This is a genomic window from Pelagibius litoralis, from assembly GCF_011683915.1.
Lineage (GTDB): Bacteria > Pseudomonadota > Alphaproteobacteria > Kiloniellales > Kiloniellaceae > Pelagibius > Pelagibius litoralis.
Genome location: NZ_JAAQPH010000004.1, coordinates 1 through 109,364 on the forward strand (window position 1 = coordinate 1; position 109,364 = coordinate 109,364).

The 109,364-nt window shown below is 64.7% G+C and carries 113 protein-coding genes, 1 tRNA gene and 1 pseudogene (1 of these 115 running past the window's edge); 61 read left to right on the forward strand and 54 right to left on the reverse strand.

The features are described from left to right. Positions 1 to 157 (reverse strand): annotated as a pseudogene (locus HBA54_RS05945) (IS5/IS1182 family transposase); the annotation flags it as partial. Positions 158 to 346: 189 nt separating this feature from the next. Further along, positions 347 to 422 (reverse strand) — tRNA-Ala (locus HBA54_RS05950). A 279-nt stretch (positions 423 to 701) separates the two neighbouring features. Here HBA54_RS05950 and HBA54_RS05955 point away from each other — a divergent pair. The 3 genes from HBA54_RS05955 (at position 702) to folD (ending at position 2,412) form a co-directional block, all read left to right on the forward strand. Continuing rightward, positions 702 to 1,007 (forward strand): YggT family protein, encoded by a 306-nt coding sequence (locus HBA54_RS05955; protein ID WP_205944452.1) that lies wholly within the window; start codon positions 702 to 704, stop codon positions 1,005 to 1,007. Positions 1,008 to 1,069: 62 nt separating this feature from the next. Next, positions 1,070 to 1,333, forward strand: coding sequence for a DUF167 domain-containing protein (locus HBA54_RS05960; RefSeq protein ID WP_322095984.1), 264 nt, complete (start codon positions 1,070 to 1,072; stop codon positions 1,331 to 1,333). Between the two features lie 158 nt (positions 1,334 to 1,491). Continuing rightward, positions 1,492 to 2,412 (forward strand): bifunctional methylenetetrahydrofolate dehydrogenase/methenyltetrahydrofolate cyclohydrolase FolD, encoded by a 921-nt coding sequence (gene folD, locus HBA54_RS05965; RefSeq protein WP_167222426.1) that lies wholly within the window; start codon positions 1,492 to 1,494, stop codon positions 2,410 to 2,412. Here folD and HBA54_RS05970 read toward each other — a convergent pair. After that, positions 2,409 to 2,747 carry a DUF3253 domain-containing protein gene (locus HBA54_RS05970; protein ID WP_167222428.1) on the reverse strand — a complete coding sequence of 113 codons (339 nt, stop codon included), beginning with the start codon at positions 2,745 to 2,747 and terminating at the stop codon, positions 2,409 to 2,411. The two genes, folD and HBA54_RS05970, sit on opposite strands and share 4 nt — an antisense overlap. A 101-nt stretch (positions 2,748 to 2,848) precedes the next feature. On the opposite strand from HBA54_RS05970, the gene HBA54_RS05975 reads away from it, so the two are divergent. The 3 genes from HBA54_RS05975 (at position 2,849) to HBA54_RS05985 (ending at position 5,307) form a co-directional block, all read left to right on the forward strand. Next, a complete protein-coding gene (locus tag HBA54_RS05975) occupies positions 2,849 to 3,550 on the forward strand; it encodes an NnrU family protein (RefSeq protein ID WP_167222430.1) in 702 nt (233 codons plus the stop codon). Between the two features lie 138 nt (positions 3,551 to 3,688). After that, entirely contained in the window at positions 3,689 to 4,354 is a 666-nt protein-coding gene (locus HBA54_RS05980; protein WP_167222432.1) for an alternative oxidase, read from the forward strand. 80 nt (positions 4,355 to 4,434) lie between these two features. After that, positions 4,435 to 5,307 (forward strand): helix-turn-helix transcriptional regulator, encoded by an 873-nt coding sequence (locus HBA54_RS05985; RefSeq protein ID WP_167222434.1) that lies wholly within the window; start codon positions 4,435 to 4,437, stop codon positions 5,305 to 5,307. Between the two features lie 193 nt (positions 5,308 to 5,500). Here the strand turns inward: HBA54_RS05985 and HBA54_RS05990 are convergent, their stop codons facing one another. Next, entirely contained in the window at positions 5,501 to 6,079 is a 579-nt protein-coding gene (locus tag HBA54_RS05990) for a PAS domain-containing protein (RefSeq protein WP_167222436.1), read from the reverse strand. A gap of 240 nt (positions 6,080 to 6,319) precedes the next feature. Between HBA54_RS05990 and HBA54_RS05995 the strand changes: the two genes are divergently transcribed. The 3 genes from HBA54_RS05995 (at position 6,320) to HBA54_RS06005 (ending at position 7,664) form a co-directional block, all read left to right on the forward strand. Further along, positions 6,320 to 7,060, forward strand: a complete 741-nt coding sequence (locus HBA54_RS05995) for an AzlC family ABC transporter permease (protein WP_167222438.1) — start codon at positions 6,320 to 6,322, stop codon at positions 7,058 to 7,060. Next, complete coding sequence (locus HBA54_RS06000) at positions 7,050 to 7,352, forward strand: AzlD family protein (RefSeq protein WP_167222440.1); 303 nt, start codon at positions 7,050 to 7,052, stop codon at positions 7,350 to 7,352. The genes HBA54_RS05995 and HBA54_RS06000 overlap by 11 nt, the downstream gene beginning before the upstream one ends. 105 nt (positions 7,353 to 7,457) lie before the next feature. Continuing rightward, complete coding sequence (locus tag HBA54_RS06005; protein ID WP_167222442.1) at positions 7,458 to 7,664, forward strand: hypothetical protein; 207 nt, start codon at positions 7,458 to 7,460, stop codon at positions 7,662 to 7,664. 53 nt (positions 7,665 to 7,717) lie between these two features. On the opposite strand, the gene HBA54_RS06010 is transcribed toward HBA54_RS06005, so the two are convergent. From HBA54_RS06010 to HBA54_RS06030, 5 genes are all read right to left on the reverse strand, one after another. Beyond that, complete coding sequence (locus HBA54_RS06010; RefSeq protein WP_167222444.1) at positions 7,718 to 8,929, reverse strand: argininosuccinate synthase; 1,212 nt, start codon at positions 8,927 to 8,929, stop codon at positions 7,718 to 7,720. 83 nt (positions 8,930 to 9,012) lie between these two features. Beyond that, positions 9,013 to 9,231 carry a hypothetical protein gene (locus tag HBA54_RS06015; protein WP_167222446.1) on the reverse strand — a complete coding sequence of 73 codons (219 nt, stop codon included), beginning with the start codon at positions 9,229 to 9,231 and terminating at the stop codon, positions 9,013 to 9,015. Between the two features lie 16 nt (positions 9,232 to 9,247). After that, positions 9,248 to 9,436, reverse strand: coding sequence for a hypothetical protein (locus tag HBA54_RS06020; protein WP_167222448.1), 189 nt, complete (start codon positions 9,434 to 9,436; stop codon positions 9,248 to 9,250). A 99-nt stretch (positions 9,437 to 9,535) separates the two neighbouring features. Beyond that, entirely contained in the window at positions 9,536 to 10,672 is a 1,137-nt protein-coding gene (gene rlmN / locus HBA54_RS06025; RefSeq protein ID WP_167222450.1) for a dual-specificity RNA methyltransferase RlmN, read from the reverse strand. A gap of 77 nt (positions 10,673 to 10,749) precedes the next feature. Next, positions 10,750 to 11,268 carry an invasion associated locus B family protein gene (locus HBA54_RS06030; protein WP_167222452.1) on the reverse strand — a complete coding sequence of 173 codons (519 nt, stop codon included), beginning with the start codon at positions 11,266 to 11,268 and terminating at the stop codon, positions 10,750 to 10,752. 399 nt (positions 11,269 to 11,667) lie between these two features. On the opposite strand from HBA54_RS06030, the gene HBA54_RS06035 reads away from it, so the two are divergent. From HBA54_RS06035 to HBA54_RS06050, 4 genes are all read left to right on the forward strand, one after another. Beyond that, a complete protein-coding gene (locus tag HBA54_RS06035) occupies positions 11,668 to 12,240 on the forward strand; it encodes a sigma-70 family RNA polymerase sigma factor (protein ID WP_167223047.1) in 573 nt (190 codons plus the stop codon). Then, on the forward strand, positions 12,240 to 12,914 hold the full coding sequence (locus HBA54_RS06040; protein WP_167222454.1) for a ChrR family anti-sigma-E factor: 675 nt from the start codon (positions 12,240 to 12,242) through the stop codon (positions 12,912 to 12,914). The genes HBA54_RS06035 and HBA54_RS06040 overlap by 1 nt, the downstream gene beginning before the upstream one ends. A gap of 109 nt (positions 12,915 to 13,023) precedes the next feature. After that, a complete protein-coding gene (locus HBA54_RS06045) occupies positions 13,024 to 13,329 on the forward strand; it encodes an ArsR/SmtB family transcription factor (RefSeq protein WP_205944453.1) in 306 nt (101 codons plus the stop codon). Next, the gene (locus HBA54_RS06050) at positions 13,316 to 14,278 is read left to right on the forward strand and encodes an alpha/beta fold hydrolase (protein ID WP_167222458.1); all 963 of its coding nucleotides are present in this window, start codon (positions 13,316 to 13,318) and stop codon (positions 14,276 to 14,278) included. The genes HBA54_RS06045 and HBA54_RS06050 overlap by 14 nt, the downstream gene beginning before the upstream one ends. Before the next feature lie 225 nt (positions 14,279 to 14,503). Here the strand turns inward: HBA54_RS06050 and HBA54_RS06055 are convergent, their stop codons facing one another. Next, complete coding sequence (locus HBA54_RS06055) at positions 14,504 to 15,001, reverse strand: RNA methyltransferase (protein ID WP_437126174.1); 498 nt, start codon at positions 14,999 to 15,001, stop codon at positions 14,504 to 14,506. Positions 15,002 to 15,133: 132 nt separating this feature from the next. On the opposite strand from HBA54_RS06055, the gene HBA54_RS06060 reads away from it, so the two are divergent. The 3 genes from HBA54_RS06060 to HBA54_RS06070 are packed head-to-tail and all read left to right on the forward strand — an operon-like array spanning position 15,134 to position 18,545. Then, on the forward strand, positions 15,134 to 16,201 hold the full coding sequence (locus HBA54_RS06060) for an asparaginase (RefSeq protein WP_167222462.1): 1,068 nt from the start codon (positions 15,134 to 15,136) through the stop codon (positions 16,199 to 16,201). Between the two features lie 28 nt (positions 16,202 to 16,229). After that, the gene (locus HBA54_RS06065; RefSeq protein WP_167222464.1) at positions 16,230 to 17,213 is read left to right on the forward strand and encodes an NADPH:quinone oxidoreductase family protein; all 984 of its coding nucleotides are present in this window, start codon (positions 16,230 to 16,232) and stop codon (positions 17,211 to 17,213) included. A gap of 57 nt (positions 17,214 to 17,270) precedes the next feature. Further along, on the forward strand, positions 17,271 to 18,545 hold the full coding sequence (locus HBA54_RS06070) for a class I SAM-dependent methyltransferase (protein WP_167222466.1): 1,275 nt from the start codon (positions 17,271 to 17,273) through the stop codon (positions 18,543 to 18,545). A 246-nt stretch (positions 18,546 to 18,791) separates the two neighbouring features. Here HBA54_RS06070 and HBA54_RS06075 read toward each other — a convergent pair whose 3' ends face one another. Beyond that, complete coding sequence (locus HBA54_RS06075) at positions 18,792 to 19,007, reverse strand: hypothetical protein (RefSeq protein ID WP_167222468.1); 216 nt, start codon at positions 19,005 to 19,007, stop codon at positions 18,792 to 18,794. Positions 19,008 to 19,523: 516 nt separating this feature from the next. Here HBA54_RS06075 and HBA54_RS06080 point away from each other — a divergent pair. Continuing rightward, positions 19,524 to 20,789, forward strand: coding sequence for a glyoxalase superfamily protein (locus HBA54_RS06080; protein ID WP_167222470.1), 1,266 nt, complete (start codon positions 19,524 to 19,526; stop codon positions 20,787 to 20,789). A gap of 210 nt (positions 20,790 to 20,999) precedes the next feature. Here the strand turns inward: HBA54_RS06080 and HBA54_RS06085 are convergent, their stop codons facing one another. Then, positions 21,000 to 22,967, reverse strand: a complete 1,968-nt coding sequence (locus HBA54_RS06085; RefSeq protein WP_167222472.1) for an acetoacetate--CoA ligase — start codon at positions 22,965 to 22,967, stop codon at positions 21,000 to 21,002. A gap of 213 nt (positions 22,968 to 23,180) precedes the next feature. On the opposite strand from HBA54_RS06085, the gene HBA54_RS06090 reads away from it, so the two are divergent. Then, positions 23,181 to 24,125, forward strand: a complete 945-nt coding sequence (locus HBA54_RS06090; RefSeq protein ID WP_167222474.1) for a DMT family transporter — start codon at positions 23,181 to 23,183, stop codon at positions 24,123 to 24,125. 33 nt (positions 24,126 to 24,158) lie between these two features. Beyond that, positions 24,159 to 25,100, forward strand: a complete 942-nt coding sequence (locus HBA54_RS06095) for a DMT family transporter (protein ID WP_167222476.1) — start codon at positions 24,159 to 24,161, stop codon at positions 25,098 to 25,100. Here the strand turns inward: HBA54_RS06095 and HBA54_RS06100 are convergent. Together HBA54_RS06100 and HBA54_RS06105 are read right to left on the reverse strand one after the other, a co-directional pair. Beyond that, positions 25,089 to 25,535: a DUF3429 domain-containing protein gene (locus tag HBA54_RS06100; RefSeq protein WP_167222478.1), complete on the reverse strand. Its 447-nt coding sequence runs from the start codon at positions 25,533 to 25,535 to the stop codon at positions 25,089 to 25,091. The two genes, HBA54_RS06095 and HBA54_RS06100, sit on opposite strands and share 12 nt — an antisense overlap. A 21-nt stretch (positions 25,536 to 25,556) precedes the next feature. Next, positions 25,557 to 25,952 carry a YkvA family protein gene (locus HBA54_RS06105; protein ID WP_167222480.1) on the reverse strand — a complete coding sequence of 132 codons (396 nt, stop codon included), beginning with the start codon at positions 25,950 to 25,952 and terminating at the stop codon, positions 25,557 to 25,559. Positions 25,953 to 26,170: 218 nt separating this feature from the next. Here HBA54_RS06105 and HBA54_RS06110 point away from each other — a divergent pair, with 218 nt between their 5' ends. Beyond that, positions 26,171 to 26,845, forward strand: a complete 675-nt coding sequence (locus HBA54_RS06110; protein ID WP_167222482.1) for a CatB-related O-acetyltransferase — start codon at positions 26,171 to 26,173, stop codon at positions 26,843 to 26,845. Between the two features lie 82 nt (positions 26,846 to 26,927). Beyond that, the gene (locus HBA54_RS06115; RefSeq protein ID WP_322095985.1) at positions 26,928 to 27,509 is read left to right on the forward strand and encodes a dihydrofolate reductase family protein; all 582 of its coding nucleotides are present in this window, start codon (positions 26,928 to 26,930) and stop codon (positions 27,507 to 27,509) included. Between the two features lie 17 nt (positions 27,510 to 27,526). Here the strand turns inward: HBA54_RS06115 and HBA54_RS06120 are convergent, their stop codons facing one another. The 10 genes from HBA54_RS06120 to HBA54_RS06165 all read right to left on the reverse strand — a co-directional run bounded on the left by HBA54_RS06120 (position 27,527) and on the right by HBA54_RS06165 (position 38,636). Beyond that, positions 27,527 to 28,249 (reverse strand): 2-phosphosulfolactate phosphatase, encoded by a 723-nt coding sequence (locus HBA54_RS06120; protein ID WP_167222484.1) that lies wholly within the window; start codon positions 28,247 to 28,249, stop codon positions 27,527 to 27,529. Between the two features lie 178 nt (positions 28,250 to 28,427). Then, complete coding sequence (locus HBA54_RS06125) at positions 28,428 to 30,365, reverse strand: sensor histidine kinase (RefSeq protein ID WP_167222486.1); 1,938 nt, start codon at positions 30,363 to 30,365, stop codon at positions 28,428 to 28,430. Between the two features lie 367 nt (positions 30,366 to 30,732). Next, positions 30,733 to 32,190: a prolipoprotein diacylglyceryl transferase gene (locus tag HBA54_RS06130; protein ID WP_167222488.1), complete on the reverse strand. Its 1,458-nt coding sequence runs from the start codon at positions 32,188 to 32,190 to the stop codon at positions 30,733 to 30,735. A gap of 123 nt (positions 32,191 to 32,313) precedes the next feature. Next, positions 32,314 to 33,066, reverse strand: a complete 753-nt coding sequence (locus HBA54_RS06135; RefSeq protein ID WP_167222490.1) for an ABC-type transport auxiliary lipoprotein family protein — start codon at positions 33,064 to 33,066, stop codon at positions 32,314 to 32,316. After that, positions 33,050 to 34,081, reverse strand: a complete 1,032-nt coding sequence (locus HBA54_RS06140; RefSeq protein WP_167222492.1) for an MlaD family protein — start codon at positions 34,079 to 34,081, stop codon at positions 33,050 to 33,052. Before HBA54_RS06140 ends, HBA54_RS06135 begins: the two co-directional genes overlap by 17 nt. Positions 34,082 to 34,113: 32 nt before the next feature. Continuing rightward, on the reverse strand, positions 34,114 to 34,968 hold the full coding sequence (locus HBA54_RS06145) for an ABC transporter ATP-binding protein (RefSeq protein ID WP_167222494.1): 855 nt from the start codon (positions 34,966 to 34,968) through the stop codon (positions 34,114 to 34,116). Positions 34,969 to 34,972: 4 nt separating this feature from the next. After that, positions 34,973 to 36,121 carry an MlaE family lipid ABC transporter permease subunit gene (locus HBA54_RS06150; RefSeq protein ID WP_205944454.1) on the reverse strand — a complete coding sequence of 383 codons (1,149 nt, stop codon included), beginning with the start codon at positions 36,119 to 36,121 and terminating at the stop codon, positions 34,973 to 34,975. Between the two features lie 206 nt (positions 36,122 to 36,327). Continuing rightward, a complete protein-coding gene (locus tag HBA54_RS06155) occupies positions 36,328 to 36,804 on the reverse strand; it encodes an OsmC family protein (protein WP_167222496.1) in 477 nt (158 codons plus the stop codon). Between the two features lie 13 nt (positions 36,805 to 36,817). Next, a complete protein-coding gene (locus tag HBA54_RS06160) occupies positions 36,818 to 38,155 on the reverse strand; it encodes a tetratricopeptide repeat protein (RefSeq protein ID WP_167222498.1) in 1,338 nt (445 codons plus the stop codon). A 97-nt stretch (positions 38,156 to 38,252) separates the two neighbouring features. Then, positions 38,253 to 38,636 carry a hypothetical protein gene (locus HBA54_RS06165; protein WP_167222500.1) on the reverse strand — a complete coding sequence of 128 codons (384 nt, stop codon included), beginning with the start codon at positions 38,634 to 38,636 and terminating at the stop codon, positions 38,253 to 38,255. A 107-nt stretch (positions 38,637 to 38,743) separates the two neighbouring features. On the opposite strand from HBA54_RS06165, the gene HBA54_RS06170 reads away from it, so the two are divergent. The 3 genes from HBA54_RS06170 to HBA54_RS06180 all read left to right on the forward strand — a co-directional run bounded on the left by HBA54_RS06170 (position 38,744) and on the right by HBA54_RS06180 (position 42,381). Then, positions 38,744 to 39,922, forward strand: a complete 1,179-nt coding sequence (locus HBA54_RS06170; protein ID WP_167222502.1) for a BaiN/RdsA family NAD(P)/FAD-dependent oxidoreductase — start codon at positions 38,744 to 38,746, stop codon at positions 39,920 to 39,922. A 343-nt stretch (positions 39,923 to 40,265) separates the two neighbouring features. Beyond that, positions 40,266 to 41,828: a serine hydrolase domain-containing protein gene (locus HBA54_RS06175; RefSeq protein ID WP_167222504.1), complete on the forward strand. Its 1,563-nt coding sequence runs from the start codon at positions 40,266 to 40,268 to the stop codon at positions 41,826 to 41,828. A gap of 46 nt (positions 41,829 to 41,874) precedes the next feature. Then, positions 41,875 to 42,381 (forward strand): DUF427 domain-containing protein, encoded by a 507-nt coding sequence (locus tag HBA54_RS06180; protein WP_167222506.1) that lies wholly within the window; start codon positions 41,875 to 41,877, stop codon positions 42,379 to 42,381. Between the two features lie 23 nt (positions 42,382 to 42,404). Here HBA54_RS06180 and HBA54_RS06185 read toward each other — a convergent pair whose 3' ends face one another. Further along, complete coding sequence (locus HBA54_RS06185; protein ID WP_167222508.1) at positions 42,405 to 42,884, reverse strand: DUF1203 domain-containing protein; 480 nt, start codon at positions 42,882 to 42,884, stop codon at positions 42,405 to 42,407. Between the two features lie 220 nt (positions 42,885 to 43,104). On the opposite strand from HBA54_RS06185, the gene HBA54_RS06190 reads away from it, so the two are divergent. After that, positions 43,105 to 43,842 (forward strand): tellurite resistance TerB family protein, encoded by a 738-nt coding sequence (locus tag HBA54_RS06190; protein ID WP_167222510.1) that lies wholly within the window; start codon positions 43,105 to 43,107, stop codon positions 43,840 to 43,842. 31 nt (positions 43,843 to 43,873) lie between these two features. On the opposite strand, the gene HBA54_RS06195 is transcribed toward HBA54_RS06190, so the two are convergent. Both HBA54_RS06195 and HBA54_RS06200 read right to left on the reverse strand, forming a co-directional pair. Further along, positions 43,874 to 44,644, reverse strand: a complete 771-nt coding sequence (locus HBA54_RS06195) for an isocitrate lyase/PEP mutase family protein (protein ID WP_167222512.1) — start codon at positions 44,642 to 44,644, stop codon at positions 43,874 to 43,876. Positions 44,645 to 44,771: 127 nt separating this feature from the next. Beyond that, the gene (locus HBA54_RS06200) at positions 44,772 to 45,356 is read right to left on the reverse strand and encodes a TetR/AcrR family transcriptional regulator (RefSeq protein ID WP_167222514.1); all 585 of its coding nucleotides are present in this window, start codon (positions 45,354 to 45,356) and stop codon (positions 44,772 to 44,774) included. Positions 45,357 to 45,495: 139 nt separating this feature from the next. On the opposite strand from HBA54_RS06200, the gene HBA54_RS06205 reads away from it, so the two are divergent. Next, positions 45,496 to 46,347, forward strand: a complete 852-nt coding sequence (locus tag HBA54_RS06205; RefSeq protein ID WP_167222516.1) for a sterol desaturase family protein — start codon at positions 45,496 to 45,498, stop codon at positions 46,345 to 46,347. 8 nt (positions 46,348 to 46,355) lie between these two features. On the opposite strand, the gene HBA54_RS06210 is transcribed toward HBA54_RS06205, so the two are convergent. The 3 genes from HBA54_RS06210 to HBA54_RS06220 are packed head-to-tail and all read right to left on the reverse strand — an operon-like array spanning position 46,356 to position 49,315. Beyond that, on the reverse strand, positions 46,356 to 47,060 hold the full coding sequence (locus HBA54_RS06210) for an ABC transporter ATP-binding protein (RefSeq protein ID WP_167222518.1): 705 nt from the start codon (positions 47,058 to 47,060) through the stop codon (positions 46,356 to 46,358). After that, positions 47,060 to 48,304, reverse strand: a complete 1,245-nt coding sequence (locus HBA54_RS06215; protein ID WP_167222520.1) for an ABC transporter permease — start codon at positions 48,302 to 48,304, stop codon at positions 47,060 to 47,062. The genes HBA54_RS06210 and HBA54_RS06215 overlap by 1 nt, the downstream gene beginning before the upstream one ends. A 3-nt stretch (positions 48,305 to 48,307) precedes the next feature. Continuing rightward, on the reverse strand, positions 48,308 to 49,315 hold the full coding sequence (locus HBA54_RS06220) for an efflux RND transporter periplasmic adaptor subunit (protein WP_167222522.1): 1,008 nt from the start codon (positions 49,313 to 49,315) through the stop codon (positions 48,308 to 48,310). 148 nt (positions 49,316 to 49,463) lie between these two features. Here HBA54_RS06220 and HBA54_RS06225 point away from each other — a divergent pair, with 148 nt between their 5' ends. After that, a complete protein-coding gene (locus tag HBA54_RS06225) occupies positions 49,464 to 50,663 on the forward strand; it encodes a phosphoglycerate kinase (protein ID WP_167222524.1) in 1,200 nt (399 codons plus the stop codon). 46 nt (positions 50,664 to 50,709) lie between these two features. On the opposite strand, the gene HBA54_RS06230 is transcribed toward HBA54_RS06225, so the two are convergent. Genes HBA54_RS06230 through HBA54_RS06250 form a run of 5 tightly spaced genes read right to left on the reverse strand, consistent with a single transcriptional unit; the run spans position 50,710 to position 55,624 of the window. Further along, positions 50,710 to 51,738, reverse strand: a complete 1,029-nt coding sequence (locus HBA54_RS06230) for a histone deacetylase family protein (RefSeq protein ID WP_167222526.1) — start codon at positions 51,736 to 51,738, stop codon at positions 50,710 to 50,712. A gap of 60 nt (positions 51,739 to 51,798) precedes the next feature. Then, on the reverse strand, positions 51,799 to 52,836 hold the full coding sequence (locus HBA54_RS06235; protein WP_167222528.1) for an ABC transporter substrate-binding protein: 1,038 nt from the start codon (positions 52,834 to 52,836) through the stop codon (positions 51,799 to 51,801). Between the two features lie 27 nt (positions 52,837 to 52,863). Beyond that, on the reverse strand, positions 52,864 to 53,655 hold the full coding sequence (locus HBA54_RS06240; RefSeq protein WP_205944455.1) for an ABC transporter permease: 792 nt from the start codon (positions 53,653 to 53,655) through the stop codon (positions 52,864 to 52,866). Then, on the reverse strand, positions 53,652 to 54,545 hold the full coding sequence (locus HBA54_RS06245) for an ABC transporter permease (protein WP_167222530.1): 894 nt from the start codon (positions 54,543 to 54,545) through the stop codon (positions 53,652 to 53,654). Before HBA54_RS06245 ends, HBA54_RS06240 begins: the two co-directional genes overlap by 4 nt. Further along, complete coding sequence (locus tag HBA54_RS06250) at positions 54,542 to 55,624, reverse strand: ABC transporter ATP-binding protein (protein WP_167222532.1); 1,083 nt, start codon at positions 55,622 to 55,624, stop codon at positions 54,542 to 54,544. Before HBA54_RS06250 ends, HBA54_RS06245 begins: the two co-directional genes overlap by 4 nt. A 155-nt stretch (positions 55,625 to 55,779) precedes the next feature. On the opposite strand from HBA54_RS06250, the gene HBA54_RS06255 reads away from it, so the two are divergent. From HBA54_RS06255 to HBA54_RS06270, 4 genes are all read left to right on the forward strand, one after another. Then, positions 55,780 to 56,601, forward strand: a complete 822-nt coding sequence (locus tag HBA54_RS06255; protein ID WP_167222534.1) for a helix-turn-helix domain-containing protein — start codon at positions 55,780 to 55,782, stop codon at positions 56,599 to 56,601. Positions 56,602 to 56,714: 113 nt separating this feature from the next. Then, positions 56,715 to 59,486, forward strand: a complete 2,772-nt coding sequence (locus tag HBA54_RS06260; protein WP_322095986.1) for a cation-transporting P-type ATPase — start codon at positions 56,715 to 56,717, stop codon at positions 59,484 to 59,486. Positions 59,487 to 59,582: 96 nt separating this feature from the next. Further along, complete coding sequence (locus HBA54_RS06265; RefSeq protein WP_167222536.1) at positions 59,583 to 60,233, forward strand: bifunctional transcriptional activator/DNA repair enzyme AdaA; 651 nt, start codon at positions 59,583 to 59,585, stop codon at positions 60,231 to 60,233. Beyond that, a complete protein-coding gene (locus HBA54_RS06270) occupies positions 60,202 to 60,723 on the forward strand; it encodes a methylated-DNA--[protein]-cysteine S-methyltransferase (protein WP_167222538.1) in 522 nt (173 codons plus the stop codon). Before HBA54_RS06265 ends, HBA54_RS06270 begins: the two co-directional genes overlap by 32 nt. Before the next feature lie 18 nt (positions 60,724 to 60,741). Here the strand turns inward: HBA54_RS06270 and HBA54_RS06275 are convergent, their stop codons facing one another. After that, a complete protein-coding gene (locus tag HBA54_RS06275; protein WP_167222540.1) occupies positions 60,742 to 61,518 on the reverse strand; it encodes a class I SAM-dependent methyltransferase in 777 nt (258 codons plus the stop codon). After that, on the reverse strand, positions 61,515 to 62,303 hold the full coding sequence (locus tag HBA54_RS06280) for a class I SAM-dependent methyltransferase (RefSeq protein ID WP_167222542.1): 789 nt from the start codon (positions 62,301 to 62,303) through the stop codon (positions 61,515 to 61,517). Before HBA54_RS06280 ends, HBA54_RS06275 begins: the two co-directional genes overlap by 4 nt. A 131-nt stretch (positions 62,304 to 62,434) precedes the next feature. Here HBA54_RS06280 and HBA54_RS06285 point away from each other — a divergent pair, with 131 nt between their 5' ends. Next, entirely contained in the window at positions 62,435 to 63,067 is a 633-nt protein-coding gene (locus HBA54_RS06285; protein ID WP_167222544.1) for a LysE family translocator, read from the forward strand. Positions 63,068 to 63,204: 137 nt separating this feature from the next. On the opposite strand, the gene HBA54_RS06290 is transcribed toward HBA54_RS06285, so the two are convergent. Further along, positions 63,205 to 63,675 carry an HIT family protein gene (locus tag HBA54_RS06290; protein WP_167222546.1) on the reverse strand — a complete coding sequence of 157 codons (471 nt, stop codon included), beginning with the start codon at positions 63,673 to 63,675 and terminating at the stop codon, positions 63,205 to 63,207. Positions 63,676 to 63,877: 202 nt separating this feature from the next. On the opposite strand from HBA54_RS06290, the gene HBA54_RS06295 reads away from it, so the two are divergent. The 6 genes from HBA54_RS06295 to HBA54_RS06320 all read left to right on the forward strand — a co-directional run bounded on the left by HBA54_RS06295 (position 63,878) and on the right by HBA54_RS06320 (position 71,180). Continuing rightward, complete coding sequence (locus HBA54_RS06295) at positions 63,878 to 64,690, forward strand: IclR family transcriptional regulator (RefSeq protein WP_167222548.1); 813 nt, start codon at positions 63,878 to 63,880, stop codon at positions 64,688 to 64,690. Then, positions 64,677 to 65,870, forward strand: a complete 1,194-nt coding sequence (locus tag HBA54_RS06300; RefSeq protein ID WP_167222550.1) for a M24 family metallopeptidase — start codon at positions 64,677 to 64,679, stop codon at positions 65,868 to 65,870. The genes HBA54_RS06295 and HBA54_RS06300 overlap by 14 nt, the downstream gene beginning before the upstream one ends. After that, complete coding sequence (locus tag HBA54_RS06305; RefSeq protein ID WP_167222552.1) at positions 65,867 to 66,688, forward strand: putative hydro-lyase; 822 nt, start codon at positions 65,867 to 65,869, stop codon at positions 66,686 to 66,688. Before HBA54_RS06300 ends, HBA54_RS06305 begins: the two co-directional genes overlap by 4 nt. 86 nt (positions 66,689 to 66,774) lie before the next feature. Next, positions 66,775 to 67,932 (forward strand): TAXI family TRAP transporter solute-binding subunit, encoded by a 1,158-nt coding sequence (locus HBA54_RS06310; protein WP_205944456.1) that lies wholly within the window; start codon positions 66,775 to 66,777, stop codon positions 67,930 to 67,932. 79 nt (positions 67,933 to 68,011) lie between these two features. Further along, positions 68,012 to 70,000: a TRAP transporter permease gene (locus HBA54_RS06315; RefSeq protein WP_205944457.1), complete on the forward strand. Its 1,989-nt coding sequence runs from the start codon at positions 68,012 to 68,014 to the stop codon at positions 69,998 to 70,000. Position 70,001: 1 nt separating this feature from the next. After that, a complete protein-coding gene (locus HBA54_RS06320) occupies positions 70,002 to 71,180 on the forward strand; it encodes a trans-sulfuration enzyme family protein (protein ID WP_205944458.1) in 1,179 nt (392 codons plus the stop codon). 45 nt (positions 71,181 to 71,225) lie between these two features. Here HBA54_RS06320 and HBA54_RS06325 read toward each other — a convergent pair whose 3' ends face one another. From HBA54_RS06325 to HBA54_RS06345, 5 genes are all read right to left on the reverse strand, one after another. Next, positions 71,226 to 72,422, reverse strand: a complete 1,197-nt coding sequence (locus tag HBA54_RS06325; protein ID WP_167222554.1) for a JmjC domain-containing protein — start codon at positions 72,420 to 72,422, stop codon at positions 71,226 to 71,228. A 96-nt stretch (positions 72,423 to 72,518) separates the two neighbouring features. Next, positions 72,519 to 72,878: an AzlD domain-containing protein gene (locus HBA54_RS06330; RefSeq protein WP_167222556.1), complete on the reverse strand. Its 360-nt coding sequence runs from the start codon at positions 72,876 to 72,878 to the stop codon at positions 72,519 to 72,521. Next, the gene (locus tag HBA54_RS06335; protein WP_167222558.1) at positions 72,871 to 73,623 is read right to left on the reverse strand and encodes an AzlC family ABC transporter permease; all 753 of its coding nucleotides are present in this window, start codon (positions 73,621 to 73,623) and stop codon (positions 72,871 to 72,873) included. The genes HBA54_RS06330 and HBA54_RS06335 overlap by 8 nt, the downstream gene beginning before the upstream one ends. A gap of 89 nt (positions 73,624 to 73,712) precedes the next feature. Further along, a complete protein-coding gene (locus tag HBA54_RS06340) occupies positions 73,713 to 75,263 on the reverse strand; it encodes a PAS domain-containing sensor histidine kinase (RefSeq protein ID WP_167222560.1) in 1,551 nt (516 codons plus the stop codon). Between the two features lie 9 nt (positions 75,264 to 75,272). After that, positions 75,273 to 76,421 (reverse strand): DUF2336 domain-containing protein, encoded by a 1,149-nt coding sequence (locus HBA54_RS06345; RefSeq protein ID WP_167222562.1) that lies wholly within the window; start codon positions 76,419 to 76,421, stop codon positions 75,273 to 75,275. Between the two features lie 500 nt (positions 76,422 to 76,921). On the opposite strand from HBA54_RS06345, the gene HBA54_RS06350 reads away from it, so the two are divergent. From HBA54_RS06350 to HBA54_RS06360, 3 genes are all read left to right on the forward strand, one after another. Continuing rightward, on the forward strand, positions 76,922 to 77,128 hold the full coding sequence (locus HBA54_RS06350; protein ID WP_167222564.1) for a hypothetical protein: 207 nt from the start codon (positions 76,922 to 76,924) through the stop codon (positions 77,126 to 77,128). A 99-nt stretch (positions 77,129 to 77,227) separates the two neighbouring features. Further along, positions 77,228 to 77,839, forward strand: coding sequence for an NUDIX hydrolase (locus tag HBA54_RS06355; RefSeq protein WP_167222566.1), 612 nt, complete (start codon positions 77,228 to 77,230; stop codon positions 77,837 to 77,839). Between the two features lie 40 nt (positions 77,840 to 77,879). Beyond that, a complete protein-coding gene (locus HBA54_RS06360; RefSeq protein WP_167222568.1) occupies positions 77,880 to 78,302 on the forward strand; it encodes a Rap1a/Tai family immunity protein in 423 nt (140 codons plus the stop codon). A gap of 95 nt (positions 78,303 to 78,397) precedes the next feature. On the opposite strand, the gene HBA54_RS06365 is transcribed toward HBA54_RS06360, so the two are convergent. The 3 genes from HBA54_RS06365 to HBA54_RS06375 form a co-directional block, all read right to left on the reverse strand. Continuing rightward, a complete protein-coding gene (locus HBA54_RS06365) occupies positions 78,398 to 79,258 on the reverse strand; it encodes an ion transporter (RefSeq protein ID WP_167222570.1) in 861 nt (286 codons plus the stop codon). Between the two features lie 178 nt (positions 79,259 to 79,436). Next, positions 79,437 to 80,666: an ATP-binding protein gene (locus HBA54_RS06370; RefSeq protein WP_167222573.1), complete on the reverse strand. Its 1,230-nt coding sequence runs from the start codon at positions 80,664 to 80,666 to the stop codon at positions 79,437 to 79,439. A 170-nt stretch (positions 80,667 to 80,836) separates the two neighbouring features. Further along, positions 80,837 to 81,736 carry a LysR family transcriptional regulator gene (locus tag HBA54_RS06375; protein WP_167222575.1) on the reverse strand — a complete coding sequence of 300 codons (900 nt, stop codon included), beginning with the start codon at positions 81,734 to 81,736 and terminating at the stop codon, positions 80,837 to 80,839. Positions 81,737 to 81,877: 141 nt separating this feature from the next. Between HBA54_RS06375 and HBA54_RS06380 the strand changes: the two genes are divergently transcribed. Then, on the forward strand, positions 81,878 to 82,306 hold the full coding sequence (locus HBA54_RS06380; RefSeq protein WP_167222577.1) for a DoxX family protein: 429 nt from the start codon (positions 81,878 to 81,880) through the stop codon (positions 82,304 to 82,306). 148 nt (positions 82,307 to 82,454) lie between these two features. On the opposite strand, the gene HBA54_RS06385 is transcribed toward HBA54_RS06380, so the two are convergent. The 4 genes from HBA54_RS06385 to dapF form a co-directional block, all read right to left on the reverse strand. Then, positions 82,455 to 84,674, reverse strand: a complete 2,220-nt coding sequence (locus HBA54_RS06385; RefSeq protein ID WP_167222579.1) for a HAMP domain-containing methyl-accepting chemotaxis protein — start codon at positions 84,672 to 84,674, stop codon at positions 82,455 to 82,457. 241 nt (positions 84,675 to 84,915) lie between these two features. Next, positions 84,916 to 85,866, reverse strand: coding sequence for a signal recognition particle-docking protein FtsY (gene ftsY, locus HBA54_RS06390; RefSeq protein ID WP_167222581.1), 951 nt, complete (start codon positions 85,864 to 85,866; stop codon positions 84,916 to 84,918). After that, on the reverse strand, positions 85,863 to 87,152 hold the full coding sequence (mtaB, locus tag HBA54_RS06395; protein ID WP_322095987.1) for a tRNA (N(6)-L-threonylcarbamoyladenosine(37)-C(2))-methylthiotransferase MtaB: 1,290 nt from the start codon (positions 87,150 to 87,152) through the stop codon (positions 85,863 to 85,865). The genes ftsY and mtaB overlap by 4 nt, the downstream gene beginning before the upstream one ends. Further along, entirely contained in the window at positions 87,149 to 87,970 is an 822-nt protein-coding gene (gene dapF, locus HBA54_RS06400; RefSeq protein ID WP_167222585.1) for a diaminopimelate epimerase, read from the reverse strand. Before dapF ends, mtaB begins: the two co-directional genes overlap by 4 nt. 186 nt (positions 87,971 to 88,156) lie before the next feature. On the opposite strand from dapF, the gene HBA54_RS06405 reads away from it, so the two are divergent. The 8 genes from HBA54_RS06405 (at position 88,157) to leuC (ending at position 95,358) form a co-directional block, all read left to right on the forward strand. Then, on the forward strand, positions 88,157 to 88,987 hold the full coding sequence (locus HBA54_RS06405; RefSeq protein WP_167222587.1) for a hypothetical protein: 831 nt from the start codon (positions 88,157 to 88,159) through the stop codon (positions 88,985 to 88,987). A 297-nt stretch (positions 88,988 to 89,284) separates the two neighbouring features. Beyond that, positions 89,285 to 89,491, forward strand: coding sequence for a cold-shock protein (locus tag HBA54_RS06410; RefSeq protein WP_167222589.1), 207 nt, complete (start codon positions 89,285 to 89,287; stop codon positions 89,489 to 89,491). Positions 89,492 to 89,805: 314 nt separating this feature from the next. Next, a complete protein-coding gene (gene ffh / locus HBA54_RS06415; protein ID WP_167222592.1) occupies positions 89,806 to 91,182 on the forward strand; it encodes a signal recognition particle protein in 1,377 nt (458 codons plus the stop codon). A 76-nt stretch (positions 91,183 to 91,258) separates the two neighbouring features. Continuing rightward, a complete protein-coding gene (rpsP, locus tag HBA54_RS06420; protein ID WP_167222594.1) occupies positions 91,259 to 91,702 on the forward strand; it encodes a 30S ribosomal protein S16 in 444 nt (147 codons plus the stop codon). Between the two features lie 41 nt (positions 91,703 to 91,743). After that, positions 91,744 to 92,307, forward strand: coding sequence for a ribosome maturation factor RimM (gene rimM, locus HBA54_RS06425; RefSeq protein WP_167222596.1), 564 nt, complete (start codon positions 91,744 to 91,746; stop codon positions 92,305 to 92,307). A gap of 163 nt (positions 92,308 to 92,470) precedes the next feature. Beyond that, positions 92,471 to 93,223, forward strand: a complete 753-nt coding sequence (gene trmD, locus HBA54_RS06430; RefSeq protein ID WP_167222598.1) for a tRNA (guanosine(37)-N1)-methyltransferase TrmD — start codon at positions 92,471 to 92,473, stop codon at positions 93,221 to 93,223. Positions 93,224 to 93,252: 29 nt separating this feature from the next. After that, a complete protein-coding gene (rplS, locus tag HBA54_RS06435) occupies positions 93,253 to 93,720 on the forward strand; it encodes a 50S ribosomal protein L19 (RefSeq protein WP_167222600.1) in 468 nt (155 codons plus the stop codon). A gap of 234 nt (positions 93,721 to 93,954) precedes the next feature. Further along, positions 93,955 to 95,358: a 3-isopropylmalate dehydratase large subunit gene (gene leuC, locus HBA54_RS06440; protein ID WP_167222602.1), complete on the forward strand. Its 1,404-nt coding sequence runs from the start codon at positions 93,955 to 93,957 to the stop codon at positions 95,356 to 95,358. Positions 95,359 to 95,374: 16 nt separating this feature from the next. Here leuC and HBA54_RS06445 read toward each other — a convergent pair whose 3' ends face one another. Further along, positions 95,375 to 96,667 (reverse strand): glycosyltransferase, encoded by a 1,293-nt coding sequence (locus tag HBA54_RS06445; RefSeq protein ID WP_167222604.1) that lies wholly within the window; start codon positions 96,665 to 96,667, stop codon positions 95,375 to 95,377. Between the two features lie 209 nt (positions 96,668 to 96,876). On the opposite strand from HBA54_RS06445, the gene HBA54_RS06450 reads away from it, so the two are divergent. From HBA54_RS06450 to HBA54_RS06475, 6 genes are all read left to right on the forward strand, one after another. After that, a complete protein-coding gene (locus HBA54_RS06450) occupies positions 96,877 to 98,541 on the forward strand; it encodes a L,D-transpeptidase family protein (protein ID WP_167222606.1) in 1,665 nt (554 codons plus the stop codon). A 411-nt stretch (positions 98,542 to 98,952) separates the two neighbouring features. Then, positions 98,953 to 99,543 carry a peptidoglycan L,D-endopeptidase MepK gene (gene mepK, locus HBA54_RS06455; protein WP_167222608.1) on the forward strand — a complete coding sequence of 197 codons (591 nt, stop codon included), beginning with the start codon at positions 98,953 to 98,955 and terminating at the stop codon, positions 99,541 to 99,543. A 128-nt stretch (positions 99,544 to 99,671) separates the two neighbouring features. Beyond that, positions 99,672 to 100,277, forward strand: a complete 606-nt coding sequence (gene leuD / locus HBA54_RS06460; RefSeq protein WP_167222610.1) for a 3-isopropylmalate dehydratase small subunit — start codon at positions 99,672 to 99,674, stop codon at positions 100,275 to 100,277. 109 nt (positions 100,278 to 100,386) lie between these two features. Next, positions 100,387 to 101,499: a 3-isopropylmalate dehydrogenase gene (leuB, locus tag HBA54_RS06465; protein WP_167222612.1), complete on the forward strand. Its 1,113-nt coding sequence runs from the start codon at positions 100,387 to 100,389 to the stop codon at positions 101,497 to 101,499. Positions 101,500 to 101,658: 159 nt separating this feature from the next. Then, positions 101,659 to 103,032, forward strand: coding sequence for an OmpP1/FadL family transporter (locus tag HBA54_RS06470; RefSeq protein ID WP_167222614.1), 1,374 nt, complete (start codon positions 101,659 to 101,661; stop codon positions 103,030 to 103,032). Between the two features lie 246 nt (positions 103,033 to 103,278). Further along, positions 103,279 to 103,461 carry a hypothetical protein gene (locus HBA54_RS06475; RefSeq protein WP_167222616.1) on the forward strand — a complete coding sequence of 61 codons (183 nt, stop codon included), beginning with the start codon at positions 103,279 to 103,281 and terminating at the stop codon, positions 103,459 to 103,461. A 101-nt stretch (positions 103,462 to 103,562) separates the two neighbouring features. Here the strand turns inward: HBA54_RS06475 and HBA54_RS06480 are convergent, their stop codons facing one another. Beyond that, positions 103,563 to 103,895 (reverse strand): Mpo1-like protein, encoded by a 333-nt coding sequence (locus tag HBA54_RS06480; protein WP_167222618.1) that lies wholly within the window; start codon positions 103,893 to 103,895, stop codon positions 103,563 to 103,565. 144 nt (positions 103,896 to 104,039) lie between these two features. Between HBA54_RS06480 and HBA54_RS06485 the strand changes: the two genes are divergently transcribed. The 4 genes from HBA54_RS06485 (at position 104,040) to HBA54_RS06500 (ending at position 106,805) form a co-directional block, all read left to right on the forward strand. Continuing rightward, positions 104,040 to 105,053 carry an aspartate-semialdehyde dehydrogenase gene (locus HBA54_RS06485; protein WP_167222620.1) on the forward strand — a complete coding sequence of 338 codons (1,014 nt, stop codon included), beginning with the start codon at positions 104,040 to 104,042 and terminating at the stop codon, positions 105,051 to 105,053. Between the two features lie 62 nt (positions 105,054 to 105,115). Next, complete coding sequence (locus tag HBA54_RS06490) at positions 105,116 to 105,751, forward strand: LysE family translocator (RefSeq protein ID WP_167222621.1); 636 nt, start codon at positions 105,116 to 105,118, stop codon at positions 105,749 to 105,751. A 73-nt stretch (positions 105,752 to 105,824) separates the two neighbouring features. Beyond that, entirely contained in the window at positions 105,825 to 106,406 is a 582-nt protein-coding gene (locus tag HBA54_RS06495; RefSeq protein WP_167222623.1) for a tyrosine phosphatase family protein, read from the forward strand. 57 nt (positions 106,407 to 106,463) lie between these two features. Further along, positions 106,464 to 106,805 carry a hypothetical protein gene (locus tag HBA54_RS06500; protein ID WP_167222625.1) on the forward strand — a complete coding sequence of 114 codons (342 nt, stop codon included), beginning with the start codon at positions 106,464 to 106,466 and terminating at the stop codon, positions 106,803 to 106,805. On the opposite strand, the gene HBA54_RS06505 is transcribed toward HBA54_RS06500, so the two are convergent. Together HBA54_RS06505 and pdxY are read right to left on the reverse strand one after the other, a co-directional pair. Beyond that, entirely contained in the window at positions 106,799 to 107,329 is a 531-nt protein-coding gene (locus HBA54_RS06505; RefSeq protein WP_167222627.1) for a DUF1062 domain-containing protein, read from the reverse strand. The two genes, HBA54_RS06500 and HBA54_RS06505, sit on opposite strands and share 7 nt — an antisense overlap. A gap of 430 nt (positions 107,330 to 107,759) precedes the next feature. Then, on the reverse strand, positions 107,760 to 108,614 hold the full coding sequence (gene pdxY / locus HBA54_RS06510; protein ID WP_167222629.1) for a pyridoxal kinase PdxY: 855 nt from the start codon (positions 108,612 to 108,614) through the stop codon (positions 107,760 to 107,762). A 210-nt stretch (positions 108,615 to 108,824) separates the two neighbouring features. On the opposite strand from pdxY, the gene HBA54_RS06515 reads away from it, so the two are divergent. Beyond that, positions 108,825 to 109,364: the 5' portion of an HpcH/HpaI aldolase/citrate lyase family protein gene (locus HBA54_RS06515; protein ID WP_167222631.1), read on the forward strand. The gene runs 342 nt beyond the window's last position; the window shows 540 of its 882 coding nt (coding positions 1-540); the start codon lies at positions 108,825 to 108,827; its stop codon lies beyond the right edge, outside the window.

The window sequence follows — 109,364 nt, forward strand, 5'->3', positions numbered from 1 at the left end:
CGATCTTCGAATAGAGACGCTCGAACTCCGGCGAGAGGACTTCCAACGCCTCGTCCACGATCGCCCGGATCGCCCGCAAGGGATGATCGCCCGGTACCCGCGCTTCGCAGCTCACATACGAAAATAGTGCTCCGCTCTCCCGATCCTCGCCCCGCATCGCGCCCTCCATGATCGCAAACCAAACGCCATAGAGAATCACGACCAAAAGACTTCGGCGAGCCCTTTTTCAGCAGCCTGCTAACTGTTTGATGGCGGTCGGATTCACATGTTTTGGCGCAACCACGAAGTGGTTCCGTCAAAACATGATCCGATCTAGATGCGGGAATCGAATCGGGGAGGAAAAGGTTGGTGGAGCTGAGGGGAATCGAACCCCTGACCTTCGCATTGCGAACGCGACGCTCTCCCATCTGAGCTACAGCCCCTCACCCTGGGCGCCACCATCCGGCAAAGCGGGGTGGCATGGGAACCGCCTGAAAGCCCGGGCAAAGCCCGAAATCTCCCGCAGGCGGGCGGATAATGTGGATAAGGCCCATTTCTGTCAAGCAAAGCCTGAGCCCGTTCCCGGCAGGTATTGCAATGCCTTGTCCCCGCAACACCTTGCCCCACAACTCCTTGTCTGCGGGCAAAGCCGGCGATAGGGTAGCGCCGACTGGTTTCCTAATCCTTTCCGTCATGTTGTAAGAGGTTGCAAGCAAGGGCCGATGATCATTCTGGATCCCCTGATTCGCATCGTCATTGTTGCGCTCGATATCTACGTCTGGGCGGTGATTATCTCCGCGATCCTGACTTGGCTGGTTCATTTCGGTGTGCTGAACACCAGCAACCAGATCGTCAGCATGATCGGAGAGTTTCTTTGGCGGATTACCGAACCGGCCATCCGCCCGATTCGCCGTTTTATGCCGAACCTCGGCGGCATCGACATCTCGCCGATCATCCTGATCCTGGTGATCTATTTCGCTCAGATGGTGCTGGGGAATATCCTGGTGGCCCTCCACACTGGCCTCTGAGCCCGGGCCCTTTCGCACCTCTTCTGACGGCCTTCTGGTCGACCTGCGCCAGCCGCGACCGGGTGGAAGGCCTTGGCGAACTCGACGACGGCGCCACGGTTTTGAAGGTGCGGGTGAGCGCGCCGCCGGAGAACGGCAAGGCCAACGCAGCGATGATAAAGCTGCTCGCCAGGACCTGGCGGTTGCCGAAGTCCTCTCTCAGTCTGGTCGCGGGCCAGACCAACCGGCGCAAAACCCTGCTGATTGCCGGCGATGCCGCGGCGCTGGGCCGCGATCTGGCATCCTGGGCGGCGGCGCGCTCCCGGGGGAGTGACCCAGGGGAGTGAGCCGGGCCGCGGTTGGTCTGGCTCTGTCCCTGGCTCTGTCGTCGTCGGTTCTGTGGCTCTGGACGGCGGAATTGGACGGGTCTAGAAAGCCAAGCGCGGATCAACTATCCGCCGGCCACCTCGGCCATCACACGCCTTCGGGACAGGGAGTTTCAGCTTTGAGCGATACAGCAGTTTCCGCAACGCGCATCGACGGTAAGGTTTTTGCCCAGACCCTCCGCGGCCGGGTCGGCGCGGCGGTCGGGCGTCTGAAGGCCGAGCAGGGCCTGACCCCCGGCCTGGCCGTGGTGCTGGTGGGCGAAGATCCGGCCAGCCAGGTCTACGTCCGTTCGAAAGGCAAGCAGACGCTGGAGGCGGGGATGAACTCCTTCGAACACCGCCTGCCCGATACCGCCAGTCAGGCGGAACTGTTGGCCAAGGTCGCCGAACTGAATGCCGATCCCGCGGTCCACGGCATTCTGGTGCAACTGCCGCTGCCCGGGCAGATCGATACCCAGACGGTGATCGCCGCCATCGATCCGGACAAGGACGTCGATGGCTTTCACGTGATCAACGCCGGCCGCCTGATGACCGGCGCTTCGGGGGCCTCGGCGCCATCGGTACCCTGCACGCCGCTCGGCTGTCTGATGCTGCTGAAGGATCGCCTGGGCGATCTCAGCGGTCTCAACGCCGTGGTGGTCGGCCGTTCCAACATCGTCGGCAAGCCCATGGCCCAGCTGCTGCTGGCGGAAAGCTGTACCGTCACCATTGCCCATAGCCGCACCCGCGACCTGCCGGCGGTCTGCCGCGGCGCCGACATCCTGGTGGCTGCTGTCGGGCGGCCGGAGATGGTCCGCGGCGACTGGGTAAAGCCCGGCGCGACCGTGATCGACGTCGGCATCAACCGCATCGATGCCGGGGACGGCAAGACCCGCCTGGTGGGCGACGTCGCCTTCGACGAGGCGGCGGCCGTTGCCGGGGCGATCACCCCGGTGCCCGGCGGCGTCGGCCCGATGACCATTGCGGTGCTGCTGGCCAACACCGTGACCGCCGCCTGCCGGCAGAACGGCTTGGCGGTGCCCGATCTCAGTGCCGGCTAAGCCGGCTTTTTCTCCGGCAGGGCGAGGCGGATCAGGCCCTTGATGGGCGCATTGGGGTCTTGCGCCTGGCCGCGGCGCAGGATGACGATCTGCCCGGCCCGCGCCAGATAGAGCGCCTGCTGGCGTACCGCGTTCATGTATTTGCGCCAGACATCCGGCGGATCGCTTTTTTTGCGCCGCGGCTCGGCGAAAGCCTGGGCGACCTGGTCGGGGGACAGACTCTGTCCCGGACCGGCGGCGGCCAGGAGATCCAGAATATGGCGGGCGACGGGGTCCAGGGATGCCGATTCCGATGGCTTTTCCGCGTCGTCCTGGCGGTTTGCTGTGCTGTTCATCGGCGCTGCTTAGCATGGGCGTCGGGCCAGGTCCCGCGCTTTTGTGCAGGCGGCCTCCGAGAAAACTGGACGCTTGAGTCCGCCTTCCCCATATTCACCTGATGATCGGAACCCTGAACGCTCTGGTTGCCGCCACGTTCCTGTTTGTGGGGGGACATTTCCTGCTGTCCAGCGCCGCGCTGCGGGCCCGTCTGGTTGCCCGACTCGGCGACGGCCTGTTTCGCGCGCTCTATGCCGCGGTCATGCTGGCCTCCTTCCTTTGGATGATCTTTGCCTACGGCGCCGCACCGGTTGAGGTGCTTTGGGTGGCCCCTGCGGCGGTTTACTGGGTGCCGCTGCTGGTGATGCCCATCGCCGCCATCCTGATCGTCGCCAGCCTGACGAGTCCCAACCCTACCATGGCCGGCGGCGAGCGCCTGCTGGTGGACGCAACGGGCTCGCCCGCTGCCGGGATCACGTCGATCACCCGCCATCCCTTTCTTTGGGGCACCGGCCTCTGGGCGCTGGCCCACCTGACGGTGAACGGCGATGTCGCCTCGGTCGTCCTGATGGGCGGTGTGGCGGTCCTCAGCTTTGCCGGCATGGCCCATATCGACCGGCGCAAGGAAGCGGCCCTGGGCGCTGCCTGGGGGCCGATGAAGCTGACCACCAGCCGCCTGCCTTTTGCGGCCATTCTCAGCGGCCGCTGCAAGCTGGACTGGCGCGGTATCGGCTGGTGGCGACCCCTGCTGGGCCTTGTCCTCTATCTGGTGCTGCTGATGTTTCACGTCAGCCTCTTCGGGGTCTCGCCGCTGCCGCTGTGATGCTGCCGCTGTGACGCTGCTGCTGTGATGTTGGCGGTGGATGCGGCGGAATGCCGCCCTTGGCCGCTATCCGGACTGTTCCCAAGTGATAGTCATAGGCCAAGAAGGCCGTCCGGCCTTCGCTTTGATGGGAATGGCATGATGGATAAAACACTGCATCTTCAGCATCACCACGGCCCCCGAGACCTCTCGGACCGCTTTGCGTTGGGCACCGTCAAGCTGTTGCGCGGCCTTATGGATCTGTTCTTTCGCAAACGCTATGGCCATCGCGCGGTGATGCTGGAAACCGTTGCTGCCGTGCCCGGCATGGTCGGCGGTGCCCTGCAGCACCTGAAAGCCCTGCGCCGGATAGAGGACGACATGGGCTGGATACGAACGCTGCTGGACGAGGCGGAGAACGAGCGCATGCACCTGATGACCTTCGTGCATGTCGCCCGGCCTTCGCGGCTGGAACGGCTGATGATCCTGGTCGCCCAGGGACTGTTTTATAACGCCTACTTCATCCTCTACCTGCTCTCGCCAAAGACGGCTCACCGGGTGGTCGGCTATCTGGAGGAGGAGGCGGTGGTGTCCTACAGCCGCTACCTCGGCGAGATCGATGCCGGCCGGCTGCCCAATGGCCCGGCGCCGCAGATCGCCATCGACTACTGGGGCCTCGCCGAAGACGCCGACCTGCGCTCGGTCGTGGAGGCAGTGCGGGCCGATGAGGCCGGCCACCGCGATGTAAACCATGAATTTGCCGACCAATTGGCCGGTCTGGCCCCGGCGCGCCCGGGGGCGGCGCCGTTTCGCGATGCCGCCTGACCGCCGGGGCGCAGCCTGCAGGTCCTCAAAAGAGCAATTTCATACAATGGCCGGGCGGCGGTTTGCGCTAAACTGGGGCCATGGGGATCGATCAACAGACGGCCTACGCCCGCTCGGGCGCGCGGCCCCGGGACCAGGTCTGCTTCTGGCGGGAGCGGCGCTATGATGACCTGGAGTGCCTGAAAGCGCGCTTTTACCGGCACAGCTATGCCCCCCACACCCACGATACCTTCGCCATCGGAGTGATCCTTGGCGGGGCGGAAGCCTTTCGCTACCGCGGGGCCCGTCATATTGCCCCGGCGGGCAGTGTCGTGGCGGTCAACCCGGACGAGCTGCATGACGGTGAGCCGGTGGGTGATGCCTATGCTTACCGCATGTTCTACCCGTCGGTCGCTGTGGTGCAGGAGATCGCCGACGAACAGACCGGCCGGGCCGCCGGCTTCCCGGCCTTCCGCGAGGCGGTCGTACGGGACCCTGAGCTGGCCGCCGGTTTCATCCATCTCCACACCCTACTGGAGTACGGCGCGCCAAAGCTGGCTGTCGACGAGGCTTTCACCACGGCCATGACCGCGGCGGTGGAGCGGCACAGCTATGCCGACCCCGACGGCCGCCGCCTGGGCCGTGAAAGCAAGGCGGTCGGGCGGGCGCGTCATCTGATTGATGATTTGTATATGCAAGACCTGACCCTATCCGACCTGGCGGCGGAGGCTGGGTTCAGCCGGTTCCACCTGCTGCGCGCCTTTCGCCGTGAAATCGGGATCACGCCGCACGCCTATCTGACCGGACGTCGCGTTGCCGCGGCCAAGGGCCTGCTGGCGGGGGGGCTGCCCCTCAGCGAGATCGCCGTCGACTGCGGGTTCTACGATCAGAGCCATTTCAGCCGCGCCTTCAAGGGCTGGGTCGGACTGACCCCCGGCCAGTACCGCCGCGGTACCCGCTGGCCCGCCGCCTAGAGCAGATCCCGGTCGGATGGAATCTCGCCGAAGGCGATTCATCGACCGAGTGAATCTGCTCTAACTGTTTGATGTCGATCGGATTCACATGTTTTGGCGCAACCACAAAGTGGTTCCGTCAAAACATGATCCGATCTGGATCTTTTTTCGACCTGCGTCGAGGCGGTTCCAGCCGTCCAAGCCGAAAACGGACCTAAACCGCTACGACACCGTTGTGCAGGGGCACGTTGCAGACCAGGAAGCGCTCGATCTCTCCTTTTCTGCCCAGCGGCAGGATCAGGCGGTTCCAGTGGCTGACGGTAATTGACGGCGGTGCTTCATGCACCGTGAAGAGGGGGCGCCGCAGGATGATGACGGCCCGGTAGCAGGCGGCAAAGAACAGCTGGATGGCATTGACGGTTGCGATGTCCCGGACGGTCTTGCCGGTCATGTCAAAGCCGGCGATGCTGGCGATCTTGCTGCCGTAGAGGCTGTAGCGGAAGCCGGAGGGCTGTTCGATCACGTCGACCAGCATCAGGTAGCCGAGCGCCGGCAGCAGGGCCTCCGGCTCCACCTTTACCTGGTTCGGGATATCGCGAACCTTCGGCAAGGCCTGCCAGTAACGCAGAACCAGTTTTTGCCTGTCGGTGGGAAGGTCCGCCTCGGCCGGGTCCAGGACCAGCTTCAGACCGTTGATTTCGATGTCCAGACAGGCTGCCGCATCAAGGCGGTCGCCCTCTGTCAGATACTTGGCGATCTGATCGGCGGTGGATTGAACAGAAGCATTCTCCATAATCGAATTAACTAGTCTCTTCCGGTAAAGATCAAGTAAAGCTAGAAAAAGTAAGGCGGTTTCCTTGTACTAACGCGTGCATTTACAGCCTTCGGCCCCGTTTCAAGGGTGCTCGCGACGTTTGGCGAAGATCTTTTCCGAAAGCAATTTTATGCAATACGGAGTCTCGGGTTTTCGACAGCTTGGACGCGGTATGGCTGGGACCATGACGGCACCGGCCTTTTCGGATGAAAGCGGTTCATGAGCAAGGAAACGATGGCGGTGCGACCCGGCGGCCCGCTGGGCGGCGACTTTTCAGCGGGTACTCTCAGGATTCTGCCGCTGCTGGTGGCGGTGGTGGTCTACGGCTTGCTGTTCGGCACCCTGGCGGCGCAAAAGGGCCTGTCACCGCTGGAGACCGCCCTGATGAGCGCGATAGTCTTCGCCGGCGCCTCCCAGTTCGTGGCGGTGGAGATCTGGACCTCGCCGCCGGCGGTCGTCCTGCTGGGGGCCACCGCCCTCATGGTCAATCTGCGCCATGTGCTGATGGGGGCGGCGCTGGCGCCCTTTCTCAAGGGCTGGTCGCGCGGCCAGGTCTATGGCGGGCTGTTCTTCATGGCCGACGAGAACTGGGCCTTTGCCCTCCAACGGTCCGCAAAGACCCCGCTGACGCCGGGCTACTATTTCGGTCTCGCGCTGCCGCTCTACGCCGGCTGGATCGCCTGCACCACCCTGGGCGCGATCTTCGGCGGCTTCCTGCAGGATCCGGCGCGCTACGGCCTCGACTTCGCCTTCACCGCGGTTTTTCTGACGCTGTTGACCGGCCTTTGGAAGGGCCGTCGCAGCTTCCTGCCCTGGGGGGCTGCCGCCCTGGCGGCGGTGGCCGGCCATCTGTTTCTGCCCGGCGTCTGGTACATTGCTTTGGGCGGCCTGGCCGGCGCCCTGGTCGGGGCGCTGGCAACGCCGTTGCCAAAGCCACAGGAGCAAGCCGATGCAGCTTGATCCCCTGGTCTTCACCGCCATCGCCGCTATGGCCGTCGCCACCTACGCGACCCGGTTCTTCGGTTATTGGCTGGTGCGCCGTACCACGGTCAGCGGACGCCTCGCCGGGGCGCTGGAGGCGGTACCCGGCGCCGTCCTGACCGCGATCATCGCCCCCATGGCCTTTGCCACCGGCGTAGCGGAAAGCGGCGCAGCCTTGCTGACGGTCTTGCTGGCCTCGCGCCTGTCGCTGATCCCGGCGGTGGCCGGCGGCTGCCTGGCGGTGGTCGGCCTGCGGCTGCTTCTTGGCTAGAATCCGATCAGGAGGAACGAGGCGACAACAGCCTGCCGCCATGTTAGATTCCGGTCTCTAAACCCTTCTCATTCCATCGCTATTGATCTTGATCTGGGGGCAACCATGGCAACCAATGCTGAAATCGCTGCGCGCCTTTTGCGCGACGCGGCGGGCTTCTTCCGCTCGGTGGGGGAGCAGAATGCGCCCCTGAAGGAGCACATGGACAACAACGCCCAGGCCTTCGAGGTGATGGCCGAGCGGGTCGAGGCCGACCCTCTGGGTGAAGCGTCCTTCGGACAGGCCGCGCCGGACGAGTCCGCCGAGAGTTAGCGCGCTTTCGACTGACGTCGAAACGGGCCGCTGCCGTCCGAACCGGAAAAATCCTAATTATGTTGGCGCTTCAACAGGCGTAGCCTGAGGGCGTTCAGCTTGATGAAGCCGGCGGCGTCGCGCTGGTCGTAGACCGAATCCTCCTCGAAGGTAACGTGCTCCATCGAATAGAGCGAGTCCTTCGACTGGCGGCCCTCGACGATGACGTTACCCTTGTAGAGCTTCATGCGCACTTGGCCGTTGACCTTGTCCTGGCTCTTGTCGATCAGGGCCTGCAGCATCTCGCGCTCCGGCGAGAACCAGAAGCCGTTGTAGAGCAGCTCCGCATAGCGCGGCATCAACTCGTCCTTCAGGTGGGCGGCGCCGCGGTCCAGGGTGATCGATTCCATCGCCCGGTGGGCGGTCAGCAGGATCGTGCCGCCGGGCGTTTCATAGACGCCGCGGCTCTTCATGCCGACGAAGCGGTTTTCCACCAGATCGAGGCGCCCGATACCGTTGTCGCCGGCCAGCTGGTTGAGGCGGGTCAGCAGGGCGGCGGGGCTCAGGGCCTCGCCGTCGACAGCGACCGGATCGCCTTTTTCGAAATCGACGGTGATGACGGTCGCCTTGTCCGGGGCGTCTTCGGGTGAGACCGAGCGGGAGAAGACGTATTCCTCCGGCGCGTCCCAGGGGTCTTCCAGCACTTTGCCTTCGGCGGAGATGTGCAGCAGGTTGGCGTCCACGGAAAACGGCGCTTCGCCGCGCTTGTCCTTGGCGATAGGGATCTGGTGCTGCTCGGCGAAGTCGATCAGCCGGGTGCGGCTGGTCAGGTCCCACTCGCGCCAGGGCGAGATGACATGGATGTCCGGGTTCAGGGCGTAGTAGCCGAGCTCGAAGCGCACCTGGTCGTTGCCTTTGCCGGTGGCGCCGTGGCAGACCGCGTCGGCCCCGGTCTCACGCGCGATCTCGATCTGGCGCTTGGCGATCAGCGGCCGGGCGATGGAGGTGCCCAGCAGGTAGACGCCTTCGTAAACCGCGTTGGCGCGGAACATCGGAAAGACATAGTCGCGCACGAAGTCTTCGCGCAGGTCCTCGATGAAGATGTTCTCCGGCTTGATGCCCAGCATCTCGGCCTTCTTGCGGGCCGGCTCCAGCTCCTCACCCTGGCCCAGGTCGGCGGTGAAGGTCACCACCTCGCAGTCATAGGTGGTCTGCAGCCATTTCAGGATGACGGAGGTGTCGAGGCCGCCGGAATAGGCCAGCACGACTTTCTTGATCTCGGACATGTTGGTTGAACGCCTCTAACGGAAAATCCGCGCGAGTATAGGCAACGGGCGCCGAGGGGCAAGGCTAGCGGAGAGGTGACGGGTCAGTCGAAAATATCGGAGATCTCTTTTTGCCGGTTCAGCGCCGGCCAGTCGGCGAAGGCGAAAACCCAGATCATCACAATGTTTGCCGGCGGCAGGATCATGACCAGCGACCAGAGGCGGGAATAGCCTGCCTTGCGGAGGATTCTTGCGTGAAGCCAGACATAGAAGACAGCTGCGATGAGGACGAGCGGCCAGAAAACCAGCAGGAAAAGCGTCATGGTTGTCTCTCCGGTCTCAGCGCGCCGGCGGCAGCGCGTTGGGCCAACGCGAGAAGGCCAGGATCATCGGGGCGATGAACCCGCCCAGCGGGAGAAACACCAGCAGCGAGAGCGCCGGCGGCAGGCCGGCGCGCGCGAAGACCCGCCAGAACGGGTAGATGCAAAAAACGGCAAAGATCAAGCCGCCAAGCAGGATGGTCACCATGTCGGACAGACTCCCGATGTTCTTAAGCTGGTTTCAATGGCGACTATCGAAACCCTAGTGCGGTTCAGCCGGCAGGCCAAGACGGAACCTCTGAGGGAGTCAGGCTTCTGCGACGGCCTCGCGCTCGCTTTTCTTTTTGCGCTCGGACTCGGACTTCAGCTGGCCGCAGGCGGCCAGGATGTCGTCGCCGCGCGTCGCGCGCACCGGACAGGAGATATGGGCCGCCGAGAGGATGTCGGCGAAGCGCTTGATGACCGCCGGCTCTGAGCACTCGAAGAAGGAGCCGGGCCAGGGGTTGAAGGGGATCAGGTTCACCTTGGCCGGGATGTCCTTCAACAGCCTGATCAGGCGCTTTGCGTCCGCCTCGCCGTCGTTCACGCCCTTCAGCATGACGTATTCGAAGGTGATGCGCCGGGCGTTGTGGGTGCCGGGATAGTTGCGGCAGGCGTCCAGCAGCATCTTCAGCGGATACTTGTTGTTGATCGGCATGATTTTGCCGCGGGTCTCGTCGTCGGTCGCGTGCAGCGAGACGGCAAGGTTCACGTCGAGCTCGCGCCCGCAGCGTTCCATCTCCGGCACCACGCCCGAGGTCGAGAGCGTGATCTTGCGCTTGGAGACCGACAGGCCCTCGTTGTCCATGGCGATCTTCATCGCGGTCGCGACGTTGTCGTAGTTGTAGAGCGGTTCACCCATGCCCATCAGCACGATGTTGGTGATCTTGCGTCCCTCCGCCGGCGAAGGCCACTCGCCCAGGCCGTCGCGGGCCACCATGATCTGGCCGACGATCTCCGCCGCCGAGAGGTTGCGCACCAGGCGCTGGGTGCCGGTGTGGCAGAACTTGCAGGTCAGGGTACAGCCGACCTGGCTGGAAACGCAGAGCGTGCCGCGGTCTTCCTCGGGGATGTAGACGGTCTCGACCTCCTGGCCGTCGGCCATGCGCAGCAGCCATTTGCGGGTGCCGTCCTTTGAGACCAGGGCCTCGGTCACCGCCGGGCGGCGCACCGCATGGGTCTGGGCGAGGCGGGCGCGGAAGTCCTTCGACAGGGTGGTCATGGCGGCGAAATCGGTCTCGCCGCGATGATAGATCCAGTGCCAGAGCTGCTTGGCGCGAAACGGCTTTTCGCCCAGATCGGCCATGGCGGCCGCCATCTCGGCGCGCGAAAGCCCGGCGAGGTTGCGTTTCTCGCCCTGGGCCTCACCCGGCGGGGCGAAAGCTTCTGCATGGTTCTGGCTCATAGCCGCTTAGATACGCCCTTGGCGGCCCAGCGACAAGAGGCCGGGCCCGGGCCGATCCGGCCGACAGGCGGTCCGATCTAGGTGCCGCAGGCCTTCTTGACCGACTGATAAGCCTTGGTGAAACCCGCCAGAGAATAGGTATCGACCGTATTGGTCCCGCGCGCCGAGGTGCCCCGCACCACCATGGTGCTGCCCTTTATCATCGCCTGGACCAGTTTCTTGTCGGTTTCCTTGTTCACTGCCCAGGCAGTTGCGCCCTGGGTGAACAGCTTCACCTTCATGGTGCCGACCTGGATCTCGACCGGCGCGTTCTCCTGATAGGTGTAGCCGGCCTGGATGCTGACCTCGTCGATGCGGTCTTCGGCAGGACGATGGGTCACCATGGCATGGATCTCGCCGCGGACGGAGTAGTTACCCTCGGCTTTCGTGGGCTCGCTGGCCATGAAGCAGGTAACGCTTTCGCCTTCGGTGAATTTGAAGGCGCTCCAATCGGCGAAATCGCCGAGTCGCTCGACCCCCTGCGCCTGGGCGCCGGTCGCAGAGAAGGTCGCACCAAGGGCGAAAAACACGATCGGAATGAGTTGGTTAAGTCGCATGGGCCCCGCGGATGGGATGTTATTCTTGGACATGGCGGCTATTATAGGGATGGCAAGCAAGGCTGCCACCCCCACATTTGGTTGCCGTCTGACTTGCCTTATAACAAAAGCGCGAGCCTTTCAAAGACAATAGTTTACGGCGCAGTTTGAGCTTGAGACGGGACTACAGGGCATCACGCGGGTCAACAGGCGAACAAAGGGTGGGGTTCCCCCGGGGTTGGGCGGGTCCATAGAGCTGAACCATGATAATTAACGATTCTTCTGGCTGTGCGATTGATCCAACCGCCGCCGGCTGCCGTATGAAGTCCAGTAACGGAACAGGCGGCGAACGTGGCAGTACGCAGAGAAGCGGCCTTATTTCTCGGTTTCACCCAGGGCGGGCCGGCTAGGGTGTCGGCGGTGCCCGTGAGATCGAACGGCAAAGCTGACCCTGCCTATCTGGCGGCCTTGCTGAAATCTGTCGGCCATGACCGCGATCGTGCCGCTTTTGCCGAGCTGTTCCAGTACTTCGGCCCCCGGGTGAAAGCCTATCTGATGCGCCAGGGGGCCAATGAAGCACAAGCTGAAGAGCTGGTGCAGGAGTCGATGATCATGGTCTGGCGGCGGGCCGAAAGCTTCGATGTATCGAAGTCCGGCGCCAGTACCTGGATTTTCACGATCGCTCGAAACAAGCGCATCGATGCCCTGCGCCGGGAAAAACGGCCGGAGTTCGACCCGGAGGACCCGGCCCTGGTGCCGGCGGCGGCGGACGCGGCCGATACGATGGTCGAGGCAGGACAGCAGTCGGCGCGGCTCTCGGTCGCGATTAAGAGTTTATCGAAGGAGCAGGCGGATTTGGTAAGGATGGCCTATTTCGAAGACAAGGCGCACGGCATGATCGCCGAAGAGACGACGTTGCCCCTGGGCACCGTGAAGTCTCGCCTGCGCCTGGCTCTCGGTCATCTCCGCAAGGCTCTAGTGGAGGAGCAGTGATGCCGGAGCATCATCTTTCTGAAGAAGTCCTGATGGCCTATGCGGCCGGAAGCCTGCCGGAGGCCCTGTCCCTGGTGGTTGCCAGCCATGCGACGCTGTGCCCTTCCTGCCGGGCCGATGTCGAGGCCTACGAGGCGCTCGGCGGGTCGCTGATCGAGGATATCGATCCGGCCGCCCTGCCGGAAGCGACCCTGTCGGATATCTTCGCCAGGCTTGATGCCGATGAGGCCGGCGGCGCGTCGGAGCCCTGGGGCAGCACACACACGCCGGCCAGGCGCGACTTCGAAAACTCCTCGATCCCCAGGCCCCTGCGCGACTACCTCGATCAGGACCTGGCGGCCCTCGCCTGGCGACCGGTGATCCGCGGCGTGGAAGAGGCGGAGATCAAGCTGGCCGGCGCCGGGGTCAGAACCCGTCTCATGCGGATCAAGGCCGGTGTTGCCATGCCCCGTCACACCCACGCGGGTGAAGAGGTGACCCTGGTTCTGGAAGGCGGCTACAGCGATGCCGAGGGGCATTTCGCCCGCGGCGACGTGCAGATCGCCGATCCCTCTGTCGACCATCAGCCGGTGGCCGACGAAGGCGAAGCCTGCATCTGCCTGGTGGTGAGCGACGCGCCGCTTAAGCTCACCGGTCCCATCGGCCGCTTGCTGAACCCCTTTATCTCTTACTGACGCCGCTCTTGCGTCCCTGATCGCCTGAAGCGGTCCACCGCATCCGCGCGGGGACTCTTCGGTTCTTCATTCATTGACATATAGCTATTATTCAATGTATCTCTTCCCCATGAGCGACCGCATCGAGCAGACCAAGGCGCTGGCCAGCGAAGCGCGCATGAAAGTGCTGGACTGGCTGAAAGAACCCCTGCGCCACTTCAGCCACCAGGAAACCGGCGATCCGGCCGAGATCGGTGTCTGCGTGACTCTGATTGCCGACAAGCTCGGCATGAGCCAGCCGACGGTCAGCCGTCACCTTGAGCTTCTGCGGCGCGCCGACCTTGTCGAGGTCAACCGCATTGGCCGTTGGTCGTTTTTTTCCCGAAACGAGGCGGGTTTGTCAGACTACCGGAACTGGCTGCATGACAATCTCTAACGATTCTGGCTCTAACGATTCTGGCTCCAGCGACTCAGGCCTTGATCCGGCGGCGGTGGACGCCGCGCTGCTTCCTGGATTTGAGCGTCTGACGGTGCAGGCCGGCGACGGCGCGATCCAGACGCTGGTCGGTGGTTCGGGGCCGCCGCTGCTGATGCTGCACGGCGACCCGCAGACGCATCTCTGCTGGCACCGGGTGGCACCGCACCTTATGGATCATTTCACGGTCGTGCTGACCGACCTGCGGGGGCGCGGCGAGAGCCACAAGCCCGGACGCTCAGCCGATCACGGCGCATACAGCAAGCGGGTCATGGCCGCCGAGCAGGTCGCGGTCATGGCGCATCTCGGCTTCGACCGCTTCGCCCTGGTCGGCCATGACCGCGGCGCCCGCGTTGTCCGGCGCCTGGCGCTGGATCATCCCGGCAAAGTCAACCGCCTTGCTGTCATGGACATTGTCCCCGCGCTCGATTTCTACGAGCGGGCGGACTCTGCCATCGCCCAGGACTATTTCTATTTTTTCTTCCTGACCCAGCCCTATCCCGCACCCGAAAGACTGATTGCCGGGGACCCGGATCACTTCATGCGCCAGATCCTCACCGGCCTGCCGGGCTCCAAGGTTCCCTATGACCCGCGCGCCTTGAAAGCCTATCTGGATGCCGCGACCAAAGAGGATGCCATAGCGGCGATCTGCGAGTGTTTTCGCGCCGGCATCGCGCGGGACGTGGAGCACGACAAACAGGATCGCGCGGCCGGCCGCAGGATCGCCTGTCCGACCCTGGTCTTCTGGGGAGAGGAAGGGGTGGTGGGGCGCCACTTCGATGTGCAGGCGATCTGGCAGGACTGGACGACAACCGCCGCCTTCGCCCCCCTGCCCTGCGGGCATTTCATCCCGGAAGAGATGCCCGAACGCGCGACCGAGCAACTCCTGGCCTTCCTTCAGGATCGCTGACGGTCTGGCCGCATCAGAGTGCCAAGTCGGGACATATTGGTGCTGCTGTGGCTCTCGTTTTTGTCATCCCGGATCAAGTCCGGGATCCATGGTTCCGCCCGCAGGATTTTTCGCCGCTGAAATCGAGACCGTCCGCGACATGGACCCTGGGTCAAGTCCGGGGTGACGGGTAGGGTGGTTCGGCCCGACAAGACGTGATCTTGAGGGGAAGGCGTCAGCCGCTGACTATTCTGATGCTTCTGGCTTGCGGCGGATCTTCTGTGCGCCGGAGACGTGTTCGGGCAGGGCCTCGGGCTTGGCGCGCGGGTTGGTGCCACGGCGGGCGAAGCGGCCCTGGCAAATCTGGCGGTCGTACATCACCAGGGCGCCGGCAAGGCCGACATTGATGCAGAACTTCGTCGGGATCTTCACCAGATGATCGCAGCGCGCCTGCATCTCCGGCGACAGGCTGCCGCGCTCCGGCCCCAGAACATAAGCCGCCGCCTGCGGGTGGAAGAAAGAGGGCAGTTCCACCGCGTCGTCGGTCAGTTCGATCCCCACCAGGGCGCAGCCGCGCGGCAGCATCAGCGCGTCGACTGAAGAGAAGGTGTAGAGCGGCAGGTGCTTTGCCGCGTCTGAGGTGTCGGAGTGCTTCACCTCTTTGATCTTGAAGGCCGGCTCTATGGCGAAAAAAAAGCTCGCGCCGAAGGCATGAGCCGTGCGCAGCAGGCTGCCCAGGTTCATCGGTTTGCTGATTCCCTCAGCCCCAATCGCGAAGTATCCACGCATGGCGCGAAAACTTGCATGGCCGGGCCGGCGGAGGCAAGCTGCTTGGCGGTTGCCGGGTGCAGCCTTTCCTGATTTTGGCGACCTTTCATGACACTAGAATCCCTGCCGTCCGATAGAGATGCTGCCTCCGAACCGGGCGCAGCGCCGCCGGCCAATCCGCTTCTGGTCGAGGTGACCCGCGGCGCCATGGTCGAGAGCGGGCACCGTGCCGCCATCGCCCTGGTCGATGCCGGCGGCAGCGTCGTGCTTTCCGCCGGCGATATCGAGCGCCCGGTCTATGCCCGTTCCGCGATCAAGTCGCTGCAGGCGATTGCGATGGTGGAAAGCGGCGCGGCGGAGGCTTACGACGTCTCCACGGCCGAGCTCTCCATGGCCTGCGCCAGCCACTCTGGCGAAGCGCGCCATGCCGAAACCGCCGAGGCCTGGCTGGCGCGGATCGGCTGCTCCGTCGCCGATCTGGAATGCGGCCCGCAGCTGCCAAGCCATGAGCCTTCGATGATCGCCCTGCTGGCCGCTGGTAAGTTGCCGACCGCGGCCCACAACAATTGCTCGGGCAAGCATTCGGGCTTCCTCACCCTGGCCCGCCATCTCGGCGTGCCGGCCAAGGGCTATGTGAAGTACGAGCATCCGGTGCAGCAGCGTATCCTTGGCGTGCTGGAGGGGATGACCGGGCTGGACCTGGGGGCGGCGCCGCGCGGGGTCGACGGCTGCGGCATTCCCGTCATCGGCATGCCCCTGGGCAACATCGCCCTGGCCATGGCCCGGCTCGGCGCGCCCGACGATCAGCCGGAGACACGCCAGGCGGCCTGCGCGCGCATCCGGGCGGCGGTGGCGCAAGAGCCCTTCATGGTGGCGGGCAGCGGCCGCTTCGATACCCTGGTGATGGAGAAGACCGGTGCGAAGGCGCTGATCAAGACAGGCGCCGAAGGCGTCTACTGCGCCAGCTTTCCCGAGCTGGGCCTGGGCGCGGCGATCAAGGTCGACGACGGCGCCGGCCGGGCGGCGGAGGTTTTGATGGGCCGCCTGCTGTGCCATCTCGACATCCTGAGCGAGGACGACGCGGCGGCGCTGGGCGGTGTCTTGACCCCGTTGATCCACAACCGCGCCGGCCTGGCTGTGGGCGAGTTGCGCCCGGCCGAACGGATCCCCTTCTGAAACACGAGACAACCGAGGTGTCGAAGCGATGCGCGCTGTCGTCTGCCGCGACTGGGGCGGCCCGGAAGACCTGAAGCTGGAAGACCTGCCGAGCCCGCTGCCGGGTGACGGGGAGGTGCTGCTGGACGTGGCCGCCGCCGGGGTGAACTTTGCCGATACGCTGATGATCGCCGGCAAGTACCAGGAACGGCCGGCCTTTCCTTTCTCGCCGGGCCTGGAGGTTGCCGGGCGCATCAAGGCCCTGGGCCCCGGTGTCACGGGCTTAAGCCCGGGCCAGCGGGTGCTGGCGCTGACCGATCGTGGCGGCTATGCCGAGGCGGCGCTGGCCCGCGCGGGCGATGTCTTTCCAATTCCCGACGGCCTCGGCTGGGCCGAGGCGGCGGGCTTTCCGATCACCTATGGCACGGCGCATGGCGCGCTGCGCTGGCACGCCAGGCTGCAGGCCGGCGAAACCCTGCTTGTGCACGGCGCGGCCGGGGGTGTGGGCCTGGCGGCAGTGGAAATCGGCAAGGCCATCGGTGCCCGGGTGATCGCCACCGCCGGCGGCCCCGACAAGCTGGCTGTCGCCAAGGCCCACGGCGCCGACGACCTGATCGACTATCGCAGCGAAGACATCCGCGAGCGGGTGAAGGCCCTGACCGACGGGCAGGGCGCCGACGTGGTTTTCGATCCCGTGGGCGGCGATGTCTTCGATGCCTCGCTGCGCTGCATCGCCTGGTCCGGCCGGCTGTTGATCATCGGCTTTGCGGCCGGGCGGGTGCCGCAAATTCCGGCCAACATTCTGCTGGTGAAGAACATCGCCGCGATGGGTATCTACTGGGGCTCCTACCGGCAAAAGGCACCGGCACTTCTGGCCGAGGAGTTTCGCGAGCTTTTCGCCTGGTTCGAAGAAGGCCGGCTCAAGCCACACGTTTCACACAAGCACGACCTGGCGGAAGCCGCAGAAGCCATGGCATTGCTGTTGAATCGACGCTCGACCGGCAAGGTGGTCCTGACCACGGGCGCGGCGTAGAGTCGGTTCCGTCATGCCTTTCCGTCTCTTCGACCAAGGCCGTCATGAGCGCCCGCGATGACTGACAGCGTTCGCGACCAGTACGAGGCCTATCCCTATCCCTCCCGCGATCCGGCGGAAGAGGCGACGCGCCTTGTCGTCGGCTCGCCCAGCAACCTGATGGAACTGAACCACTACCTCTATGCCGGGCGGCGCGACTTCAGCCGGCCTTTCCGCGCCCTGGTGGCCGGCGGCGGCACCGGCGATGCCGCCATCATGCTGGCCCAGCAGCTTAGTGATGCGGCCCAGGCGGGGACTGGGAGCCCCGGTTCGAACCCCGGCGCAAAGCGCGGCGGCGAGGTGGTCTATCTCGACCTCTCGCAGTCTTCGCGCTCGGTGGCCGAAGCCCGCGCCGGCGCCCGCGGCCTGACCAACATCCGCTTCGTTACCGGGTCACTGCTGGAGGTTGGCAAGCTGGACCTGGGGGTCTTCGACTACATCGATTGCTGCGGTGTCCTGCACCACCTGAAAGAGCCCGCCGCCGGACTGAGTGCGCTGGCCGGCCTGCTGAAAGATGACGGCGGGATGGGATTGATGGTCTACGGCACCCTCGGCCGCGACGGCGTCTATCCACTGCAGGAGATGCTGCGCCGCCTGGCCGGGGACCAGCCCCTGGCGGAGCAGGTCACCTTGGCCCGGCGGCTGCTGGGCAATCTGCCCGCCAGCAATCTCTTTGCCCGCAACCCGGTGCTGCGCGATCACGGCGGCAGCGATGCGGAACTGGTCGATCTGTTGCTGCACAGCCAGGACCGCGCCTATCTGGTGGAGGAGGTGGCGGCGCTGGTCGAAGGCTGCGGCCTGAAACTGGTCACCTTTATCGAGCCGCTGCGCTATGACCCGGCGACCTATGTGAAGGATCCGGTCCTGCTGAAAGCGCTTTCCGGCCTGTCGCCCCTGGAGCGGGCCGCCTTTGCCGAAAAGCTGGCCGGCAATCTGAAGACCCATGTCTTCTACGTCACCAAGAACCTTATAGAGGACACGGTGGCCAGCCCGGCGGGCCGCGATGCCGTGCCCTGCCTGCGGGTGATGCAGGGGCCCCAGCTGGCCAAGGCGGTGCAGCGCGACCTCAGTCTCAAAGGGGAATTCGACGGCCTCGCCCTGCAGTTTCCGCTGCCGCGGCTGGCGCCGGCCATCCTGCCCTGGATCGACGGGCAGACGCCCCTGAGCAAAATCCAGGAGACCCTGCAGGATCTCGACCCGCGTCACGACTGGGCGCGTTTCAAGGTCCAGTTCGACCAACTCTACGCTGTCCTGAACGGCCTCAACCACCTCTTCATCCGCTATCCTGTTTAGCGGGCCGCTGAGACGGCGGCGGCATGATTGCCCTCGTGCTTCGAGACGCTTCGCTCCTCAGCATGAGGACAATCATTTCAATGTTCTGCCTTACCCTGAGGAGACCCGAAGGGTCGTCTCGAAGGGTATGTAAGATAATGCGCGGGCTTTTTCGCGGCTCGTTGGAGCGGGCAAAGCAAAAGGGCGTCCCCTTTTCAGGGGCCGCCCTCTTTACCGTGGTTGGCTTGGTACTTCGAAGCTTCAGCCTTAGCTGGCGCCGTGGTCCAGGCCGATGTCGCGCAGCAGGTGCAGGTCGAGGTCGCGGGTGGCATGGGCCAGCCGCTGCTCCCGGCGCTCGGCCACATAGGCATCGCGTAGGCTCGTCAGAGTGTCGCGAAAGGCAGCGACGGTGCCGCCCAGCAGGCCCACGGCACGATCGCCGGGCATATAAGGACGGGCGGTGGTGTGGATCACATTGGCCATGGTCCTGTCTCCTATCTGTCTTGGTGGCCCGGCAGGGTTCGCCAGGTCCGGAGCCACCGGTTGTTCCCAATCTGTTATTCGACAAATAAGGCTCTTTGAGCCTCGCGACAAATGCTGGAAAGTCAGAACCTCTATGCTATGGCAGCATAGCTCAAATTCATTTTACCTTAACAAACTCAATGGCTTGTCGCGTTTAAGATAGTAATTGTCTCATCCAATCCAGGCCAGAGGCAGGACGCCTTCCCCGTCTGTGGAGAAGGCTGCGCCGGCATTGGAGAACCGGCTGGGATTTCACCTTTCGTCATCCCGGACTTGATCCGGGGTGACAAAGACGGGAGGGGAGCGGGCCGGCGTCGTGTTGACTTCGATGCCCGACAATCCATAATGTCGTCCTGGCCGAGCAGGTGGCCAACGGTCCGCGTAAAGGGTTGAACCCACCTCTTATCAACGATGTGATCCACATCTTCTTTCCACCCGTGAGCTGCGGACGCCGGGTATCGAGAGAGAAGGTGTCCCATGATCAAATCCCTGCCACCCCGCCCCGATATCGACTGGCTGAAGAAGACCGCCAAGCAGCGGTTGGTTGAGCTGCAGAAGAGCGACGCTTCGGCCCGGCTGCACCATGCCCAGCTGGATGTTGCCGGGCTCTACGGTTTCAAAAGCTGGCGCGCGCTCAAGGAGCATGTCGATACCCTGAGCCTCGACGGTCAGATCATCGCCGCCACGAGTCAGGGCCGGGCGGAGGATCTCGCCCGCCTGCTCAGCGGGCATCCGGCCAAGATCAATATCGTCGGCGGTCAATGGACCCGGCCGCTGTTGCATCTTGCGGCGGCGGGCGGCCATCTCGACTGTGTCGATCTGCTGCTGCGGCTCGGCTTCGACGTGAACCTGCGCGACCGGCTCGACCGCGCTTCGGCGCTGCACTGGGCCGCCCAGGAAGGTCACCTCAATGTCGTGAAGCGCCTCGTCGATGCTGGCGCGGACATCGCAGGCGAGGGCGACGAGCACGAGATGGGTGTGATCGGCTGGGCGACCAACTTCCAGCATGTGCGCCGTGACGTGGCTGAGTTCCTCATGGCCCGCGGGGCCGCACCCACGATCTTCACGGCCATCGCCCTTGGCGAGGCCGGCCTGGTCCGCAAGCTCATCGAGGGCGACCCGCAGCTGGTCTCCCGTCAGATGAGCCGGCTGGAGTACTGCTGTACGCCCCTGCACTTCGCGGTGCTGAAGAACCAGCCCGAGGTGGTCGGCCTTCTGCTGGACCTGGGCGCCGATCCGATCGCCAGGAACAGCCGCGGATACACCCCCCTCAACTGCGCCGCGCCCAAGACCGACAAGCGCATCGCTGAGCGCCTGATCGCCGCCGGGGCCGATCCGGTCGACCACAGCCCCAACCGGTTCAAATCCGCCATACCGATTCTCAACGTAAAGAACGTGCCCGCCTCCATCGCCTACTACGTCGAGAAACTGGGGTTCCAGAAAGAATGGGATTGGGAGACGCCGCCGACCTTCGCCTGCGTTCATCGCGACGATGTGCGTATCTTCCTCTGCCAGGACGGGCAGGGCGCGCCGGGCACGTGGATCTCGATCTTCGTTCACGACGTCGACGCCCTCTACGAGGACTACAGACAACGGGGGGCCATCATCCGCCAGGAGCCGACCGACTTTCCCTGGGGCGTTCGCGAAATGAATATCGAGGACCCGGATGGCCATCGCCTGCGCATGGGCGGTGATGCGACCGGCCCCGCCGACGATGACGTGGTGCTGGACGAATCGCCCTGAGGACGTCTCGCTGACGGCGGCTTTTTTTTACATTGCTCTGCGAACTGAGCGAACGGCTGTCAGGTCCGCTTCGCGGAAAGCCCCCTCACCCCGACCCTCTCCCACGCAGGGGAGAGGGGGACCCAAAAAAAATGTCGCGAGAGAATCCCTCTCCCCTGCGTGGGAGAGGGAGGGGCCCGCGTCAGCGGGAGGGTGAGGGGGCTTCCCGCGTCAGTTGCGCAGTTCTTCCAGGCCGCGGTAGAGGTCCAGGGCTTCCGGGTTGGCCAGGGCCTCCTGGTTCTTTACCGCGCGGTCGTGGACGATGTCGCGCACCGCCAGCTCGACGATCTTGCCGCTCTTGGTGCGCGGGATATCGGCCACCGGGATGACCTTGGCCGGCACGTGGCGCGGCGTGGCGCCCTGGCGGATCTGGGTCTTGATGCGGGTGGTCAGGTCGTCGTCCAGCGCGACGCCGGGGCGCAGCTTGACGAACAGCACAACACGGACGTCGCCCTGCCAGTCCTGGCCGATGACGATGGACTCCTCGACCGCGTCGAGTTTCTCGACCTGGCGGTAGATCTCCGCCGTGCCGATGCGCACCCCGCCGGGGTTGAGCGTGGCGTCGGAACGGCCATAGACGATGATGCCGTCGTGTTCGGTCAGCTCGACGAAGTCGCCGTGGTGCCAGATGTTGGGATAGGTCTCGAAGTAGGCGGCGCGGTAGCGCGCGCCCTCGGCATCGTCCCAGAATCCGATGGGCATGGAGGGAAAGGGTTTCACGCAGACCAGTTCGCCCTTTTCGCCGCGCACGGCTTGGCCGTCGCTGTTGAAGACCGCCACCGCCATGCCCAGGCAGCGGCGCTGGATTTCGCCGCGCCAGACCGGGCCGATGGGATTGCCGCCGACGAAGCAGGCGATGATGTCGGTGCCCCCGGCGATGGAGGACAGGCAGACATCGTGCTTGATGTGCCGGTAGACGTAGTCGAAGCCCTCCGGCACCAGCGGCGAACCGGTGGAGGTGACGAGCTTGAGCGAAGAGAGGTCGTGATCCGACTGAGGGTCGATCCCCGCTTTGCCCAGGGCATCGATGTACTTGGCTGAGGTGCCGAAGAGCGTCGCCTTCTCGGCCTCGGCGAAGTCGAACAGGATGTTACCATCAGGCGCGAAGGGCGAACCGTCGTAGAGCAGCAGCGTCGCCTCGCAGGCCAGGGCTGTGACCAGCCAGTTCCACATCATCCAGCCGCAGGTGGTGAAGTAGAAAACCCGGTCGCCGGGCTTCACGTCGCAGAGCAGCTGGTGTTCTTTCAGGTGCTGCAGCAGGGTGCCGCCGATGCCGTGGACGATGCACTTGGGTTTGCCCGTGGTGCCGCTGGAAAACATGATGTAGAGCGGCGCGTTGAAGGGCTGGCGGGCAAAGGCGATTTCGCCGGCCGCAAAGGGCGCGATGAAATCGGCCAGGCTGACGGCCCGGTCGATGCCGGTGACGTCCGGCGCTTCTTCCAGGTAGGCGGCGACGACGATCTTTTTCAGCGACGGCAGCTTCGCGGTGAACTCCGCCACCCGGGGCCGCGAGTCGATGATCTTGCCGTTGTAGTGATAGCCGTCGGCGCAGAACAGGACCTTGGGTTCGATCTGGCCGAAGCGGTCGAGCACGCCCTGGACGCCGAAATCAGGCGAGCAGGACGACCAGACCGCGCCGAGGGAGGTCGCCGCCAGCATGGCCACCACGGTCTCGGGCATGTTGGGCAGGAAGCCGGCGACCCGGTCGCCGGGGCCGACCCCCTCTGCCGCCAGGGCCTGGGCGGTGCGGGACACCTGGTCGTAGAGATCGCGGTGGGAGAGGCGGCGCTTTACTTTGTCCTCGCCCCAGAACACCAGGGCGTCACCATTGTCGCCGGGTTCATTGAGGGGGCGGCGCAGCAGGTTCTCGGCGAAGTTGACGCGGGCTTCGGGAAAAAACGTGGCGCCTGGCATCTTGCTGCCGTCGACCAGCACCGGGCCGGGGTCGGCATCGGCGATCACGCCGCAGAAATTCCAGACCGAGGTCCAGAACTTCTCGATCTCCGTCACCGACCAGTCGTAGAGGTCGTCGTAGCCGTGGAAGCCGGTGCCGTGGTCCTGGTTCACGCGGTCGATGAAGGCGGTCAGGCGGGTTGCGGCGATCCGCTCCTGAGAGGGCTGCCAAAGCGGTTCGGTCATTGCGGTTTCCCTGTGGGCGATTTGCTTTTGCCGACGGGTGGTCCGCCGTTTTGCGCAGTATGGCGAAGCCCGGCCCCCTGATCCAGAGGCGATCCGGGCCGCTGGGCGAGCCTGGGCGCTGGCAGCCAGGCGCCTTTCCGCCCCTGCGCCGCATGGCAGCCCTGCGGCGGCATGGCTGGCGATACCGCCGTCTTGGCCGTAGAATGTCTACGAATGCCTTCCTCTACCTCCCTTATCGCGCGCGCCAGGAACCTGCCCGCGCCGCTGCAAGGCGCCTTCCTGATGACGGTGGCGGCCCTGCTGTTTGCGGTGATGAACGCCGGCATCAAGCTGGCGGCGGAGGAAGGCCTGCACCCCTTTCAGATCGCCTTCTTCCGCAATGCCTTCGCCCTGATGTTCATGCTGCCCTGGCTGGCCCGCATGGGCTTCGGGGCGCTGCGCACCGATCGCCTGAAGGTCCATCTCTGGCGGGCGGGAATCGGCCTGGTCGCCATGCTCTGCTGGTTCACCGCCATCGTCGTCATGCCCATGGCCGATGCGGTGGCGTTGAATTTCACGGTGCCGCTGTTCGCGACCGCCGGGGCGGCGATCTTCCTGGGTGAGATCGTCAGGGCGCGGCGCTGGACCGCCACCATCGTCGGCTTTCTCGGCGTGCTGATCATCCTGCGTCCCGGCTTCGTCGAGATCACCCCGGTGATGACCCTGCCGGTGATCGCCGCCTGCTTCATGGCGGTGACCGTGCTGATCGTGAAGTCGCTGTCGCGCACCGAGGAGCCCATGGCCGTGGTGCTCTACATGAACCTGCTGCTGACCCCGCTGTCCCTGATACCGGCGCTCTTCGTCTGGCAGATGCCCAGCCTGCGCGCACTGCTGTTCATGGTCTTCGTCGGCGCCTGCGCGGTCCTGGCCCACATCGCCTTCACCCGCGCCTTCGCCAAGGCCGACGCCTCGGCCATCCTGCCCTTCGACTATGCGCGGCTGCCTTTCGTCGCCGCCATCGGCTTTTTGCTGTTCGGCGAGCAACCGGACCTCTGGACCTGGGTCGGTGCCGCGGTGATCGCTGCTTCGGCCGTCTACATCGCCAACCGTGAAGCGCGGATTGCCAAGGAAAGGCCGACCCACCGCCCCGGCAGCGAAGCGGTGAAGGTCAAGACGTGAGTTTGGACGAGACGTGACCCTGGACAAGACGTGATGGGGGATCTGTCCCGGGCCGGGCTTGCCGCCGCTTGGCAGCGGCTCTCGCCCAACCACCGCGGCGCCCTCTGGATGATCGCCGCCAGCGCCGGCTTCACCGTCAATTCGGCTTTCGTGAAGACCCTGAGCAGCGAGGGTCTGGATGCCTTTCAGATCGGCTTTGCCAGGGCGCTGTTCTCCTTCGCCGCGCTGGTGCCGTTCTGCTATCGCGCCGGTATCGGGGTGTGGCGCAGCAAGGCGCCCGGGCTGCAGGCTGTGCGTTCGATCAGCGCCGGGCTGGCGATGGTCGCCGGCTTCTATGCCGTCGGCCAGCTGCCCCTGGCCGAGTTCACGGCGCTCACCTTTACGCTGCCGCTGTTCGTGGTCCTGCTGGCGGTGCTGATGCTGAAGGAACAGGTGCGCTGGCGCCGCTGGCTGGCCACCCTGGCCGGCTTTGCCGGGGTGCTGATCATGGTCCGGCCCGGGGCCGCCGCCTTCGATCCCGCGGCCCTGGTCGCTCTCGCCTCGGTGTTGGGCATCGCCGTTGCGGTGATGCTGGTGAAGAAGCTGCCGGCCGGCGAAAGCCATGTGACCATGCTGATCTATTTCTGTCTGGCGTCCATCGCCATAACCATCGGCCCGGCCTTTTATGCCTGGCAGTGGCCGACAGCCTTTCAATGGCTGCTGCTGGCCGCCGTCGGCTTTCTGGGGGTCGGCTCCCAGGCCATGATCATCCGCGCCTATCGCATCGGCGAAGCCAGCTTCGTGGCGCCCTTCGATTATCTGAAACTGATTTTGGCGGGCGCCATCGGTTTTCTGATTTTTGCCGAGGTCCCCGATTTCTGGACCGTTGCCGGCGCCGGGCTGATCGTCGCTTCGACCTTCTACATCGCCCGCCGGGAAGCCGCCCAGCGCGCCGCCAGCGCTGCGCCGCCGGCCGAAAAGAGCCTACACCCTTAGGATCAGCGCGCCGTAGGAAGAGGCGAGGGCGGCGATGACGATGATCGTCAGGGGCTTGCGCAGGGCCCGGTACCAGGACGGTGTGTGTCCCGCCGCGATGCTGCGCAAATCGCCGAAGTAGACCCCGGCAAAGCCGATGGTCATGAGCAGCAGGCCATAGACCGGGTTCAGCAGCAGCGCCAGCCAGCCGATGAGCGCCGGTACGACCGACCAGCCCAGCCGCCGGTAGCCGATCGCCACACTGCGGTCGGCCATGGCGAGACCCCAGTGGACCGCCCCCATGAAAGACAGGATGACCGCGCCGTAGGCGAGTTGGATATCCAGGGCGATGAGGTTTTGCGGGTAGCCGGCAAGCCAGACGCCGAAGCCCGCGGCGACGAAGGGGATCAGCCCCGCGAAACCGAGCACGAGCGCCGGGCGCGGTACCTCGGCCAAGGTGGGTTTGCCCGGCACGGTCTAGGCGATGCTTTTCTTCAGGCCCAGGCGCCGCAGGGCTCTTTTGGCCCGCTGCCGGTGCCGGCTTTTTATATGGCTGGAAACCAGGCTGAGGGTTGCGAACAGAACCGTGGCGTCATCGGTGAAGCCGAGGCCGGCGATGAAATCGGGGATCATGTCGCTGGGCACCACGAAGTAGGCCAGCGCCGCCATCAGCATGGCCTTGACGGTTGAGGGTGTCGCCGGATCGGTCGCGCAGTAGTAGGCCGCGGTGGCTTCCTCCAGAAAGGGCGCCTTGCCGACAGTCAGGCGCATTTTTGCCCAAAAGCTGCGGGTTACCGCCGTTTCGTCACGCCGGTGCCGCTCCGCATCGTAGGGCACGAGGGCCCGCCCGGTCGTCGCACTGTCGTCGGTCATGGCCATAATATGGTTCGCGGACCGCTGCTGCGCAATGGCCGGCGGGGTCTCCCGCCGGAAGGCGCGTCCCAGGCCAGGCGGCGGTATGTCGCAGGGCTGTGAAGATGGCTTGCGGAAGGTCTTGTCCGATAGGATGATCCGCGCTCTTCCGGTGATGAATGCAAGGCCTGCGCATCCCCGGTCGCCTCCCCACCACCGCAGTGCCAGGTCGCAGACACATGCCTTTGCTCGACGCATCGAAGAAGCATCCCATGGTGATGCCGGACGGCACCGTCATCGAACAGGTCGTGTACCTGAAGAACGTGATCGACCACCCGCGCATCGCGGTCGGGGACCACAGTTACTATCATGACTTCCAGTTGCGCGACGACTACGCGGCAACCATCGCGCCGTATCTCTTTCCCCTCAGCCCGGAGAAACTGGTGATCGGCAGGTTCGCCCAGATTGCCCACGGGGTGCGTTTCATCACCAGTTCCGCCAACCATGACATGAGCGGCTTTTCGACCTATCCCTTCTGGAATTTCATGATGACGGAGGAGACCACGGCGGCCGCCGTGAAGGATCTCTTCGCAACGACGGCAAACAAGGGCGACACCGTTATCGGCAACGATGTGTGGATCGGCATGGAAGCCGTCGTCATGCCCGGCGTGACCATCGGCGACGGTGCCATCGTCAGCGCCAGGGCCGTGGTCGTGAAAGACGTCGCGCCCTACACCATCGTCGGCGGCAATCCGGCCAGGCCGGTGAAGAAGCGGTTTTCCGACGATGTGATCGAGGCGCTTCTCGATGTGCAGTGGTGGACCTGGCCGACCGCGGTCATCGAAAAAAATCTCGATGTCATAACCGGCGCCGACATCGATGCTTTGCGCAGCCGCGCCGCGGCTTTGAAATAGACCGACCGCGAAATCCAGTGCCGCCGCTTCGCGGTCTTCCGGCCATTGTTGAACCGGGTTGGAGCGCGGCGGCAATCGGGGAGTGACTTTTTTGACCACCGGCCATGTCTACATTGCAGTATCCCTCGACGGTTTCATCGCCGCGCCGGACGGCGGTCTGGACTGGCTGATGAAGCAGCCGACCGAGGGCGAAGACCACGGCTACGACGACTTCATGGATAGCGTCGACGGGCTGGTCATGGGCAGGGCTACCTATGAGAAGGTCCTCACCTTTGGCGCATGGCCCTATGCCAAGCCCGTTGTCGTGTTGAGCCGCTCGCTTGCGGCGCGCGATCTGCGCGAAGACCTTGTCGGCAAGGTGCGGATTGTCGGCGACAGTCCGAAACAGGTAATGGATGCCTTATCGAAAGAGGGCTGGCGGCGCGCCTACATCGATGGCGGTCAGCTCATCCAGGCTTTTCTGCGCGAGAACCTGATATCGGATCTCGTGCTGACCCGGATTCCGATTCTCCTCGGCAGCGGCATTCCGCTGTTCGGGCGATTGGATGAAGCGGTCGACCTGAAGCACGTCAAGACGGTGGACTATCCATCCGGTCTGGTGCAGTCGACATACCAAGTGATCCGCCCTGCCAGTCCGGAATCACCTCTGCCGTCTTCAGGATAAAACGGGCTGCCGCAGGTTCAGATCCCGCTTGCGTCGCTGTAGCGGCCTTCGCGCAAAAGCGGGACGGCGGTGCTGCTGTCCTCCGCCGTGGCCCAGGCGACGTCGTCGGGGTAGCCCGCCGCGATCAGCTCCTGGCCGGAGGGGCAGAGCGCCAGGGCGTCGGCGAGATCGCCGCGTAGTTCCCGGTAAGCCGCGGCGGCGGCCTTTGCGTCGGGGCTCAAGCGGCCCTTCAGCCGGGCCAGGACGGCGCCGGCGCCCAGCAGGTCTTCCAGGGCGGGCCGCAGACTGCCGTCGGGCCAGTGCTCGCCGGCGGCGATGACGGCGATGCGGGTCTGCTCCCGCTTCGCCGCCCCAGCCTGCAAAGCCGCCACGACGGCGGTGGCATTGCGCAGGCAGGCGGCATAGGCCGGTTTGCCGTCGACCAGGGTCGACAGCGTTGCGCCATTGGGCGAGGGCAGGACCAGCCGGTCGCCGGCAGCGAGCTGATCCAGGCTCGGCGGTGAGAGACTGGGGCCTCCGGCACGCCTTGGGCCGGCAAGCCGTGCTTCGTGCTCCGCAGCGAAGGCCGCCGCCGTGTCGTCTCGGTAGCGGTAGGGTATGACCTCTGCCCCCCGTGAAACAGCGACGTCGACAGCGGTGGAAAAGGACAGGGCATCGACGATCACGATGAGATCGCTGACCGGCAGGCGGTCGCGAAGCCCGGCGCTGCCCCAGGCAAAATCGATCGTCACCTCAGACATCTGTCGGATCCTGTTTCTGCCGTTGAAATAGACTCTTTCATAGTTTGACGGCACCGGCCCGCTCCCCCTCCCGGCCACCCAATGCGATTATCCTGGTGGGTGGCCGGGAGGGGGAACGGGCTGGAACCGATCCGACGTCAGTCGAAAACGCTCTAGCGCCGGGAGACTGCCGGATCGCTCAGGCGCTGCCGGGCGTCGCACTTGCTGCCCGGGCGGACGGGGCCGGACCCTGATCATAGGCCATGCCCGGCGGCAAAGTGATGGTGACCGTCGTCCCTTCGCCCAGCACGCTTGAGATCGCCAGTTCGCCGCCGTGCAGTTCGACCAGGGCCTTGGTCAACGGCAGGCCGAGGCCGGCGCCCTGATAGTCGGCGCTGTGGGCCGGGGTCAGGCGGCGAAAGGGCTCCAGTACCGAGGGGATGTCCTCCGGGCGCATCCCGATGCCGGTATCGGTCACCTCAATCCTGAAAGGCGCGCCCCAGCCGCCACTGAGATCCAGCACGACCGACCCCCGTGCCGGGGTGAATTTGATGGCATTGGAGAGCAGGTTGAGCACGATCTGGCGCAGCTTGGTTCCGTCGGCGCGCAGTTGTGGCCAGTCTTCCAGGTTACCGGTGACCGAGAGTGCCACCTCGGCGCGTTCCGCCTGATTGCGCACCAACTGGCAACACAGCCTGACAACCTCGGTCATGTTCACCGGCTCTTCGGAAAGCTGCAACTCGCCGGCCTCGATAATCGACAGGTCGAGAAGGTCGTTGATCAGGTTCAGCAGGTGTTCGCCGCTGTCGTGGATGTGCTTGACGTAGCTTTCGTAGCGCTCGCTTCCCAGCGGCCCGAAGGCTTCGCGGCCCAGCAGTTCCGAAAAGCCGATAACTGCATTCAGCGGCGTGCGCAGCTCGTGGCTCATGTTGGCCAGAAACTCGGTTTTCGCCCGGCTTGCCGCCATCGCCGAATCGCGGGCGCGGCGCAGTTCTTCGGTGGTTTCCTCGATCTTGCGGTGTTGCAGGCCCAGTTGGTCGTAGGCGCGCTGGACCTCGCGGGATTGAAGCCGCAGTTCCGCCTGGGTCGCCAGCAACTCCGCCTCGTGCTTTTTCAACTCTGTAATGTCGACATGCACGGTGGCGGTATGGCCGCGCCCGGTTTCGCGGGCGATGGATTTCAGCCAGCGCCCGTTGGACAACTGCTCGACCTGCGGCTCTTTATCGCCCTGGCTCAGGGCGACCTGCCGTTCGATCCACTGGTCGATGGACTCCTCGCCCCGGGTCACCGATATCGGCGCCGCGCAGAGGCGCAGCAGCTCGCGGCGCTTCGCCCCCCGGAAGAGCTGGTCCTTCGATAGAGAGAGGATGCGGCGATAGTTTTCGTTCCACAGCAGCAGACGCTCTTCTTCGTCGAACAAGGCGAAGGCTTCGGAGGTATCGGAGATTTCCAACCACTCGCTGCGCTGATCGCGGATCTGGCGCACCAGAACGCTGTTGCGATGCCTCGCACGGATCGCCTCCATGAAGGACTTGTGAACGATGCTGGTGGAAATCAGCATGGCCAGGGTCATGATCAGGGCGAAGCAGGCCAGGCCGATATGGATGTGGTCGCCGATCCAGGCGAAATACACTGCCCAGGGCATGATCGCCGCGATGATGAAGGCCCCGGCGGCAAGCGGAATGGCCCCCAGGGTGGTTGCGGCGCCGGCGGCCATCGCGGCGATGACGATGGCGATCAGCAGGCGTTGATCCGGGCTGAGGTAGGGGTCGAAGCCGACACTGGAGCCCCAGATAAGCCCTGCCGCCAAGGCCCAGGCGGCGGCCTTGTGCAGGGTCGCGCGGCGCACCGGCTTTGGTTTGCGGTCTGCCTGTTCCGCCGCCCGGGACCGCCAGTGCCACCAGCGCTGCAAACGCAGCAGCGAAAAGGCCCAGATCAGGCCGAGCCAGGTCAACAGGAAGACCTTGGGCACCGTATCCCAAAGCATGATGACCGCGATCAGGGAATTGACCAGGCTGACGGTGGAGTTGATCGGCGTGTGCTGCGCAAAACCTTCCAACTGCTGACGGCGCAGCTGGCCATCTTCCGCCGTCAGGCGGTTGAGCAGAGTCTGGTCCTGAGCACGACGAGACGACATGCGTAAACTCTAAAATATGAATTCAATAAAAACGACGGCGTGAGACTGAATGCTCTCTTGGTTCATCAAATCGGGGACTGCACGTCAAAGTTAAAATGAAAGCGGTCTTCTTGCCAGTTATTTACTTGCGGGGGCTTTTACAGAAAGAGGAGGCCGGGCGGCCGCGATTTCAATGGCGCGCGGTGAAATGCGTCGCGACGAATTGAGTTGCGGTGAAAAGTGTCGAAGAAAAAAGCCTCGAGATGAAAAGCGTCTCGGGCGGCTGCTTGCGGGGAGGCTGCGGTGAGGGTCTTGCATCCGGATGAAGCCGGGTTGGCTTCATCCGGATGGGTTGGGTCAGGATGGATCGTGCCGCGATGCCCTGGTATCAGGCGGAGGCTGCCGCATCCATGGGCGGTTCTTCAACGGGATCGCTCTCGGCGGGATCGTTCTCAGCTGCCGCCGGTTCTTCGCTGGCGGGTTCCTGGCTTGCCTTGCGCTGCGCTTCCGCACGCTCCAGTTCTTTCGCCAGATCCCCCACCCGGCGGATGATTTCCTTCACCGAGGGTGTGTCGCTACTGGCTTCGTCCTCGACGATCACCGGTTCCTTGTCTGCCTGGGCGTCCGCCGGGCTGTCTGCGCCGGTCTCGGCTGCCGGCTCGGCGGCGGCCTCAGCCATGTCGTCGCTCTGCGCGTCGGTATCGGCGAGTTCGGGTGCGGCTTCTTCAACCGATTCCTCGGTCATGACGGGCGCTTCGCCGTCGTCGCCCGCGACCTCGGCTTCGCTGCCTTCGCTTTCCGCTGCAGCATCGGCCTCCGGCATCTCGGCAACCGGGTCTTCGGCAGGGGCATCCTCAGTCGCAGCAGACTCTGCTTCGGCCGCTTCTACTTCGGCCATGGCATCGACGGACACATCGCTATCGGCCGCATCATCGTTGGCCTGAGTGTCAGGTTGGGCTTCTTCAGCTTCCATGGCCGGAGAGTCTTCCGGGCCGCCGTCTTCCATAGCGGCTTCTTCGGCCGGCTCTTCAGCGGGCATTTCCGCTGCGGCGTCTTCGGTTGCAACGTCCTCGATTACAACGTCCTCGGCTGCAACGTCTTCAGCCGGTGCCGCTTCGGCTGGGGCCTCTGCAAGGGGATCTTCCGCAGTTACGTCGTCTTCGGCGGCGGCCGGTTCTTCCATGGCCGCGAGGGCCTCGTCTTCCTCCGCCGCCATCTCCGGCTCTTCCGCCCCTTCGATTGCTTCCGCGTCCGGCGCCTCTGCTTCTTCGCTCTCTGGCGCAGCGCTCTCTGGCAACTCTGCTTCCGCCTCAGGTTCCGGATCGCTGCTGTCGATTTCGGACGCCTCGATCTCATCCTGCCCGGCTTCGGGGCTTTCAGCTTCGATGGCCTCGGCGGCAGCCTCTTCGGCCGGCGGCGCCGTGTCGTCCTCTCCAGCTTCTGCTGAGACTTCCTCTGCGGCAGTCTCTTCTGCGGCAGTCTCCTCCGCCGCGCTCTCTTCATCCTGCGGCGCCTCGTCTGACGTGGCCCCATCTGGCGTGCCGCCGCCGCCGACCAGGGCGATCACCCGGGTCTCGAGGTTCTGAAGGGTCTGGGTGAAGGTTTTCTCTTCGATCGACAGCAGAAGCGAGTGCAGCATGCTGCGCAGCTCTTCGTTCTCCTGGGTCACGCGGGCCGTCTCGGCGATCTGATTTTCGATCTCGGCACGGGCGGCGATCAACTGGCCCTCGATGGTCTCGAGAAGGCCGATCAGACGGTCGCTATAGTGTTCTTGCTGCTCGTCGATCAGGCCAAAACGTTGCTCGGCGGCTTCCACGCGCTGGCGCAGGTCGTTTATTTCGGTCATAGGAGAAAAATCCCTTAACTGCAGAGGCCTGCAGTATGTCGGGAAAAGGTTTGTTTTTTCCTAATGGCAAGACTTTGTTTACCAAGCCGATTAAGGTCTCGCGCCCCTACCTCTGTGCTTTGTTTAGCCGCTCGGTTTCAGCCGTGGCCGGCCGCGGCTGACCGCCACATCGCCCTCGATCAGGGTCCATTCGACGATCTGGCGCATGACCTTTCCCAGGGCATCGTCAAAGGCGACGATGACGGCACTGAGTTGATCGACTTCGGCTTCGACGAAGTGCTGGAACGACTGCGAGGCGACGATCGAGCGGCGCGGCATCTGTACCAGCTTGGCATTCACGCCGACCCAGGCCTGCGGCTTGCCGTTGTTGTAGTAGATCGCCTGGAACTCGCGGAGCTCGGTCTTGAGGATGAAATCGGCCCGCAGCCCCACGGATTCCCGGCCGATCGAAACGATCTTGCCGGAGTTCTCGAAGGATTCGATCATCAGGGTCTGGATCATCAGAGGCGCCCGGTCGGCCCAGCCGGAGCGGGCATAGTATTCCAACTGGGTCGGGCTGCGCTGCAGGGCGATGCGCGTGGTGTTGAGGCCGGCATTGGCAACCGGCGGCTCCAGGATCAACTGCCAGTTCGCCTGCGGCAGGTCCTGGCGGAAGGAACTTTTGGGCGTTAGCCGGTAAAGCTCCGGCGGCGGGCCCTGTCCGGGCACGCTCAGCCCGCAACCGGGCGCCAGGGCGACGACAGGCAGGGCTGCGACGGCGCGCAGCAGGCGGCGGCGTCCGACCTTAGGTTCGCGTTCCAGGTTGGGGCCCGCCGCTGGATCTACCGGACGGCAGGCCGCCAGGGCGCTGTTCGGTTTGCTATTGTTGTGCTTCATAGCCTTGCTGCTGGTCTCCGAAGATGAAACGGGCGGGGTCTCTCTGAACCTCGGTGGTGACGCGGTTGAGCACCACGACCAGGTCGCGGGCCTCGGTCAGCAGGTTGGTGAGTTCATAGAGACCGGAATTGGCGAAATCGCGGATCGGCTCGCGATTCTCGGCGATCATGATTTCCAGCTGATTGGACGCCGAGGTCAGGTTTTCCGCCGTTACCTGCAGGCTGGAGATCAACTCGCGCGCGTCTTCGGCGGTCAGGGTGACCTCCCGGTCGATCGAGCCGGCCATCGATTCAAAGCTGGAAAGGGTCGTATTGGCGCGCTCGGTCAGCGTGCCGACGTTGGTTTCCAGAGAGCCGGCCATGGTTTCCAGGCTGCCGGTCGCGTCGCGCAGGTTCTCCATGGTCGCGGATGCATCGGCAATCAGGGAATCGATGTTGCCGCTGTTCTTGGCGATGGCGCCGGTTACCGCGCCCAGATTGGCGATCAGCCCTTCGATATTCTTGAGGTTGCGGTCGCTGAGCAGGGCCTGGGCCCGCCGCAGCAACAGGTTGACGTTATCCAGAACCTCCGGTGCGCCTTCAAGAACCTGTTCGAAGGAAGAGGTGCCGGGCGGGATCTCGGCATAGGTCTGGCCGGGCGGCGGCTCCAGGGGCGGGGCGTCGGGCGATCCGCCGGTCAGCAACACATAGCGTCCGCCGGTCAGGCCCTCCAGCTCCAGCACCGCTTCGCTGTCGCTGCGTACGGGGGTGCGCTTTTCCACCTCGATCCGGACGCGGATCGCGGTCGGGCGGTCGTCGTCCAGATCGACAGAGATGACCTCGCCGACGCGCACGCCGTTGTAGCGCACGGGGCTGCCCTCCTTCACGCCGGTCACGGCGCTTTCGAAAATGATGTCGTAGCGGGCGAAGTCGGTGTCGAACTGGAACTTGGCGAGCCAGAGCACGAAGCCGAGCAGGCCGAAAGCCAGCAGCAGCACGAAGAGTCCGACCATGATGTAGTTGGCGCGTGTCTCCATGAAGCCCGTCAGTCCCCTTGTTTCGGTTTCATTCAGGCCGTGCCCGCCGGTTGTGTACCGGCTTTTTCTGCGCTGCCTGCCGCGGCCCGTCCACGCGGGCCGCCGAAATATTCCTGAATCCAGGGGTCCGGCTCACGCATGAGCGCGTCTATGGTCCCCACTTTTACACGTTTGTCCACCAGCACGGAAACCCGGTCGCAGATCGCATAGAGGGAGTCAAGGTCGTGGGTGACCATGACCACCGTCAGGCCCAGCGCCCGCTGCAGGTCGCCGATCAGGATATCGAAGTTGGCGGCGCCGATGGGGTCGAGACCTGCCGTCGGCTCGTCGAGGAACAGAATATCCGCGTCCAGCGCCAGGGCCCGGGCGAGACCGGCGCGCTTGCGCATGCCGCCGGAAAGTTCCGCCGGGTATTTGTGGGCCGCATCGGGCGGCAGGCCGACCATGGAAATCTTCACGTCGATCAGTTCCTGCCGCAAAGCCGGCGAGAGGTCGCTGTGCTCCTTCATCGGCACCTCGATGTTCTGTGCCACCGTCAAAGAGGAAAATAGGGCGCCGTCCTGAAACAGCACCCCCCAACGCGACCGCATGGCCATAAGTTCGGCGCCGTTCAGGCCCGCCAGGTCGCGCCCGAAGACCGAAATGCGCCCGGCGGTGGGCTTGTTCAGGCCGATGATGGTGCGGATCAGCACCGACTTGCCGGTACCCGAACCGCCGACCACCCCCATCACCTCGCCCGGCTGGACGCTGAAATCGAGATTTTCATGGATGACCGAGGTCCCGAACTGGGTTTTCAGCCCGCTGATCGACAGGACCGGCGGTGCCGCCCGATCCTGCGCGGCGCTGCCTGCGCCTTCGCCCGTACCCGCACCTTCCAGAGCCGCCATGCCGCTAGAACCCGATCACGGAAAAGAAGATCGACAGCATCGCGTCCAGCACGATGACCAGAAAGATCGCTTCAACCACAGCGCGGGTAGTCTGCTGGCCCACCGATTCGGCGCTGCGCGTTACCTGCAGGCCCTCGTAGCAGCCGATCATGCCGATGATGAAGGCGAAGAAGGGGGCCTTGATGATACCCACGGCCAGGGTCTCGACGGTGACCGCGTCGTTCAACTGGCGGGCGAACTGGAAGAATGAGATATCCAGCACCACCGTGGCCATCACGGCGCCGCCGAGCAGCCCCATGATGTCGGCGTAAAAGGTGAGCAGCGGCAGCACCAGGACCAGGGCGATCACCCGCGGCATGACCAGCACCTCCATGGGGTCCAGGCCCAGGGTGCGCATGGCGTCGATTTCCTCGTTCACCTTCATGGTGCCGATCTGCGCGGTGAAGGCGCTGCCGGAGCGGCCGGCCACGATGATGGCGGTGAGGAGGATGCCCATTTCCCGCAGAATGCCGACGGCCACCAGGTTGACCGTGAAAATCTGCGCGCCGAACTGGGCCAGCTGATCGGCGCCCTGGTAGGCCAGGACGACGCCGACGAGAAAGGAAATCAGGCCGACGATCGGCAGGGCGTTGAGGCCGGTCTGCTCCATCTGGCTGATCAGCGCCGTCCCGCGGATGCGCCAGGGCATGGCCAGGGAGCGCAGCATGACCGTTATCGTCAGACCCAGGAAAGACAGCAGATCGGTCGCCTCGCGGCTGATCCGTACGGTTTCCCGACCGACCCGCAGGATCACGGCGACAAGCGGATTGTCGCCCTTGGGGGCCGGGGGACATTCGACGTGGCGCGCCGCGACAGTTCCCATCAGCGTCTCGACCGCCGGTGGGGCCCCCACCAGGGCGACGTTCAGGCCGCGGCGTTTCAGGTCGTCGAGGGTACGGTCCAGGATCCAGGCCCCGGCGCTGTCGACCGCGCCGCACTGAGACAGGTCCATCGCCACTTCGCGGGCATCCTGGGGGTCCAGGTTGCGCAGCGCCGGATCGTGGCGGGCAAGCTCCTGGGTTGTCCAGTCGCCGGTGAACCGCAGGGTCAGCCGCTGTCCGTCGCGCAAGACTTCCAGGGAGGAGGTCACCAACAGTTCTTCCGCCGCGCTCACGCCGCTGCTCCCACCTTCATGACCCCACTTTCAGCCCCAAGCCCCGTTTTCCCTGAGAAGTCCGGCTTTCCCGGGCCCCTCTCATGCCGCCACGGCGGCCACCCAGGGGCAGCCTCCGCTGCCTTCTTGTCCTAAACCGCTGCCATATAATAGCTATTTTGCCGAGTTTGTCTTCCGGCCTTGTTTATCGGCCTTGTCTGCCGGCTTTACCCGGCGGTGGTTACGCTGGCTTCGTGGCCGACCGGGAAGTTGACCGAATTCGCAATGAAACAGGTCCTGTTGGCATCCCCGTGCAGGGTTTCCGCCCGGGCAAGGTCACTGCCCGGCGCCAGTGTTACCTTGGGGCGCAGCGTCACCTTGTTGAAGCGCCCGCCGCGGCCCTCCTGCACCATGGTGCCGCTGGCATTGTCCTCATAGGCGGTCACGACCAGCCCTTCCAGCGATGCCAGGGCCAGATAGGACAGCATGTGGCAGGACGAGAGCGCGAGCAGCAACAGCTCTTCCGGGTTATGCAGTTTCGGATCGCCCTTGAAGGCCGGGTCGGCGGAGCCGGTCATCGAGGGCTTGCCGTCGAAATCGACGCGGTACTCCCGCGAATAGACCCGGTAATCACGCGTCGGGCCGGCTTCGGCGCCGGTCCAGGTCAGTTGCAGAGTGTAGTGGTGATCTTTGCCGCGGGGCATGGCGGACTCCTTTTCAGTTCGGGGTCAGTGTCCGCTCGGCGGCAACGAGCATTGCGTGATTCCAGGCGTTGTCGCGGCGCGTCTCGGCGCGCTCCAACAGCAGTGTCCGGGCAATCTCAATCTTGCCGGCCTTTATGGCCGCGTCGATCATCATCTGCTCGAAAAGATCGCGTTGGGCGTGGCTGCCGCCCAGGCGGTTCAGCTTGGCGCGGCAGGGTTGCAGCGCCAGCACGGCGTCGTCATAGCGGCCCTGGCCATAGGCCAGGATGGCACGCCCGAGCGGCAGGCCGACGTCGCGGGCGACCGCCTCTTGCGTGCCTTGCCCGCGGGCGAAGTCTTCCAGGCTGTCGAGCAGCGCCTCGGCCTGCTTGTCGCGGCGCGTCGCGGCCAGCGCCATGAGGTAGTGGGCATCGGCGAAGATCAGCATGTGATCCTCGCCCAGGCGCGTGGCCTTCTCGGCCAGTTCGTCCCAGCGCGCGCCGACGTCGACGCCGCGCTGCTCCAGGCGCCACAGCAGGGCGACCGCGTTGGAGATGTCCAGGTACTCCTCGGAGAGGTCGGCGCGCACTTTTCCATCGTAGTGGCGCAGCACCGCCGCGGTATCGCCCTGGTCGAGCAGGAAGAGGCAGCGGTGCCAGTAGACGTGATAGGCAAAGTTGTTGCAGCCGCTCCAGGCGGGCTCCAGGCCGTCGATCCATTTCGATCCTTCCTCGGCGCGATCCTGCATCTCCATCACATGGGCGACCGCGTGGGCGGCCCAGATGTCGCGCGGATTGCGGGCCACGGCGTCGCGCCCGATCGCTTCGGCGCCGGCATAGTAGCCGCATTCCTCCAGGGCGAAGGCCTTCAAACCCAGGACATAGCCATAGCCGGGCAGGTCTTCGCTCCAGGCAGGCAAAGGCCGGGTGACCGAGCGGCGCATGGCCGGCGCGTCGCCGAGATAGAAATGCAGGTACTGCGCCAGCTTCAGCGCCACGATGTCCTGCGGATGCTCGACAAGGATTGCATCCCAGCAGGCCGCGGCAGCCTGGAGATCGCCGCCGAGCCAGGCTTCGAGCCCCGCCAGATGCTGGGCCTCGCGCGGCGTCAGGCCGGCCCCGGCGCCTGCCGCCCTGGCATCGGCCAAGGCCTTGGTGGCCCGCTTCGCCAGGTTGCGCTTGGCGAAAAGCAGCAGAAAACAGCCCTTCAGGCAGTGCGCCAGCGGCATTGCCGGGTCAAGGGTCAGGGTCTCTTTCAGCCGGTCGCCCGTCTGCAGCTCGAAGGCCAGATAGGCTTCGACCGTCGCATCGAAAGCCGTCATGGCCTCGGCGCTGGCGGCGGTCTGCGGCAGCCCTCTTTTATCGTGATGCATTTTTTCTCTCGTCTGCTCATTCGCGGCCGGCGTGGCGGTGGCACGATAACCTTGTCGGGATGTGATGCCTATCCCGATCCCCAGGCCCGGGGTCTCTTCATGGCCCTGTTCGAGATCCGCCCTGACCCCAATAACCCACCGCCAATTCCAGTTCGCGGGCGTGGCAGGCGGCGGCCTGCGGGCCCTGGTCGGGGCCATCGTAGTGGCCCAGTTCGGTGAGCAGTTGAAAGAAGCCGCGGCCGGGCATGCCGTTTTGCGCCCGGCTGACCGCGAGGGCGGCCAGCAGCGGCTGCCCGGCGTCGTGATCTTCCCGGATCATGTGTTCCAGCAGCAGGGTCAGGCGGTGAATGCTGTGCGGACCGGGGAAGGCCACGCGCTGGGCCAGGTCGCGGTAGCTGATGGTTTCGCCGGCGGCGGCGCAGGCGGTGAGGGCCTGGCGCAGGGCGCCGATCAGGGCCTCGTCTTCGCTGGTCTCGTTCATGGCGTGCAATAAAGCTGCCTGCCCCCCGTTGCCGCAAGGCCTTTCCCTTTCGGGGCAAAGCTGCCAGATAGGGGCAACGATCCATCTTCTGACCGGGACCTTCTTTGTTGCGCAGTTTCGATGTCATCATCCTCGGCGCCGGGGCCGCCGGTCTGATGGCGGCGATCGAGGCCGGCCGGCGCGGCCGCTCGGTGCTGGTGTTGGAACAATCGCAGAAGCCGGCGCAGAAAATCCGTATCTCCGGCGGCGGGCGCTGCAACTTCACCAACCTGCATTGCGGGCCCGGTAACTTCCTCTCCGCGAATCCGCGCTTCGGCGTCTCGGCCCTGAAGCGCTATACCCAGCGCGACTTCATCGCCAAGGTCGAAGCCCACAACATCGCTTATCACGAGAAGACCCTGGGCCAGCTGTTCTGTGACGGCTCTTCGCAGCAGATCATCGATATGCTGCTGAGCGAGGCGGCTGAAGCCGGGGTGGTCCTGCAGACGGCGGTGACCACGCCGCGCATCGAAAGACGCGATGCCGGTTTCCACCTCGCGACGAGCCGGGGTGATTACACTTGCAGTTCCTTGATTGTTGCGACCGGCGGCCCGTCGATCCCCAAGATGGGGGCCAGCGGCTTCGCCTACGACATCGCCCGGCAGTTCGGCCTGGCGGTCGTCGCGCCGCGGCCCGCCCTGGTGCCGCTGACCTTCGATCCCACGACCCTGGCAAAGCTGCAGCACCTGACCGGCGTGGCGGCGGAGGCGGTGGTGGCCTGCGGCAAGACGCGCTTCCGCGAGGCGCTGCTGTTCACCCACCGCGGCCTCAGCGGCCCGGCGATCCTGCAGATCTCCTCCTACTGGGCGCCGGGTCAGGAGATTGCCGTCGATCTGTTGGCCGGGCAGGACGCCTTCGATCTGCTGCGCGCGGCCAGAAGCGAAAAAGCCAAGCAGGAACTGCACAACGTGCTGTCCGAACTGCTGCCCCGGCGCCTCGCGCTGTCGTTCTGCGCGCAAGCCGGCATCGACGGGCGCCTCGCCGATCTTTCCGATAAAAAGCTGCGTGCGGTTTCGGTGCTGCTGAACGACTGGCGCCTCCGGCCCCAGGGCACCGAGGGTTTCCGCACGGCCGAAGTAACTGCCGGCGGCATCGATACGGCGGAGATTTCGTCGAAGTCCTTCGAAGCCAAGAAAGCGCCCGGCCTCTATTTCATCGGCGAATGCCTCGACGTCACCGGCCACCTCGGCGGCCATAACTTCCAGTGGGCCTGGTCGTCCGGCCACGCCGCCGGGCAATTCGTGTGAGTCTGGCAAGCGTCGCTGCCTTTTCCCGACCGACCCTGAGTGGGGGGTGACGGTGGTTGCGACGAACGCCGGCTGTCGGATCGCGGAGCGCGCGTCCAACAGCGGCCGTCGGTCACGGCGTATCTGGCCAAAAGTCGACATGTATGCAGACATATGTTGAACCGCCAAAGACGCGGCATATATGACGATGCTCGTGCCGGCGTCGGCCATTTCCCAAGCCACAGGCTTTCAATCGGCGAGCGCGACGGAACGGCTGGTCTCGTCGTCAAATCCCCCTACTTACGGAGCAGCGTTTGACCCAGACCAAGGAAACGAGTTCCTGCACGGCCGGGAACCACCACGCATGAAGTTCTCAATAGGCAGACCAATAATCGATGAACCCCTGCGCAGAGCCGCGCGACTGGGGATCTGGGCGGTTCTGGCAGCGACACTGGCCGCTGTATCAGCAGCCGGCGCTGCGCCGGGGGATGATATTCGGCGCATCGTCGAAGAGGAGCGCGCGCGTGGTGGCACGCCGGCGATGTCTGTTGTGGTGGTGCGCGGCGGCCAGATCCTGGTCGAGCTGGCGTCCGGGCTCGCCGATCAGGAGGCCGGCCGGGCCGCAACCCTCGATACGCAATATCCCGCAGCTTCGGTTTCGAAGGTCTTGACCGCTGCGCTGGTCATGCGGCAGGTCGAGGAAGGACGGCTGGATCTCGACGTATCGGTGAACACCTACCTGAAATCCGCCTTGCGGGTGCGGGACGGTTCCGGCGAGCCGGTTCCGGTGACGCTCCGTCAACTGCTGTCGCACAGTTCCGGGCTGCCCGTGTCATGGGCTGGCATCGTCGACTGGGGGAACCCTGTTCCGATGATGGAGGAGCATCTGGCGAGAGGTCAAAGCATCGTCCACCCACCGGGTGAACGCGTCATCTATGCCAACGACGGCTTCGCCCTTGCCGGCTATGTGGCGGCCCAAGCCGCCGGGAAGACTTTTTCAGACTACGCCCGCGACGCCCTGTTCGAACCGCTCGGCATGAGCCGCTCGACGTTTGAATCGCCATGGCAACTCGGGGACAGCTTGGCGGCGGCCTATGGCCACTGGTTCCAGGGTGGCTCGGACCGCACCCACCACGCCGACTTGACGGCGACCGCCCCGGCCGGCGGGCTCGTTACTACGGCCCGTGACCTCGGCCGCTTTGCCCTGATGATGCTTGGCGGCGGCCAACTTGACGGTGTCCGCATCCTGCGTTCCGAGTCAGTTGCCGAGATGATGCGCCTCCAGGCCCGGGCGCATCCGGATCTGGACCAGGGCTTCGGCCTTGGTTTCGCCGTGCGTGAGCAGCAGGATCGGCGCATGGTTTGGTGGGACGGCAGCAGCAGTGGCGCCGCCGCGCGGCTGGCTTTGCTACCCGATGCCAAGACAGGCGTGGTGGTGCTGTCAAATCTGGCAGACAACGAACCCGCGTCGGTTGCGGGGAGACGCATTCTCGAAGCTCTGGTGCCGCCACCAGCCACTGCTGCCTACCAACCCTCGGCGGAGGAACTCGACAGGGCGGCCGGCTTTTACCGGCCCAGCGGCTTCCTCGATCCGGCGTACTGGTACTTGAAATACCTGCTGGCGTTTGAAGTCGAGCGCCAGGGCGACAGGCTGGTGAAGAATTCGCAGATCACCGGTGAGCGGGCACTGTCACCAATCGGGCCGAACCGCTTTCGGATGTCGGGCTCGTGGCTCGACGATTCCACGGTGCTGTTCGACGGCGACGCGATGTACCTGGGTTATCTGAGGGCCGACCGGATCTCGGTCTGGCAGTCGCCCACCGCAGTCTTGGTCTATGCCGTTCTCCTTGCTCTGACGGTCGCAAGCCTGCTCGTTTGGGTCGCTTGGCGGGCACTGCGGCGCCCGGGGCGTCCGCGGGTGGCATGATATGTCGGTTATGGAATTGGTCGGAATATGCTCTAGTTTGTGAGGTATGTTCGATCCGCCGCCCAACAAACGCGTGGTGCCCGGGCCGGGCCAGGAATCGGTCTGGGACTATCCGCGCCCGCCACGGCTGGAGTCGACGGCCCGGCATCTGAAAGTGGTCTTTGCCGAGACAGTGGTCGCCGAAACCAGTCGTGCCCTGCGCATCCTGGAGACCAGCCATCCGCCGAGCTACTACCTGCCGCCGGAAGACGTCCGCCGGGATCTGCTGGAGCGCGCGCCCGGCCGCTCGATCTGCGAATTCAAGGGCCAGGCGGCCTATTGGTCGATCCGTGTTGGCAGCCGGATCAGCGAGGCGGCGGCCTGGAGCTATGCCGCGCCCTGGTCGCCCTACGAGGCGCTGTGCGATCATCTCTGTTTCTATGCCGGGCGGGCCGATGCCTGCTTCGTCGACGGAGAACGCGTGGTGCCCCAGGAGGGTGACTTCTACGGCGGTTGGCGCAGCGCCGATATCGTCGGTCCTTTCAAGGGCGGCCCCGGCACCCGGGGCTGGTAGAGACAGACCGTATTCGTCCCCCGTTAGCGGACTTCGGGCGCTCTGGTCACCTTGGCGGCGAAGCATCCCTGCCTTGCGTTGTGAAGGTGGATGTAGGCAACCCCTTCGCTTTTGAACATGTCGTCGATCATCGAGCCAAGCGCCGCTCCGTCGACGACATCGGCCTGGATCATGAAATGATCCTCTCCAAAACAACGCACCGAGAGCAGGCGCGATGACAGTACCTCGGGCACTTCGTTCGGCGCCGGGTGAGCCTGCTTGACGTTCTCGCGCACATAAATCGCGTGGGAAGCCCGATAGGGTGTTTTCTCCGGCAGGTGTTCGTAGTTGACCAAAACGACCCTGTCGCCGACCTCTGCGTCCGCCAGGCTGACCCGGCAGGGATAACCCGGTTTGCTGGTCACCGTTTCGCGGCGTGCGCCGATGGCTTCCAGCGCCTTGTCATCAAGCTCAAAGAGGTCGGAAAACAGGCCGCTGTCGAGCGCGTGGATCTGGAATGCCATTTTACAGTCTCCTTCGAAATTCTATGGCGAAGGTACTATCGGCGGTCACGTGCAACTATCCGATTATTGCGCGGATACACAGGCTCGCCCGGGCCCTTGGGGCGGTTCCGGCCCGGCGTTGATCGCAGGACATCGGATTTCCCAATCAAACTTGCCGATAGCGATTGCCATTCGCCTTTCTAATTCCCATCTGTCTCGGGGACAATTGGAGAGGAAGAGCATGAATCCCCAAGGTTTACTTGAGCAGTTTCTCGGCCCGAACGCAGGCCAGGCAGCCGGCGGCGCGATGCAGAATGCCAAAGGCAAGCTGGCGAACAGCGGCCTCGGCGGTGTGGCTGGCGGCTTGGCCGCCGGCGGTCTGCTTGGCGTTCTGCTGGGGAACAAAAAAGCACGCAAAACAGCTGGGAAATTGGCTGGGGGCGTGGTGGGTTACGGCGGCGCCGCGGCCCTTGGTGCCCTGGCCTTTCGCGCCTACTCAAACTGGCAGGCGGGGCAGCAGGCGCCCCAGCAAGCAGCGGCTCAGCAGCCCGCTGCGGCGCCGCCGCCGGCGCTTCCGCCCGCCGGGTCAAAGTTCCTGCCCGCCGCCGCACCGGCCAGCAACGGCCGGCCGTTCGAGCTGGCCCTGGTGATGGCGATGATCGCCGCCGCCAATGCCGATGGCCATATCGGCCCGGACGAACAGCGCCTGATCTTCAACAAGGTCGGCGAACTGCCGCTCGATGCCGAAGACAAGGCCTTCGTTTTCGATGCTCTCGGCAGCCCGCCGAGCCTGCAGGATATCGCCAACCTGGCGGAAGGGCCGGAGCAGGCGGCCGAGCTCTATCTCGTCTCGCGCCTGGCCATCGATCCCGATCACCCGATGGAACAGGCTTACCTGGAAGCCCTGGCCAGCCGCCTGTCGCTGCCCGGCGAACTGGTCGGTCATCTGGAGAGCCAGGCAGAGGCTGCCACCGCCTGATTCTTGCGACCGCGCCGGTTGTCCTATCGCGTCACGCGCCGCCGGTGACTTCGCGAAACCGCTCGGCCAGCCGCGCCATGGCTTCGAAATAAGGCCCCGGTCCGTAACTGATCCGGGCAACGCCCAGGGATGCCAAAGCCTCCGTGGCGGGGGCACCTTCCATCATCATGACGTTGACCGGCAGGCCGGCCGCCGCGCAAATCGCGCCGATGAGATCCGGATCGACGAGGCCGGGCACGAAGAACCCGCTCGCGCCGGCCCCGGCATAGGCGCGCGCCCGCTCCTTGGCTTCGGCGATGAGGTCTGCGTGCTTGCCGCGGTCTTTTTCCTTCAGGAAGAGATCGGTCCGGGCGTTGATGAAGAGCGGCATGTCCGCTGCTTCGGCGGTCTGTCTTACGGCGGCGATTCTGTCGCTCTGCGCTTGTGCGGTATGAAGGCCGCTTCCACCGACGATCTGGTCCTCGAAGTTGATGCCGACGGCACCGGCTTCGATAACGCGGCTGACATTCGCGGCAACCTTCTCAGGCGCCTCGGCATAACCGCCTTCGAAATCCACCGTCAGGGGAAGGTCCACCGTGGCGGCGATCCGCGAGACGATCTGCAGGACCTGATCCAGGGGGATTGCCTGGCCGTCGCCATAGCCCTGGGCGGCGGCGACCGACCAGCTGCCCGTCGCCAACGCCTTGGCGCCGGCCTTGGCGATGGCCTTGGCGCCGCCGGCGTCCCAGATGTTGTAGAGCACAAGGGGGGTTCCCGCCACGTGCAGGTCGGCAAAGGCGCGGGCTTTCTCGGCTTGGGTCATCGTCTCCCTTTCTATCCGGACGGCAGTTGATTGCTATCGACCTTGCCTAGCATCGCAGACCCGCGCGCGCGAGGGCCAAAGGATGATGATGTCTGAAATCGGCGAGCGCTCATCGCTGTTGGCGCCGCTAATTCCCCAGTGTCGCCGCAAGGCGCAGGGCGGCGCGTTGCGAACGCTGAAAGAGGTCGTCGACCTTGCCGAGCGGCGTCAGGGAGTCGACGGAAAAAGCCATGCCGACGATGGCGGTGGCGACTTCCGCCACGGCCGCGCGCTTGGCCGCGGGATAAGCGGTCTGTAGCTCCAGCGCGATAACATCCTCAAAACCGTCGTACCAGTGCCGCAGCATCTTCTTCAGGGCCGGTCGGCTGGCGGCGGCGTTGATCAGCGCCGCGGCGACCTGCAGTTCCTGGCTGGAGCTGGCGTAGGTCGTGGTGAAGAGCACGGCGATCAGCTTTTCCAGGCGCTTCTTCTTCGGCAGCAGTTCGACCAGCGCGTCCATCTCCGCCATGCTCTGGCGGCAGAAGCGTTCGGCCAGGGCCAGAATCATGTCCTCCCGGTTGCCGATGTGGTGACGCAGCAGGGCGCGGGCCAGGCCCGCCGCGTCGGCCACCTGTTGCAGCGATGCCCCCTCGACCCCGTCACGCGCCACGCAGCGGGCAAAGGCGGCCAGGATTTCTTCCCGGCGCTCGGCGGTTACGCTGGGTCGCGCCATTCTTTTTATCTTTCATTAATTATCAAGATTGACAATCAATTCATGATCGCCATTTTATTGTCAGACTAGATAATTAACTCTTGGCTGCCAAGCATCGCGTGGCGGCGCTGACTTCAACGGCGATCAAAGGGATCTTGCCTTGCTTGAGCAATTGGAAGCCTGGATCTTGCAGATGGACGGCCTGTCGCTTGCGATCGGCGTCGGCCTGCTGTCTGTGGAGACCATCAAAGACCTCATCGTGCGGCGCCAGCCCGGCCGACGGTTTCTCGAAACCCTGGCCAGCCTGTCGACCCAGATCCCCTACATTGCCGGTGAGCTGATGTTCACCACCGCGACCGTGATCGCCTACTTCGCGGTTTACGAGCTGGTGACGCCGCTGCCGATTCCGGTCACCCTCGCCACCCTGGTGCTGGCCTTGATCGCTGCCGACTTCGTCTATTACTGGGAACACCGCCTGGCGCATCAGGTCCGCCTGCTCTGGGTGTCGCATGCCGTGCATCACTCCGCCCGGGTGATGAACACCGCCGTCGCCTTCCGTTTCGGCTTTCTGGAAAGCCCCTGGGCCGCCCTGATCCACCTGCCGCTGATCCTCATCGGTTTTCATCCCCTGGCGGTCTTCGCCGGCCAGGTGGCGGTGCTGGTCTATCAGACCTGGATCCACACCGAACTGATCGGCAAGCTGGGACCGCTGGAGCGCCTCTTCAACACGCCGGCCAACCACCGGGTGCACCACGGCTGCGATGCCAAATACCTCGACAGGAATTATGGCGGTATCCTGATGATCTGGGACCGCCTCTTCGGCACCTATCAGGCAGAAGAGGAGACACCGCGCTATGGTCTCGCCCGCGACTTCACCTCGGTCAATCCGCTGAAGATCTGGTTTTCGGAGTACCCGGCCCTGTTCTGCGACCTGGCATCCGCGCGTTCTTTGGCGGAGGCGCGTGGCTATCTCTTCAACAGGCCGGGCTGGCGGCCGTCGAAGACCCTGTAGCCCTAACTCTAAACGATCCGGCCGTCGACGATGTGGATCCGCATCTCGGCGCGGGCGGCGAGGTCGGGGTCGTGGGTGACGGTGACGACGGAGCGGCCCTCCACGTCGACCAGGCGCTCGAAGATGTCGAAGACGATGCGGCCGTTCTTGGTGTCCAGGTTGCCGGTCGGCTCGTCGGCGAAGATCACATGGGGGTCGTTGGCGAGCGCCCGGGCGATGGCGACGCGCTGGCGCTGGCCGCCGGAGAGCTGGCCCGGCAGCTTGTGGGCAGAGTCGTCCAGGTCCAACTGATGCAGCAGGTCCAGGGCCCGGGCGCGCATCGCCCTGGGTTCCAGCAGGCGGGCCTTGCGCATCGGCAGCATGACGTTGTCGAGGGCGGTGAATTCCGGCAGCAGGAAGTGGAACTGGAAAACGAAACCGAGCTTCTTCAGGCGGATGCCGGCACGGGCCGCGTCGCTGAGGCCGTCGATGGCCCGGCCCTCCAGCAAGACCTCCCCTGACGTCGGCCGGTCGAGCAGGCTCAGCAGGTAGAGCAGGGAGGATTTGCCGGAGCCGGAAGGCCCGGTGATGGCGGCGAAGGTGGCGCGGGGAATTTTCAGGTTTATGTCGCGCACCAGGGTCACCGGCACCGGACCGGGCAGCACCCGGGTCACCCCGCGCAGCTCAAGGACCGGCACGCTGTCTGGTGCGTTCCGGATCGCCGCTTCAGCCATCAGGCCGCGCTCCGGATGATATCCACCGGGTAGACTCGGGCGGCCTTGCGGGCCGGCAGATAGGCGGCGAAGGTCGCGGCGCCGATCGCCATGAGAGCGCTGATGATGTAGTGCCAGGGGCTGTAGTGCAGGATGAAGCCCTCGGCGCGGATGAAGCCCTCGGTTTTCAGGTCGATGGTGCCCAGGGCCTCGGTCATGCCATAGCCCAGGACCCAGCCGAGGAGGGCGCCGGCGACGCCGACCAGCAGCCCCTCGGCGACGAAGATCAGTTCGACGTCGCCTGAGGTGAAGCCGAGGGACTTCAGGATGGCGATGTCGCGGGTTTTCTCCAGCACCACGGTGGAGATGATGTTGAAGATGCCAAAGGCGGCAACCACCAGGATAGCGCCGGTGGTGGAATACATAATGCCGTTCTGGATGACGAAGATGCCGAGGACGTTCTGGTTGGCCTCCTGCCAGGACTCGCTGCGATAGCCGTAGCGCTGCTCGATGCGCCGGGCCAGGGCTTCGGCCTGGTTTACATCGTCCAGGCGCAGGCGGATGCGGTTCACGACGTTGGGCCGGTCCTGCAGCACCTGGGCCTTTTTCAGCAGGGTGTAGACGCGGAAGTTGTCGAGCTCGACGATCCCGGTGTTGAAGATGCCGACGATCTTCATCTTCAGGATCACCCCGGCGGCGGTGAGGGCGGTGATGGTATCGCCCATACGGGCGCCCAGCTTGTGGGCCACGCCCTCGCCGACCAGGAGGCCGTTGGCGGTGGTGTAGAGGTTGTCGAGGGCACCGGCGATCAGGTCGTTTTCCAGCTTGCTGACCTGGCGCTCGCGCTCCGGCTCGATGCCGACCACGGTGCCGGAGACATCCTTGGCGCCATAGCGCAGGATGATCTCGCCGGAAAGATAGCCGGAAGCCTTCACCCCCGGCAGGAGTTCCAGCTCAGCGACCTTGGCGCGGCCCTGCTTGATGCCGCGCGGCTCGTCTTTCGGCTTCACCCCGGTCAGCCCGACGGCGCCGCCGGCATAGAGCCGCTCGACCGGCTGCAGCGGCGGGTTGCGGTATTCGTCCTTCATCTCGATGTGGGGCGAGACGTCGATGATCTTGTCGATGAAATAGTTCTGGAAGCCCTGCATCATGGCGGCGATGGCGATGAAGAAGCCGACGCCGAGACCGACCCCCAAGAGGGAGACGACGGTCTGACGCTTGCGGTTGCGCAGATGGCCGAGGGCGATATCGAGCAGCAGACGCATTACCTAACGCCTCCGCACCCGGACCGTCTGCCCGTACTGCAGATCCCCCGGTGGGTCGAGGATCAGCTGGTCGCTGTCGGTCAGCCCGCCGCGCACCTCCACCAGGCCTTTGCCGTAGATGCCCAGTTCGACCACTTGGCGCCGCGCCTTGCCGTCGTCGAACAGCCAGACAAAATCGTTGCCGGCGACGGCCCCTTCGGGAATCAGCAGGGCGTTTTCCTCTGTACGCACGATAATGTTGAGCTCGGTGGTCATGCCGATCAGCAGCGGCGAGTCGGCGGGCAGCAGCACCCGCACCCGGTACTGCTTGTTGACGGAATCGCCCATCGGGGTGATCTCGCTGACCCTGCCTTCCAGTGCCCGCTTGGGAAAGGCATCGGCCTTGATGAGACTGCGCTGGCCCGGCTCGACCCAGGGGATATCCTCCTCGTCGACATCGGCGGTGATCCAGTAGGGACGGTCCTGGCCGATCCACAGCAGCACATCGCCGGCCTGCACCACCTCGCCGACCTCGCCGTCCTTGCGCAGCACCACACCATCGAGCGGTGCGCTAATGGTCAGATCGGCGAGGCGCTGGCGCGCCGCGGCGGTGGCGGCCAGGGCCTGATCCAGGTCGCTCTGCACCCGCTCATAGGCCTGGCGGCTCACGGTGCTGCGTTCGACCAGGGCGGCGTAGCGCTCCAGATCGCCTTTCAGGAAGGCGACCCGCGCCGTCGCCTCGCGCAGGTCGGCCTTGGCCTCGGCGTCATCGAGGTGGACCAGCAGGTCGCCCTTTGCCACGGCGCGGCGCTCGGTCGCCGGGTAGTCCAGAATCCGCCCGGTCTCGGTGGAGGCGATCTTGGCCCAGCGCACCGGCTCCACCGTGCCGGTGGCATAGATGGCATCGACCGCCGGGCCGCGCTGCGGCCGCGCCAGGCTGACCAGGGGCGGTGCCGAGACGAACCACCAGGCCGCCAGGGCGATTGCCACAAGGCCGAGGGCGGTCAGCCCCAGGGTTACCGGTCTTTTCATAGAATCTTGGCTCTTTTGTCTTCGCTCAGGGCCTTCCGCCGTCCCGCGGGCAGCCGGTTGCGGCCATGATGCTTGCTTGTGCAGCGCGCTTTTCGTAACACTCCGGCGCGTGCCCCGACTTTGCGTCACCTCAATTCGCGAGACCACGATGCCGAAATTCAAGACCCTCGACAACCTCGACCTTGCCGGTAAGACGGTTTTGCTGCGTGTCGACTTCAACGTGCCGATGGCCGGGGGCAAGGTGACCGACCTTACGCGCATCGAACGTGCCGCGCCGACCATCCGCGATCTGGCGGCGGCGGGGGCCAAGGTGTTGCTGCTGACCCACTTCGGCCGGCCCAAGGGAACACCCAATCCCGAGATGTCGCTGCGGCCGCTGGTGCCGGTGATCGCCGCGGTGCTGGGCGTCGAAATCGGCTTTGCCGAAGACTGTGTCGGCCCGGTGGCGCAAAAAGCTGCGCAGGAACTGGCGCCCGGCGGCGTGGCACTGATGGAGAACCTGCGGTTCCATGCGGGCGAGGAAGCCAATGACCCGGCCTTTGCCGATGCCTTGGCGGCGCTGGGCGATCTTTATGTGAACGATGCCTTCTCCGCCGCCCACCGCGCCCATGCCTCGACCGAGGGCCTGGCCCGCCGCCTGCCGTCGGCGGCCGGGCGGCTGATGCAGGAGGAACTGGAGCACCTGGATCAGGCGCTGGCCCAGCCGAAGCGGCCGCTGGCGGCGGTGGTGGGCGGCGCCAAGATCTCCACCAAGCTGGACCTGCTGGGCAATCTGGTTGCCCGGGTGAACATGCTGATCATCGGCGGCGGCATGGCCAACACCTTCCTGAATGCCCTGGGCGTCGATGTCGGCCGCTCCCTCTGCGAGCACGAGATGGCGGATACGGCAAAGCAGATTATCGCCAAGGCGAAGGAGGCCGGCTGCGACGTCGTCCTGCCGACCGATGCGGTGGTGGCGGGCTCGCTGGCCGCCGGGGTCGCCTACACCACGGTGTCGGTCAAGACGGTGCCGGCGAATCAGATGATCCTGGACCTCGGTCCGGCGACGGCGGAGCATCTGGCCCGGCGTCTCGGCGATTGCGCCACCCTGGTGTGGAACGGTCCGCTCGGCTGTTTCGAGGTGCCGCCCTTCGACGCCGCCACCAACACCGTGGCCCAGGCCGCCGCGGCGCTCACCAAGGAAGGCAAGCTGCTGTCGGTGGCCGGCGGCGGCGATACGGTGTCGGCCCTGGCCCACGCCGGGGTGCTGAACGATTTCTCCTACGTCTCCACGGCCGGCGGCGCCTTCCTGGAATGGCTGGAAGGCAAAACCCTGCCGGGCGTGAAGGCACTGGAAGATCAGGCCTGAGGACACCGTCGGGGTAGTAATCGCCGTTCCGCGGCGAAGGCCGCGACTAGGCGTCGTGCGCGCTGAGCATGTTCACCGTGACGATACCGATGTCCTCAATCGCATAGCCGCCCTCCATAACGTAGACCGTGGGTATGGTCATGGCGCCGATGCAGCGGCCGCAGTCGGCGAAGTCGTCCTGAGCCAGTTTGAAGAAACTGATGGGATCGTTCTCAAAGGTATCCACGCCCAGCGAGACGACCAGCAGATCCGGCGTGTAAGCCTGGATCTTCCCGATAGCGTCGAGCAGCGCCGCCTTCCAGCGCGCATAGTCGGCCAGCGGCGGCAGCGGATAGTTGGCGGTGTATCCCGCGCCCCGGCCCTTGCCGGTCTCGTCGGCATGACCCAGAAAATGCGGGAAAGCCTCCATGGGATCGCCGTGGATCGACAGGAAGAACACATCGTCGCGCTCGTAAAAGATACTCTGGGTACCGTTCCCGTGGTGAAAGTCCACGTCCAGAACGGCGACGCGGCGGGCGCCCTTGTCCAAAGCGTGCTGTGCGGCAATGGCGGCGTTGTTGAGAAAGCAATAGCCGCCGAACTGGTCGGCTGCGGCGTGATGGCCCGGCGGGCGGCAGAGGCCGAAGGCGGCGGGGTTGCCGGCCAGCACGTGGTCGGTGGCGGTCAGGGCGACGTCCTTGCTGGCAAGTGCCGCCTCCCAGGTGCCGTCTGAAATTGTGGTCTCGGCGGCCAGCGCGTAGTAGCCCAGTTTGCCCTCTATGTTGTTGGGGATGTAGGGCGAGTTCATGCTGCGCGTCGGCCAGCACATGGCGATCGCCTCACCCTTATGTCCGTCAGCGACCCAGTCCGCGTAACAGCTTTCAAGAAAACCGACGTAGCCTGCATCATGGACCGCCAGGACCGGGTCGAGGCCGTAGTCGCGCGGGGCCGTTACTTCGCCCAGCCCCGTGGCCGTGATGCGATCCAGAATCACCTCGGCGCGCCGCGGACACTCAAAGGGTGCCACGAGCTCACCGCCGAAGATCTCGGTCTTTGCGTCACGGAGTTTATGTTTTTCAGAATAGACGGTCAGCATGGCCGGTCCCCGGGGGGTTGGCAGGCAGGGCCGTCTGGCCCTGCCTGCAGGGGGGTAGAGTTACTGAAGGAGCGATGTCCAAACGCGGTTCTGAAGATCGATGGCCTTTTCAGAACATGTCTGGGAGAAGACCAGCGGTGTGCCCTCGGGCGGTGAAAGCTCATGCGCGGCCTTCAGCTCTTCGCTCATGAAGGCGGTGCTGCCGTCAACGCCGTTCGAATAACCGGCGAAGTTGGACTGCACGGCGATGTTCTCGGGCTGCATCATGAACTCGATGAACTTGATGGCATTGTCATAGTTCCGCGCCCCGGTCGGAACCGCCAGATTGTCGGCCCAGGTGATCACGCCCTCGGCGGGGAAGGCATAACGCATGGCGGGGTTCTCGGCTCTTGCGCGGATCGAGTAGCCGTTCCAGTTCTGGTGCATTGCGGTGTCGCCCGATACCAGCCGCTCCAGGATGCCGTCGGAATTGTAGGTTTTGACGAAGGGCTTCTGGGTTTCAAGCAGATCCAGAACCTGCCGCATCTCCTCCGGGTTTTCACTGCACAGGGGCAGGCCGAGGGAGATTTGCGCCATGGAGATTACTTCGTCGGCGGACTTGAACATGCCGATCTGGCCCTGCAGCTCGGCAGGCGGTTTGAACAGCACTTCATAGGTATTGATGTCGCCTTCGTAGACGCTGGTGTTGACCGTGAAGGACGTCGTGCCCCACTGCCAGGGAACCGTGTAGACGTTGCCCGGGTCCCAGGGTGCGTTCTTGAAGTCGGCGGCGAGATTGCCGTGGCCCGCCAGCGTCGCGGCATTGATCGGCTGCAGCAATCCTTCGGCGATGAAGATTTCGACGAAGTTGTGGCTTGGCACGACGATGTCGTATCCGGTTGCGCCGGATTGCAGCTTTGCCAGCAGCGTTTCGTTTGAATCGTAGGTATCCAGCGTTACCGAGATCCCGGTTTCGGCCTCGAATTTTTCGATCAGTTCCGGCGCGGTATAGTCGGTCCAGTTGTAGATGAAGAGGTCGCCCTCGGCGGCGGCGGGAACCGCGCTGAGGCTGAGGATCAATGCCGTCGCTCCCAGAAGCGGGACGATGTTCTTTTTCATTGTGCTTCCTTCCTGTTGCTCGATGTTCTAGCGCTTTTTTCCGATTCTGTAGGACAGGGTTACAAAGAGGATCGAAATGAGGAGCAGTATGGTCGAGACCGCGTTGATCTCCGGCGTGATGCCCAGGCGGACCAGACTGTAGATATAGATCGGCAGGGTGGTTGAACCCGCCTCGGCCACCATCAGCGTGATGATGAAATCGTCGATAGAGATGATGAAGGCCAGCATCGCCCCTGACAGGATGCCGGGCGCCAGCAGCGGCAGGGTGACCAGCCGCAGCGTGGCCCATTTGCCCGCATAGAGATCCTGAGCCGCGGTCTCCAGGCTTTCGTCCATTCCCTGAAGCCGGGCCCGGATGGGCAGATAGGCAAAGGGGATGCAAAAGACCGTATGCGCGATGATGATGTTGCCCAGACCCAGCGACAGGCCGATGGCCGCAAAGAAGGTCAGGGTGGCGACCGCGGTCACGATCTCGGGGATCATGAGGGGCAGCATGATGAGTCCGGAGAAGACCGGCTTGCGCCGGATCCGCCGGTTGCGCGCCAGGGCCAGCGCCGCCATGGTGGCGATGCAGGTGGAGGCCACCATGGAAACGGTGGCGATGATCAGGCTGTTGGCGGCGGCGCGGCGGATATCGTCGTTGGCAAAGGCCTTGAAGTACCAGTCCACGCTGAAGCCTTCCCAGACCGTCGCCGAGCGCGAGGCGTTGAAGGAGAACACCACCAGAATGACCAGGGGCAGGTAGAGGTAGAGGAAGAACCCCAGGGTGACCCAGTTGAACCCCGGCAGGATGCGGATATCGCGCGCGGCCTGCTTCAATGCTGCAGCCCCCCGCCGTTCTTGCGTGCGTTGCGGGCGTAGAGCATCAGCGTCAGCATGACCACAGCCATGATCACGACCGCCAGCGCCGAGCCGAAGGGCCAGTTCCGGGCCGAGGAGAACTGAAGCTGCACCAGGCTGCCCAGCATCAGGTTCTTGCCGCCGCCCAGCAGTTCCGGGGCGATGAAGGCGCCCAGGCCCGGGATGAAAACCAGGATCGAGCCGGCAATGATGCCCGGCGCTGCCAGCGGCAGAACGATCTGGCGCAGCGTGCCCCACTTGGTGGCATAGAGGTCCCGGCTGGCCTCGATCAGGCGCAGGTCGAGCCGCTCCAGCGAGGCGTAGATCGGCAGCACCATGAAGGGGATGTAGGTGTAGATGAGTCCCAGCACGATCGCGCCCTCGCTATAGAGCATCGTGAAAGGACTATCGATGAGCCCTGCGGACATCAGGCCGTTGTTGATCAGCCCGGTGTCGCGCAGCACCAGGATCCAGCAATAGGTGCGGATCAGCAGGTTGGTCCAGAACGGAATGGTGATCAGCAGGATCAGCAGGTTGCGCCGGTCCGCCGGTTGCATGGCGATGTAGTAGGCCACGGGAAAGCCGATCAGCAGGCAGGCGATCACCGAAACCGCGGCGATCCACAGCGAGCGGAAGGTGATCTTCAGATAGGTCGCGTTGAAGACCATCTCGTCGAAAAGATCGCGTTCATAGAACAGCTTCGTGTAGGCCCCGGTCGAGAAGGTTGGGCGCACGCCGCCGTAGGGGTTCGGCTCCAGGAAGGAGTAGGCGAGGATGATCATCAGGGGCGCGATCATGAAGACGCCGATGACCAGCGTGGCCGGCGCCACGCCTGCGTAAGCCTTCAGCCTGTCCAGCACGATCGTCATTCTTTCAGGACCCGCAATGCCGAGGGATCAAGCTCTACGAATACGTCATCGCCCGGGTTTGCCAGGGGCCGCCCGTCCTTGTGGTTCTCGGCCCTGACGGTGATAGCGCCGCCCTGATCCAGGGCGATCCGGTAGTCGGTCGTGTCGCCCAGATAGATGACATCGCGAACCCTGCCGGGCAGCGCGCCCTCTGTCGCGGTTCTGGCCAGCGCCACTTTCTCCGGGCGCACGAAGATGGTGACGCTGCTGCCCGGACCGACCCCCGCGACAAGCGGTCCGGCAAGGCGCGTGCCGAAGGGCGTGAGATAGGTGGCGCCGTCATCCGCAATCTGCTCGGCCGTGGCCTGATAGAAATTGGCGTCGCCGATGAACTCGGCCACGAAGCGGTTCGCCGGGTATTCATAGATCTCGCCGGGCGTCGCGATCTGCTGGATTTCCCCCGCCGACATGACGGCGATCCGGTCGCTCATGGCCAGCGCTTCATCCTGATCGTGGGTCACGAAGACAAAGGTGATGCCGGTTTCGCGCTGCAGCCGTTTCAGTTCAAGCCGCATCGACTGGCGCAGCTTCAGATCCAGGGCCGAGAGCGGTTCGTCCAGCAGCAGGACGCGCGGTCTTGGGGCCAGCGCCCGGGCCAGCGCGACGCGCTGCTGCTGGCCGCCGGACAGTTGATTGGGCAGGCGCGCGCCGTAGTCCCGGAGCTGCACCAGGTCGAGCATCTCCTGTGCTTTACCCGCTGCTTCCTGACGGGATTTTCCCAGGCGCCGCAAACCGAAGGCGACATTATCCAGAATGGTCATGTGCGGAAACAGCGAGTAGTGCTGAAACACCGTGTTCACTGGACGCTTTTCCGGCGGCAGGTGCGATATATCCTCGCCGAATAAATGAAGCGTTCCGCCGGTGATGCTTTCGAAACCGGCAACAAGCCGCAGCAAGGTGGTCTTGCCGCAACCCGACGGGCCAAGCAGCGTGAAAAACTCGTTGTCGGCGATTTCAAGGCTTGCCGACTTCAGGGCCGCAACCGGCGGAGAGCCCGGATAGACCTTTCGCAGCCGCTCTGCCTGTATCGCTACTGACACTATGCCCCTCTCCCCCTGCAAGCCTCCTGGCCGCTCTCTTCGCGGATCGGGTACCCTGAGGCTACACCCCGATCCTCATGCGGGACCGGCGATTGACATATACCCCCAAAGGGGTAGTCAATTGCCTGTTTCAACCGATATCGGGGGTTAGAGGAATGGGCGAGACCATCGGTCCCAGCGAGGCTCGGGCGATTGCCATGCTTATGCGCATTGCCGGCCGGCCGGCCTTTCCCTCTGCCCTCAGGCGGGTGCTGCGGACCAAGATGGCGTTCCGGACCTTCCTCATTCTGAACTATCCGGCAAACCGGCCGCCGACCTCCGAGTATCACTGGATCCCGGACGTTGCGCTGCGCGAAACCTACATCACCCACTATCTGGGGGGCGCCTATCAGCTGGACCCGTTTTTTCAGTACTCCCTGCAGCCGTTCAGGCCCGGGATCTATCGGCTGCGCGATATTGCGCCCGACCGCTTCTTCGCCAGCGAGTACTATCAGCAGTATTATCAGAGGACCAATCTGGGCGACGAAGTCGGCGTCCTGATCCCCCTGTCGGACGGGTCCGTCGGCAGCCTCTCGATGAGCCGGGGCACGTCGGACCCGCCCTACAGCAAAGCCGAGCTAAGGGGGCTGAGGCTGATCGAGCCCATTCTGGTCGAGCTGCTGCGCCAGCACGGCGAGAGGATCCTGATGGCTGCGGGCTCGCGGCGGGCGGCAACCCTTCCCTATGTGCTCGATGAAGCCATCTACCACTATGCGGCAAGGGCCCACGCGCCCGGACTGACGCGCCGGGAGGCTGAGGTTACGGCGCTGGTCCTGCAGGGGCATTCGAGCCTCTCGGCCAGCCTGATCCTCGGCATCTCCGACCAGACCGTCAAAGTGCACCGGAAGAACATCTACAAGAAAATGCGGATCTCATCGCAGGCAGAGCTTTTCCTGACCCTGCAGAAAGCCTTGCTCGTGGAGAATGCCAAAGCCTAATGCCTGGCACGAACGCCGCCAGGTTGCCGATCTTCTCCGGACCTCATTCCCATTGACGCAGCACTCCCATTGACGCAGCTCAATGAATTCCGGCGGGGGTTTGGCGATGCTGAGTGGTGCATGACAATCATGAGATCTCAGTAGCAACGTCCAAGAAACACGCGCCACCGCCAGAATTACCGGCACCGGCCGGCGCGCCGTCCTGGCACGCGATCTCGCTCGACGAAGTCCTGGCGGCTCAGGACAGCAGCCGCAGCGGCCTGACCGACGGGGAGGCAGAGGAACGTCTGACGCGCTTTGGCGCCAACCGCTTGCCGCCGCCGAAACGGCGCGGCCCGGCTCTGCGGTTTTTGTCCCAGTTCAACGACGTCCTGATCTATGTGCTGCTTGCGGCTGCGGTCATTACCGCCCTGTTGGACCATTGGATCGACGCCCAGGTCATTCTTGCCGTTGTTCTGGTGAACGCGGTCATCGGCTTTCTGCAGGAGGGCAAGGCGGAGAAGGCCCTGGAAGCCATCCGCGACATGCTGGCGCCCAAGGCCAGCGTCATCCGCGGCGGTCATAGAGAAACCATACCCGGTGACGCGGTCGTGCCGGGCGACATCGTGCTGTTGGAAGCGGGCGACCGGGTGCCCGCCGACCTCAGGCTCTTCGATATCAGGGGACTGAAGGTTGATGAGGCGGTGCTGACGGGTGAATCGGTTGCCGTCAACAAAAACACTTCGCCGGTTGGCGATGGCGTGCCACTGGGCGACCGGACCTCGATGGCCTTCAGCGGCACGCTGGTGACCTATGGCCAGGGAAGCGGCGTGGTCGTCGCCACCGGCGCCAAGACCGAGATCGGCCGTATCAGCGGCATGCTGTCCGAGGTCACGACGCTGCAGACCCCGCTGCTGCGCCAGATGGGCATCTTCGCCAAGTGGCTGACCGTCACGATCCTCGGCCTTGCCGCCTTCGTTCTGGCCTTCGGCCTGCTGGTGCGCGGTTACGGTTTTTCGGAGATCTTTATGGCGGTTGTCGGCCTGTCGGTCGCCGCCATCCCGGAGGGCCTGCCGGCCATCCTGACCATCACGCTGGCCATCGGCGTGCAGGATATGGCGCGCCGTAACGCCATCGTCCGCCGCCTCCCGGCGATTGAGACCCTGGGATCGGTTTCCGTCATCTGCTCCGATAAAACGGGAACCCTGACGCGCAATGAAATGACCGTCGCCTCGATTGCAACGGCTAGGCGCCTGTTCGCGGTCAGCGGTGTCGGCTATGCCCCGCAGGGCGGCTTTTCGTTGGACGGGCAGGGCATCGAAATCCGGAACTACCCGCTGCTCGCCGAGACAAGCCAGGCGGCGCTGCTGTGCAGCGATGCCGATCTTCACGAGGTCGACGGCCGCTGGCTTATCGAAGGCGATCCGATGGAGGGCGCGCTGCTTGTGGCTGCCTGCAAGGCGGGGGTCGATCCGGCGTTCGAGCGGCGCTGCTGGCCGCGGACCGATGCCATTCCTTTCGACTCGGAGCACCGCTTCATGGCCAGCCTGCACCACGACCACGCGGGTCAGGGCCGGATCTTCGTCAAGGGCGCGCCGGAGCGCATTCTCGAAATGTGCGCCCGGCAGCGCGGGTTCGATGACGATGTGGCTCTCGATCCGGATTACTGGCAGGCGCAGTCCGAGGAGATCGCATCGCGCGGCCAGCGCGTGCTCGCCGTCGCGATGCGGCCGACCGAGTCAACCCATATGAGCCTCATGTTCGACGATGTCGAAAGCGGGCTGACTTTTCTTGGTCTCTTCGGTCTGATCGATCCGCCGCGCGAGGAAGCGATTGCCGCCGTCGCCGACTGTCAGGCAGCCGGCATCCACGTGAAGATGATCACCGGCGACCATCCCGGCACCGCCATGGCGGTGGCCCGCCGGCTCGGTCTTGAGAATCCGGAGGTGGTTCTCACCGGCCGCGATCTCGATACGCTGGACGACGAAGCCCTGAGGCGTCGCGTGCAGGACACCGCCGTCTTCGCGCGCACCAGCCCGGCGCACAAGTTAAGGCTGGTCGAGGCCTTGCAGGCGCAGGGCGCTGTCGTCGCGATGACCGGCGACGGCGTCAACGACGCCCCGGCGCTGAAACGCGCCGATGTCGGTATCGCCATGGGGCAGAAAGGTAGCGAGGCCGCGAAGGAAGCCGCGGAAATGGTGTTGGCGGACGACAACTTTGCCGCCATTGCCGAAGCGGTGCGCACCGGCCGCACCGTCTACGACAATTTGAAGAAGGCCATTCTGTTCATCCTGCCGACCAACGGCGGGGAGGCGCTGGTCCTCATCACGGCGATCCTGCTCGGCTTTACCCTACCGATCACGGCGGTTCAGATTCTCTGGGTCAATATGGTCACGGCGGTGACCCTGGCCCTGGCGCTGGCCTTTGAGCCGAGTGAGCCCGATGTCATGCGCCGCCCGCCACGCGCTGCCGAGGAAGCGCTGCTCTCCGGATTCCTGATCTGGCGGACGGTCTTCGTGTCGGTTCTTTTCATGGCGGCGATCTTCGGCAAGTTCGTCTTCGCGCAGTCGCAAGGCGCCAGCGTCGAGGAGGCGCGCACCGTCGTGGTCAACACCCTGGTGGTCCTGGAGATCTTCTACCTCTTCAGCGTCCGCTATCTGAAGGCGCCGTCGATCACCTGGCGCGGCGTGCTCGGTACCCGGGCGGTGCTGATCGCCGTCGGGGCGGTGATCGGCCTGCAATTCCTGTTCACCTATGCCCCTTTCATGACGGTGCTCTTCGACGCGCGCCCGCTCAGCCTGGTCCAGGGCCTGCAGATCGTCGCGGTCGGTGTCGCGGTTCTGCTCGTCCTTGAGGCCGAGAAACGGCTCCACGGGGTCATCGCAGCCCGCCGGAAGCGGCCCTGAGAAGCGCGCCAGAGCCCGCTGCCGCGGCTGGCCGGATTCGGACCTGATCATCGTCAGGCCCTCGCGCGCGCGGCGATCGCGCGCTAAAACAGAACGATGTTGGATTTCGAAACCTGCAATGCAGCGCGGCTGCGGCGTGACGCCGGCTACGACGGTGTGTTTTTCATCGCGGTGCGGACGACCAGGATCTACTGCCGGCCGGTCTGCCCGGTGAAGCAGCCGCTGACCAGGAATGTGACCTTCTATCCCAGCGCTGCGGCGGCGGAGCGGGCCGGCTATCGGCCCTGCCTGAGGTGCCGCCCGGAAACCGCGCCCTTCTGCCCGGCCTGGAAGGGAACGAAGACCACCGTCGAGCGGGCGCTGAAGATGATCGAGGCGGGGGCGCTGGACGGCGACAGCGTTGAGCAGCTGGCCGCGCGGCTTGGCATCACCGGGCGCCATCTCGCCCGGCTCTTCCGCCGCCATGTCGGCGCCAGCCCGGTCCAGACCGCCAAGACCCTTCGCATCCAGCGCGCCAAGCGCCTGTTGAACGAAACCGACCTGCCGATCGCCGAGATTGCGCGGCGGTCCGGCTTCGGCAGCCTCCGGCGCTTCAATGCCACCTTCGCGGATCTCTACGGCCGCGCGCCGTCCAGCCTGCGCCGTAAGGGATTCACATTGCCCAGCAACAATGCCGGGCCCAGAAACGATGCCAGAGAGAATGAGAGACGCCCGGATGCCGTCGAAGTTTCCAACCCTTGCCTATAGCTATCACGAGACGCCGGTCGGGCCGCTTCTGCTGGCGGGCAGCGCCGCGCGGCTTTGTCTCCTCAGTTTCCCCTCGGGCAGCCGCACCGTAACCCCGGCGGTGGACTGGCGGCGCGAGGACTCTCTGTTCGGTGAGGCGCGGGCCCAACTGGACGCCTACTTTGCCGGGGCCTTGACGGTCTTCGACCTGCCCCTGGAATTCCTGGGCACGGACTTCCAGAAGAGCGTCTGGGCCGCCCTGCGCCGCATTCCCTATGGTGCGACCGTGACCTACGGCGACCTGGCGCGCCGGATCGGGCGGCCGACGGCAAGCCGTGCGGTGGGGGCGGCCAACGGCGCCAACCCGCTGCCGATCATCGTGCCCTGCCACCGGGTGATCGGGTCGAACAAATCGCTGACCGGCTTCGGCGGCGGTGTTCCGACCAAGCGCTTCCTGCTCGACCACGAACAGGGTTGGCATGCCAAAGCGCCAGCGGCGCATAGTGTTTAAGGAGATTGTCCTGCCGCGTTATCCGGCAATGGTGCCCCAGGACAAGGTTGTCTTGACGCGGAAGGTCAGCGCGCCGTCAACGGCATGGGCCTGAAGGATGCCCCTGAGTTCAGAATCGAATGCCGGCGCGCGGTCGCCGAGTTTCGAGTATGCGAAGGTATCGCGGGAGTGCTGGCATTTCACGAAGTCATCGAGACTCTGGCTGATTGGATCGGACAACAGATCCCGCTCGCCGATGACATCGACATAGCGTCTATAGCCGTCCCGGTAAGAACGGTGGCGTTTCTTCTCCAAGGGTTCTCCGGTGATCTTCGGCACCCATCTGGCGAGAAACGCCTGCCAGTCCTTCTGCCAGGGAGGATCGAAAGCTTGATCGCCTGAGATAACGGCGAAGATATGGTCTGGCCGAACATGCCGCTTGAGCCGGGGGAAAAGCCGGTCGTGATCCATCCAGTGAATGCTGAGCGCAGCCACGACGAGGTCGTAGGTCTCGCCGGGAAAGGCCGTCTCTTCGGCCAGCCCCTCTATCCACGCGATGTTGGGCGCAGCACCGTTGGGAAGGGATCGCCCGAGTGCGATCATGCGAGCGGACGGATCAATGGCGGTCACATGGTCGAAGCGACGGGCGAGCGGACGCGCAATCTTTCCGTGACCGCAACCCAGATCAAGCAGGGCTCCTTGTGCAGGCGCCAGCCGGACAAGCGCCTCGAACAGTTCATCGGGATAGGCTGGTCGGTGGGGGTAGAGGTCGACAACCTCACTGGTTTCGAAAGAAACGCCTATGCGTTCTGTCACGACGATCGGCCTCTTGTTGTATGAACCTCAATCCCGCCGGGCTTTCGGCCGACGACACCGGTCGCGCAGCCGAAGAAGTAGCGCTTGAACTCCACCTCCAGACCCTCGGACCGCAGCATCTCGGAAAAGGCCGAAGCATCGCCGAAATTGGTGCTGTAGATGCCGATCATCGCGAAGTCCTGTGCGCCGCGGAGGAGAACCCGCTCGACCAGCGGCAGAATCGTTTTCAAGTGAAACAGGTAGAGCGGGCGCAGCAGCCAGCCTTTCGGGTCGGAGGCTTCGATCATCGAAAAGACGCCGCCGGGTTTCAGTGCCCGCGCGACAAGGCGGGCCAGCCGCGCGTGTTGCGCCGGGTTGAAGGTCTTCAAGCCGAAGGTCGAGATGACGAAGGCCGCGCTCTCGTCGGGCAGCGCACTGGCAAGGACATCGTCCTCGATGAAATCGATCTTATGGGCACGGTGGGCGTGCAGGCGCTCGAGGGCGCGTCGGTGCATGCCCGATGAAATGTCGACGGCTGTAATGGCGCGCGTTCCCGGGAAGCGTTTCAGCAGATGCGGCCATACCTCACCGGTTCCGGCCATCAGGTCATAGCCTTCCGGCGCCTGATCGTCAGGGGCCGGCATCGCGCCGACACATTGCCTGCGCCAGCGCTCGGTAAACCCCAGGGAGCAGAAATAGCTGAAGGCGATGTAGCGCTCCGAACAACGATCGAAAACGTCTTTGACGAAGCCGGGATCGTAGATGTCGTCTGAGATGTTCTCTGGGGTGTCGTCTGACGGGCTCATCGGTTCCTGTTCACCGGGGTAAGTACCACCTCTCATACAGATACAGGGCCTGGTGGAAAAGTGCGCCGGTTTGCGTGCTCCGCGATTTCCGGATAGACCTTGCCTGCCGCGCGGATGGAGCAGAGAATAGCATGATCGAGGTTGTCACCGTTTTTCTGGGGATCGTGTTCGCGCAGGCCGCGCCGGGCCCGAACATGATGGCGGTGGCGGCCGCCTCGCTGGGGTCGGGCCGTTTTCACGGCGTCGCAACGGCGGCGGGGATCGCCTCCGGGGTTTTCATCTGGGCGATTCTTTTCGCACTCGGGATCGGGGCGGTTCTCCAGGCCTTTCCGCAGACCGTCATGGCGATGCGCCTTCTCGGCGGTGGCTATCTTCTCTATCTCGGCCTCAGGGCGCTGCGCGCAGCGGTCGTCGGCTCTGGCGACGCTGCGGCGGCCGGGCGTTCCGAGGTTGCGGGGGCCGCCGCCTATGGACGCGGGTTTCTGGTTGTCATGACCAATCCCAAAGCCGCTCTCATGTGGGTGGCAGTCTCTATGTTCCTGGTGTCATCGGGCCTTTCGACGCTGCAGTTTCTCGCCGTCGGCCTGGGCGCTTCGGCTTCCGCCATGATCATCTACGGAACCTATGCGCTGCTTTTCTCCACCGGTATTGCCCTGCGCGCCTATGGCCGCTTTTCCCGGCTTGTCGAGGGCACCTTCGGGGCCCTGTTCGGCGCGGCCGGCGGCAAATTGATTCTCGATGGCGTGAGGGAAATGCGCTCTTAGGCATTTTCGACTTATGTCGAATCGGTTCTAGCCCGCACCCCCTCCCGGCCACCCATAGGATACTGGCGTTGGGTGGCCGGGAGGGGGTGCGGGCTGGTGCCGTCAAAAAGTGAAAGAATCTAGGGCGCAAACTTTTTTTATCTCAGCCCTTCGCGTACACGCGCGGCGATCTCCAAGAGACGTTCGCGCGGTATCGGCGGAAAGTCGAGACTGACGATCCGGGTCATTCCGTTCGGCATTTTTTCCTCGGTGATCTCACCGCGGATCATCTGATCGTTGAGGGCGTCGCCGGCGCGGTGTGGCGCGAGATGAAGGTGTAGGTGCGGAACGCCGTCACCGAAGATGTAGATGTAGACGATGTCCGCGTCTGTCGCCTCCTTCAGCCTGCGGGTGCTGGCTGCCAGGACCGTCCCGAATGTTCGCGCCTCTTCCCCATCCAACTCGGTGATAAAGGCGATGTGGCGTTTCGGCTCAAGATAGGCAAAGCCCGGCACTATGGTCGCCAGGCTGACGGTCAGCCGCCAGTACGCATCTTCCCAGACCCGGGTGCGTTCAAGCTCGTCGTCCGCGGCGGCACCGCGGCACATCGGACAGTCGCTTTCGGGCATCGATGCTTTCCTTTCCTGAGTGACGGAAAGTTTCTGTAGCGCGCGATGATGTCCGCCCTTCATAGCACATTGGATCTCCGCCTTTGAGTCGACGGTGCTGCCTGCGCCCATCGGTGGCGGCCAAAAAAGGGCGTTGACAATTCGGATGGAAAAATCAGAATATCAAATATAAGAACACTGTATCAATTATAGGAACAATTTTTTGGCCAACACCAGCCAGTCTCTGGAACGCGGTCTTTCCATCCTCGAACTCCTGGAGGCCGAAGCCGGCCCCCTGGGCATTCGGGAGATGGCCAGGCGCCTTCAGCTCAGCCCGGCCATCGTTCAGCGTCTGGTAACGACGCTGGACGAAAGCCACTTCGTGACCAAGGACGCGGACACCAGGAAGTATCGCCTGGGCTACCGCGCCCTGTCCCTGGGTTCCTCCATGCTGAGCGACGACAACCTGATCGCCGCCTCCATGCCGGTGCTGGCGCACCTGACCCGCGAAATGGAGGTGAATGCCTTCCTCGCGGTCATCTCCGGCGACCGTCTGGTTTATATCCTGGCGCTCCAGAGCAACGGGCCGATCTCCATTCGCAGCGCCCCGGGAACCGAGGCGGCGTTTCACGCGACGGCGATGGGCAAGGCGATGCTGGCCGATGAGAGCGATGCCCGTGCGCGCTCGCTGCTCGGCGCCGGGCCGCTGGCGGCATTGACGGAGCGGACCATGACCGACCCGGACAAGGTGATCGCCGAGCTGGCGGCGGTGCGTGAGCAGGGTTACGCCACCTCCCTGGAAGAGAACCTGGTCGGCGTGGTGTCGACCGGCGCCAGCGTGAAGAACGCGAGCGGGCGCTCTATCGCGGCAATCAGCATCGCCTATGTCCCCAGCCTTCAGCCCAAGATTCCCCTGGCCGATGCGATCAACAGGATCATGACCAGCGCGGCGGAGATCTCGCGGCGGCTCGGATGCCCGGAAGACTGCCTCAACAAGATCCAGCTCATCGAGGTGGCCGACAATGACGTTGCTTAACGCTGAGCGGCTCTACGCGACGATGGAAAGGAACGGCCTCGACGCCATCGTTGCGACCTCGCCCGAGAACGTGACCTATTCCAGCGGCTACTGGGCGCTTTCGCAGTGGATCCGGCGCGGACCCCAGACCTATGTGATCTGGCCGGCCCGGGGCCGCGGCGCGCCGCGGATCGTTGCCAGCGCCGGTCTGCTCGATCTGCTTGCCGATCAGGAGGTCAATGTCGAGGACGTGTCCAAGTTCGGCGCCTTCTTCGTGGCGGTGGACGGCGATGCCGAGTTGAGCGCGGCGGACCGCCGGCAGGCGGATCTCTATGGCCTGCCCGACGACGGCAACGCAAACGTCAGCCTAGCCGCCGCCCTGACCGAGATGGGCCTGGGCAAGGCGCGCATCGGCGTCGATGAAGGCGGTCTGGCGCCGGCGCTGGACGCCTTCTCTCCGGAGTGGTCGGAGGACGCGACCGTGCTGCCGGCCTTTCAGGTCTTCCGCCAGGTGCGGGCGGTGAAAACCGAAGAAGAGATTGCGCGGCTGGGCAAAGCCGCGGCGATCGCCGAAGCCTCGATCGAGGCGGCGCTGCGGATTGCCGCCCCGGGTGTCAGCGAAGCGGAAATGGGTCTCGAGTTCAATCTGGAGACCGTGCGTCAGGGCGGCCTGCCGGTTCTCTACTGCATCGGCACGGGCCCCCGTTCGGCAATGCCCAATGTTCAGCCCGGCGAGCGGAAACTGAAAGACGGCGACATCATCCGTTTCGATGTCGGGGGCCGCTACAAGCACTACCGCGCCGACATTGCCCGGATCGCCGTGCTCGGCACGCCGACGCAGAAGATCAGGACCTATCATAACGCGCTCTACAAAGGCGTCGAAAGGGGGCTTGAGCTTTTGCGGCCCGGCGCCCGCGCCGCCGAGATCTTCGACGCGGTCGTGGAAACGGTACGCCAGGAGGGTATTCCCCACTATCAGCGCTCTCACGTCGGGCACGGCATCGGCCTCGATGGTTACGACCTGCCCAGCCTGTCTCCGGGCAGCGCCGATATTATCGAAGAAGGCATGGTTCTCTGTGTCGAGACCCCGTACTACGAACTCGGTTTCGGCGGGCTGCAGGTGGAAAACATGGTCGTGGTGCGCGCCGACGGCATCCAGAGCCTGATGGGCACCGACGGGAAGCTGCGGATCCTGTCATGACGGCATCACCTGCCCCGGACACAAGGCACGCGCTTCAGCAGACTTTGCCTGGTGATGTCAGGGCTGCCGCCCGCAGCGGCGAGCTGTCTTCGGCCACCCATGGTTTTGCCCGCGGGTTTGTGCAGGCCAACCTGGCCATACTGCCGGAAAGCCATGCCTTCGATTTTCTGCGGTTTTGCGTTCGCAACCCCAAGCCCTGCCCCTTGATCGACATAACCGACCCGGGCAGGGCCGAACCGCGGCGCGCGGCCCCCGGTGCGGACCTTCGCACCGACCTGCCGGCCTACCGGGTCTATCGCGATGGGCAACTGGTCGACGAGGTCCGATCCATCGAAAACCTTTGGCGGGACGATCATGTCGCTTTCCTGCTGGGCTGCAGCAATTCCTTCGACGAGATCCTTCTGCGCAACGGCATTCCGCAGCGCCACCTTGAAAGCGCCGGCGGCCGGATATCGGTCTATGAGTCGAACATACAGTGCGAGCCGGCCGGGATCTTCCGCGGCCCTGTCGCGGTGACCATGCGCCCGATCCCCGCCAAGGATGTCGTGCGAACGGTGGAGCTGTCGTCGCGCTATCCGATCGCCCATGGCGCACCGCTGCATATCGGCGATCCCGCCGAGATAGGGATCGCCGATCTGGCGCAGGTGAAGTGGGGAAAATTCAATCCGCCGTCGCCGGACGATGTGCCGGTTTACTGGGCCTGCGGCGTCACCCCGCAAGCCGTCGCCCTGGCGGCGGGCATACCGGAAATGATCACCCATGCCCCCGGCCACATGTTCGTGACCGACTGGCGCATCGACGATCAACGCAAAGGTTAGGGCCAAGGCATCGGGTGCCGGGTTGCGGCCCGGGGAACGAACGGGGCGCAAAGGCCCCGCCAATGACAACAGGGAGAAAAACGACCATGAAAACGATGAAATCGATCCGCCGGGGGGCTCTGTCGTCTTTGATGCTCCTGCTCGCGGGCACCGCCCAGGCGGCGAATGTGGAACTGCCCCGGGGCATCTCCTGGACCGCCTTCGGAACGACGTCCTCCGGCTATGCCCAGTCCGTCGGTATCGGGCAGATGCTGAAGAGCAAGTACGATTCCAACCTGCGCATCATTCCCGGCGAAAACGACGTCGCCCGGATGGTTCCGCTGAAGGGCGGCCAGTCCCACATCTGCGCCTGCGGTATTGCTTCCTACTTCGCCCAGGAAGGGGTGTTGATGTTCGCCGACAAAAGGTGGGGGCCGCAAAGGCTCTACAGCCTTTTCAACAACGTCGGGAACAACGGCCAGACCGCGGCGATAGCCGCCGATGCCGGCGTCAGGGAGGTCGCGGACCTGAAGGGCAAGCGCATTACCTGGCTGAAGGCCTCCCCCGCCAACAACACCAACATGGCTGCCTTGCTGGCCTTCGGCGGATTGACCTGGGACGACGTTGAAAAAGTCGAAGTGCCGGGTTGGAAACAGTCGATGGAGGCGGTGTTGAACGGCCAGGCCGACGCGGCCTGGGCCAGCACGCTCTCCGGTCCGCTCAACCGGCTCGCCGCGTCGCCGCGCGGGCTCTATTTTCCGCAGCTTCCCCACGACGACAAGGCGGCCTGGACCCGCGCCCAGGCCGTCGCTCCCTGGTTCGCGCCCTCGCGGGTGGAAGCCTTCGTGAAAGGCGCCAATGTCGACGGGCCCTATGAAGGGATGAATTATCCCTATCCGCTGTTCGTCGCCACGGCGGCGGCGCCCGATACCCTGGCTTACGGCCTGACCAAGGCGATCATGGAGAACTTCGACGGCATCAAGGACGCCGGGCCCAGCATGAGCGGCTATGCGCTCGACCGCCAGTTTCTGAGCTACATCTTTCCCTATCACCCCTCGGCCATCGCCTACTACAAGGAAAAGGGCACCTGGACCGAGGCCGATCAGGCGGCCAATGATGGTCTGCTGAAGCGTCAGGACGTGCTCGCGGAGGCCTGGCAGGCGATGCTGAAGCGGGATCTGCAGGGCGAAGCGTTCGAAGCGGAGTGGATGAAGGTTCGCGCCGCTGCCCTGGAGGCTGCCGGCCTCCCGGTTATCTTCCGCTAGAGAGGTTTCGCCGGATCGCCAGGGAGGCGGGGCCTCGTTTCGGACCCCGCCCTTCCTGCCGGTTCGGTGAGCGCGACATATGGCTGAAAGCACAGGGATGACCGCCGGACCTGACGACACGGGCGAGCGCGGGCTGACGGCGGGGCTGTCCGGGCCGGTGCGGGCCTGGATTGCGATCGCATCGGCCCTCTCGGTCACCATCGCGGTCTGGATCATGTTCGGCCTGGGCCACGCCCTGGGTCTCTATGTTCCGCTGGAGACCGAGTACCTTTACTGCCTCATCGGGCTGCTGCTGCCGCTCGTCTTCCTGATCAATACCGTCTCGGGGCAACGGCGCAGCGGCGCCGTTCCTTTCTATGACGGCCTGCTGGCGGCGGCGGCCTTCGGCATTCCCATCACCTTCGCCGTCGTCAGCGATGCGATGTTGAACGAGGGTTGGGAATACACCGCGCCGCCCTACGCCAAGGTTCTCTCCTATGTCATGTGGGCGCTGGTGCTCGAAGCGCTGCGCCGCTCGGCGGGCATGACCATCTTTGTGATCTGCGCGGTCATCTCGCTCTATCCGTTCTATGCGGACTGGGCGCCGGGGCTTCTGCGGGCGCAGTCCACCGCCTTCGACATCACCGCCGGCTATCATATCTTCGGCAGCGAGAGCATCCTGGGCGTGCCGATGAATGCCTTCGCGACCCTGGTGATCGGCTTTCTGATCTTCGGCGTCGCGCTGCAGTATACCGGCGGCGGCGCCTTTTTCCTGAACCTTGCCTTCGCGCTGCTCGGCACCCACCGCGGCGGGCCCGGCAAGGTGGCGATCTTCTCCTCCGGCCTCATGGGCTCCATGAGCGGTTCGGTCATCACCAATGTCCTGACCACCGGTGTCATGTCGATCCCGGCGATGAAACGGGTGGGCTTCAAGCCGGCCTACGCGGGCGGGGTCGAGGCCTGCGCCTCCACCGGCGGTGTCCTCATGCCCCCGGTGATGGGCGCGACGGCCTTTGTCATGGCGACCTTCATAGAGATGCCCTATTCGGAGATCGTGCTGGCGGCGGCGATTCCCTCGCTGCTTTATTATGCCGGGTTGTTTCTGCAGATCGATGCCTATGCGGCGCGTCACGGCATCAAGGGGCTGCCGGCGGAAGAGCTGCCTTCGGTGAGAACCGTGATGAAGGAGGGCTGGTACTTCATCGCGGTTTTTGCGCTGCTGGTGTTCATGCTGCTCTATCTGCAGCGCGAAGCGCAGGCGCCGTTCTATGCCTCGCTGCTGCTCATCGTCATCAACCAGATCTCGCCCAGGCACCGCTGGGATCGCGCAAAGCTGATCCGCTTTGTCCAAGCGGTCGGCACCATGCTTGCCGAACTCGCCGCGCTGCTTGCCGGCGTCGGGCTCATCATCGGCGCGCTCACACTCTCGGGCAAGGTCGGCAGCATCGCCTATGAACTGGTCGCCTTCGCCGGCGACAATATCTTCCTGCTGCTGGTCACCGGGGCGGTTACCAGCTTCATCCTGGGCATGGGCATGACGGTCACCGCGGCCTACATCTTCCTGGCTGTAACGCTGGCGCCGGCGCTGACCACGTCGGGGCTGGATCTCATGGCGGTGCATCTCTTCATGCTCTACTGGGGCATGGTGTCCTTCATCACCCCGCCGGTATCCCTGGGCGCCTTCGCGGCGGCGTCGATTGCCAGGTCCGATCCGATGAAGACGGGTCTCCAGGCGATGCGGTTGGGCTCGATCATCTATTTCCTGCCGTTCTTCTTCGTCCTGAATCCGGCCCTCATCGGCCGCGGACCGGCAGAGGAGGTTCTCATGGTCGTCCTCTCGGCCTTTGCCGGCATTGTGCTGATTGCCGGCGGCCTGCAGGGCTATCTGCTCGGCTTCGGGGTCATTTCCGGCGGCAGGCTGGTAAGCCTGGCCTGTCGGATACTGCTCATCCTTTCGGGCATTGCGCTCGCCCTGCCCGGCAACGCCACCCTGGGGCTTTCCCACAGCGCACTGCTGGGCGGCGGCGCCGTGTTGTTCGGCCTCGCCCTGGCACTGGCATGGATCGCCCGCAGCCCGAGGACCGCATGACATGACCGAAAACAGCAACAAGCCCGCGCGCAAGCTGGGGATGACCGAGGTTGTGCGAACCGTCGCGCAGGCCGCGAAGGGATTCGACAGCCTGTCGGTGCCGACCTACCGCGGCTCCACCATCACCTTTCCCGACTACAAGTCCTTCAGCGAGCGCGGCCAGCGGCCTCGCTCATCTTACAGTTATGGTCTGGCCGGAACGCCGACCACCCGAACGCTGCAGAACAAACTGACCGAACTGGAGGGGGCTGAGGATACCTTCCTGACTCCCTCGGGACTGATGGCGGTCACGGTCGTCATTCTGGCGGTGGTGAAGACCGGCGACGTCGTCCTGTTGCCGGACAACGTCTACCCGCCGGTTCGGCGCTTTGCGGCAACGACACTCGCCAAGCTCGGTGTTGGCGTGCGCTACTACGATCCGCTCGCTTTCGACGATGCGCAGTTCGACGGTGCTGCGGTCCGGCTGGTCTGGATCGAGGCACCGGGCTCGACGACCATGGAGATACCGGACATCCGGAACATCGCCGGCCGGGCCGCCGCGCGCGGGGCCCTGGTGGGTTGCGACAACTCCTGGGCCTCGCCGGTCCTCTGCAGGCCGCTGGCGCTCGGCGCGGACATCGTCGTCGAGGCGGTGACCAAATATCTCTCCGGCCATTCCGATGTTCTGCTGGGGTCGATCTCGGTGCGAAACGAGGCGCTTGCCCGAGCCGTTCATGACGCCGTCAAGTCTCTCGGGGTCGGGGTGTCGCCCGACGATTGCTTCCTGGCGCTGCGCGGCATTGAAACCGCCGCCGTCCGCTTGGAGCGAGTCGGGCGGACAGCGCTGGAACTGGCAAAGCGGCTGGGTGAAAAAAGCTGTGTGGCGGAGGTGCTGCATCCGGCCCTGCCGGACTCGCCCCATCACGCGTTGTGGCAAAGTCAGTTTCAGGGTGCCAGCGGGCTTTTCAGTCTGGTACTGGCGGACGAGGAGAAAGCCCGCTTTGCCGAACGGTTCAAGTCGTTGACGGTGTTTCACCTGGGCGCTTCCTGGGGCGGCACCCACAGCGTCCTGGCGCCGGTCGTGCTGGACAGCGAGCGCAGCGTGAATCGGACCTATGCCGGACGAAAGATCATTCGGATCTCCGCCGGGCTGGAATCCTACGAGGATCTGCTCTGCGACATCGAGACTGTTCTGGCGTAGCCGAGCGCCCGAAAACCCGATCGTCTGAATCTCCGGCCCTTGCGTTCAGGCGATGGCGCGCATGGATTTCATGTTGCGCAGCAGCTCGGTCACCGCGGCATCGCTCATCTCCGGGAACGCCGCGCGCAGGCTTGCTTCGGTAAAGCGCTCGCATCCCATGATGAAATCCACCTGACGGGCGACGTCGCCGGGAACCTCGACCTGTTGCTTGCCGTCGGAGAGATAGGGCTTGCCGTTGTGCCGGGTGATCTTCACCTGCTTGCTGACTGCATAGCTGGTGTCGTCCTGCGTCTGTTCGCCGCTCTCCGCGTCGACCAGGCGCGCCAGGTCGTAGCCCTTGAAGGCATAGGGCCAGTTCTCCAACGCGGCGGCGGCGACCTTGCGGGCGCCTTCGGAAGACAGTGCCCCGGCGATGGCTTCGCCCATTTTGCCAAGTGCGTCTTTCAGTTCCGCCGGTGCCATGTCGCGGGGCAGGTCGGCGCGCATCCAGGGGTTCTTGATCGCCGCGTCCCAGATGATCGGCAAAAGGTCGAGCGGCTTGGGCAGGGTGACGCCAAAGGCGATGTGGATGGCGCCGTTGGCCGAGGCCAGGGCGTCGTGATAGACGCCGCGGGGAATGTAGAGCAGGTCGCCGGGTTTCATGTGCACCTGATCGATCACCTTGCCGGCGCGGCGCGCCCGCTCGGCGTCGGAGGGCTTGAAGTCCGGATGGTTCACCGGGGCCTCGTCGCGGCCCTCGTAGATGTTCCAGATCTTCTCACCGGCGCAGTGCAGGGCGAAGACCTCGTGCACGTCGCAGTGCGGGCCGAAGGCCTTGTGCTGATGCATGGAGAAATAGAGGTTCGCCTGGCTGCGCCCGCCGGTGGCGGTCTGCAGATCATTGGCCAGCGCGCGCACACCCGGCGACAGGGCATCGATGTCGTTCAGGATGACCGAGGCGCCCTTGGCGATCCAGTTCTGCACCAGGTCCGGATCGGGGCGCAGGGCGCCGCCGCCCTGCATCGTCGGGACCCGGGTGCAGTAGTCCGCCGGCGCGACCGGCTGCAGATCGAGATACAGCTTCATGGTCTCCGGCGTCCAGACCGAGGTCATGGACATCAGCTCGTTCAGCCGCTGCAGCGTCATGATGTCGGCTGTCCGCGCCGATTTGCCGGGAAAATGCCGGTGACCCTTCCCCTGGGTTTCGGCAAAGAAGGCTGCCTGATCGAGGGGGGCCAGAAAGCTGTCGAAGAGATCGGTCATGCGGTCCTCAGATATCGCGCCGCGGTGTGCTGTCTTGATACACCAAGGAAGCGGTCTGTTCAAAAGGCGGTGTCGCTGGGTACAAGCCGGAACAGTTTAGAAAAACCAGCTGCGGCCCAGGGTCATGAGCACCAGGGCGCCGGCGCCGGCGGCGACCCCCAGGCCGACGTTGCGCCGCGCCAGAAAGAAAATCGCCAGGGCGATCACCGCGGCGGCGATGCGGTCGGCGCTGGCGGTTTCCGCCAGGGGGCCATTGGGCAGGACGATCATGCGGGCGATCAGGCCGGCCAGCAGGGCATAGGCGACACAGGCGACCCACTCGAAAAGCGGGCTGCCGGCATCGATCCGCCCGGACAGCGCCACGCCCAGCGCCCGCCAGAAGTAGGTCACCAGCGCCCCGACGATCATCAGGGCATAGGGCCAGAAGGCTGTTTCCGCCAAGCCTGTCTCAAGCATTGCGCTGGCTCCACAGCCGGTCGCCGAAGAAGGCCAGCGATCCGGCGAGCAGACCGGTCAGCGGCAATCCCCAGTCGGGTGAAACCAGGTGCAGCAGCGGGCCGCAGACGGCGCCGAAGGCGAGCGCCAAGATGCGCGCCCGGTGCCTGGCGTCGGCCACGAAGACCAGCATGAAGTAGATCGGGTTCAGAAAGACCAGCCCCAGGGTGATGTAGCCCGGCAGCAGATCGGCCAGGTAAAAGCCGACCGCCGTGGTGACCAGGGTCATCGACCAGAGGGTGACCGCAAAGCCGGCGAAGTAGGGCAGGCGCTGGGGTTCCGGCAGATCGGGGCAGTGGCGCATGGCGGCGGCCCAGCCGGTGACCGCAATGTAGTGGGCGAAGAGGTAATAGCGCCAGCGCGGCGTGCCGGGCGCGCGCAGATAGGGCATCAGGGCCACGGTCATCGGCAGCAAGCGGGCATTGGTCATGGCGACGGCGGCGGCGACGATCAGCACCGAGGCCCCCAGGCTGTAGAGTTCGACCAGGATGATCTGGCCGGGCAGCGCCCAGCCCGTGAAGGTCGAAAACAGGCCGTGCCAGACATCCAGCCCGGCGCCGTGGATCAGGGAGCCGAAGCCGAGATAGGAGGCGCCCAACACCAGGGCGGGAACACCCAGGGCATGTTGCAGGCCTTTCAGGGCGGCGTGGCGCGGCGAGGCGTAGCCGGACCCAAGAGTCCCGCCTGTTATGTCGCTGTTTGGCATGATGGATGAAAGGCTAGCCCCTTGACGGGGCGGCGGTCAGCAAGAAAGCACGGTCTGCATGAGAGCCCTGCAGAGGATGCAGGGCGGCTTCAGAGCACCCGGTTGGCCGGCAGGCGCACGATGGCGCGGGTGCCGACGCCCGGTTCGCTTTCAAGGTCGAGCCGGCCGCCGTGCAGTTTTACGAAGCCGGCCGAGAGGGGCAGGCCCAGGCCGGTTCCCTCGAACTGCCGGTTCAGGCGGCTGTCGACCTGTTCGAAAGCCGCGAAGGCCCGGGGGATGTCTTCGCGCGAGATGCCGATGCCGGTGTCGCTGACCTGGAAGACGAAACTGCCGTCGTCCTCCAGGCGCGCGGAAAGCTCGATCACGCCTTTTTCCGGCGTGAACTTGATGGCATTGGACATGAGGTTCAGCAGCACCTGCTTCAACTTGCGCTCGTCGGCCCTGAGACGCGGCAGGTTCTCGGGCAGCGCGACCTCAAGGGCCTGGTCTGCCCGCTTGGCCCGCTCCGCCACCAGGCGCTGCACGGCGTTCACGACGTCCCGGGGATCGACGACCTCCTCGCGCAGTTCATGGGCACCGGCTTCGATCTTGGCGACGTCCAGGATGTCGTTGATCAGGGTCAGCAGATGCTGGGCGCTCTCATGGATATCCGACGCGTAGCTCTTGTACTGATTGCTGCCGAGGGGGCCGAGCAGTTCGCTTTCCATGATCTCCGAGAAGCCGATGACCGCGTTCAACGGCGTGCGCAGTTCGTGGCTCATGTTGGCCAGGAATTCGGTCTTGGCCCGGTTCGCCAGCTCCGCGCTTTCCTTGGCGCCGATCAGAGCCTCCTCACGCTGGCGCAAAGCGGTCACGTTCTCAGCCGTTCCCCGGTAGCCGAGGAAGTCGCCGCTGTCCGGGCAGTAGACCGGCAGGCCGTTGAGGCGGAACAGCAGCTTCTCGCCTTCCTTGTTCGGAACCTCGACTTCTATGTCGCGGAAGGGAACGTGCTGGCGCGAAGAAATCAGGGAGAGCAGTTTCGGTGTCGCTTCGCTGGGAATGTCGTTGAGCGACCGTCCGATCAGCTCGCGCGGGTGGTAACCCAGGGCGTCATGCACCCTTGGCGATACGAAAGTCAGGATAAGGTCCTGATCGGTTTCCCATACCCAGTCGGAAACCAGCCGGGTCGTGTCGTCGAGCCGTGTGGTGGCCTGCACCAGTGCGGTGGCGGTCGCCTTCAGTTTCGTCGTCGGCTCGTAGACCATTGCGGTGGCGCGCAGGCTTCCATCGGCGCCGCGGATCGCGCGGCGCTTTGCACGAAAGTACTCGGTGCGCCCCTCGATGGTCAGCTTGTGCTCCTGGCTGACGGCGACGGGCGAGGTGTTGGGTCCATGAGGCCGCGTGCCCAGTGACGACTGGCTGGGCAGCGCCTCGGCGGCCGCGAGGGCGTCGGAGATTTTGTGGAAAGCCTTGTTGGCGTAAGTGATCGTGCCGGCTGCGTCGACGATGCAGGTCGGCGGCCCGTCTTCCAACAGGTCGCGCTGCAGCATGGCTACCAGCGTGTCTTCTTCCGCCGCGGCCGGTACGGCAACGGTCTTGGGTGCCCCGGTGGGTTCTGCGCTACGGGAAACCATCGTCGTCTTGCTTGCGTCCGTCTTCACCAGCCTTGCTCAGCCCCGCTTAGCCCTGCTCATCTCCATGTCTTCCACCGCCGCCTGGAAATCCGAATCGCGCTGCCAGGAACGCAACACATGCTCGGCATCCTTGCGGTTTGCCTGATCGTAGAGTCTTGTCGCCCGAGACAGATCCGCTGGCGAAGTTCTGCGGCCACCGCTTCCGGCGCTGCGGGTCAACAGAAACAGGGTGGCAAAGTCCTGTTTCGAAATACCCAGCGCCAGGCAGGCGATCACCATGGCCTCGCCGCCCGGACCATAGAGCACTTCTGTGCGGCGCGGCATCGAAATCCCACTCCACTCTTCAAAAAGTGCTTCAAAAAGCGGAATTTCGCCCTGACGAAGAGTCTTGATCAGAAGCCCGGCATTGATTCTCTGGTCGGCGGCTATGCAGCGGGCGAGTTCGGCCGACGTTTCCGCCATATTGCGCGGACCGTTTGACTGGGCCGTTTTCTCGTTGGCCACATCCAGCACGGCGGCCTCCAGTTCGTCATCAAGAGGTGTCGGGTGAATGTCGTAGGTCGCCAGGATGTCGGCGCGCAGGTTGGCCGCCACCAGCCAATAGAGTCGCAGGGCCAGCTCCTGCGTCAGATCCTGGCGGCGGACCAGCGGCTCCTGGAATTCGTCGATATGCTCTGCCTGCTCGGTCAGGTAGGACAGGGCCGCTTCAGAGATCTTGGCGCTTTGGTTTTCCAGCAACGCGGTGATGACACCCTTGTCGTTGGTTCCCACCAGTTCGTCGGAAACCTCTTCGCTGAGTTCGCGCCGACGGGCGATGGTGATCTGATGCTGCCGGCTGCGGTGGTGGATGATCCGGATCAGTTCATCATCGCTCAGCAGGGTGGAGCGCAGCAGGATCGGACGGGCAACTTCGATGGCGTCGTTGGCCAGGGCGATGACCAGGGCGCGGGGCGCTGCCGGATTGCGCGACAGGCGCTCGCTCAAGCGGGCACGAATGGGGGCTTCGAACTCATGAATCAGCTTGTCCAGGATCTGCGAGATCAAATCGCGCTCCTGGTCGCTCAGCAGATGATCGCGCTCCATGGAGAGTTGGGCGATCTGCGAAGACAACTGCTCACGGCTTTCGATCGACTTGGTGAGCGCAAGCTGCAAAAGAGAGTGAAGATCCTGATCCTGATCTTCCATCCAAACTTACCCCGATCCCATCCACGACTTTGGGCGAAACAATCTAACTGTCGAACGAAAACGGGACTACCCCCGCTCGCGGTAACGTTGAACTTTCTAAAACAATAATAAAGTAAGGTAAAAACAATGTGAAGGTTGCTGTTATGAGTTTTCCCGAAAGCAAGCAGAGATAATGAATAGATCGTCCCGAAAAGGGAAATAGAGGCTGCTGAGCTTTTAATCTATTCACTGTTTCGACAGTCGGATCGGATGGCTGTTTCCCGGCTCTGTGTCGATGCTACATGATTATCTTATATAAATCAGTGTATTGATGGGCTTTTCGCGGATTCAGTAAAAAACCTTCTTGCGTGTATTTCTCTTGGATTACGACTTTAAGGAGAAAATATACGTTTCGAGTATCTAACTAGTTAAAATGATCATATTTATCTTCGCCGGGACGCCGCTATCGTCCCAACCGGCGGCTTCATCAGACTTTAACCGCTTCAGCGGATACTGCTGTCATGCAAATCGGTTCGGGCGGATCGCCCCTCTCTCTGGCAGTGATGAAGGCCCTGGGCAGCCAGGCCGCCGTCGGCGGGCCGTCACTGCCGTCGTCGCCGCTGTCCGCTGCCGGCAGCGCTTCGCCGTCTCAGAACAACGAACCGGCCGGGCCGCCGGAGCCCGGCAACAACATTCCCCGCGGATCCTTTGTCGACCTGAAAGTCTAATCCGGCTTGAAAGTTTAGCTTGGCCTGAAAGTCTAAAACCGCCCTTCGCAGCCGGCCGCCTTGCTTGTGATGCGCCGGAGGCTGGGCCACAGTATCCGGATGGCTGCTTCCGACAAAAACGAGACCAAAGCCGAAGCGCCGGTCACGCCGGTCACCGGGCGCTTCGAGCCCAAGGTTCCGGCGGGTGACGACCGCACCCGTCTGGTATGCCGCGACTGCGGTTTCATCAACTATGAGAATCCCAAAATCGTGGTCGGCTCCGTCGCCACCTGGGGGGAGCGGATTCTGCTTTGCCGGCGGGCCATCGAACCGCGGCGGGGTTTTTGGACTCTGCCCGCCGGGTATCTGGAAGAGCATGAAGAGGCCGCTGCGGGCGCTCAGAGGGAAGCCTGGGAAGAGGCGCGCGCCAGGCTGGCGATCAATCAGCTTCTGGCGGTCTATTCGATCCCGCGCATCTCGCAGATCCAACTGATCTATCGCGCCGAGCTGGTGTCTCCCGATGTTTCCGCGGGCCCGGAAACGATCGAACTGGACCTCTTTTCCTGGCAATCCATTCCCTGGGACGATCTGGCTTTTCCGTCGGTGCACTGGGCCCTTCACGACCATCGGGCGGTGCGCGGCCAGGCGGTTTTTGCGCCGCGCAGCAACCCGGCCGAACCGCCGCCTGAACCTTCAGGCGAGCTTCCCGGCGAGCCTGCTGAGGGGCTCTGAGCGGCGCGGCGGCCTGATTCCAGAAAAATGGGGGGAGGTGATGATGTTGGGTGAAAACCAAATCCGGCCGTGCCGACGTTTCGCGCGGCTGGGTGCCATCTGCCTTTTGGTTTTACTGTCGTACCAGGTATTGCCATCCCCGGCCGGCCCGGGGTTTGCCGCCGATCCGTTGTTCTCGCATGAGAACCCGCGCTTTCGCAGCGGCGCCGAGTTGCTGGCGGATTGCACGGCCGAGGCGCCGGAACCCCGGGGCCGCTGCGCCGGCTATGTTATGGCCATTGCCGATGTGCTGGGCGGTGCCATGGCGCGCATCGATGGCGTCCAGGTCTGCCTTCGCGGGAATGAAAGCCTGGGTGAACTGGTGGCGGCAGTCCGCGATCACCTGTTGGAGAACCCGGCCCGCCAGGCCATCAAGGGCGATGGTGCGGTGGCCTACGCCCTGTCGCTCTACCGGCCCTGCTAGATCGGATCATGTTTTGACGGAACCACTTCGTGGTTGGGCCAAAACATGTGAATCTGCTCCAGAGTCTTTCTGGGATTGATGGCATCGGCATGCGGCTAGGGGCTTTGCCGCTCCAGAAGTTTTCGAATCTCCCGGACCTCCTGATGCACGGCCTTCAGGTCGTCCTCCAGCCGCATGGCATCGCCGTGCGATTGCTGGGTGATCTTGTCCAGCGCTTCGTCCCTTTCCTCGTCATGCTGGCTTTGCATGGCGTTCACGATAATGGCGATGAAGAGGTTCAGGACAGCGAAGGTGGTCACCAGGATGAAGGGTACGAAGAAAGCCCAGGCGTAGGGAAAGACGGTCATCACCGGGCGAACGATCCCCATCGACCAGCTTTCCAGGGTCATGATCTGGAACAGTGAATAGGCCGAGGCGCCGATGCTGCCGAACCAGTCGGGAAAGGCGGCGCCGAAAAGCTTCGTCGCCATCACCGCGAAGACATAGTAGATCAGCCCCAGCAGGGCCGCGACCGAACCCATGCCGGGGATCGCCTGCAGCAGGGCCTGAACCACCTTGCGCATCGACGGGATGACCGAGATCAGGCGCAGGACCCGAAGCACCCGCAAGGCGCGCAGCACCGAGAAGGCCGCCGAGCCCGGCGCCAGGCTGATCGCCACCACGGTAAAGTCGAAGAGGTTCCAGGGGTCTTTGAAGAAGCTGGTACGATAGACCCAGAGCTTGGCCAGGATCTCAATCACGAAGACCGCGACGATGGCCTGGTCGGCCAGCAGCAGGAAGTCGCCGACCTGGGCCATAACGCTCGCCGAGGTCTCGAGTCCCAGTACCACGGCGTTGATCAGGATCAGGATGGTGATCGCGCGCTGGGTCTTCGATGATTCCAGGGCTCGCTGCAGGCGCGAAGGCTGTGCCGGATCTGCTGATCTGGAATTCGGCGTACCGGGACTTGACGACATGACGGGGTTTCCTGTTGGGACGGGATGGGTCGGCGAAGCTGCTTAGATGTGCGGTACGGCGCGGGGGGTCAATAGCTACCTGCTATAGGCGGCCTGCCGCCACAGAGAACCAAGCGGTCTCGGGCCGGGATAAAAGCCCGGCAAGGGGCACTGGAAAGGCGAAGCCGATCGCCGTGGTTCAGGCGGTCGCCGGCAGCTGGTCTTCCGGTTTCAAATCCCGCCGGGCGGCGGGCAGGCGGACCTCCACCTCGGTGCCGAAATTGAGCCGGCTGCGCAGGAAGAGCTGGCCGCCGTGCAGCTCGACCAGGGCCTTGGTCAGCGGCAGGCCGAGCCCGGCCCCCTGATGGGGATGGGCGCGTTTGTCATGCGCCTGGCCGAAAGGCTGCAGGATGACGTCGATATCTTTTTCACGGATGCCGATGCCGTTGTCGCTGACCAGGATTCGCAAATCCCCGTCCGGCGTTGTCGCCAGCCGCAGGTTCACATGGCCGCCGACCTGGGTGAACTTGATGGCGTTGGTGAGCAGGTTCAGCACGATTTGCTTCAGCTTGACCGCGTCGGCGATCAGGTGCTCGGCTGACTGTGCGGCGTGACGTTCCAGGCGCACGCCGGCGCTGGCCGCCCGCGGTTCCAGCAGCTTGGCACAGCCCGCCAGCAGGCTCGTCAGGTCAACCGACTCTTCATGCAATTCCATCTTCCCGGCTTCGGTCACCGAGAGGTTCAGCAGATCCTCCACCAGGCTGAGCAGAAGCTGGCCGCTGTGGTGGATGTAGCCGACATGTTCGCTCTGCTGTTCGGTCAGCGGGCCATAGAGTTTGCGGCCCAGCAGGTCGGAAAAGCCGATGATGGCATTCAGGGGCGTGCGCAGTTCGTGGCTGACGTTGGCCAGAAACTTGGTCTTCGCGCCGTTCGCTTCGGTCACCTGATGCAGGGCCTTGCTGAGACGATCGAAGCGTTGGCCGGCGATGGCCACGGTCATGCGCATCAGCTCAGTTGCCGTTGCAATACCGCTGTAGCTGCCGTTTCGGGTGACGATGAATCCGTCGACCATGGCTTTGGGTTTGCTGGACAGCAGAAGGTCGCTCACTTCTTCGATGCGGTGATCCCACTCGACGATCAGCGGCGATGGGTCCATCAGTTTGGAAATCGGTTTGGCGTTGAACAACTCGGGCCAATAGGGCTTGGCCATGTTGGCCAGGAACTCCAGCCGGCTGACCAGGCCGAGGGGCTGTCCGGCGCGCACCACGGCCACTGCCGACAGCGTCTCGTCACGGCGCAGCATCGCATGAACGTCTGCGCAGCTGGTCTGCGGAAGCACGGCGGGCGCGTCATTCGCCAGCACGTCGGCGCAGAGCGACTCGCCGCTGGGCTGGTGATCATCAGATGCCTCGGCTGTGGCGCCCGTCATGTGGACTGTCCCGGATTGTATGATGGTTGCGGCGGAACGCTAAACCCTGGGTCGTTAACAAATCTTTGTGCGAAGACGGGCGATCGATCCCTGGCACAGGCGCAGTTTCCGAATGGCAATCAGGCCCGATGCCGCGGTCAGCCTTTGTTTCAAATAGGTGACACTTCGGCTTAGCGATTACTGGCGCCGTTCAGGCGCGGCTCCAGCGTCCGCAGATGGCTGTAAAGCAAATCGACCAGGGCGCGAATGCGCGCAGAGCGCCGCAGATCGGGATGGGTCAGCAGCCACAGCCCGGTATCCAAATCCTCCGGCGGATCCATCACCCGGCGAAGACCGGGATCGGCGTCGCCCAGGAAGCAGGGCAGGACGGCCAGGCCAAGATCGGCGCGCACCGCACTCGCCTGGTTCAGCAGCGAATTGGAGCGATAGCCGACGGCGTGGCGGTCGACCGTTCGGGTGAGCCAGGCGGTCATGCCCGGCGGCCCGGCGCCCTCGTCCCAGGCAACCCAGCGCCGGCCTGCCAGTTCCCCCGGCGCCGGAATTTCGCTGTCACCGCCGCAGTAGACCGTGGAAGCGAGAGTCGCGATCCGCCGCCCGGAGAGGCTTTCCGGTGGTTCGCGGGTCGGGCGCAACGCAATGTCCGCTTCGCGCTTGGTCAGGCTGAGCATGCGGTTGTCGATTACCAGTTCCACGGTGATCTCGGGATAGCTCTGCCGAAACAGAACCAGCAGAGGCATCAACAGCACTTCCGCGATGTCATCCGGCGCGGTGAGGCGCAGGCTGCCGGTGAGGCGCAGGTCACGTCCGCTGAGGCGCCGCTCCAGCGCTTCCATCTCCGCTTCAACCCGCTCGGCCGTGCGCAGCAGGTCCTCGCCGGCGGCGGTCGTGACATAGCTGCCGCCCTGGCGTTCGAACAGGCGTGTTGCCAGCCTTGCCTCGATCGCCCCGAGGCGCCGGAAAACCGTCGAATGATTGACCCGCAGGCGGCGCGCGGCCCCGGCCAGACTGCCCTCCCGCGCGATGGCCAGAAGGGTGTGCAGGTCGCCCGAGAGATCTTTATTTGCGTTCATGCAAGAGAGCTTTGCAGTTTTTGCTGATCGACTTGCAATGAAGCAAATCATAGATGAGAGGGCAGAACAAGAGGCCCCGCTTGGGATGCTCCCATGGACGGAGCACTCCCGCGGGCCGCATCACATTCTCGGAGACAGACAATGATCGATTCCAAGACCGCACCCTACGCCGCACTGATCCTGCGGGTCGCCCTGGGCATCATGTTCCTGGCCCACAGCCTTTATCTGAAAGTGATCGTCTTCACGATGCCCGGCACCGTCGGTTTCTTCGAATCCCTCGGGCTGCCGGGCGTCGTTGCCTACCTCACCGTCACCGCCGAGATCCTGGGCGGTTTGGCGCTGATTCTCGGCATCCGGACCCGCCTGGCGGTCCTTGCCGTGATGCCGGTTCTGCTGGGCGCTACCTGGGTGCACTCGGGCAACGGCTGGGTCTTCTCCGCCGAGGGTGGCGGCTGGGAGTATCCGGTGTTCCTGATTGTCGCCGCCGTGGTGCAGGCGCTGCTGGGCGACGGCGCCCATGCCGTGAAGCTGCCGTTCGCGCAGCAGGTCAAGACAGCCGTGGCGCGTTGAGTCGGTCCGGCGGCGGGGGAGCGGGCTGGGTCTTCTCCGACGTCAGTCGAAAAAGCTCTAGGCGGTGGCAGCCGGGTTGGAACACAAAAAGGGCGCCCGGCAATGGCTGCCGGACGCCCTCTTGTGGTGCAGGTATCGACGTCTGTGTCTAGGCGGCGCGGACGCGGACGAGGAATTCCTCGACCTTCTTGTTCAGCTCGACGGACTGCTGGGACAGCCCCGTCGCCGCTTCGAGAGCCGAGCGCGCAGCGGTCCCGGTCTCTTCAGCGCCCTTCTGAACATCACCGATGTTCGAGGAGACTTCCTGGGTACCGGTCGCCGCCTGCTGGGTGCTGGTGGAGATCTCGGCCACGGCCGCCGTCTGCTCTTCGATGGCCGCCGAGATCGAGCCGGCGATCTCGTCGACCTTCACAATGGTGTCCTTGATCCGGCCGATGGCCTGAACGGCGGAGTCGGTCGTCGACTGGACACTGTTGATCTGCTGAGCGATCTCCTCCGTCGCCTTGGCAGTCTGCTGGGCCAGGCTCTTGACCTCGGAGGCAACCACGGCAAAGCCCTTACCGGCTTCACCGGCGCGGGCTGCCTCGATGGTCGCGTTCAGGGCCAGCAGATTGGTCTGCTCGGCGATGTCCGAGATCAGGGTCACGACTTCGCCGATCTTCTGAGCGGCCGAAGCCAGCTCGCGGACGACATTGTCGGTTTCCTCGACCTCGGTCTTGGCATCGCCTGTGCTGCGGGTCGATTCCGTGACCTGCCGCGCGATCTCGCTGATCGAACTCGACATCTCCTCCGATGAAGCCGCCACCGTCTGCACGTTTGCCGTGGCCTGCTCGGCCGCCGCGGCAACCGCCGTCGACTTGTTGGTCGCGTCTTCCGCGGCGCCGGTCAGGTTCTGTGCCGAGTTCTTGATCTCGTTAGAAGCCGTGGAAACCGAGTTGACCACTTCCTTGACCGAAGCTTCGAAGTCGTCGGCCAGTTCGTTCATGGTCCGGCGCTTCTCTTCTTCGGCTTTCTGCTCCTGCTCGATCTTCTCCTCGGCCAGGCGTGCCATCTCGATGGCGTTCTCCTTGAAGACCTGGACGGCATCGGCCATGGCGCCGATTTCGTCCTTCTTGCCCAGCGCCGGGATGTCGATCCCCGTGTTGCCGTCTGCAAGGGTCTGCATGGCGTTGGTCATCAGGTTTATGGGGCCGATCACAGCTTTGCTGACCATCAGCATCAAAAGACCGGACAGCACAATCAGGAGGATGGTAATCGCCAGCACGGCAATCTGCGCCGTTGCGACAACGCCTGCCGCTTCCTCGTCGGCCGCGTCGCTGATGGCATCCACCACGTCAGTGACCCGGTCCAGGGAATCGGCGACCTGGTCTGCATCGCTCTCCATGACTTCCAGTGTCTCGTCGGCGGTGCTTTCCGCTTGCAGCATATCGCGATGGGTATCGAACAGCTGCTCTTCTTGGGACGCGCGCGCCACCCAGGTATCGAACTTCTCGATCAGAGCGGCGGCATCGGCCTTGTCTTCTTCGGACTCGGCCAGGACGGTCAGGGTCTCGAAATGCGGGCCAGCGCGATCGATAAGCGCAGCAAAATCCTCCTGCGGCTGCTTCAACTCTTCCGGGCTCTCCATCGCCATGTATTCACCGGCGGTGTCCTGCATCTCCATAACGATACGCTGCAGGGTCAATGCGGCTTTCACCGCCGGGAAGTCGGTCTCGAACAGGCCGCCAAGGATGTCATTGACGTCGGCCGCAGTGGCGGTGAGGGTTTCGGCAAGTCTGTCGCCTTCATCTTCCGCCTTCGCCATCTCCTGCTCGTTTTCCAATGCGAACTCATCGAGCAGGATGATCAACTCGGCGCCGGTAGCATCAAATTCCGCCAGCAGGACATCCGCTTTGATTTCTTCCTCAAGCTCGTCGCGGTGAGCATCGATCATCTCGTTGGCGTGAACCACGAATTCCCCGTGCTCCGTGCGAACCTGCTCCATCTCATCGAGCAAATCCGGATCGGTGACCAGGACCTCGAGTTCGTCGTAGGTTGTCACGAACTCAGCAGCGAGTACTTTGAACTCTTCGTTCAATTCATCGACGACTTCGAGGTCTTCATCGGCGATGATTTCCTCGGCGACCTTCGTCGCCTCCCAGATATTGGCAATCAGGTCGCCGGATGTCTCGACTGTCGGCGCGGTCACGTCGGTTATGCCGTTCAGCATCTTGTCGATTTGGGCGATGAAGTACACGCCGATACCACCCGTGGTGATACCCAGAATGACAAGGAAAGAGACCCCGAAGTATAACTTCCGGGCGACGGTGAGCGCCGCGGCGCCCTTTAGTTTTCTCTCAAGCTCGTTCGCTTTTTTAATCTTGGTCATGGAAACCTGTACTGTTTGATGCCGATTGCTCCAGCTATGGCTATCACTGCTTTGAGAACAAAATATTAATCAGAATAATTAGATTTTCCTCAAGCAAAGGAATATATTCAAGATTCGTGTTTCGGTTATTTTGTCAGCTCGGCTGGCTCGCCATTTGTCGATATCGAGGAAGATGATCCGCGGCGCCTCTTGGGAACCGTTAGCCCCGGCCGCTTCCTTGAACCTGAAAAAGCGCGCCGGCTTATTTGACTTGGTCGAGGCCGACCAGGGCGCGGGCGAAGTCCTTGGCGGTGAAGGGGCGGAAGTCTTCGGCCCCTTCGCCGACGCCGATGGCATGGACCGGCAGGCCGAACTTTTCGGCCAGGGCTACCAGCACGCCGCCGCGCGCCGAGCCGTCCAGCTTGGTGACGACGAGGCCGGTCAGGTTCACCAGCTCCTTGAAAGTGCCGATCTGGGTCAGGGCGTTCTGGCCGGTGGTGGCGTCGAGCACCAGGACCACGTGATGAGGCGCCGCGGGCTCCACCTTCGTGATGACGCGGGCGACCTTCTGCAGCTCGGCCATCAGCTCGGCCCTGTTGTGAAGGCGCCCGGCGGTATCGATCAGCAGCAGGTCGTCGCCGGCGGCCTTGGCCTGCTCCACTGCCTCGAAGGCGAGGCCGGCGGCATCGGCACCCTGCTTGCCGGCGACCACGGGACAGCCCGAGCGCTCGCCCCAGATCTTCAACTGCTCGATGGCGGCGGCGCGGAAGGTATCGCCGGCGGCGAGGCGCACGGAAAGGCCCTGGCGCCGATAGTGGGTCGCCAGCTTGCCGATGGTGGTGGTCTTGCCGGAGCCGTTGACCCCGACCACCAGCACCACGTTGGGCTTGTTCGAGGGATCGAGGGTGAGGGGCCGGGCCACCGGTTCGAGGATGCCGGCGATGTCGCCGGCCAGGGCTTCGCGCACCTCCTGCGGATCGACTTCCTTGTCGAAGCGGGTCTTCGCCAGATTGGCGGTCAGCTTGGTGGCCGTGGTCACGCCCAGGTCGGCGGTGATCAACAGCTCCTCCAGTTCCTCCAGCGCGGCGTCATCCAACTTGCGCTTGGTGAAGATGCCGGCGATGCCGTCGCCCAGCTTGCTGGAGGAACGGGTGAGGCCGGCCTTCAGGCGGGAGAACCAGCCGCCCTTTTTCTGTTCCGCCGTATCGCTCACGCTGCCGGCGACAGTTGCTGTTGAACAGGCACGGCAACCAGACGTTCGCCGTCGCGCCCGGTGATGCGGGTTGCCGCCACCGCGCCGATCTCACCCGTCTGAAGCAGCACCGGCGCGAAAGTCTCGCTGCGCCCGAGAAACCGCCCGTCGGCTTCCTGTTTCTCGATCAGCACCGATGCCCGCTTGCCGACCTGGCTGTCCAGGAACTGTTCCAGCGCCATGGCACCGGCGCTGCGCAGGCGCGCGGCGCGTTCCTTGCGCAGCGCCAGGGGCAGTTGCGGCATCTTCGCCGCCGGCGTGCCCTTGCGCGCCGAATAGGGGAAAACGTGCAGATAGGTGAGCCCGCAGTCCTCGATCAGCTTCAGCGAGTTCTCGAACATCGCCTCGCTCTCGGTCGGGAAGCCGGCGATCAGGTCGGCGCCGAAGACGATGTCGGGGCGTAGGGACCGCAGTTCGCCGCAGAGCGCCACCGCTTCGGCGCGCGAATGGCGCCGCTTCATGCGCTTCAGGATCATGTCGTCGCCGGCCTGCAGGGAGAGATGCAGATGCGGCATCAGGCGCGGCTCCTCGGCGATCAGGCGGCGCAGGTCCGGGTCCAGCTCGATGGCGTCGAGGGAGGAAAGGCGCAGGCGCTTCAGCGCCGGCACCTGGGCCAGCAGACGGCGCAGCATCTGGCCCAGGCTGGGTTGTCCCGGCAGGTCGCCGCCGTAGGAGGTGACGTCGACACCGGTCAGCACCACCTCCGCCACGTCGCGCTCCACGAGGTTGCGGACCTGGCGCACCACCTCGCCCAGAGGGACCGAGCGGCTGTTGCCGCGGCCATAGGGGATGATGCAGAAGGTGCAGCGGTGATCGCAGCCCTGCTGCACCTGGACGAAGGCGCGGGTGCGCTCGGCAAAGCCGTCGATCATCTGCGGCGCGGTCTCTGTCACGCTCATGATGTCGTTGACCAGCAGCGGTGTCGCATTGTCCGGCAGAAAGCTCTCGGCGCGCAGTTTTTCCTCGTTGCCGATCACCCGGTCGACCTCGGCCATGGCGGCGAAGCCCTGGGGGTCGATCTGGGCGGCGCAGCCGGTGACGATGATCTGCGCCTCCGGGCTTTCGCGCCGGGCCTTGCGGATCGCCTGACGCGCCTGGCGCTCGGCCTCGCCGGTCACGGCGCAGGTGTTGACGATGACGGCGTTGTCCAGGCCCGCCGCCTCGGCATGGCCGCGCATTACTTCCGACTCATAGGCATTGAGGCGGCAGCCGAAGGTCAGGATGCGGGGCTTGTGGTCCGTGCTCACAGCGTAAGCTCGCCAGTAAAGGCGGTGGCGACCGCACCGGTCATCTCCACGTGGCCGTCCTCGCGCCATTCCAGTTCCAGGGGGCCACCGTCCAGAACGACTTCGACTTTGCGGCCGGTCAGGCCCCGGCGCGCGGCGGCCACAGCGGCGGCGCAGGCCCCGCTGCCGCAGGCCTGGGTCAGGCCGACCCCGCGCTCCCAGACCCTGAGACGCAGGCGGTCCGGGCCGATGATCTCGGCGGCGCCGATGTTGGCGCGCTCGGGAAACAGCGGATGATGCTCCAGATCTGGGCCCAGCGCGTCCAGGGGCAGGGCTTCGACATCCTCGACAAAGAAGACCGCATGGGGGTTGCCCATGTTGACCCCGACCGGATCGGCCAGGGGGCCGTTCTCGATGCCCAGGTGCAGGGTATCGCGCTCCTCGCTCAGGGGGATGTCGCGCCAATCGGTCAGAGCCTCTCCCATGTCCACCGTGACCCGCCCGGGCCCGGCGGCGTTGGCCTGCAGCAGGCCGCGCTTGGTTTCGATGGTCAGGTGATCCTGCCCGGTCTCCGCCATCACCAGGGCCGCCACGCAGCGCGTGCCGTTGCCGCAGGCCCCGACCTCGCCGCCGTCATGGTTGCGGATGCGCATAAAGACGTCGGCGCTGCCGTTCGTCGGCGGCTCCAGGATCAGCAACTGGTCGCAGCCCACGCCGGTCCGGCGGTCGGCGATGGCCTGGGCCAGGGCGTCCGTCAGGGCAAAGGGCTCGGCCCTGGCATCGACGACCACAAAGTCGTTGCCCAGGCCGTGCATCTTGATGAAAGGGCGTGCGGTCATAAGGCGGGTTATAGGGCCCAGAGGGTGGATAAGTCCATAGAGCTGGGAACACGGGTGTTTTGTACGGACCTGACCGCTCTGCCCCAATTTAGCCACAGCCGCGCCCTCTTTCCGGGCGCATTGGCTTGCAGGCTTCCGCAGGGCGCGCCGGCATTGGGCCCTGCGCCGCGATCTCTGGGGGAGACCATGGAAAAATCATTCGTTCTGAAGGTCGGCTGCGTGCTCGGTCTTGTTGCTCTGCTGGCCGCCTGCGATCACAGGGTTCAGACCACCTCGGGCTCACAGTATCTCGCCGGGTATTCCGGGCTGCACTCCACCGCCGGAGCGTCCGCCGGGATCGATCCGGGGATCGACGGCGGCATCCGGGCCGCCGCCGACGTGGAGCCGCAGCTGCGCTTTCCCGCCCGTCTCGGCCTGGCGCGGATCGAAAACGGCCGGCTGACCTCGGTTCCGCAGGGCGATGCCATGGCCTGGCGGTCCCTGGCCGAGCGCCTCGGCGACGGCTACGGCAGTTTTGTGCCGGTGTCGCCCCTGATCGCAGCCCTGGCGGTGCCGCGTGATGCGGTGGATGCGGCGGGACGCTGCAGCCCGGCCTACCGAAGCTGTCTGGCGCAGATTGTCCACGAGGTGCGCCTCGGCGCGGCGCGCCAGCACCTCGATGCGGTGCTGATCTACGAGACCTTTGGAAAATCCGAGGAAACCAGCAATCCGCTGGCGGTGACCAAGCTGGCCCTGATCGGCTTTTTCCTGCCGACCGAGGATGTCGCGGCCGAGGGCTCCGCCCAGGCGGTTTTGGTCGACGTGCGCAACGGCTACACCTATGGCATGGCCTCGGCGGTGGCGGACAAGCCGGTGCAGAGAATTACCACCTCAGGTAACAGCTATGCCGTGCAGCGAGCGGCGCAACAGGTCGCCCAGGTTCGGGCGGTTGAAAATCTGACCGGCGAGGTCGAGGCGATGCTGCGCGACCTGCGCCTTGCCCTGGCCGAAGGCCGTCTGGCGGGCGACATACGCTAACCTATGAAAACCAGGATGGCCGCTTATCCGGTTGGATTAGCGGGACAATCGGGTGGTGATTCAACTTGCTTTCCCGCGCGCCAGCGCATAGGTGTAATAGCGGTGACGGACGCAAGGTCAGAAGCCGCAGGCTCGGTTTCATCGTGGAAGGTCGGTTCGATATCGCTATCGCTCCGGACGCTGTGATGAGGAACGCCCGTCCCTGGTGTCTTCCTGAACGTTGTTGTACGCGCACTCGGCCCGGGCAGAAGTGTCCCGGGACGTACTACGTTTGCAGTTCGAAGGAAGACCCAGACCATGATCACGGGAACCGTGAAATTTTTTAACACCACCAAAGGCTTCGGCTTTATCGCTCCTGAAGACGGCTCCAAGGATGTGTTCGTTCACATCTCCGCTGTTGAGCGGTCCGGCATGGGCCCCCTGGTCGAAGGCCAGAAGGTGACTTTTGAGGTGCAGCCTGATGCCCGCGGTCCCAAGGCCGTAAACATCCAGGCCGCCGACTGACCTCAAGAGACTGAAGCTTAGACGTACCGAAAAGCTTTTTCGATCCGGCCGCCCAGGAAGGGCGGCCGTTTTCGTGCATCCGTCCTGGTTCCAAGGATCCTGGCTTAGAGGGCGGAAAAGGCAAAAGGCGCGGAGATTCCGCCGGGCTTGACCTCAAGGCCCAAGGCCCCTAAATTCCGCGCGATTCAGGCCAAGGTGACTTGACCGGCTTTCGCCCTCCCGATGGTGGGCAGCCCCGCCAGTCCGCGAGTTTTCGCGCACTGGCGCGACTTGCATTGGGCCTCTGAAACGCATGATGGAAATGAACCGACACGATGTTCGATAGCCTGCAGGAACGGCTTTCCGGTGTTTTCGACAAGCTGACGCGCCGCGGCGCGCTCAGTGAAGCCGATGTGACCGCCGCCCTGCGCGAGGTGCGGGTGGCGCTGCTGGAGGCGGATGTCGCCCTGCCGGTGGTGAAGGACTTCATCGACGGGGTTCGCGAAAAGGCCGTCGGGCAGGAGGTGCTGCGCTCTGTCACGCCGGGCCAGATGGTGGTCAAGGTGGTCCATGACCATCTGGTCGAGACCCTGGGCGCCACCAGCGTCGGCCTCGACCTCAGGGCCAGCGCGCCGGTCGGCATCATGCTGGTCGGCCTGCAGGGCTCCGGCAAGACGACGAGCTGCGCCAAGATCGCGCGCCGCCTGCAGGAGCGCGAAAGGAAAAAGGTCCTGATGGCCTCCCTCGACGTGCGCCGTCCGGCCGCGCAGGAGCAGCTGAAGGTGCTGGGCGAGCAGGCCGGGGTCGCGACCCTGCGAATCGTGCCCGGCGAACCGCCGGTTGCCATTGCCAAGCGCGCCATGCAGTCCGGCGCGCTGGAAGGCTACGACGTCGTCATGCTGGATACCGCCGGACGGCTGGCCATCGACGAGGAACTGATGGCCGAGGTGGCGGCGGTGCGCGATGCGGCCAAGCCGCACGAAAGCCTGCTGGTCGCCGATGCCATGACGGGCCAGGACGCGGTGACGGTGGCCGACGCTTTCAAGCAGCGGGTCGATCTGACCGGCATCGTGCTGACCCGCGTCGACGGCGATGCCCGCGGCGGCGCGGCGCTTTCCATGCGCGCGGTGACCGGTTGCCCGATCAAGCTGATCGGCGTCGGCGAAAAGCTGGACGCGCTGGAGGACTTCCACCCCGACCGCGTGGCTTCGCGCATTCTGGGCATGGGCGATGTGGTCTCGCTGGTCGAAAAGGCGGCGGAGACCATCGAGCAGGACGAGGCGGAGAAGCTCGCCAAGAAGCTGCAGAAGGGCACCTTCGACCTCGACGACTTCGCCAAGCAGCTGCAGCAGATGCAGAAGATGGGCGGACTTTCCAGCCTGATGGGCATGCTGCCGGGCATGTCCGGCAGCCAGATGCAGCAGCTGAAAAAGGCCAAGCTGGATGACGGCATGGTGAAGCGCCAGCTGGCGGTGCTGTCCTCGATGACGCCGGGCGAGCGCAAGAAGCCGGATGTGATCAAGGCCTCGCGCAAGCAGCGCATCGCCAAGGGCTCCGGCACCACGGTGCAGGAAGTGAACAAGCTGCTGAAGCAGCACAAGGATGCGACCCGCATGATGAAGCGGGTTCACAAGATGGGTAAGAAGGGCATGCTGCGCGGCGGCCTGCCCGGGCTGATGCCGGGCGGCGGTAGCGGCAACCCCTTTGGTTAGATTGGCGGGCGGCTAGACCGGGTGCCCGCAAGAATTTCGAACAAGACAGACAAGCACTAGAAAGAGAGTTCCAGAAATGTCCCTGAAGATCCGTTTGTCCCGTGGCGGCGCCAAGAAGCGCCCTTACTACCGCATCGTGGTGGCCGATTCCCGCAGCCCGCGCGATGGCCGCTTTATCGAGCGCATCGGCTCCTACAACCCGATGGTCGCCAAAGACCATCCGGAGCGTATCGTGTTGAACACCGATCGCGCCAAGCATTGGCTGTCGGTCGGCGCGACCCCCAGCGACCGGGTGAGCCGCTTCCTGGCCGCGGCGGACCTGGTGCCGGCCCGCCGCATTCCCCGGCAGACCACGAAGGCCGAGCCTGGTCAGAAGGCCAAGGAACGCCTGCAGGAAGCCGAAGACGCCAAGCAGGCGGCTGCGGACGCCGCCGCTGCCGAGGCCGCTGCGCCGGCTGAAGAGGCGCCTGCTGAGGAAGCGCCCGCCGAGGAAGCTGCCGAAGAGGCGAAAGCCGAGTAGAAACCCCGGCAGTCGGGCTTCGGCATTCGGAGTTGTCCGCCATGGATGACAACCTCACGGGATCGGACCGCATCTGCCTGGGCGTCATGGTCGGTGCCCACGGCGTGCGCGGGCTGGTGAAGGTGAAAGCCTTCACCGAGGTGCCGGAGGATGTCGCCGCCTATGGCGCGGTAACGGACGAAGACGGCAAGCGGCGCTGGTCGCTGGAGATGGTGGGCCGGGCCAAGGGTGTCGTTCTGGTGCGCCTGGCCGGCGTTACCGACCGGGACCAGGCCCAGGCGCTGCACGGCACCCGCTTCTACGTCGCGCGCTCGGCCCTGCCGGCCCTGGCGGAGGAAGAGGTCTTCTACCACGTCGATCTGATCGGCCTTCGGGTGGAGGATGCCTTGGGCGAGACGCTGGGCCGGATCCAGGCGGTCGAGAACTACGGGGCCGGCGACCTGCTGGAGGTCGTCGATCCCGAGGGCCGCAGCCAGATGCTGCCGTTCACCAAGGCGGCGGTTCCGCAGATCGACCTGGCCGGTGGCCGTGTGGTGGTGCAACTGCCGGCCGAATTGGCGGCAAACGACGAAGACGAGGACGGCCCCCGGTCCTCTGAGGATTAGATTTCAGGCACAGCCGCGATTGTGCCGCTGGAAGAGCCCCTTTGGGCTGGACAAACGCCTTTTGCAGGGCCATAAAGCGCCGCTTCGACGCCGACTGGGCCTTTCAGGGGTATCGGATGGTAAATCCCTGCAAGAGATGCGGGGTGTCGGGGTAGGAGGTCCCATGGCGGCATGGCGATCGCTGGTCCTGACGCTTTTCCCGGAGATGTTTCCGGGGCCGTTGGGGCAGAGTCTGGCGGGAAAGGCCCTGGATAAGGGCCTTTGGGCGCTTGATGTCCTGGACATCCGGGACTTCGCGCGCGATAAACACCGCAGCGTCGACGACACCCCTTTCGGGGGTGGCGCGGGCATGGTGATGCGGCCGGATGTGGTCGACGCGGCCTTATGTGCTGCAAAGGACGGCTGGACCGGTCGGGTCCAGGACGGTGAGGAAGGATCCGGGCGCAAGGCGCCGGTCCTTTATCTCTCGCCCCGGGGGCGTCTGCTGACGCAGGGCCTGGTGCGGGATTTGGCGGCAGGGCCGGGTGTCGCCTTGCTCTGTGGCCGCTACGAGGGGGTCGATGAAAGGGTCTTGGAGGCCCACGACGTCCTTGAGGTCTCGCTCGGCGACTATGTGCTGTCGGGCGGCGAGACGGCGGCCCTGGTGTTGATGGACGCGGTTGTGCGTCTGTTGCCGGGCGTGATGGGAAACGAGGACAGCCCGGGCGAGGAATCGTTCGGGGAAGAGGGTTTTGAGGGGTTGCTGGAATACCCCCTCTATACGCGGCCGGCCGAGTGGCAGGGCCGCGCGGTGCCGGAAGTTCTGACCTCCGGCCACCACGAGAAGATCCGCCTCTGGCGCCGGGCGCAGGCGGAAGAGATTACGAAACGGCGCCGCCCGGATCTCTGGGCGCGCTACATGAAAGACAGGCCTTGAGGCCTGTGAAGGTTTGAGGATAGAGAGCCATGAACGTTATCGAGCAAATCGACCAGGAACAGCTCGCCAAGCTGACCGCCGACAAAGAGCCGCCGGCCTTTGCCCCGGGCGACACCCTGCGCGTCAACGTGAAGGTCCGCGAAGGCAGCCGTGAGCGCGTTCAGGCCTTCGAGGGCGTCTGCATCGCGCGGCGCAACCGCGGCCTGAACTCTGCGTTCACCGTGCGCAAGCTTTCCTACGGCGAAGGCGTCGAGCGCGTCTTCCCGCTCTACAGCCCGCGTATCGATTCAATCGAGGTGGTGCGCCGCGGCGATGTCCGCCGGGCCAAGCTCTACTACCTGCGCGGCCGCACCGGTAAGGCGGCGCGTATCCGCGAGCAGACCACCGGTCACAGCGGCAAGCTGGAAGCGGCGATCAAGCAGGAGGCCGCCAAGGCCAAGGCCGAGCGCAGCAAGACCAACAAGGCCAAGAAAGACGCCGCGAAAGCAGAAGGCTAAGCGCCCCGGTCTTCGTTGGAGTCTTTGCGCCCAGGGTTTTGACCGGGTGTCTCTGGCGAACAGACGCTAAAGGGCCCGCCCGGCCGCTTTCTCGGAAGCGCCGGCGGGCCTTTTGCATTTGTCGGTGGCGTTTGCGGCGCTATGCTCCGGCTCCCAAAATATTGCCCGCACCCCTCCCAGGGCTGGGAAGGTGATCCGGGAAGAAAAAAAGCCCATCCAAGGAACGAAGAGACGATGTCCGCACCGCGCACCCTGTTTGACAAAATCTGGGACAGCCATCTGGTAAACCGCCAGGATGACGGCACCTGCCTCATCTATATCGACCGCCACCTGGTGCACGAGGTAACCTCGCCCCAGGCGTTCGAAGGTCTGCGGCTGGCCGGGCGCAAGGTCCGCCACCCCGAGGCGACCCTGGCGGTGCCGGATCACAACGTGCCGACCACCGACCGCAGCGCCGGCATCGAAGACGACGAGAGCCGCATCCAGGTCGAAACGCTGGAGAAGAACTGCGCCGACTTCGGGGTGCCGATCTTCACCATGAACGACGTGCGCCAGGGCATCGTCCACATCATCGGGCCGGAACAGGGCTTCACCCAGCCCGGCATGACCATCGTCTGCGGCGACAGCCACACCGCGACCCACGGGGCTTTCGGGGCCCTGGCCTTCGGCATCGGCACCTCCGAGGTCGAGCACGTGCTGGCGACCCAGACCCTGATTCAGCAGCCGGCCAAGAACCTGCGCGTCAGCGTGGACGGGGCGCTGCCGCTCGGCGTCACCGCCAAGGACCTGATCCTCGCCATCATCGGCAAGATCGGCACCGCCGGCGGCACCGGCCACGTGATCGAGTATGCCGGCCAGGCGATCCGCGATCTTTCCATGGAAGGCCGCATGACGATCTGCAACATGTCGATCGAGGGCGGTGCCAGAGCCGGCCTGATCGCGCCGGACGAGAAGACCTACGACTATGTCATGGGCCGCCCCATGGCGCCCAAGGCCGGCGCCTGGGAGCAGGCGGTCGCCTACTGGCGCAGCCTGCCTTCCGACGAGGGCGCGCGCTATGACAAGGAGGTGACGCTCGCGACCGGTGAGATCGATCCGCAGATCACCTGGGGCACCAGCCCCGAGGATGTCGCGCCGATCACCGGCCGGGTGCCGAGCCCGGAGGAAGCGCGCGACGCTGCCAAGCGTCAGGCGATGGAGCGTTCGCTCGACTACATGGGGCTGGAGGCAGGCACGCCGCTGACCGAGGTCGCCATCGACAAGGTCTTTATCGGTTCCTGCACCAACGGGCGGATCGAGGATCTGCGCGAGGCCGCCAAGATAGCCGAAGGCCGCAAGGTTGCCGAGGGCGTGCATGCGATGATCGTGCCCGGCTCCGGCCTGGTGAAAAACCAGGCGGAGGAAGAGGGACTCGACCGCATCTTCACCGAGGCCGGTTTCGACTGGCGCGAGCCGGGCTGTTCCATGTGCCTGGCGATGAACGCCGACCGCCTGCAGCCGGGCGAGCGCTGTGCCTCGACCTCGAACCGCAACTTCGAGGGCCGCCAGGGCCGCGGCGGGCGCACCCACCTGATGAGCCCGGGCATGGCGGTGGCGGCGGCTATCGCCGGGCGCCTGGCCGACGTGCGCGAGCTTTAGGCGGGCCGCTGGCGGCTTAACCCACAGAGAATCTCGGGGCAGTATCCCAGGCCGCGATCATGGCGTCGATTGCCGCTGCCGCGCCCTCGGCGCCGGGTTCTGCGCGCAGGGCGCTGCCGATCTCGGCGGCGCGGGCGCGGATGGCCGGGCTCTCGGTGGCGGCCAGGGCCCCGGCCAGGGTCTCCGCTGTCAGGCGCTTCTGCGGCAGGGGCGGCGGGCCGGCCCCGACGGACGCTACGCGCCGGCCCCAGAAGGGTTGATCGCCGAACACCGGACAGATGATGGAGGGGCGCCCCCAGCGCAGGCCTTCGTGGGTCGTGCCGGCACCGCCGTGATGCACCACCGCCGCGCAGCGCGGAAACAGCCAGTCATGCGGCGCGGCTTCCAGGACATGGACATGCGCGGGGCTGGCGACATCGGCGAGGCCGCCCCAGCCGGTCGCCAGGACACCGCGCCGGTTTGCCGACCGCAGCGCGTCGACCACGCTTCGGGTCAGCCGCGCGGCATCCGCGCCCGGCATGCTGCCGAAACCGACATAGACCGGCGGCGGCCCCGCGTCGAGAAAGCGCAGCAACGCCGGTGGCGGCTGCCAGTCGGCGGTCGGCTCGGAAAACCAGTATCCCGTGACTTTCTCCTGCGGCCCCCATTCCGATGCCGGGGGAACGAGAAGCCGGCTGAAGCCGTGAAGCCGGGGTACGGCGAAGCCCTTCGGATGATAGCTGCCGAAGAGATCGCGGGGGCCCTTTTCGTCCAGCCCCAGCCGCTCGCGGCGCCATTTGCCGACCTGCCCGGCCAGCAGCCGGTGCATCAGGCCGACGACGGCCCGGTGGCTGAGCCTGTTGCCGAAAGGCCCAAGGTCGCCCAGCGGCAGGCCGGGGCTGGGGAAGGCGGCGGTCGGGATGTAGGCCGGGATCAGGGCGGTCGGCACCGCGACGATCTGCAGGGCCTCGGCGATGTGCTGCGCCGCCAGCCCCTTGGGATGATGGTAGACGATGATCTCGGGCCGTACCGCCTGCGCGACGGCCCACATCTCGTCGAGCTGGCGGCGGTACAGGCCTTTGGAGGCGCGCCAGGCCCGGATCTTGCCGGAGAAGGTCCGCAGTGCTTTTTGGATTTCAGGCGTCTGGATCATCGCCCGGACATCGTCCGAGAGCGGCGCAGCGGCGAGGCCCTGGGCCTCGATCATGGTTTCGAAGCCCTGCCCCGTGCTCAGCGTCACATCGTGGCCCCGGGCCCGCAGCGCAGCGCCCAGCGCCACATAGGGCTGCACGTCGCCGCGCGAACCGAGGGTCAGGATCAGAATCCGCATTCGACCGGCATAGAGGTTTTGCCCTGCCCAGTCGAGAGGGGGGCGAGAGGGTGGCACCCCTTTTTTGCCGGCCTCTTGGGGCCTTTGGTTGCATCCGCCGGGGTGGAAACCCGCGGCCTGCTGTGATCCTATAGAGCCTGGAGAGTGCAGCGCCGCGGCTGAGAACAATGATGGCCGGCCGCGGGCGAGAGGAAGAGGGGACCCGGGATATGATCGTCCACGGAAACATGATCCGTGCAAACTGCGTGGCGGTTTGCCTGTTTTTGACAGGCTTGGCCTTGGCGCCGCTGCCCGCTGCCGCGACGGCGCTGGAAGACGCCCTGGGCGCCCAGCTGCGTGCCGGCGTGGGCACCGCGGCGACCGATGACGAAATCGAATCGCTGACGGTTCTTGAGCGCTTCTACCAGGAACGCGACCTGCAGCCGCTTTGGGTGCTGGAAACCGGGGCCGGCCTCAGGGCGCGGCAACTCGCCGATCTGTTGGTGGCCGCCGACCTCGATGCCCTCGATCCGCGCGACTACGGTGCCGAGCAGGTTGTCGGCCTGCTCGATTCCACCGCGCCGGCCCAGCTGGCCGAGCTGGAGGTGCGCCTGACCCAGGGCCTGGTGCGTTTCGTCGCCGACCTGGGCCAGGGCCGCACGACGCCGCACATCGCCGATCCCGAGCTCTTCGTGTTCCGCCAGGAGGTCCGCAAGGAAGACGTTCTGGCCGCCGCCGCCGCGGCGGAGGATCTGGCTGTCTTTGCCGGCGGCTACCGTCCGCAGACCCCGCGCTACGACCGCCAGAAGGTCGCCCTGGCCGAGTACCGCGCCCTGGCCACCCAGGGCGGCTGGGCGCCGCTGCCCGAAGGCCCCACCCTGAAGCCGGGCATGACCGATCCGCGGATCGGCCTGCTGCGCGAACGGCTGCGCCTCTGGGGCGACCTGAAGCCGGATCAGGATCTCAGCGAGACCGGCGGCGACGCCGATTTCTACGACGACAATCTGGTCGTGGCGGTCAAGTGGATGCAGTACCGCCACGGTCTGGCGCAGGACGGGGCGGTGGGCAAGAAGACCCTGGCGGCCTTCAACGTGCCCATCGAAACCCGGATCGAGCAGATGACGCTGAACCTGGAGCGGCGGCGCTGGATGCCCGACGATCTGGGCAAGCGCCATGCCTTCGTCAATCTGGCGGATCAGTTGCTGAAGCTGGTGGACGGCGAGAAGACCCTGCTCGACATGCCGGTGGTGGTGGGCAAGCCCTATCACTCCACCCCGGTGTTCAGCCACCGGATGACCTATCTGGTGATCAACCCGTTTTGGAACGTGCCGCCCAGCATCGCCCGTAAGGAGCTGCTGCCGAAGATCAAACAGAATGCCAGCTATCTGGCGGAGAACAACTTCACCCTGTTCAGCGATTGGAGCAGCGGGGCCCAGGTGGTTGATCCGGTGGCGGTCGACTGGGCGGTGGTGAACCGCAACAACTTCCCCTACAAGCTGCGCCAGGGCTCCGGCGACGGCAATGCCCTGGGGCGGGTGAAGTTCATGTTCCCCAACCGCTTCAACATCTACCTCCACGACACCCCGGCGAAATCGCTGTTCGGCAAGGCCGAGCGCACCTTCAGCCATGGCTGCATCCGGGTTCAGGACCCGCCGCTGCTGGCCGAGGCGGTCCTGGCCGGGACCGAGGGCTGGCCTCTGGATCGGGTCAACCGGACGATCGATTCCGGCGAGCGGCGCATCGTCACTCTTAAAGAACCGCTGCCGGTTCACATCGCCTACCTGACCTCCTGGGTGAACAAGGACGGCAGCGTGCATTTCCGCAAAGACGTCTATGGCCGTGACGCTAAGCTGGCCGAGGCCCTGCTGGGTGCAAGGGCAGGCGACTGGCGCTGACCGCCGCTGCACCCTCTCGCTTGCGCGGGAAGTAGCCCCCCTCACCCTCCCGCTTTGCGGGCCCCTCCCTCTCCCACAAGGGGAGAGGGTTTTTCAGCGACTCTTTTTTTGGGTTCCCCCTCTCCCCTCGTGGGAGAGGGACGGGGTGAGGGGGCTTTTTCTGGTTTTTCAGTCTGAAGGACAGGGAGGCGATGGCCGTCCTGTCCCTGAAAACCCTGGGGAATAGACCGGCCCGTCCGCTGTCCATAGGGGGAGGTCAGGGGGCGGATTCCCGAAAAATGCACCACTCCTGCGGTCCTGCGTTGCCCCGACTCGCCGATCTGTGGCATTCGTTAACACTCCGTTGGGCATTGTGGGCGCACTGTCCTGGCGGAAGAAAACCGGACCCGCTGAAGAGAGGACCCAGGCGGCATGGATCAAAAGGCTCATCCTTTGCTGATCGGCGCGGCGTCGCGCCGCCGTTTCCTGACACGCGTTGCCACGGGCGCCGCGGCCTTGACCACGGCCGGCCTGGTCCCGGGCCTTGCCTTCGGGGCAAAGACGCCTTTACCCGATACCCGCAGTCTTGCCTTCCGCTCCCTCCACACGGGTGAGGAGGTCGGCGCGACCTATCTGCGCGGCGGCGTTGTGGAGGCCGGGGGGCTGGAGAAGCTGAACCATGTGCTGCGCGACTGGCGCAGCGGCGAGGTCTGGGAGATGGATCACCAACTGCTCGATCTGCTCTTCGCCCTCCGCCACAAGATGGATAGCAAAGCGCCCTTCGAGCTGATCTCGGGCTACCGTTCGCCCAAGACCAACGCCGGTCTGGCCGCCAAGAGCAACGGCGTCGCCAAGCGATCCCTGCACATGCGTGGCATGGCCGTGGATATCCGCCTGCCGGAGCGTGACCTGAAGGCGCTGCACAAGACGGCGCTGGCCCTTCAGGGCGGTGGCGTCGGGCTCTACAGCAAGTCCGGGTTCCTGCATGTCGATACCGGCCGGGTGCGCCGCTGGGGCGCCTGAGGCCGCGCTTTTCCTCTCAGGTCTGCCCTGATTACTCTAGGCTTTTACCTTTCCGCCTGACCTCTTATGATCCGATCCCGGAGCCCGGAAAGACGACCGCTGGGCGCGCTAGGAGGTCTTGCGCAGTCATGGAAAAGTTCACCACCCTCAGCGGGGTTGCCGCCCCCTTGCCCCTGGTCAATGTCGATACCGACATGATCATCCCCAAGCAGTTCCTGAAGACGGTCCAGCGCACCGGGCTCGCCAAGGGCCTGTTCTACGAGATGCGCTTCGACGAAGCGGGCAAAGCCAAAGAGGGTTTCATCCTCGACCAGCCGGCCTATCAGAACGCCAGCATCCTGGTTGCCGGCGAGAACTTCGGCTGCGGGTCGAGCCGCGAGCACGCGCCCTGGGCTTTGCTGGATGCCGGTATCCGCTGCGTGATCGCCCCCAGCTTCGCCGACATCTTCTACAACAACTGCTTCAAGAACGGCATTCTGCCCATCGTCCTGCCGCAGGAGCAGGTCGACCTGCTGATGGACGATGCGGAGCGCGGGGCGAATGCCGTGGTCACCGTCGATCTCGAGACGCAGGAGATCGCCGGGCCGGACGGCGGCAAGATCCGCTTCGAGATCGATTCCTTCCGCAAGCACTGCCTGTTGAACGGCCTCGACGACATCGGCCTGACCATGGAAAAGGCCGAGGCGATCAGCGCTTTCGAGGAAACCCGCAAGACCACCCAGCCGTGGCTCTAGGCAGGGGGCTCTAGGCTGGGCGCACCGGCGCGGCGGCCTGCAGACTTCAGCGGGCCGCTGACGCGGCATAACGACTTCAAAAGAGATTTGATCGGGGAGGAGGCGCAGCATGGCGTCCAACAAGAAACTATTGATCCTGCCGGGCGACGGCATCGGGCCGGAAGTGATGGGCGAGGTGCACCGCGTCATCGGCTGGATGGACAAGCGCCGCGCCGTGGGCTTCGAGCTGGAAGAAGGCCTGGTCGGCGGCGCCGCCATTGACGGCGAGGGCGCCCCGGTCAGCGATGCCACGGTGGAAAAGGCGATGGCGGCCGATGCGGTGCTGCTGGGCGCCGTGGGCGGCCCGAAGTGGGACGACCTGCCGTTCCAGCAGAAGCCCGAGCGCGGCCTGCTGCGCCTGCGCAAGGACATGGCGCTCTTCGCCAATCTTCGGCCCGCGCTCTGCTTCGACGCCCTGGTCGAGGCCTCTTCCCTGAAGCCGGAAGTGGTCTCCGGCCTCGACATCATGATCGTGCGGGAACTGACCGGCGGCGTCTACTTCGGCGAGCCGCGGGGCATCGAAACCCTGCCCGACGGCACCCGCCGCGGCATCAATACCCAGGTCTACACCACGCCGGAGATCCACCGGGTCGCGCGGGTCGCCTTCGATCTTGCCAGGAAGCGCCAGAACCGCCTCTGCTCGGTGGAAAAGGCCAACGTCATGGAATCCGGCGTTCTCTGGCGCGAGGAGGTGACCAAGCTGCACGCCGCCGAGTTCTCCGATGTGGAACTCAGCCACATGTATGCCGACAACTGCGCCATGCAGCTGGTGCGCGCGCCCAAGCAGTTCGATGTCATCGTGACCGACAACCTGTTCGGCGACATGCTTTCCGATGCCGCGGCCATGCTGACCGGGTCGCTCGGCATGCTGCCCTCGGCCTCGCTCGGCGATGTCGATGCCAGCGGCCGGCGGGCGGCACTTTACGAGCCGGTCCACGGCTCGGCCCCCGACATCACCGGCCAGGGCAAGGCCAACCCGCTGGCCACCCTGCTCAGCTTCGCCATGATGCTGCGCTATTCCTTCGATCTGGGCGACGACGCCGATCTCATCGAACAGGCGGTGCAGGACGTTCTGGCAGCCGGTCACCGCACCGGCGATATCGCGGTGCCGGGGGCGGCCGTGGTCTCCACCGCGCAGATGGGCGATGCCTTGCTGGCGGCCTTGGACAAGCGGGCCGCCTGAGCACAGAAAATCCCTGGCCCCAGAGCTTTGGGCGGCCTGCTCCGGCCGGCTGTGGGACTGTGCCATTTCTGTGGCAGAAGCGGATCGGTTATTCTACCAGTTCAGGGCCACCGTTATAGTTTGATTACAACTATAATAATCAAACTGGGGAGCTTTGCGGTGGGCAGATCACAGGCACGACTCCGGCAACTGTTCATTTTCTCAGGCTTGGCGGCGGCGACCTTGAGCCCCGCGGTATCCTGGGCCGCGGGCTTTGCCATCAAGGAACAGAGCGGTTCTTCTCAGGGCCATTCCTTCGCCAGCGCCTCGACGGGGATCGAGGATATCTCCACCATGTTCTTCAACCCCTCGTTGATGGCTTTTCACGAGGGGAATCAGTTCGTCGCGGTGGGCAGTTTTGTCATCCCGCAGTCCGAGTTCGAGAACGGCAGCGGCAATTTCACGCCGCTTGTCGGCGGCGGCGCCATCGGCAACGGCACCGGCTTCACCGGCCTGGACGACATCGGCAAGGACGCGCTGGTGCCGGCCACCTATGCGATGATCTCGCCGGCCGAGAATGTGCGCCTGGGGCTGGCGGTGACCTCGCCCTTCGGTCTCGTCACCTCCAACCCGGAGGGCTGGGTGGGCCGCTATCATGCGCTGGATTCGCGGCTGACCACCCTGAATATCTCGCCGACGGCTGCGTTCAAGGTGAATGACTACTTGGCCGTCGGTGTCGGCTTCGTGGCGCAGTACGCCAATGCCAAGCTGACCAACGCCATCGATTTCGGCAGCATCGGCGGCAATCCTTTGCTGCCGCTCGGCGGGACACCGGGAGCCGAGGACGGCCGCGCCAGGCTGCGCGCCGACGACTGGGGCTTTGGCTTTACCCTCGGCCTCACGGTGACACCGATGGAGGGCACGCGCATCGGCCTCGGCTATCGCTCGCAGATCGCCCAGACCCTGGAGGGCGATGCCGACTTCGATCTGGGCAGCGGCGTCGGCAACACCGTCTCCGCCGTGACCGGACAGTTCGTCAGCAGCGACGCCCAGGCCAGCGTGACCCTGCCGGAGCAGGTCACCATCGGCCTGCACCAGGACATCACCGACGAACTGGCGATTATGGCCGAGGTTCAATGGACACACTGGAGCCGCTTTCAGGAGCTGCGGATCGAGTTCGACAACCCTTCTCAGGCCGACAACGTGACGCTGGAAAGCTGGGAAAACGCCTGGTTCTTCGCCCTTGGCGGAACCTACAAGCCGACCCCGGACTGGACTTTCAAGCTGGGCGTCGCCTTCGACCAGAGCCCGGTGCCCGACAGTACCCGCACGCCGCGCATCCCGGATCAGGACCGCTACTGGATCTCCGGCGGCGTTTCCTACGATCCCTATGAATGGTTGTCGGTTTCCCTGGGCTACACCCACATCTTCCTGCCCGATGCCGATATCGACCTGGGCCTCGAGGACTCCAACAATACCTTCCGGGGCAGCCTGGAAGGGACCTATGAGGCCTCGATCGACATCATCGCCCTGCAGGGCAAAATCACTTTCTAGAGCGTTTTCGACTTACGTCGGATCGGTTCCAGCCCGCACCCCCGCCCGGCCACCCAATGAGATTATCCTGGTGGGTGGCCGGGAGGGGGTGCGGGCCGGTGCCGTCAAACTATGAAAGAGTCTAGGGCTGATCAGAACTGCTCAGGCAGGCGGTCCTGGCGATTGTCCGGTCGCAATTCCTTCAATTGACCGCTTGCGGGGCAGGGGCTATGTTGAGCGATCCTAGCTCCAATGGGAGATGATTTGATGCAGAAGACCCTTACCGCCCTGATGGTTGCGGCAGGCGTCGCCGGGTTCGCGGGCTCCGCCCTTGCGGCCGGCTGCGGCTATTCCCATACGGTACAGAGCACGAAACCCGTCGTCACGGCGGACGCCCAGCAGTCGACCCCGGTGATCAAGACCACCACCCCGGAGACTGCCAAGAATTAGGCGCCAGACCCATGGACGAAACGAAAGGCCGTCCCTCTGGGCGGCCTTTCGACTTAGAGGGCGCCTTTTCGGGACTTCATCAAAGCAGGCAGCAGATCTGCTCAGGCATCGCCGGGCAGGTTGCGCCGCAGCTCGTCCGGCATGCCGCCGCCGAGCCAGACGAAGAACATGCGAAAGTCGCTGACGAAGGACCACAGCGGATGGGTGAAGGTTGCCGGCCTGTTGCGCTCGACGGCGATATGGGCCAGCCAGGCGAAGGCATAGCCGCAGATCAGCGCCAGGGGAAACAGCCACCAGATCCCCGAGGCGACACCGCCGGCCAGCAGCACGAGCCCGAGCGCTGTGCCCAGAAAATGCAGCCCCCGGGTGGCCGCGTTTCTGTGCTCGCCAAGATAGCGCGGCCAAAAGGCCCGGTAGGTTTCGGAACGTTCCAAGTCGCCACCCCTACGGTTCCGCGGGGCTGGCTTGTTGAACCCGCGGAACTTTGATTTAACACAGGCGCCCTCCGGGGGCCTACCCCTTCCGCTGTTGTGACGGCCGCGGAACAGTCGATGTGAAAGGCAGATAGGCAAGAGGTTATGGGATACAGAGTAGCAGTGGTCGGCGCGACGGGCGCTGTCGGCCGCGAGATGATGAAGACGCTGGCCGAGCGCGAATTTCCGATCGACGATATGGCGGCGCTGGCTTCCGAGCGTTCGGTCGGCAGCAAGGTTTCCTTCGGCGAAGACGAAGACATAAAGGTCCAGAACCTGGCGGCCTTCGACTTCAAGGGCACCGATCTGGTGTTCTCCTCGCCCGGCGCCAAGGTCTCCGCCGAATTTTCGCCCCAGGCGGCGAAGAAGGGCGCGGTGGTGATCGACAACACCTCCCACTTCCGCATGGACCCGGACGTGCCGCTGGTGGTGCCCGAGGTGAATGCCGAAGCGCTGGCGGGCTATGCCAAGCGCAATATCGTCGCCAATCCGAACTGTTCGACCATTCAGATGGTGGTGGCCCTGAAGCCGCTGCACGAACTGGCGCGGATCAAGCGGGTGGTGGTCGCGACCTATCAGTCGACCAGCGGCTCGGGCAAGGATGCCATGGACGAGCTCTTCACCCAGACGCGGGGCATCTACGTGAACGAACCGGTCAGGCCGGAGCAGTTCACCAAGCAGATCGCCTTCAACGTGATTCCCCACATCGACAGCTTCATGGACGACGGCTTCACCAAGGAAGAGTGGAAGATGATGGTGGAGACCAAGAAAATCCTGGACCCGGCGATCAAGCTGACGGCGACCTGCGTGCGCGTGCCGGTTTTCATCGGCCATGCCGAGGCGATCAACATCGAGTTCGAAAACCCGATCTCGCCGGAAGAGGCACGAGAAGCGCTGAGCGCGCAGGAGGGGATCACGGTCATCGACCACCGGGCCAGCGAAGGCTACGTCACCCCGGCGGAATGCGCCGGCGAGGACCCGGTCTATGTCAGCCGTATCCGCAGCGACCCGACGGTCGACAACGGTCTGTCGATCTGGGTGGTTTCGGACAACCTGCGCAAGGGTGCGGCGCTCAATGCCGTGCAGATCGGTGAGACCCTGGCGCGCGATTACCTGTAGAGTTGGGGTCTGTCGGGCGGTTCCTGCCGCCGCCGCCCGGCAGCCCGCCTGGAGTGACGTTCATGACTTTCGATGCCTGGTTTGTTTTCGTGGCGGCGGCCACCCTGATTTCCCTGTCGCCCGGGGCCAATAACCTCCTGGCCCTGACCAACGGCCTGCGGTATGGCGCGACCCCGTCTCTGGCCGCCGTCGGCGGGCGGCTCGGCGCCTTCGTGGTCATGATCGTCATCGCAGCCCTCGGCCTCGGCGCTGTCCTGGCGGCTTCGGAACTCGCCTTTCAGATCATCAAGTGGGCCGGTGTCGCCTATCTCGTCTATCTCGGCCTGCGGGCTTTTCTGGCCCCGGCAGCGGCGGCGACCCCGGGGGGCCAGCGGGGCGGGGCGGTTTCCGGGGCGCAGTCCTGGGCTACCCTGGCGCGCCGGGAATTCCTGGTCGCCGTCGGCAATCCCAAGGCGATTCTGGTTTTCACGGCGGTCTTTCCCCAGTTCCTGGTCGCCGGTGAGGCGGCGCTGCCGCAGTTCGCCGTCATGGGCCTGACCTTCCTGGTGACCGAGTGTCTGGCGGCGTTCACCTATGTGTTCTCCGGCAAGGTTTTCGCGCCGCTGCTGCGCGACCGCGCGGCCCTGGTGAACCGTATCACCGGCGGCCTTCTGCTGGCCGCCGCCGGGCTGCTCGCCAGTGCCAGTCGCCGGGCGTGACCCGGTGGGTGTGATGTGTCGCCGGTCGGGGATCATCCGGGCAGTTGCTGCCGTTGCTAGGGAACCCTTTTGAATGAAGCCGATTTCGATTTCCGTTCTGACCATCTGCGGCATCGATGAACTGCCGGACCAAGGGGCCCTTGGCGTTACCCATGTGCTGTCCTTGATCGACCCCGGCTGGCCGGCGCTTGAGGCTTTCCAGAGCTATGACAGCCATCATCGCACCACGCTGAACTTTCACGACATCATCGAGCCGATCGACGGAAAGATCATGCCCAGGCCCGAAGATGTTGCCGAGGTTCTGCGTTTTGGGGAGGCACTGGCGGCGTCGCGGGACGAGCGCGCCGAAGGGCATCTTCTGGTACATTGCCACATGGGCGTGTCGCGTTCGACCGCGGCGATGCTCACGCTTCTGGCCCAGGTCCATCCGAACGAAACGGAGGACCGGCTCTTCGAACGGCTGCGGGAGATCCGCCCGCAAGCCTGGCCCAACTCCGTTATGGTCGGCTATGCCGATGAACTACTAGGCCGCGCGGGCCGGCTGAGCGCAGCCTTGCGGCGACACTATGAGCATCGGGTGCGGCATGATCCGGAGGTTGTCGACTGGATGACCCGGCTCGGACGCCGCCGGGAAGTGGAAATGGCCCTCTCCTGACCCGCGCGGACTCATCTCCTCCTTGGCTAAAGGCCGCCCCCGCGCTATGCCTCGGTCATGGCTAAGAAGAACCCGCTCAAGCTGAACGCCCTGCAGCTGAAGACCCTGGTGATCCTGCAGCAGATGGCGCGCAGTCCCGACCATGCCCAGCCGGGCGACGAGGAGGGCAGCGTGATGGTCACCAACTTCCCCGCGGCGCACGGCAACCACTTCCACGTCGGCGATGCGGTGGTGCTGGCCCGCGACGCCAGCGGCCTTGCCAATGCCAATGTCTTCGCGGTCCTGGAGCGCAAGGGCCTGCTGCGTTCCCTGCATCCCATGGGCGCGATGCTGACGGCTGCGGCGCTGCACTACGACACCGGCCTGGCCGACAAGATCCTCCACCGCTCCGATCACTGAGCGCCGTTGCACCAGGCCGCGTCGGCGATCGCTGTGCCGTCATCTTCCCGCGACAGATCGATGGTAACCCGCAGTCCCCGATGCGGGGCCTTTCGCAGACTGCGGGCCCCATCCGGAGAAACCGTCAGACGGCCTGTGTCCTGCAGGCGCTGGAGGCGGCTGCGGGCCAGCCCCAGTTCCGCTGCGAGCAGCCGGTCCAGGCGCAGGCCGACCGCTGCGGGCAGGGCGAAGGCGATTTCCAGCCGTTCCGCAGGGTTTTCTGGCGCGATCAGGACCTCCTTGCGCAGCAGGACCTCGGCGAAGACCTCGACCCTTTCGGCTTTCCGGCGCAGATCGGCGAGGTCGAAAGCCACATGCTCTGCCGTCTCTGCGTCGTTCGCCCGCAGGGCCGCCAGGAACCGGGGGTCGATGCCGCCGACGGGACGGCGTTTCAACACTGGCCGGTTCCAGGTGTTGCCGCAGGCGGTGCAGTTGTAGATCAGCCAGGCGTCAAGGCGCTTGCCGTTGGCGTTGACCCGGAACATGCCGCTGCTCCGGAAGGCTCTGACGCTGCTGCATCCGCTGCAGGGCAGCCAGGGTTGGGGGGCTGTTCGGGGAACGACGGTCCATAAGACAGACAGGGTATCGGCCATGCCGGCTTGCTCTTCCCATTGGGAAGTTCGTCAAGACGACGGCAGAGGGGCCTATCGGGCCACGGTGTGGCGACGGTTTGCGGGGCGAAGGGGGGCAGGCGCGGAGCGGCGGAGGTGCCGGTCGCGGTCCAGCCGTGCCATACCGGTCTCGAACCGCCACCAAGAGGAACTCACATTCATCCTGCCGGCAACGCTTCAGCGCTGCCGGATGTTACTGGTGGAACTGGTGAGACCGGCGGTTACGATGGCAAAACAGACTGCGCCCTGAGTTGTGGAGGGCCTATTCTTAGCCAGGAAAGCCGTGAATGGGAAGGGCGTACCCTCAGGAAATCTGTTCGACCGTGAAGCGCTCGCGCGGGGTCAGCAGCCGCTCCTGGGCGGCGATGAGCTGCAGTTCCTGCTCGCCGCTTTCCAGGGTGCTGCGCAGGACCTCGTAAATCCCCGCCGCCGCCGCCGCCAGGGCGTCGGGCACCGATGCGGTTTTCAGCAGATGGCCCAGGAAGAGGGCGGCGACGGAGTCGCCAGCCCCGCTGGTGAGCGGATGGGTCGGTAGGCGCGGACAGGTAACCCGCCAGCTGCCCTCTGTCGTGACCGCCAGCATGGCCATGGTGGTGTCGTCGTCGGCCTGCTCCAGCGAGGTGACGAGAATGGCGCGGGGACCCTGAAGCAGGAGTTCCCTGGCAGCCTGCAGGGTCTCGCCTTCGTTGGTCAGCTTGCGTCCGCTCAGGATCTCCAGCTCGAAAAGGTTGGGGGTCAGAAAGTCGGCGGTGGGCAGGGCGCGCTCGCGCATGAATTCGGGCACCCCGTCGCGCACGAAAAGCCCCGTGCCCTGGTCGCCCATTACCGGATCGCAGAGATAGACGGCCTTGGGGTTGGCGGCGCGGATACGCGCGGCGGCATCGAGGATGGCGTCGCCCAGCGCCGCGTCGCCGACGTAGCCGGACAGCAGCGCGTCGCAGCGCGCCAGGGCGCCGCGCGCCTCCAGCCCGTCGATCAGCGCCGCGATATGGTCGGCTTTGAAAACATCCCCCTGCCAGTCGCCATAGCCGGTGTGGTTGGAGAACTGCACCGTGTGAACCGGCCAGACCTCAAAACCGAGGCGCTGCAGCAGGAAAACCGCGGCGGCATTGCCGACATGGCCGTAGGCGACATGGGACTGGATGGAGATCACGTTCATGGAGGATTTTCGGAGGCCGTTGATTTGGAGGCGGGTTCTATCGGATGAGGGCTGTCGGGGGCGGCAGGGTCCGGCAGCTTGCCACAGAGCGCGCTTACATTATAGTCGCGCCCCGTCATAGCTGCCCCGTCTTAATCGCATCCTGCCCGATACCGCCGAAGCATCGGCACCTGAAGTGGAAAGGGCAAAGTGGAAAGGGAGAGAACCTTTATGTCGAACACCGCCCGGCCCCGTCGTTCGGTCCTCTACATGCCCGGCTCCAATGCGCGGGCGCTGGAAAAGGGGCGCGGCCTGCCGGCCGATGCGCTGATCCTGGACCTGGAAGACGCGGTGGCGCCGGAGGCCAAGGAAACCGCCCGCCGCCAGATCGTCGAGGCCATCGCCGCGGGCGGCTACGGCGCGCGTGAGCTGATCGTCCGGGTGAACGGTTTCGACAGCCCCTGGGGTGACGACGATGTGAAGGTCATGGCAACCTCGGGCGCCGATGCCATCCTGCTGCCGAAGGTCGAAACGGCGGCCATGGTTCAGGATCTGGAGGCCCGCATGGCCGCTGCCGGGGCGCCCGACACCATGGGCATCATGTGCATGATGGAGACGCCGCTGGGCATGTTGAACGCCCAGCAGGTTGCCGCGGCTTCGCCGCGCATCACCTGTCTGGTGATGGGCACGTCGGATCTGGTGAAGGATCTGCAGGCAGCCCATACCCCGGCGCGCCTGCCGGTACTGACCAGCCTCGGCCTCTGCATCCTG

Excerpts from the sequence above, each read along its gene's own strand:
- HBA54_RS06085 (WP_167222472.1), bottom strand. The coding sequence starts at position 22,967 with ATGACCGAACCGCTTTGGCAGCCCTCTCAGGAGCGGATCGCCGCAACC.
- rimM (WP_167222596.1), top strand. The coding sequence starts at position 91,744 with ATGGATGACAACCTCACGGGATCGGACCGCATCTGCCTGGGCGTCATG.
- dapF (WP_167222585.1), bottom strand. The coding sequence starts at position 87,970 with ATGACCGCACGCCCTTTCATCAAGATGCACGGCCTGGGCAACGACTTT.
- pdxY (WP_167222629.1), bottom strand. The coding sequence starts at position 108,614 with ATGAACGTGATCTCCATCCAGTCCCATGTCGCCTACGGCCATGTCGGC.
- HBA54_RS06255 (WP_167222534.1), top strand. The coding sequence starts at position 55,780 with ATGGGCGAGACCATCGGTCCCAGCGAGGCTCGGGCGATTGCCATGCTT.
- HBA54_RS06110 (WP_167222482.1), top strand. The coding sequence starts at position 26,171 with ATGCCTTTGCTCGACGCATCGAAGAAGCATCCCATGGTGATGCCGGAC.
- HBA54_RS06315 (WP_205944457.1), top strand. The coding sequence starts at position 68,012 with ATGGCTGAAAGCACAGGGATGACCGCCGGACCTGACGACACGGGCGAG.
- HBA54_RS05975 (WP_167222430.1), top strand. The coding sequence starts at position 2,849 with ATGATCGGAACCCTGAACGCTCTGGTTGCCGCCACGTTCCTGTTTGTG.
- HBA54_RS06090 (WP_167222474.1), top strand. The coding sequence starts at position 23,181 with ATGCCTTCCTCTACCTCCCTTATCGCGCGCGCCAGGAACCTGCCCGCG.
- HBA54_RS06330 (WP_167222556.1), bottom strand. The coding sequence starts at position 72,878 with ATGCTTGAGACAGGCTTGGCGGAAACAGCCTTCTGGCCCTATGCCCTG.
- trmD (WP_167222598.1), top strand. The coding sequence starts at position 92,471 with ATGGCGGCATGGCGATCGCTGGTCCTGACGCTTTTCCCGGAGATGTTT.
- HBA54_RS06165 (WP_167222500.1), bottom strand. The coding sequence starts at position 38,636 with ATGAACGAGACCAGCGAAGACGAGGCCCTGATCGGCGCCCTGCGCCAG.
- HBA54_RS06320 (WP_205944458.1), top strand. The coding sequence starts at position 70,002 with ATGACCGAAAACAGCAACAAGCCCGCGCGCAAGCTGGGGATGACCGAG.
- HBA54_RS06290 (WP_167222546.1), bottom strand. The coding sequence starts at position 63,675 with ATGCCCGAAAGCGACTGTCCGATGTGCCGCGGTGCCGCCGCGGACGAC.
- HBA54_RS06380 (WP_167222577.1), top strand. The coding sequence starts at position 81,878 with ATGATCGATTCCAAGACCGCACCCTACGCCGCACTGATCCTGCGGGTC.
- HBA54_RS06010 (WP_167222444.1), bottom strand. The coding sequence starts at position 8,929 with ATGTCCGAGATCAAGAAAGTCGTGCTGGCCTATTCCGGCGGCCTCGAC.
- HBA54_RS06375 (WP_167222575.1), bottom strand. The coding sequence starts at position 81,736 with ATGAACGCAAATAAAGATCTCTCGGGCGACCTGCACACCCTTCTGGCC.
- HBA54_RS06130 (WP_167222488.1), bottom strand. The coding sequence starts at position 32,190 with ATGACCGAAATAAACGACCTGCGCCAGCGCGTGGAAGCCGCCGAGCAA.
- HBA54_RS06060 (WP_167222462.1), top strand. The coding sequence starts at position 15,134 with ATGACACTAGAATCCCTGCCGTCCGATAGAGATGCTGCCTCCGAACCG.
- HBA54_RS06095 (WP_167222476.1), top strand. The coding sequence starts at position 24,159 with ATGGGGGATCTGTCCCGGGCCGGGCTTGCCGCCGCTTGGCAGCGGCTC.
- HBA54_RS06175 (WP_167222504.1), top strand. The coding sequence starts at position 40,266 with ATGAAGTTCTCAATAGGCAGACCAATAATCGATGAACCCCTGCGCAGA.
- HBA54_RS06050 (WP_167222458.1), top strand. The coding sequence starts at position 13,316 with ATGACAATCTCTAACGATTCTGGCTCTAACGATTCTGGCTCCAGCGAC.
- HBA54_RS06505 (WP_167222627.1), bottom strand. The coding sequence starts at position 107,329 with ATGTTCCGGGTCAACGCCAACGGCAAGCGCCTTGACGCCTGGCTGATC.
- HBA54_RS06385 (WP_167222579.1), bottom strand. The coding sequence starts at position 84,674 with ATGACCAAGATTAAAAAAGCGAACGAGCTTGAGAGAAAACTAAAGGGC.
- HBA54_RS06225 (WP_167222524.1), top strand. The coding sequence starts at position 49,464 with ATGCCGAAATTCAAGACCCTCGACAACCTCGACCTTGCCGGTAAGACG.
- HBA54_RS06300 (WP_167222550.1), top strand. The coding sequence starts at position 64,677 with ATGACGTTGCTTAACGCTGAGCGGCTCTACGCGACGATGGAAAGGAAC.
- HBA54_RS06230 (WP_167222526.1), bottom strand. The coding sequence starts at position 51,738 with ATGCTGACCGTCTATTCTGAAAAACATAAACTCCGTGACGCAAAGACC.
- HBA54_RS06075 (WP_167222468.1), bottom strand. The coding sequence starts at position 19,007 with ATGGCCAATGTGATCCACACCACCGCCCGTCCTTATATGCCCGGCGAT.
- HBA54_RS06195 (WP_167222512.1), bottom strand. The coding sequence starts at position 44,644 with ATGACCCAAGCCGAGAAAGCCCGCGCCTTTGCCGACCTGCACGTGGCG.
- HBA54_RS06020 (WP_167222448.1), bottom strand. The coding sequence starts at position 9,436 with ATGGTGACCATCCTGCTTGGCGGCTTGATCTTTGCCGTTTTTTGCATC.
- HBA54_RS06155 (WP_167222496.1), bottom strand. The coding sequence starts at position 36,804 with ATGCCCCGCGGCAAAGATCACCACTACACTCTGCAACTGACCTGGACC.
- HBA54_RS06450 (WP_167222606.1), top strand. The coding sequence starts at position 96,877 with ATGATCGTCCACGGAAACATGATCCGTGCAAACTGCGTGGCGGTTTGC.
- HBA54_RS06030 (WP_167222452.1), bottom strand. The coding sequence starts at position 11,268 with ATGCGACTTAACCAACTCATTCCGATCGTGTTTTTCGCCCTTGGTGCG.
- HBA54_RS06360 (WP_167222568.1), top strand. The coding sequence starts at position 77,880 with ATGATGTTGGGTGAAAACCAAATCCGGCCGTGCCGACGTTTCGCGCGG.
- HBA54_RS06325 (WP_167222554.1), bottom strand. The coding sequence starts at position 72,422 with ATGACCGATCTCTTCGACAGCTTTCTGGCCCCCCTCGATCAGGCAGCC.
- HBA54_RS06000 (WP_167222440.1), top strand. The coding sequence starts at position 7,050 with ATGCAGCTTGATCCCCTGGTCTTCACCGCCATCGCCGCTATGGCCGTC.
- HBA54_RS06105 (WP_167222480.1), bottom strand. The coding sequence starts at position 25,952 with ATGACCGACGACAGTGCGACGACCGGGCGGGCCCTCGTGCCCTACGAT.
- HBA54_RS06445 (WP_167222604.1), bottom strand. The coding sequence starts at position 96,667 with ATGCGGATTCTGATCCTGACCCTCGGTTCGCGCGGCGACGTGCAGCCC.
- HBA54_RS06210 (WP_167222518.1), bottom strand. The coding sequence starts at position 47,060 with ATGGCTGAAGCGGCGATCCGGAACGCACCAGACAGCGTGCCGGTCCTT.
- HBA54_RS06055 (WP_437126174.1), bottom strand. The coding sequence starts at position 15,001 with ATGAACCTGGGCAGCCTGCTGCGCACGGCTCATGCCTTCGGCGCGAGC.
- HBA54_RS06180 (WP_167222506.1), top strand. The coding sequence starts at position 41,875 with ATGTTCGATCCGCCGCCCAACAAACGCGTGGTGCCCGGGCCGGGCCAG.
- HBA54_RS06125 (WP_167222486.1), bottom strand. The coding sequence starts at position 30,365 with ATGTCGTCTCGTCGTGCTCAGGACCAGACTCTGCTCAACCGCCTGACG.
- HBA54_RS06005 (WP_167222442.1), top strand. The coding sequence starts at position 7,458 with ATGGCAACCAATGCTGAAATCGCTGCGCGCCTTTTGCGCGACGCGGCG.
- rlmN (WP_167222450.1), bottom strand. The coding sequence starts at position 10,672 with ATGAGCCAGAACCATGCAGAAGCTTTCGCCCCGCCGGGTGAGGCCCAG.
- HBA54_RS06145 (WP_167222494.1), bottom strand. The coding sequence starts at position 34,968 with ATGGCGGCTCTGGAAGGTGCGGGTACGGGCGAAGGCGCAGGCAGCGCC.
- HBA54_RS06135 (WP_167222490.1), bottom strand. The coding sequence starts at position 33,066 with ATGAAGCACAACAATAGCAAACCGAACAGCGCCCTGGCGGCCTGCCGT.
- HBA54_RS06190 (WP_167222510.1), top strand. The coding sequence starts at position 43,105 with ATGAATCCCCAAGGTTTACTTGAGCAGTTTCTCGGCCCGAACGCAGGC.
- HBA54_RS06245 (WP_167222530.1), bottom strand. The coding sequence starts at position 54,545 with ATGACGATCGTGCTGGACAGGCTGAAGGCTTACGCAGGCGTGGCGCCG.
- HBA54_RS06065 (WP_167222464.1), top strand. The coding sequence starts at position 16,230 with ATGCGCGCTGTCGTCTGCCGCGACTGGGGCGGCCCGGAAGACCTGAAG.
- HBA54_RS06490 (WP_167222621.1), top strand. The coding sequence starts at position 105,116 with ATGACTTTCGATGCCTGGTTTGTTTTCGTGGCGGCGGCCACCCTGATT.
- ffh (WP_167222592.1), top strand. The coding sequence starts at position 89,806 with ATGTTCGATAGCCTGCAGGAACGGCTTTCCGGTGTTTTCGACAAGCTG.
- HBA54_RS05980 (WP_167222432.1), top strand. The coding sequence starts at position 3,689 with ATGATGGATAAAACACTGCATCTTCAGCATCACCACGGCCCCCGAGAC.
- leuB (WP_167222612.1), top strand. The coding sequence starts at position 100,387 with ATGGCGTCCAACAAGAAACTATTGATCCTGCCGGGCGACGGCATCGGG.
- HBA54_RS06185 (WP_167222508.1), bottom strand. The coding sequence starts at position 42,884 with ATGGCATTCCAGATCCACGCGCTCGACAGCGGCCTGTTTTCCGACCTC.
- HBA54_RS06160 (WP_167222498.1), bottom strand. The coding sequence starts at position 38,155 with ATGCATCACGATAAAAGAGGGCTGCCGCAGACCGCCGCCAGCGCCGAG.
- HBA54_RS06370 (WP_167222573.1), bottom strand. The coding sequence starts at position 80,666 with ATGACGGGCGCCACAGCCGAGGCATCTGATGATCACCAGCCCAGCGGC.
- HBA54_RS06305 (WP_167222552.1), top strand. The coding sequence starts at position 65,867 with ATGACGGCATCACCTGCCCCGGACACAAGGCACGCGCTTCAGCAGACT.
- HBA54_RS06215 (WP_167222520.1), bottom strand. The coding sequence starts at position 48,304 with ATGCGTCTGCTGCTCGATATCGCCCTCGGCCATCTGCGCAACCGCAAG.
- HBA54_RS06120 (WP_167222484.1), bottom strand. The coding sequence starts at position 28,249 with ATGTCTGAGGTGACGATCGATTTTGCCTGGGGCAGCGCCGGGCTTCGC.
- mepK (WP_167222608.1), top strand. The coding sequence starts at position 98,953 with ATGGATCAAAAGGCTCATCCTTTGCTGATCGGCGCGGCGTCGCGCCGC.
- HBA54_RS05955 (WP_205944452.1), top strand. The coding sequence starts at position 702 with ATGATCATTCTGGATCCCCTGATTCGCATCGTCATTGTTGCGCTCGAT.
- leuC (WP_167222602.1), top strand. The coding sequence starts at position 93,955 with ATGTCCGCACCGCGCACCCTGTTTGACAAAATCTGGGACAGCCATCTG.
- HBA54_RS06200 (WP_167222514.1), bottom strand. The coding sequence starts at position 45,356 with ATGGCGCGACCCAGCGTAACCGCCGAGCGCCGGGAAGAAATCCTGGCC.
- HBA54_RS06015 (WP_167222446.1), bottom strand. The coding sequence starts at position 9,231 with ATGACGCTTTTCCTGCTGGTTTTCTGGCCGCTCGTCCTCATCGCAGCT.
- HBA54_RS06500 (WP_167222625.1), top strand. The coding sequence starts at position 106,464 with ATGGCTAAGAAGAACCCGCTCAAGCTGAACGCCCTGCAGCTGAAGACC.
- HBA54_RS06310 (WP_205944456.1), top strand. The coding sequence starts at position 66,775 with ATGAAAACGATGAAATCGATCCGCCGGGGGGCTCTGTCGTCTTTGATG.
- HBA54_RS06485 (WP_167222620.1), top strand. The coding sequence starts at position 104,040 with ATGGGATACAGAGTAGCAGTGGTCGGCGCGACGGGCGCTGTCGGCCGC.
- HBA54_RS05995 (WP_167222438.1), top strand. The coding sequence starts at position 6,320 with ATGAGCAAGGAAACGATGGCGGTGCGACCCGGCGGCCCGCTGGGCGGC.
- HBA54_RS06405 (WP_167222587.1), top strand. The coding sequence starts at position 88,157 with ATGGAAAAATCATTCGTTCTGAAGGTCGGCTGCGTGCTCGGTCTTGTT.
- HBA54_RS06335 (WP_167222558.1), bottom strand. The coding sequence starts at position 73,623 with ATGCCAAACAGCGACATAACAGGCGGGACTCTTGGGTCCGGCTACGCC.
- HBA54_RS05985 (WP_167222434.1), top strand. The coding sequence starts at position 4,435 with ATGGGGATCGATCAACAGACGGCCTACGCCCGCTCGGGCGCGCGGCCC.
- HBA54_RS06355 (WP_167222566.1), top strand. The coding sequence starts at position 77,228 with ATGGCTGCTTCCGACAAAAACGAGACCAAAGCCGAAGCGCCGGTCACG.
- rplS (WP_167222600.1), top strand. The coding sequence starts at position 93,253 with ATGAACGTTATCGAGCAAATCGACCAGGAACAGCTCGCCAAGCTGACC.
- HBA54_RS06070 (WP_167222466.1), top strand. The coding sequence starts at position 17,271 with ATGACTGACAGCGTTCGCGACCAGTACGAGGCCTATCCCTATCCCTCC.
- HBA54_RS06475 (WP_167222616.1), top strand. The coding sequence starts at position 103,279 with ATGCAGAAGACCCTTACCGCCCTGATGGTTGCGGCAGGCGTCGCCGGG.
- HBA54_RS06265 (WP_167222536.1), top strand. The coding sequence starts at position 59,583 with ATGTTGGATTTCGAAACCTGCAATGCAGCGCGGCTGCGGCGTGACGCC.
- HBA54_RS05990 (WP_167222436.1), bottom strand. The coding sequence starts at position 6,079 with ATGGAGAATGCTTCTGTTCAATCCACCGCCGATCAGATCGCCAAGTAT.
- HBA54_RS06040 (WP_167222454.1), top strand. The coding sequence starts at position 12,240 with ATGCCGGAGCATCATCTTTCTGAAGAAGTCCTGATGGCCTATGCGGCC.
- HBA54_RS06220 (WP_167222522.1), bottom strand. The coding sequence starts at position 49,315 with ATGAAAAGACCGGTAACCCTGGGGCTGACCGCCCTCGGCCTTGTGGCA.
- HBA54_RS05970 (WP_167222428.1), bottom strand. The coding sequence starts at position 2,747 with ATGAACAGCACAGCAAACCGCCAGGACGACGCGGAAAAGCCATCGGAA.
- rpsP (WP_167222594.1), top strand. The coding sequence starts at position 91,259 with ATGTCCCTGAAGATCCGTTTGTCCCGTGGCGGCGCCAAGAAGCGCCCT.
- HBA54_RS06235 (WP_167222528.1), bottom strand. The coding sequence starts at position 52,836 with ATGAAAAAGAACATCGTCCCGCTTCTGGGAGCGACGGCATTGATCCTC.
- HBA54_RS06350 (WP_167222564.1), top strand. The coding sequence starts at position 76,922 with ATGCAAATCGGTTCGGGCGGATCGCCCCTCTCTCTGGCAGTGATGAAG.
- HBA54_RS06280 (WP_167222542.1), bottom strand. The coding sequence starts at position 62,303 with ATGAGCCCGTCAGACGACACCCCAGAGAACATCTCAGACGACATCTAC.
- HBA54_RS06495 (WP_167222623.1), top strand. The coding sequence starts at position 105,825 with ATGAAGCCGATTTCGATTTCCGTTCTGACCATCTGCGGCATCGATGAA.
- HBA54_RS06365 (WP_167222570.1), bottom strand. The coding sequence starts at position 79,258 with ATGTCGTCAAGTCCCGGTACGCCGAATTCCAGATCAGCAGATCCGGCA.
- HBA54_RS06080 (WP_167222470.1), top strand. The coding sequence starts at position 19,524 with ATGATCAAATCCCTGCCACCCCGCCCCGATATCGACTGGCTGAAGAAG.
- HBA54_RS06345 (WP_167222562.1), bottom strand. The coding sequence starts at position 76,421 with ATGGAAGATCAGGATCAGGATCTTCACTCTCTTTTGCAGCTTGCGCTC.
- HBA54_RS06140 (WP_167222492.1), bottom strand. The coding sequence starts at position 34,081 with ATGGAGACACGCGCCAACTACATCATGGTCGGACTCTTCGTGCTGCTG.
- leuD (WP_167222610.1), top strand. The coding sequence starts at position 99,672 with ATGGAAAAGTTCACCACCCTCAGCGGGGTTGCCGCCCCCTTGCCCCTG.
- HBA54_RS06045 (WP_205944453.1), top strand. The coding sequence starts at position 13,024 with ATGAGCGACCGCATCGAGCAGACCAAGGCGCTGGCCAGCGAAGCGCGC.
- HBA54_RS06410 (WP_167222589.1), top strand. The coding sequence starts at position 89,285 with ATGATCACGGGAACCGTGAAATTTTTTAACACCACCAAAGGCTTCGGC.
- HBA54_RS06285 (WP_167222544.1), top strand. The coding sequence starts at position 62,435 with ATGATCGAGGTTGTCACCGTTTTTCTGGGGATCGTGTTCGCGCAGGCC.
- HBA54_RS06270 (WP_167222538.1), top strand. The coding sequence starts at position 60,202 with ATGCCGTCGAAGTTTCCAACCCTTGCCTATAGCTATCACGAGACGCCG.